The organism is Virgibacillus salinus, assembly GCF_900102415.1.
GTDB classification, from domain to species: Bacteria; Bacillota; Bacilli; order Bacillales; family Amphibacillaceae; genus Lentibacillus; species Lentibacillus subterraneus.
On record NZ_FNKD01000002.1, the window covers coordinates 288,358 to 403,700 of the forward strand.

Genomic DNA, 115,343 nt, shown 5'->3' on the forward strand with positions numbered 1-115,343 from the left:
TAAGATCCGAACAAAATGGCTAACAGTTATTTTGCCGGTGTCTATTTTAGGTGTCTTTTTTTTCCTTGTAACTGTTAATAACGTGTTTACAGAAACATATGATATTGAACGATTTACCAGTGCCAAGGAGACTATTCGTTCTCCAATTACAGTAGAAAATGAGCAGGAAACGAAACGGAAAACCCGGGAAACGGTTCAATCTGTTGAAGATAGATTTGATATATCAACTGAAACGACTAAAGAGCAAGTAGCATATGTGGAAGAAATATTTGATGCAATCGATAAAGTAGATGCGGAGGAATCTGAAAGTTCACCAGATTCACCTAATGAGAATAACGTAGGTGTAATGACAAGCCAGGAAAAAGTTCGGCGATTAAAGCAAATATTATCTCCAAATATAACAGAAGAGGTTAATGATGGAATATTATATGAACTTGTAGAAGCACAGCCACAAATGCGTGCAGAGGGCAAGGAATTGTTAATCTCTTCATTGAAAGAAGTTTTAGTAAATGGTGTCCGTGTTGAAAATATTCAAAGTGGTATAACCAAAATTGAACAAGATATAAAGTATTCCAATCTGCCAAACGGTATAAAAGAACCGCTAGTAAAATTAAGTGAGTTTGCAGTGGTGGAAAATTCATTCTTTGATGTTGAAAAGACAATGGATGCAAGAAAGGATGCAGCGAGCAGCGTAGAACCTGTTGTAATTCGAGCAGGTGAAATAATTGTCAGGGAAGGCCAAGTAATTACAAATCAGCTTTATCAGGACTTAAAATTAGCTGGTTTATTGGATGAAGAAAGAAATATTTATCCAGTAATAGGTTTGGCTCTATTAATATTTTTAATCATCTTTGTTATTGGATATGAAATGAATCTCCTTTCAAAAGTTAATAGCCTAGATAAAGGTAAAATCTCTTCTATAATACTAATTAGTATTATAGTTGTAGCACTAATGAAAGTGGTAAGTATGATAACAGTTCCTGTAAGCCAATTATTTTTCGTAGTCCCTGTTGCAATAGGAACCTTACTTGTAAAACAATTGCTCAATGAAAGGTTTGCAATTGTACTCTCTATATTGTATGCCATTTTGGGGAGCATAATTTTTAACGGACAAATTCCGGGTGCATTAAATATAGAGGCTGGTATTTACTTCTTCTTTTCACAAATGGCTGGTATTATATTTCTGACAAATGTCAAAGATCGCTTGGCCATTCTTAAGGCAGGTGTTGGTGTAACTGCTATTAACATTATTACAGTATTATTATTCCTTTTTCTTTCTTTTGAAAAGTATTCAGTAGGCGAATTATTAATTCATTCTGGATTTGGAATAGCATCTGCATTTCTGTCAGCAGTGTTAGCAATTGGCTTATTGCCATTTTTCGAAACCGGTTTGGGTATATTATCAGATATTAAATTACTATCATTAGCAAGTCCGAATCAGCCATTACTTCGAAAAATCCTAACTGAGTCACCAGGTACGTATCATCATTCTGTGATGGTGGCCAATCTCAGTGAAACGGCTTGTGAGGTGATTGGAGCAAATGGGCTTCTTGCAAGGGTAGGATCATATTATCATGATATTGGTAAGACAGTAAGACCACATTATTTTATTGAAAATCAGTTATCGATTTCTAATCCTCATGATATAATTGAACCAAGACAAAGTGCAGAAATTATTATTAATCATCCTTATGATGGAGCTGCAATGCTTAAAAAACACAAACTACCAAAAGAAATTATCAATATTGCAATGCAACATCATGGAACTACTTTATTAAAATATTTTTATTATAAGGAAAAGGAAAGTAACCGCTATGTGAAGGAAAACAACTTCAGGTATCCAGGTCCAAAGCCACAAACTAAAGAAGCTGCAATAATATGTATTTGTGACTCTGTGGAAGCCGCTGTAAGGTCATTAAATGAGCCAACAGAGGATAAGATTGAAGAAATTGTGTCTTCCATTGTAAATGATCGCCTGATGGATGGACAATTAAATGAATGTCCACTGACTTTAAAGGAGTTGGATAAAGTTCATCAAACAATCTGTGAATCATTAAAGGGAATTTTTCATTCAAGAATACAATATCCCATGAAGGAGGCAAAATAAATGTATATTGATTTTCATGACCAAACAAATTCTGTACCTACCGATTATATTGATATGCTCCAACGTTTACTTATTTTTACAGCAAAAAAAGAAGGTATTTCTATGGAGGCTGAGGTATCAATAAACTTTGTCAGTAACAATGAAATCCAAGAAATTAATCGAAATTATAGACAGCTTAACAAACCAACCGATGTATTATCTTTTGCAATGCAGGAGCAAGCTGATGATGAATTGGATATTGTTGGTGAAGATATTCCCCTTGTTCTTGGCGATATTGTTATATCTGTTGAAAAAGCAGAGGAACAGGCTAAGGATTATGACCATTCGCTAGAGAGGGAATTGGGATTTCTAACGGTTCATGGTTTCTTGCATCTACTTGGATATGACCATATGGATAAAGATGATGAACAGAAAATGTTTAAAAGGCAGGAAGAAATTTTGGGTGAATTTGGCATTGAACGGTAATCAAAGGAAAAAATCTATTGGTTTTTCTCATGCGTGGAATGGTCTTAAAGAAGTAACGAAAACTGAACGGAATTTTAAGATACATTTAATAGCTACAATAACAGTTATTATAGCAGGTATTCTAATACAGTTAACCTTAATTGAGTGGGCAATTATTATGCTTACAATTGGGTTAGTATTAGTTGCTGAAGCTACTAATGCAGCCGTTGAAAAGCTGATTGATTATGTGAAACCTGATACACATCCGTTAGCTAAAACAATTAAGGATGTTGCTGCAGGGGCAGTTTTATTAGCTGCTTTAACTTCGCTAATCGTTGGTATGATTATATTTTTACCGAAAATATATGGATTATTTTAGCAAAACCTTCATTATACGAAGGTTTTTTTAGCAGTTAGGAAAGTATAAATAATTACTGCATAAGTGAAACTAAGAACTTTCCATTTAGTTCTGCGCTTCAAAGCATAAGGGATTCTATGAGAAGTAAAGTTTGATTTCATAAAAACCCCTTTAACGATAAGCCAAGTTCTTCTAATCATTACATGTCATTTTCTGAAGAATTATAGAAACTTTTTAAAGGTTTTGTCGGATACATGAAACTAGCTGGATTTTGTAGTATGATGATTATATCAAATAGACATAACTGCTTCGGAGGAAATAACATGGACACTAAATTTAAATCAGGATTCCTAGCAATTATTGGTAGACCTAACGTAGGCAAGTCAACATTTATGAACAATGTAATAGGGCAAAAAATAGCGATAATGAGTGATAAGGCACAAACAACACGAAATAAAATTCAGGGTGTTTTAACAGAAGAAGATGCACAGATAGTATTCATCGATACACCAGGAATCCATAAACCCAAGCATCGTTTAGGTGATTTTATGGTGAAAATAGCTGAGGATACATTGAATGAAGTGGATGCAATTCTTTTTATGATTAACGCTGATGAAGGTTATGGAAAAGGTGATCAATATATAATCGACCGGCTGCAGCAAGTAAAACGCCCGGTTTTCCTGATCATCAATAAAGTGGACTTAATTCATCCAGATGATTTGTTCCCTTTAATAGAGCGCTATAAAAATAAGTACAATTTTGAGGAAATTATTCCAATTTCAGCGCTTCATGGTAATAATGTTACACATTTACTTGATATATTAAAGGCACATCTGCCGGAAGGGCCTCAATATTACCCTGAAGATCAAATAACAGATCATCCTGAACGGTTCATCATTGGCGAGTTAATACGGGAAAAAGCATTGCAATTAACCAGAGAAGAGGTACCGCATTCAATAGCAGTTGTGATTGAAAACATTGAAACAAGAGACTCAAATGCAGTTTTTATTCAGGCAGCAATTGTTGTGGAACGGAAAACGCAAAAAGGAATTATTATCGGTAAACAAGGAAGTATGTTAAAAGATATCGGTAAAAAAGCTCGAAAAGATATTGAAGCATTGTTAGGATCAAAAGTTTATTTAGAACTTTGGGTCAAAGTCCAAAAAGACTGGCGCAACAAGCAATCGCAGCTGCGTGAGTTTGGGTTCCGTAGTGATGAATATTAAACTTGGTAAAATTTAAAACTCATTGATTTAACATGTATGGTAATTCTATTAGTAAGTACTTTTTCAACATGCTATAAAGAAAGGTGGGGTTTCTTGTGATCGACTTAACCTGGAGATTATTTAGTCAAACAGGAAACATTGAAACCTATTTATTATTGAAAGAGTTAGAAGAAAGAGCACGAGGTAAGGGAAATTCGGTCCAACAGGAAGATGAGGAAGTATCATCGATTGACACAAAATTATAGTACATGGGAATTTTTCAATGGTTTGACCTAAGAAGGTGATACTATTTGCTTGAAAAAATGAAAGGTATTGTCATTAAAACGCAAGATTACAGTGAATCACATAAAATAGTTACGATTTATAGTAATAAACTAGGTAAAATCTCTGCAATTGCCAGAGGAGCCAAGAAACCAAAAAGCAGAATGGCTGCAGTTACGCAGCCATTCATACTTGGTGAATTTTTTATCTATATCAATTCGGGATTAAGTACTATTCAGCAGGGAGATGTTGTTGATTCACTCCGTTTTATTAGGGAAGATATTATTAAGACAGCTTATGCTGCATATATAGTTGAGTTGACCGATAAATTAGTTGATTCACATTTACCGGATAAATATTTATTTGACCAGCTATACCAGACATTATCCTGGATCGCTGAACATGATGATGCAGATGCTGATATTCCAATGATGATGTATGAGTTAAAATTATTTGCAAAAGGCGGGTTTGCACCGACAGTAAGTAATTGTGTGAGTTGTGGCAGGAAAGATACTCCTTTATATTTTTCGATATCTGAAGGTGGTTTACTTTGTTCGCGATGTAACCATATTGACTCTGAAGCAATAATGCTGCCAGATAAGATAGCAAAATTGTTGCATATCTTTGTAAGTGTAGAATTGGAAAGAGTTGGTAAAATATCAGTGAAATCAGCAAATAAGAATTTATTGCGACAGTTAATAGATGCCTATTACGACCAATATGGCGGCTATTATCTTAAATCTAAACGATTTTTAAATCAATTGGATAAATTAAGATAAGCTACTTTTGTTGACAATATAGGTGTTAATACAGTATTATTTGTACATATTTCGAATAAAAACATAATTGTGTTGAGGAAGAATAGTACTTATTGATTGCTATTTTGAGCGAGTCCAGATTAGTGGAAGCTGGATAATAGGACGATGAGGAATGGCGCTTCTGAGCAAACGGTATAAAGTGGCTCTTGTATAGAGCAAGTAGGGTGGAACCGCGGTATAAAAACCGTCCCTATGTCATTTAAAATGACATAGGGACGGTTTTTTTATTCAAGCAGTTAAGAAAATATAAATTCTTCCTTACTGCATAAGTGCAACTTAAGCTTTCGCCATTAAAGCTTGGGGATAAGCCTAATTTTCTAATAAAGCAACTATGGAGGTTATTAAAAATGAAAATACAGGAAATGATTTTAACTTTGCAAAAATATTGGTCAGACCAAGATTGTATATTGATGCAGGCGTATGACGTTGAAAAGGGAGCCGGAACAATGTCTCCAATGACACTGTTAAGAAGTCTAGGTCCAGAACCGTGGAATGTAGCGTATGTTGAGCCATCAAGAAGACCAGCAGATGGTCGATATGGGCAAAATCCAAATCGACTTTATCAGCATCACCAATTCCAAGTAATTATGAAGCCGTCGCCAGACAATATTCAAGAATTGTATCTAGATTCATTAAAAGCGCTTGGAATTAACCCGTTGGAGCATGACATACGTTTTGTAGAGGATAATTGGGAAAATCCAACTCTGGGTGCTGCAGGATTAGGATGGGAAGTGTGGCTGGACGGAATGGAAATAACACAATTTACATACTTTCAGCAAATTGGCGGGCTTGAAGCAAGTCCGGTAACAGTTGAACTTACGTATGGGATTGAACGTTTGGCATCGTATATTCAAGATAAAGAAAATGTATTTGATTTGGAGTGGACAGATGGTGTAACGGTTAAAGATATCTTTTTTCAACCTGAATACGAACATTCAAAATATACGTTTGAAGAGTCTAATACAGACATGCTATTTAAGTTATTTTCTATGTATGAAAAAGAAGCTAAGGCTACAATGGAAAAAGGATTGGTATTTCCATCCTATGATTATGTATTAAAATGTTCGCATACATTTAATTTACTTGATGCTAAGGGTGTCATTTCAGTAACAGAACGAACAGGATATATTTCAAGAATACGAAACCTAGCTAGGAATATTGCTAAAGCTTACGTAGCAGAACGTGAACGGTTAGGATTTCCTATGTTAACAAAGGAGGCAGAATAATGGCTAAAGATGTATTGTTTGAAATAGGGCTAGAAGAATTGCCTGCACGATTTATTGATAAGGCAGAAAGCCAACTTATTAGTAAGACAAAGGATTGGCTAGATGAATTACGTATTTCGTATGACTCTATTACTTCATTCTCTACACCAAGAAGACTTGCCGTTTTAATTAAGGATGTTGCCGAAACGCAAACGTCACTTGAAGAGGAAGTAAAAGGGCCAGCTGTTAAAATAGCGAAAGATGATGAAGGAAGCTGGACAAAAGCAGCAATTGGTTTTACAAAAGGTCAAGGAAAGACTGTAGAAGACATTTATACTAAAGAAATAAAAGGGACAAAATATATATTTGTGAAAAATCAGGTTATCGGTAAAGATACTTATGAATTACTTCCTACATTCAAAGGAATTATAGAATCCATTCAATTTCCCAAAAATATGCGCTGGGCCGAACAAAGCCTTCGATATGCACGTCCAATTCGTTGGATTGCTGCATTATATGAAGATCAAGTAATACCTTTTGAAATTGCTGATGTTACAACTAGCAATTTTACGTTCGGACATCGGTTTTTAGGAAGCAAAATCATTTTAAAATCACCAACAGACTATCAATTTGACCTGAAAGATAATTACGTTATATCAGATCCAAATGAACGTGAACATTTAATTACAGAGGGAATAATACAAATAGAAAAAGAATATGGATTTCAAATTCCAATTGATAATGGTTTATTGAATGAGGTACGTAATCTCGTTGAGTACCCAACGGTATTTATTGGCTCATATGAAGAATCCTTTTTAAAGTTACCATCAGATGTGTTAATAATATCTATGAAAGAACACCAGCGGTATTTCCCTGTAAAGTCAAAGAATGGAGAATTGCTGCCTTACTTTGTCGGAGTTAGAAATGGTGATGACAAAGCATTAAATACTGTAATCAAAGGCAACGAAAAAGTTCTACATGCCAGGTTATCTGATGCACAATTCTTCTTTGAAGAAGATCAAAAACATTCTATAGATTATTATTTGGAGAAGTTGGAGCGGGTTGTTTTTCAAGAAAAATTAGGAACAATAAGTGATAAAGTGTCACGTGTTGTTAGGATTACAGATCAATTGGCACAACAGCTAAATCTTTCTGAAGAGACAAAAGAAAAAGCAGTCAGGGCTGCTGAAATTTGCAAGTTTGATTTACCAACGAACATGGTGAATGAATTCACAGAGCTTCAAGGAATTATCGGACAAACATATGCACTGAATTTTGGCGAGGCAAAAGAAGTTGCTAAAGCAGTTGCTGATCATTATTTACCGGTTCATGCTGATGATCGTTTACCGGAGAATATTGAAGGTGCTATTGTAAGTGTTGCTGATAAACTGGATACGATTGTAGGTTGTATTTCAGTAGGCTTAACACCAACTGGTTCACAGGATCCTTATGGTCTTAGACGTCAATCGGTAGGTATTTTGAAAATATTAAAAGAAAATAAATGGAATATTACGGTTGAATCATTACTGGATTTAACACAGAATTTATTTCGTGATCAAGCAATTGAACAAAATGATATTAATAAAGTGAGAAATGAATTAGAACAGTTCTTTGGTTTACGTGCCACGTATATACTTAAGGAAGTAAAGGCTGAGCAAGATGTTATTCAATCTGTATTGCATCAAGAGATAGGTATTATTGCATATACGTTAGCAAAAGCGAGTATTTTATCCCGCAAACGTAATGATCATGATTTTAAATCTGTTCAACAAGCACTTGTAAGAGTGATTAACCTGTCCAAGAAAACAAATCAAAATACTATTAATCCAGACCTTTTTGAAACACCTTCCGAAAAGGAACTATATCAGGTTTATTTGGCAGTAAAGGATTCTTATATTAATTCTAATAGTAACCAGCAAGCTGAGGATGCCCTTTTACAGCTAGGGAAATTGGCAGAACCAATTCACAACTTCTTTGAGCATAACATGGTTATGGCAGACGATGATCAAATCCGTAATAATCGACTGTCACTCTTGAATCTAATAGCAACATTAACTTTCGACTTTGCTGATTTATCCGCAATCGAATGGAAGCAGCAATTCTAATCCAAGCAGGTGTAAAAACGTTTATTATATAGAAATTCTCAGATCATTATTTTAAGGTAACATTATTTCTTTTTCACTATATTTAGTCTATAATATTTAATAAATAGTATGTCACATTAAGTTTTTAGGTGGTGAAAAAGTGGAGTTATCAAATAGACAAGAGCAAATTATTGTAATTGTTAAAGAAAATGGCCCGATTACTGGTGAGAATATAGCCGAACGTCTTGGTTTGACAAGAGCAACATTACGGCCAGATTTAGCTATATTGACCATGGCTGGTTTTCTTGATGCAAGACCAAGGGTAGGGTATTTTTATACAGGTAAGACTGGAACTGAACTACTGACCGAAAAGATTAAACAATTTAAAGTACAGGAATACCAGTCAGTCCCTATAGTCGTTAAGGAAGATGCTTCTGTTTATGATGCTATTTCAACAATGTTTTTAGAAGATGTTGGAACGCTTTTTGTAGTAGATAATAACGCATGTCTAATAGGTGTTTTATCAAGAAAAGACTTATTAAGAGCGAGCATCGGAAATCAGGATTTAAACGCTGTACCGGTACATATTATCATGACTAGAATGCCTAATATTACTGTATGTTATCGTGAGGATTTAATGATAGATGCTGCAAAGAAGCTGATTGATAAACAAATTGATGGGCTTCCTATCGTCAAAGATACTGAAAAGGGCGTAGAAATTGTAGGGCGTATTACGAAAACGACTATAACGAAAGCGTTTGTGGAGTTAATAATGGATGAGCATTTATAAGAGAGGAGCCGAACCATGGGTGTAAAACCACTAGTTTATGTTTTGTCCGATTCCGTTGGAGAAACTGCTGAATTAGTAATAAAAGCAGGTTTGAGTCAATTCAATAATGGGGAATATAATATACAGCGAGTGCCATATGTAGAGGATAAAAAAACGATTGATGAAACCGTACAGATTGTACAAGAAAAGCAAGGAATTATCGGATTTACACTCGTAGATCCAATTCTACGAAAATATTTAAATACAAAGGCAAAGGAAAAAGATATTGAAGCAATTGATATTATGGGTCCAATGATGGATGCAATGGAGAAATTCTTCGATCATAACCCGCGCCTTGAGCCTGGATTAGTCCATAAATTAGATGAAGACTATTTTAAACGTGTAGAAGCAATTGAATTTGCGGTTAAATACGATGATGGCAGGGACCCACGTGGTATTGCTAGAGCTGATATTATTTTAATTGGTGTTTCACGCACTTCTAAAACCCCTTTATCACAGTATTTGGCACACAAAAGGCTGAAGGTTGCCAACGTACCCATTGTTCCTGAAGTTGATCCACCTGAGGAGCTATATGAAGTAGATCCGAGAAAATGTATTGGATTGCAAATAAGTCCTGAAAAACTCAATGAAATAAGAAGAGAAAGATTAAAGGCATTAGGACTTGGTGACCAAGCAACATACGCGAATATGGAAAGAATACACCAAGAGCTAGAGTGTTTTGATGATCTAGTTAATAAAATTGGATGCAGGACTGTAGATGTATCCAATAAAGCTGTGGAAGAGACAGCCAATATTATCTCTCATATGATTAAAAAATAGCTTAACTTATATTAAAAACATTCTATGAATAAGTAGAATGTTTTTTAATGGCAATCCTAATGATTTTGTATTATAATTATTTTTTGTGTCAAAATAAAATAATAATCTATGCAATGTTGAGCATCTGACGTATTCAGAAAAATAAAACATTAAGATATAGGAAGGAATATTACTCAACTATGTAGAAATACAGTGTATAGGCATTATAATAGTTTGTCATAGGGTTTATACAAGCCTGTCAAGAGGTACAATAATACAACAAGTTAAACAAGTCCTTCTAAGTTTTATACTCCATAGAAGGAAATTTTTTCGACTTTCTAAAAAAACTTTGTCGAATCATGAAGGATTTTCTTAACAAGTATCGAATTATATTAAAGCATGGTGGTAAAAATGCCAAATCAAATACCGGAAGAGGTAATTGAAGAAGTACGTAAATCCAATGATATTGTTGACGTCATTGGAGAATATGTTCAATTAAAAAAACAGGGAAGAAACTTTTTCGGACTTTGTCCATTTCATGGTGAAAATACTCCATCCTTTTCGGTGACGCAAGAGAAGCAGATTTTTCATTGTTTTGGTTGTGGTAAAGGTGGAAATGTATTGACGTTTCTAATAGAGATGGAAGATTACTCTTTTTATGAGGCTCTAAAGTTTCTAGCCAGCAGAAGTGGAGTAAACTTACCTGAAACAGGGATGAACAAAGAATCATCCATGTCGGAAGAAAATCAAAATATACTATCTGCTTACGAATGGATTACTAAACTTTATCATCACTTATTACGATATACGAAAGATGGTAAAGAGGGCTATCAATACTTTAAAGACCGAGGTATCACTGACGAAACGATTGATGTTTTTCAATTAGGATTTGCACCAAATGTAAAAGACTTTACAGCTGAGTTTCTTCAGAAAAAAGGCTTTCATCAACAGATACTTGTTAAAGCTGGTTTACTTTCTCTAAATGAAGATAATAGTGTAACTGACCGATTTCGAAGCAGAGTCATATTTCCAATTCGGAATCACTTAGGGAAGTCCATAGGTTTTGGTGGTCGAACAATTGGAGATCAGGAGCCAAAATATCTGAACAGCTCTGAAAGTGAATTGTTTCAAAAGGGACGTATCTTATACAATTTTGATTTAGCCAAAAAACACATTCGTAAACAAAGCGAAGTAGTTCTATTCGAAGGGTATATGGATGTTATTTCAGCATATCAGGCAGAGGTAAAAAATGCTGTAGCAACTTTAGGAACTTCACTTACAGAATCACAAGCAAAACTATTAAGGCGTTATGTTGATACAGTGACTATCTGTTATGACGCTGATAATGCAGGCACTGAAGCAACATACAAAGCTGCTGTTTTGTTACAAAAGATTGGGTGTCATGTAAAAATAGCAAATTTAAGGGAAAACATGGATCCAGATAGTTTTATACACGAATTTGGTGCTACTGCATTTAAAGATGAGGTTATTAAAGCAAGTAATACGTTTACGAGCTTTTACATGCAATATCTTAAAAAGGATTTCAACCTTAGTCTTGAAAGTGACCGTATACAATATATTGAAAGTGTACTTAAACAGCTTGCAATGATTGAGAGTTCTGTTGAACGGGAATATTACTTAAAAGAAATAAGTAATGAATATAATGTAACAATGGAATCATTAACACAAGAAATCCAGAGCCATCGGCAAAAGATGGGCATTGGTAAGGATAAGAGAGAAAAGAACAGATATACTAATAGGGCACCACAATTTCAACAAACAAAAAAATTACTACCAGCTTTTCATAATGCAGAAAGACAGCTTATTGCATATATGTTGCAAGACACTTCTATTACTGATAAAGTGCAGGAGGAAATAGGTGCATCCTTTAATGTTGATGAGCATAAAATTATTGCTACACATTTGTATGCATTCTATGAAGAAGGTCATCAAGCCGATGTCAGTATGTTTATTGAAACGTTGACTGATGACAATTTAAGGCGTTTAGTTACAGAGGTTGCAATGATTCCTGTTCTTGAAAATATAAGTGATAAGGAAATCAGTGATTATATTCGGATAATTCGTGCTGAAAATAGCAGTAAAGATAGTATTCAGGCACTTAAAGAAGAACAAAAATTAGCCGAACAACAAAACGACCCAATAAAGGCTGCAAGGATTGCAATGGAGATTATTGAATTGCAGAAGCAGTTAAAGAAATTAAATTGATATTGTAGTTGGAAGGAGGGGGACTCATGGCCGAAAATAAGCCTTCACAAACAAAAGAAAATGAAAATGAACTAACACTGGATCAAGCAAAAGATCAATTGCTTGAAATAGGAAAAAAGCGCGGAGCACTGGCTTATGAAGAAGTTGCTGATCGTTTATCTAGCTTCGAAATTGAATCCGAGCAGATGGATGAATTTTATGGGTACCTAGCAGAGCAAGGTGTAGAGGTTATTGGTGATTCAGAAGAAGATCCTAAAATGCAGCAAATTGCAAAAGAAGAAGAATTTGATTTAAATGATTTAAGTGTACCACTCGGTATAAAGATAAATGATCCCGTTAGAATGTATTTAAAAGAAATAGGGAGAGTGGATTTACTTTCGGCTGCTGAAGAAATCGATCTAGCTCATCGAATTGAAAATAATGAAGATGAGGCAAAAAGACGTCTAGCTGAGGCTAACTTGCGTCTTGTAGTTAGTATTGCAAAGCGATATGTTGGTCGAGGTATGCTTTTTCTTGATTTAATTCAGGAAGGTAATATGGGTCTTATCAAAGCTGTTGAAAAATTCGATTATCGTAAAGGGTTTAAGTTTAGTACGTATGCTACATGGTGGATTCGTCAAGCAATTACAAGAGCAATTGCGGACCAAGCGAGAACAATACGGATACCAGTCCATATGGTTGAAACGATTAACAAACTTATTCGCGTACAGCGCCAATTGTTACAAGACCTTGGAAGAGAACCAACACCAGAAGAAATCGGAAAAGAAATGGAACTTTCTCCTGATAAGGTTCGTGACATCCTAAAGATAGCTCAGGAGCCAGTCTCACTTGAAACACCAATAGGGGAAGAAGATGACTCCCATTTAGGTGATTTCATAGAAGATCAAGAAGCAGTTTCTCCGTCAGATCATGCTGCTTATGAACTTTTAAAAGAACAACTGGAGGATGTTCTAGATACACTTACTGACCGGGAAGAGAATGTATTACGTTTACGTTTTGGTTTAGATGATGGACGAACAAGAACACTGGAGGAAGTTGGTAAAGTGTTTGGCGTTACAAGAGAACGAATTCGTCAAATTGAAGCAAAAGCTTTACGGAAGCTTAGACATCCTAGTCGTAGTAAACGATTAAAAGATTTTTTGGAATAAATCGTTTCAGTCATTAAGCACTATTTGTTGGCAGTTAAGAAAGTATAGATACTTTCTAACTGCATAAGTGCGACTAAGGCTTGCATGCACACCAGCGTATAAGGTGTTCTAAGAAGATAATTTACGTTTGAAAACAAATCTCTTTAACGATAAGCCGAATTTTCTAGTGTTCAATGACTGTTTACATTTTTATAAAAAAATTTGATAAGTTGTAGGTTATAACTGCATCGGGGTGATTCTTATGTCGGATAGGCGAATCGCAACAGTTGTTGAAGAAATCCATTATTGGAAAGAGCATAATTTACTACCCGATGTGTACTGTGATTTTCTTTTGGCTATATATACAAATGGTGAGGGTGTCGGAGAAGAAAATACTGGAAAAAATAGGATAAATATCGTAAAAGCTATTCAATTAACTTTATTAAGCTTATTATTACCATTTGCTTTCCTAGTTATTTATTTTACCGAATTTCCTGCTTCACTACAAGTAAGTACCTTATTTTTATTTGTAACATATTCTTATTGGATGTCTAGAGTCTACAGTCAAAAGCTTACGATCTATTATCATCTTTCTATAGTAACTTTTCTGCTGTTGTTGCTTTTAATGTCGATATATATAAGTACATTATTTACTGCTAATCAATGGTTTCTGCAATTTGTGATGATTATAAATGTAATTTCATGGTATTTTTTTAGTCGGCGAATCGATATTAAATACCTTAAAATTGTTAGCATATTTGGTATAGCATTTGTCATTTTATATATTGTTTTACAAAAAATTCACATCTTATCCCTTTAAACAAATTTGTTTTTCGAGTAAAATATATATAGCTTTTGAAACAAAATAGAGATTAAGGGGATTACATAAGGAGGAACTACGATGAAGAAGAACCCAGTCATCCCTTATGCAACTATTGCTGTAATAGGGATACTCTTAGTAGTTGTTATATCGTTTGTTGGCCTGGATCAACGTCAGACTATTGAAGAAAAAGAGAAAAATGGTGGCGAAAATACGGAAGAAAAGTCACAAGAGGGAGAAACCACTAGTGACCCTTCTAAAGTTTTTGAAAGTAATTGTGCTAGCTGTCATGGTGCAGATCTTTCTGGTGGAATGGGACCAGCATTAAATAAAGTTGGAAGTAAGTACTCCCAAGAGGAGATTAGAGAAATTATCAAAACTGGTTTTCCTGATGCTGGTATGCAAGGAAATATCATACAGGGTGAAAAAGCCGATGCTGTTGCAAAATGGCTTTCCGAACAAAAGTAGATTTTTAGGATACTTATAGTTTATTATGCTAAAAGAGTAAGCTGACTGATATCATGCAGAAGGCTTGCTCTTTTATGCTATTAGACGTGTGTCAATAATGAAGGAGAAAATAATGAATAACATAATTAAACTTTCTGAACGATTGAGTACCGTTGCAACGTTTATCACGGAAGGTGCTGTTTTTGCAGATATCGGATCTGATCATGCGTATTTACCATGCTACGTTTGTTTATATGACAGCAAAGCACATGCAATTGCAGGTGAAGTAAAAGAAGGACCTTTCAAAAGTGCTATTGAGACAGTTAATAAATATGATCTATCATCTAGGGTACAAGTACGATTAGGTGATGGATTGCACGTTTTACAAGACAGAGAAGTAAATCTGCTTGTTGTTGCAGGTATGGGCGGTTCGCTTATAAGATCCATTCTCGAAGAAGGTAAGGACAGATTATGCGGTGTGCAACGAATTATCGCACAGCCAAATGTAAATGAACGAAATGTTCGAAAATGGCTTTATGAAAACAACTACACCATTACCTGCGAGGAAATACTAGAGGAAAATGGACATATTTACGAAATAATTGTAGCAGACAGAAATGCCGCTAGAAGTCCGTACAAAACGGATCTATTGCAAAAACAGCTATTATTCGGACCACTGTTATTAGAACATAAAACAGAAACGTTTATTAAAAAATGGAAAAATGAGCTTTCGAAGCGAATCAGAGTTATCGATGAAATGAAAAAGGCAAGAGAACAAAATCAGAATAAAATAAGCGAATTTGAAAAAGAATTGTCTTGGGTACAGGAGGTTTTAAAAAATGGCGGTGACAACTCGAAACAGTGATATTTTTCAGTTGATGGAAAAATGGGCACCAAAGCATCTGGCATACGATTGGGATAATGTTGGATTACAGGTTGGATCATTCAATAATCAAGTAACCAAGGTGATGGTAACTTTGGATGTCCTGGAATCTGTAGTGGATGAAGCAATAGAGAAGAATGTTGACTTAATAATTGCACACCATCCTCTATTATTTAAATCGGTGAAACAAGTAAATGTGGACACATTTCAAGGCCGAATTATTCAAAAGTTAATACAGCACAATATTTCTGTATACGCTTCCCATACAAACCTTGATACTGCTGACGGTGGCGTAAATGATATGCTTTGTGATTTGCTTAATATTAATCGAACAGAAGTATTACAACAGACCTATCAGGAGGAACTGGTAAAAATTTCAGTATTTGTACCAAAGACACATATGAACGAAGTGCGAGAAGCCATGAGTGAAAATGGAGCAGGATATATTGGTGACTATAGTCATTGTACATTTCAAACAGAAGGTCAAGGGACATTTATGCCGCAGGAAGGGGCGAACCCGTATATCGGTACAGCTAACAGTTTAACATTCGTGGATGAAGTTAAGGTTGAATCAATTATACCACAGCCTAAATTAGCACGTGTTGTTGAGGCAATGATTAATGCACATCCATACGAAGAAGCTGCCTACGATGTAATGCCACTTCATAATTCAGGGCAAACTTATGGTATTGGTCGTATTGGAACATTAGATAAGGGATTAACTTTGCAAGACTTTTCGGAGCAAGTTAAACGTGTACTTGAGGTACCATCCTTGCGCGTTACCGGTGATTTAACTAAAAGGGTAAGAAAAGTAGCTATTTTAGGTGGTAGTGGTGAAAAATTAATTCATACAGCTAAAAAAATGGGAGCAGATGTATTCATTACAGGTGATATGACATTTCATGCCGCTCAGGATGCCTGGCAAATGGGGTTATCAGTTATCGATCCGGGACATCATGTAGAAAAAGTAATGAAAGAAGGAGCAAAGGAATATTTGGATAATCACCTCAATAATAAGAATATAGAAGTTATTCTGTCCAACTCAAACACTGAACCGTTTCAGTTTATATAATGCATGTAATGTTAAACTACATTATAATAGATATAAGCTGGTATTTGTAGGCAGTTGAGAAAGTGAAATACGCTTTCTACAAAAGCCCTATAACGATAACAAGTTTTCTAAGCTATTGGATGATTGATTATCATCAAAAAGGAGTACTATTATATGGAAAATAATTTTAAGCAGTTTGTATTTCACCCAGTTTTGTCAGACACTATCGATCACTTAGGATTTAAACACCCGACTGAAATACAGCAAAAGGTGATGCCAGCAATTCTTAAAGGTAAAAGTGTTGTAGGACAGTCACATACAGGGTCCGGAAAAACACATGCATATTTATTACCTTTATTTAATCAGATAGACGCTAGCAAACGCGAAGTGCAGTTTGTTATTACTGCTCCGACCCGAGAACTGGCAATGCAGATACATGAAGAAGTTAAAAAGATTATTCATTATGCAGGAAAGAAAGAAATTTGGAATGCCAAGTTATTGGTTGGTGGAACTGATAAGCAGAAAATGATGGAGAAACTAAAGGAACCACCACATATTATCATTGGTACGCCTGGCCGAATATTGGATATAGTCAAAGAAGATGCCCTTTCTTTATATTCTGCAAATTCGTTTGTTATCGATGAAGCAGATCTTATGCTTGATTTAGGGTTTATTAATGAGGTTGACCAATTACTGGTTCGAGCAAGAAAAGACGTTCAGTTACTTGTATTTTCAGCGACTATTCCACAGCGATTAGAGCATTTTTTCAAAAAATACCTAGAGAACCCTTTACATGTAAAAATTGATGATCAACTTTCGCCTGAAACGATGGAGCATCGATTAATTGCTTTAAAACACAGGGATGAATCCGATGTTATTATAGAAATTTCCAAAACGATACAGCCCTATCTGGCAATTATTTTTACAAATGGTAAGGATATTGCTAATACACTTGCAGCTTCTTTGCAGCAAAAGGGACTTGATGTTGGGCTCATACATGGCGGATTAAAGCCAAGGGAACGTAAACGAGTACTAAAGGATATCCAAAGCCTTCGATACCAATATATTGTTGCAACTGATCTAGCCTCACGCGGAATAGATATAAAAGGGGTAAGTCATGTCATAAACGCACAACTCCCTAAAGAAGAAGATTTTTATGTGCATCGTGTGGGACGAACAGCTCGTGCCGGGATGGAAGGTACAGCAATCAGTTTATATGCTGATCAGGACATAAACCTGATTCAAAGGCTGGAGCAAAAAGGCTTGACGTTCACATTTTTTGATATTAAGAATGGAGAGTGGAAAGAAGCAAAGTCATGGAATGAGCGTGAATTACGTACTAAAACGAAAACAGATATTGATTCACAAGCTTGGAAACAGGTTAAAAAGACTAAAAAGGTAAAACCTGGATATAAGAAAAAGATGAAAAGGGAACAAGAAAATATAAAAAAACAAATGGTAAAAAAAACTAATAAAAAGAAAAGATAAATTGAGGTGGAGTAATTGCTAAAAATTGGATCACACGTATCGATGAGTGGGAAGAAAATGTTATTAGGCTCAAGTGAACTAGCGGAATCATATGGTTCTAATGCATTTATGATTTATACTGGTGCACCACAAAATACAAGAAGAAAGCCTATTGAAGAGCTAAATATAACAGCAGGAAGAGAACACATGAAAGACAATGGAATAGAGGACATCGTTGTTCACGCTCCTTATATAATAAATATAGGGAATACAGTTAAAAAAGAAACATTCGAACTAGGTGTAACTTTTTTACGAAATGAAATAGATCGTACTGCTGCGATTGGAGCCAAGCAAATCGTTCTTCACCCCGGTTCACATGTCGGTGAAGGAGCTGATAAAGGTATTGAAAGAATAATCGAAGGATTAAATGAAGTCCTAGAAAAAGATAAAGATGTACAAATTGCATTGGAAACAATGGCTGGTAAAGGATCAGAGGTTGGGCGTACCTTTGATGAATTAGCACGAATTTTTGATGGTGTTACACATAATGAAAAATTATCGGTCTGTATGGACACATGTCACATACATGACGCTGGATACAATGTTGTGAATGATTTTGATGGCGTTTTGGATGAATTCGATAAGATTATAGGTATAAATCGATTAAAGGTAATTCATGTGAATGACAGTAAGAATGAACAAGGTGCCCATAAAGACCGTCATGAAAACATTGGCTTTGGTCATATTGGGTTCGAGGCATTACAACATGTTATTCATCATCCACAATTAAAGCATTTACCTAAAATATTGGAAACGCCTTTTGTCGGTGAAGATAAAAAGAATAAGAAACCCCCATATAAATTCGAAATTGACATGATTAAAGAAGGCAATTTTATTCCTGACTTAAAAGAAAAAATAGTAAGCCAATAAACTCGAAGGGAATGACGTTTAATATGTCATTCCCTTTTTTTGCAGGCAATTAAGGATTGGTGAGTCAAGTTTTCTAATTTAGGCTGTTTTAGTAAATATTATAAATTGACAATATTTATCAAAAGAGCCCTGGTTTAGAAAGCAATAATTAGGGTATTAATTAAATAAGTGTTCTAACCCATAAGCCTTGATAAGTTCGTGAAATAGTTTTTCTGATTTTTTTGCTGTCTCCCTATCGGTGATTCGTGATAGTTCTATTAACATTTTATGCCTACCTTGATCGTCAAATGGATCCACGGAATGATTTTGTAAGTAGGATATAATCTGCTGAGCCTGTAAACGAGTAATAATAACACCATTTTGCTTACTGTAATGGAGCAGTTCTTCCGTTGAAAGCTGCTTCATTTTTTTGATGGCCAAATCTTTAATAAATTTTGACATTTCCATACTCCTCTAAAATGAATACTGATTTACTATATGCAAAACCAATTAAAAAATTTACTTGTTCAGTAAACTAAAGGAGGTAATTATGGATCAACAACATTCACAATTATTTAAACAACTTATTGTATTTATATGTATTAGTACTATATTTACCGTTATATCTTATTCGTACTTACAAGAAAATAACCAATTAGATTCTAGAAACAACCATCTTGAAGCAGAGAATCAAAAATTAACATTAGAAAATGATTATTTAGATTCAGATCAGTTACTTGATGCAAAAAAAAATAGTTATTACTCATGGACTTATGTAAATAAACAAGCTAATAAATTGGTTAAAGATAGTAATGGCAAGTTTAAAAAGTCCTGGGCTATATATTTAGTTCAGGAGGCTGAATCATTTGATATAAGCCCATATATAGCTTACGAACTATTTAGAGTTGAAACAGGTAATACGTTTGATCCTAATCTCGTGGGCCCTGAAACTAAATATGGTAAAGCGTATGGAATGGGGCAAATTATGAAGAATACAGCACCTTGGATTGCTGAGATGTCTGGGATACCATATAATGAAGAATTATTATTCAATCCATACTATTCCATTCATTTAACGTTCGTATATTTGGATTTTCTTCATAAACAATATGGCAATTGGGATAAAGCGCTAACTGCATACCATCGTGGCATAGGAGGATTAAAAAACTATCTTGATAAAAATGGACATGCCAAAAGCTGGTATGCGCTTGAAATTAAGAATAATGCTGAAGATTATAAGCAATTTACAAATGCAAAATGATGGTTACCATCAACTACCATCATTATAATCATCAAGTTCTCCATAAACTATGAACGCACCTCATTTAAAGGAAAGAGAGGTCTTGAATATGGATGAGTTTACCCGTCGAAACAATGTGGAAGATGATCTGAACAAGAAGCAACAACCAGAAACACGTGATATGGACATGGTTGGAACAAATTTAAGCGGACAGCCACCTGTTGAATCAGAAGATGTACCAGAAACCCCAGCTGCAAACAGTAGAAGGGATGATGAAGAATTTGCTGCTGAAATGACAGCAGATGATATAGGCGACACAGTTAAAAATGAAGAAGATACCGAAGGCACTCAAGCAAACAGTGCTTTTGGATGGATGGCTTTAGCACTATCCATTATTTCATTCTTTATCATGCCAATAATTCTTGGAGGAGCCGGGATAATAGTAGGTTTTATAGCAAGAAACCGGGATGCAGAAACACTTGGTAACACTGCAATAATTGCAGGTGCAGCTTCAATTCTTATTACACTTTTTGTTCTTCCATATGTTTAGAAAAGAGAGGCTGATTAATTATCAGCCTCTTTTTCATATATTGGAAATGAGTAAAATTCGTTAGGTTGTAATTTTTTAGGGTCTACGGTGGGGTTTAAAACTTTAAAGTCTGCTACAATTTTAGTAACATCTAAATTATTAGTTAGTTGTGGATTTATTTTTTCAACTATTGTAAGAAGTGTATCTCCATGATGAACTTTCACTTCCATTACTGATATATTTTTGGTATTTGTTACATATTCTTCTTGTGGTTGCTTAGTTTTATTTATTGATGTGAGAGTTGTTCCAATACTTAAATCTTTATATATACTTATAAAAAATAATGCAATTAAAATATATATAAAAGTTTTTAAAATATTATTCATTTTTTTACCCCTCTTTTGAAACAATTTATATCATTAATACGTACAATAATTGACGGAAAAAGGAGGCTTGTACATGGATATTTTTTCATTAGATTGGATAGGCTTCATTATCACTGGATTTGGGACTTTATTTCTTATCGGTGAAATGCTGGTCAATATGCGTGGATTTTTCGGACTTATGGGGTTAGGGTTTATAACTGTATATTTTGCAGTTTATCTGGAAACAGGCTCCTTTATTATTATGCTTATTGTTTATTTACTTGGATTATTACTTATTATTATTGATGGTAAAGTAATTAATGATGGTACTCTTGCAACAATTGGTTTAGCTTGTATGCTTACAGCTGTAGCATTAACTGCACCAAATCTCTATGCAGGCATGTACGCAGTTATTGGCGTTCTTTTAGGTGGATTTTCATCATTATTCTTCTTGAAAGTATTTAAACGGCGGGATATGTGGTCAAAACTAACGTTAGTAGATCAATTAACTAAAGAAGCAGGGTATAACTCGATGAATGAGGAATATGAACAGTTATTGAATGAAGAAGGTAAAACAGTAAGCAACCTCCGCCCAGTTGGTACGGTTCGAATTAAAAACAAAAACTACAGCGCTATTTCAAATGGTCAATGGATCCCCGAGAATACCAAGATAAAGGTAGTAGATGTGGATGGGACCAGAATTCTTGTTGAAAATACAAATAATGAATAAAAAGGTAATACTCATTGAATCGACTTGGTTCATGGGTGTTATTTTTTTTATATACAAAGATAAAATTATTGTAAATCAATTTGTCGTTATTGAAGGCTCTACCAAAGCAATTTCATTATTAGAACCATTGATTGATAAACCAATTTTTCTACGTTTAAGAATGAAAAGCCTTAAGTTAGGGTAGTTAATAAGTATAGTATTATTTTTAGCATACATATGAATGTAAATTTTATGTAAAGTTTTAAATAATTACTTTACAAACGGTGAATTTATCTTTAATAATGGACAAGGTATGTGACAGTTTTCAACAGGATTCGAAGGGTGGTATAATGTTTGGATATTGATGTACAGAAAATGATATTTGAGTTTATTGGTGGTTTGGGAATATTCTTATTAGGTATTAAGTATATGGGTGAGGGTCTGCAGAAAACAGCAGGCAATCGACTACGAGATATACTTGATAAGTTCACTAGTAACCCTTTCCTAGGTGTATTAGCAGGTATAATTGTTACTATCTTAATACAAAGTAGCTCTGGTACAACGGTCTTAACAGTCGGGTTGGTTAATGCAGGCTTTATGACTCTTAGACAAGCTATTGGTGTTATAATGGGCGCAAATATTGGTACCACTGTGACTGCATTCATCATAGGTATAGATTTAGGTGCCTATGCACTACCAATAATAGCTGTTGGTTGTTTCCTTTTGTTTTTCTTTAAAAATCAAAAAGTTAACAACATTGGACAAACCGTATTTGGTTTTGGTTCCTTGTTCTTTGGTTTAGAGTTAATGAGCAGCGGGATGTCACCATTACGTAGCCTGGAGGCATTTCAGGAATTAACTTTAAATATGAGTTCCAATCCTATTTTAGGCGTTATAATAGGAACATTGTTCACAGTAATTGTGCAAAGTTCAAGTGCTACAATAGGTATACTGCAAGGGTTGTTTTCTGAAGGAGCAATTGAATTGAAGGCGGCAGTACCAGTTTTATTTGGTGATAATGTTGGTACAACTATTACGGCTGTTCTTGCGTCAATCGGAGCAAGTGTAGCAGCAAAACGTGCAGCTTATGTACATGTAATTTTTAACTTGGCAGGTACAACTGTATTTCTTGTTCTTTTGGGGCTTTTTACTCAATATGTTTTATATTTGCAGTCAAGTTTAGGTTTGAATCCAGAGATGACTATTGCCTTTGCACATGGTAGCTTTAACTTAGTAAACACAATAGTGCAATTTCCATTTATTGGTGCTTTAGCCTGGATTGTAACCAAAATTATTCCAGGAGACGATACCATTGTCGAATATAAACCAAAACATTTAGACCCTATATTTATCCAACAATCTTCTACTTTAGCGTTAGATCAGGCAAAATCAGAAGTGATTCGCATGGGAGAATATGCATATAAAGGACTTGAAGAAACAAACTTATATTTGACAACACAAAGCCAGAAACATTCAGAAATGGCAATGCAAATAGAAGGTGCGCTTAATAACCTGGATCAAAGAATTACGGATTATTTAATTGAATTATCTGGAGAGTCCATGTCTGAACTGGAGAGCGCGAAACACACAGCGTTAATAGACTCTGTTCGTGATATTGAACGAATTGGGGATCACTTTGAGAACATCATCGAGTTAATTGATTATAAAATTTCAAATAAAGTTTACTTGACAGAACAAGCTGAAGAAGATTTAAATAATATGTTTGATTTAACTATATTAACAGTCAAACAAGCAATAAAAGCTCTTGATCAAATGGACCGCGAGGAAGCACTTGCGGTAGTACAAAAAGAGGACGAAATAGACAAGATGGAACGTACTTACCGGAAGAAGCATATCATTCGTATGAATGAAGGCTTATGCAGTGGTTCAGCCGGAATAGTATTTGTCGACATAATTAGTAATCTGGAACGAATTGGTGATCACGCAGTTAATATCGCTGAGGAAGTATTAGGTGAGTAATATTTGAGGAGGTGCATATGCACCTCTTTATTTTTATTGAAAACCTCTCAATAAAATGCTATAGTGTATAATGGTGCTTCTAATTGGTGCTTCTTCATAAGATTTTCATACATAAATAAAAATTATCGTCTAAGTTATTGACAGATTCTGTCGTACATGGTAAATTATATTTCGTCGCTAATTAATTTCAAATCAATTTTCAACACGAAGAGCACGAAAAATAAGGTTGTAACACCTTGATAATTTACTTAAGATTATTCCACAGTAGCTCAGCGGTAGAGCAATCGGCTGTTAACCGATCGGTCGTAGGTTCGATTCCTACCTGTGGAGCCATATGGCGGTGTAGCTCAGCTGGCGAGAGCGTACGGTTCATACCCGTGAGGTCGGGGGTTCGATCCCCTCCGCCGCTACCATAAACTATATATTAATGGCGGTCGTGGCGAAGTGGTTAACGCACCGGATTGTGGCTCCGGCATTCGTGGGTTCAATCCCCACCGGTCGCCCCATTAAGATACTTAGAGAGGACCCTTAGCTCAGCTGGTTAGAGCTATCGGCTCATAACCGATCGGTCGCAGGTTCGAGTCCTGCAGGGTCCACCATTAAAACTCGGAGGAATACCCAAGTCTGGCTGAAGGGATCGGTCTTGAAAACCGACAGGGGTGTCAAAGCCCGCGGGGGTTCGAATCCCTCTTCCTCCTCCATACATATTTAAAACGGCACTAATTATTAAATCTAAAACCTCATATGGCTCTGTAGCTCAGTCGGTAGAGCAAAGGACTGAAAATCCTTGTGTCGGCGGTTCGATTCCGTCCGGAGCCATCCTTAAACAAGCAAATCGCTTGTTTTTTTGTTTAGCTACGAAATTTAAGTGTTGTGGTAACTGTGCTTCTAAATCGTCCACGTCCAGCGCCTAGTGAACTTTGCTCCCCATGTCTACGATAAGAAATAAAGGATGTTCGACTAAAATCACCACATCCTGTGACAACGTCGACCCACCCGAAGCGATGAGCGAATTCCATACGCCGCTGAACAGGCACTTACGCTTTTTTTCTTTCTCAGAATATATGTTTCATATGCAAAAATCCGGGAATAATTTAATGTGGATTATTTTCACTATCCACACTGTAAAAATATGCATATAATTTGCATGTGTGTGATAGCTTTGATAATCTTTATTTTAAAGGGTGAATATTCAAACCTTTTAATAACATAATTATTAAAGGAGGAAATTATAATGGCTAAATTTGAACTACCAGAACTACCTTATGCATACGATGCTTTAGAACCTACAATCGATAAAGAAACGATGAACATTCACCACACGAAGCATCATAATACTTATGTAACAAAATTAAACGGTGCTTTAGATGGACACGCAGACCTTCAGGATAAATCAATTGAAGACCTTGTGAGCAATCTTGATGCAGTACCTGAAAATATCCGCACCGCTGTTCGAAACAATGGTGGCGGCCATGCAAACCATAGCTTATTCTGGAAAGTTATGTCACCTAATGGTGGTGGCGAGCCTTCTGGTGAATTAGCTGATAAATTAAAAGCTAAATTTGGCAGCTTTGATAAGTTTAAAGAAGAATTTGAAACAGCTGCAAAAGGCCGTTTCGGTTCCGGCTGGGCATGGCTAGTAGTAAACAATGGTGAGCTTGAAGTAACTAGTACTCCAAACCAGGACACACCGTTATCGGATGGCAAAACGCCAGTCTTAGGGCTTGATGTTTGGGAGCACGCATATTACCTTAAATATCAAAACAAGCGTCCTGATTACGCTTCTGCTTTTTGGAATGTAGTAAATTGGGATGAAGTAGCTAAAAATTATAACAACGCTAAGTAATTAATTAGTCTTTAAAAGACACGGGAGCACAATTCCCGTGTCTTTTTTGTAGTTAAAAAAGAATAAATACTTTCTTACTGATAAGTACAACCAAGGATTATCTATATTAAGGCTTGCACTCCAAAGTATAAGGGTTCTAAGAAAACAATATAACCTTTCATAAGGCCAAGTTTACTAATGTAATTAAATTGCATATCTAACACCTATTTGCTCAAACTATAAACGATAAAAAGGAGCAAAAGATATGCATAAAATCTTTCAAAATATAGCAGGAAAAGTAGATATAAACAGGGATCTCATTTTTTTGCTGGTAATAGGGGGCCTTTATTCGTTAGGAATATTTCTCTCTAATACATTCGTCAATATATATTTATGGAAGCAATCCGGTGATTACATTACAATTGCTATGTATAACTTAGGAATATATTTATTCCAGCCAATCACTTTTATTTTGGCAGGGAAAATAGCTAAAAAGGTTGACCGGGTTATTGTGCTGCGATTAGGGGTAATATTTTTATCTCTATTTTTTTTGAGTGTGTTAATTATTGCCGAGAAGGCTGCAACCTATAACTTTTTATTGGGCGGTTTATTGGGTATAGGTTTTGGGTTCTACTGGTTAGCATTTAATGTACTTACATTTGAAATTACAGAACCAGAATCAAGAGATTTTTTCAATGGGTTTCTAGGCATCCTCCAATCTTTTAGTGGTATGATTGGTCCGTTGTTAGCTGGTACGATTATAGCAAACATGGAAGCAAATATTGGGTATACTACGATCTTTACAATTTCTTTCTGTTTGTTTATTGGTGCAGTTGGATGCAGTTTTATCTTAAAACGTCGTCAGGCAGAAGGTGCTTTTCATTTTAAACGGGTATTAGCTGAGAGAAGACATAATAATAATTGGAGAAAAATCCTTAATGCGCATGTCTTTCAAGGTTTGCGTGAAGGGATATTCCTGTTTGTTATTGCAATCTGGGTATTCATTACAACTCAGAGTGAATTTGCGTTAGGGATGTTTAACTTATTCCTATCTGGTCTCTCTTTTATTTTCTACTTTATTGTAACGAAGTGGATTAAACCATCTATGCGAAAAAAGGCAATACTTACAGGTGGATTAATTTTATATTTTTCTATCTACATTATTCTGTTCAGTATAAGTTATATCCAACTTATTATTTATGCTGCAATAATAGGTATTGCATATCCGATTATTAATGTACCTTATGTTTCCATGACATATGATGTTATCGGTAAAGCGTGGAAGGCAAAAGACTTTCGAGTTGAATATATTGTCGTACGAGAACTATTTGTCAATTCCGGGAGAGTAACAGCTATAGTTATCTTCATGCTAGCTATTACGTTATTTGACGCAGAAAAAATAATTCCGTTTTTATTAGTAGCATTTGGGCTTGGACATTTAATAATTTATGTATTTGTTAAAGATATTTATTTAGGCAGTCCACGTAAAAAAGAGGTCATGATTAAGGAACAATTGACAGATGAAAAAAATCGTTAATATCTGTTAGAATTTAAAGAGATAAATGCTATAATAGGTTGAGATAATTTTATATATAAGGGGGAGAAACCGAAGCATGGTTCAAAAAAAGAAAAAGAAAAAGTCTCAACTTCCCTTTCGTTTAAATATACTATTTTTTATTGTCTTTTTATTGTTTTCAGTTTTAATTTTGCAGCTAGGTGTCGTGCAGATATTGAATGGGGAAGAATTCCAGGCAGAAATCGATAAAACTGAAAATGATTATACAGAAATACCGGTGCCTCGGGGGAAAATGTATGATCGAAACCATAATTTAATTGTTGATAATAACCCATTATATTCAATTACTTATACACCTGCTAAAGGTATTCAAGCAAAAGACAGGTTGAATGTGGCCGAGAAATTAGCTACATATATATCAATGGATCCACATGAAGATAAAGATGGGAATCGGGATTATGGTGTTTCAACACGTAATAAAAAAGAGTATTGGTATTTGAATAATACGGAAGAAGCTAGATCTCGATTAACGGATAAAGAAATAGAAGAAATGGATAATGCTGAAGAATATAATACGATGCTTGACCGAATAAAAGAGGAGGAAATCAAGGGTTACTCTGAAAAGCAGCTTGAAATAATGGCCATTAAAAAAGAAATGGATAAGGCGATGACATTAACGCCACAAGTTATTAAGAACGAAAATGTAACACCAAAAGAATTTGCACGTGTGGCTGAACATTTAGATGTTTTACCAGGGGTCAACGCTACTACCGATTGGGATCGGGAAAAACCATACGGGAAAACTTTTAGTAACTTTATAGGCACCATAACATCTCAGTCACAAGGGATTTTAGCTGAGAAGGAAGAGTATTACCTTACAAGAGGCTATAGCAGAAATGATCGAGTTGGCAGAAGTGGATTAGAAGAGCAGTATGAGAATATTTTAAGAGGCCGAAAGGAAAAAATTCAATATACAACGAATAAAAGCGGGAAAGTCGTTGAATCTGAAGTAGTAGTTGAAGGTCAACGCGGTAAAGACCTAATCCTGACCATTGATATGGAACTTCAAGAAGAGTTAAATAAGATATTACGTAAAGAACTGAAAACGGCTATACAAAAAGCTCCTGCTAAGAATAAATATTTGGAAGATGCTCTTGCTGTTGTAATGAACCCGCAAACAGGTGAATTGTTGGCTGTTGCTGGACAACACTATAACAGGGATGACAATGAATTTGAAAATGCTGGACTGAAATCCTTGTACGCTGGTCATCCACCAGGGTCCGCTGTCAAAGGTGCAACAGTGCTATCAGGCTATGAATCAGGTGTTATTGAGCCTGGACAAAGGTTTTATGATGCGCCAATAAAAATTGCCGGAACGCCTGAAAAAAGTTCGTATAGCAACCTACAGTGGGTTAATGATCTGGATGCATTGAGACAGTCATCCAACGTATATATGTTTTATATTGCAATGCGTATGGGTGGCGACTTCAATTATCAGCGAAATGATAAGCTAAAATTCGACCCTGCAGCATTTCAGGAAATGCGCAATTACTTCAGCCAATTTGGACTTGGAGTGAAAACAGGCGTTGATTTTCCATATGAATCAACAGGTTATAAGGGTCCAAATCCTCAGGCGGGTAATTTATTAGACTTTGCAATTGGTCAGTATGATACGTATACAACACTGCAGCTAGCGCAATATGTTTCTACCATTGCTAATGATGGCTATCGTGTTCAGCCACATTTTATGAAAGAAATAAGGATGCCCGTTCCCCATGAAGATGAATTGGGATCGGTTTATCAAAGTAAGAATACAAATTTTTTAAACAAAATTGTAATGGATGATAATTATATTGAGCGTGTTCAAGAAGGATTCCGTCAAGTATATCAAGAGCCCGGCGGAACAGCAGCTGGCAATTTTGCAGATAAAGATTATCGAGCAGCTGGGAAAACTGGTACTGCCGAGTATACAATCTTTCATGAAAATGGATCTTCCACGGATACGGAAAATCATAGCCTTGTTGGTTATGCTCCATATGACAATCCGGAAGTCGCCTTTGCAGTTGTTGTTCCACATGCAGGTATTCCAAATGCACATCCAACAAGTAAATTAATTGGAGAACAGATTTTAGATACCTATTTTGATTTGCAAGAAGAAGAAACAGAAGAAGAATAGCCTTTTTATCACTAAAAGCCTAAACCTTTATTAATAAGGTTTGGGCTTTTTTAGCAGTTAAGAAATCAAAAATTCTTTCTTACTGCATAAGTGCAAACCAGGCTTTCGCCATTATGGTCTGGCGTTAAGCCAAATTCCCTAAATTATAACTCATAACTACACTCGTATGTCGACGTGAAGAAGTGTCATTTAAAATTTTAACTTTTAATGACACTTTTTCTGTTTCAGATTCGATTGTAATAGTGAATAGAAAAATTGATTTCTGTTAATCTACTAACTTTACATTATTTTTACAACTAATTAATGGGGAGTTAACACTGGTGAGATATGATTGCATTGTAGGAGAGGGAATAAATTTTTTCCTTTCCTAACAAACTACCATAATTAGGGGGATTAAAATGAAATCAAAGTCTTTAATCTTAACATTAGGAATGTCATTACTATTAGTATTGTTAGCCGCATGCGGTAATGCAGAAGGCAGTGAGAATAACGGTGACGGAGAAGAAAGTACAAAAGAAATAATGGTTGATGGATCGTCTACCGTGTTCCCAATTATGGAAGCTGTTGCTGAGGAATACCAGGCAGCGAACCCGGAGGCAAGAGTAAATATAGGGGTTTCCGGAAGCGGTGGCGGTTTTGAAAAGTTTATCGCAGGTGAGACGCATATTTCAAATGCTTCCCGCCCTATCAAAGAAGATGAAAAAGCACTACTTGAGGAAAATGGAATTGAGTATACGGAAATTGAAGTCGCTCTTGATGGATTATCAATTGTAGTAAACAAAGAAAATGATTGGGTAGACCAGTTAACAGTCGAAGAACTGACTAAAATGTGGAGTGAAGATGGTGGAGTAAAGACTTGGGCTGATGTACGAGAGGGCTGGCCTGAAAAAGAGATCAAATTCTATAGCCCAGGAGCAGATTCTGGAACATTTGATTATTTCAGTGAAGTTGTATTAGGAGATGCGCAAATTCGTCAGGACGCTTCTTTATCAGAAGATGATAATGTCCTTGTTCAGGGAGTTACTGGATCACTGAATGGTATCAGTTACTTTGGATATGCTTATTACGCGGAAAACAAAGATAATTTGAAGGTAGTACCAATTGTGAACAGTGATGGGGAAGCAGTAACACCGAGTCAGGAAACAATTCAGTCAGGTGAATATAATCCATTCTCCAGACCACTGTTTATCTATGTGAAAAATGAAGCATTACAAAACGATTCAGTATATGAATTCACCAAATATACACTCGAAAACGCTGGTGAGATGGCAAAAGCTGTAGGTTACGTCGCTAAACCGGAAAGTAAATATGAAGAAGCCTTACAAAAGATCGATGAACTAGCAGGTAAATAATCTAAATCACACAATAAGGTTGCGGGAATAAAACATGCGAGGGAAGTTAAATCAGAACATGCTTCTCCTCACTTTCCTGCATCTTAAGATAGTTTAAGGTTATTGCTATTGTCAGACAGCAACAAAACGTTTTTATAGAGGAGTATTTATATGGCAGTTAACGTTAAAGACATGATGAAGAAAAATAAATCAAATCGTTTCTTGCTTCGCTTTTCAGAAAAGGCAGCACCAACGATTTTCTTGCTGTGTGCAATAATATCTGTACTGACTACAATTGGCATCACACTTACGTTATTAGTGGAAACTATCACTTTCTTTAACCGTGTATCTTTTATTGATTTCATAACAGGAACGAAATGGTGGCCATTTGGAGAAAACCCGAGTTTTGGAATTCTTCCATTAATATCAGGAACGCTATTAATCACTGTTATTGCAATGGCTGTTGCGATTCCGATTGGTCTTGCCTCAGCAATTTATCTAAGCGAATTTGCTTCACCAAATATACGCAAAATCGTTAAACCTATCTTGGAAGTATTGGCCGGTATTCCCACAATTGTATATGGTTTTTTTGCTTTGACTTTTGTTACACCTATGCTTCAAAACGTCATTCCAAGTTTACCAATTTTTAATGCGTTGAGTCCCGGAATTGTTGTAGGGGTAATGATTATTCCGATGATTGCATCTTTATCTGAAGATGCAATGAGTTCTGTCCCCAATGAAATGAGGGATGGAGCTTTGGCTATGGGATCAACAAGACTGGAAGTAGCGTTAAAGGTGGTAGTCCCAGCTGCTTTATCTGGAATCATTGCTTCATTTGTATTAGGTATATCACGCGCTATTGGCGAGACGATGATTGTAGCTGTCGCAGCTGGAGCAACACCAAAGCTTTCATTAGATGTTACGGAGTCTATTCAGACCATGACAGGTTATATTGTTCAGGTAAGTTTAGGTGATGCGTCTTATGGATCGACCACATACTACAGTATTTATGCGGTTGGAATGACGTTGTTTGTTTTCACGTTATTAATGAATCTGTTGTCGCAATATATCTCCCGTCGTTTCAAGGAGGAATACTAATATGAGTTTGGTCGATAAACAGGTTATTCAAAATAAAATGAGTAAGCGATCAGTTAAAAATCAGATTATGAATAAATTATTCTTTTCGGCTACCGCTTTTGGGATAGTGGTTTTAATAGTATTGTTATACCGGGTTTTTTCAGAAGGTATCGGTCATTTGGACTGGGGCTTTTTAACAAACTTTGCATCAAGGTTTCCTGAAGAAGCCGGGATAAAAGCAGCAATAGTCGGTTCGTTATGGTTAATGGCTGTAACTGCACCGGTATCTCTTTTACTGGGTGTTGGAACAGCTATATATTTAGAGGAATATGCAAGTAGGAACAAATTCACACGCTTTATTCAAATAAATATTTCAAATCTTGCTGGGGTACCTTCCATTGTATTTGGTTTATTGGGTCTTACAGTTTTTGTACGATTAATGGAAATGGGAAGAAGTATTATGGCGGGTGGATTGACGATGAGCTTATTAATTCTGCCGATAATTGTTGTATCTTCCCAGGAAGCAATAAGGGCTATTCCAAAGAACCAGTATGAGGCATCGTTTGCAATGGGCGCCACGAAATGGCAGACCATTCGCCGTGTTGTGTTACCTGCAGCAATACCAGGCATTCTTACTGGTGGTATATTAGCTCTATCACGAGCAATAGGGGAAACAGCGCCACTACTAATGATAGGCGCACTCTCATTTATCGCTTATTTACCGGAAAATGTCTGGTCTGGTTTTACTGTGTTACCTATTCAAATCTTCAATTGGACCGGAAGACCACAAGAGGAATTTCATTTAGTGGCATCAACAGGGATTATTGTATTGCTAGTCATATTGCTATTTATGAACTCGATTGCCGTCATCATACGAAATAAGTTTTCGAAGCGATTTTAATTAGGAGGTTTTTTAAGATGAATAGCGCAGCTGAGACCAAACATGTACCAGTTCCAAATACAACGATTAAACCAAAAAGTAGAGATTCTAAATCAATTTATTCCATTAAGAACTTTAGTCTGTGGTATGGAAGCGATCAGGCACTATATGATGTTCAATTTGATATCCCGGCTAATAATGTAACAGCCATAATTGGGCCGTCCGGATGTGGTAAATCGACATTCATTAAGGCACTAAATCGTATGGTGGAATTAGTCCCATCCGTAAAGATGTTGGGAAGTATTAACTATAATGGAAAAGATATTTTCAGTCCTAAGTATAAAGTTGAAGAACTAAGGACAAATGTTGGAATGGTTTTTCAAAACCCAAATCCATTTCCGAAGTCTATTTATGAAAATGTTGCATATGGACCTAAAATTCATGGTATTAAAAAGAAAAAGGTACTTGATGAGATTGTTGAAAAAAGTCTTAAAGGTGCAGCGCTATGGGATGAAGTAAAAGATCGTTTGCAGGAGAATGCTTTCGGTTTGTCAGGTGGTCAGCAGCAAAGACTTTGTATCGCCAGATGTTTAGCAATTGAACCGGATGTTATATTAATGGATGAGCCAACGTCTGCGTTAGATCCTATATCAACAGCAAAAATAGAAGAACTGGTTCAAAAATTAAAGGAAGATTACAGTATCGTAATAGTTACGCATAACATGCAGCAGGCAGCCAGGATTTCGGATAAAACTGCTTTCTTCCTGAATGGGGAAGTAATAGAGTACAGCAATACAGATGAACTTTTCTCCAATCCTGAAGATAAGCGTACAGAAGACTATATCACCGGACGCTTCGGATAAAAGATAAAAGGAGGACTTTGATGGTTGCTAGAGAACAATTTGAAACTGACCTAAGCAATATTAAAGAGAAAATAATGGTGTTATCCCAAACTACAGAAAATGCCTTGTGTGGAGCTGTTGATGCGTTGTATAACCAGGATATTGAATTAGCAAATCAAGTTATTGATCGGGATAATGAAATAGATGAACAAGAGCATTCTATTAACGATAAAACGATTTTACTGATTGCAAAACAGCAGCCAGTTGCAACCGACTTACGCCGATTGATAATAGCATTAAGAATTACAACAGATTTAGAGCGGATGGGGGACAATGCTAAAAATATTGCGAAATCGACGATTCATTTAGGAGAGAACCACCGTTTGACAATCCATCATGAAATAAAACAGATGCGTGACATGGCTGTAGAAATGGTTCATACTGCTATGCATGCATTTCAATATGAAGATATTTCTATAGCAGGTAAGTTATCTGAGATGGACGATCAAGTTGACAAACTGTACGAACGAATTATTCACGAATTATTGACCGAAACAGCTACAAATTCAGAAAAAATTCAATTTGTAATGCAAATGGCTTTCAGTGCCAGATATATCGAACGATTTGCTGATCATATTACCAATATCGGAGAAAGTATTTTGTTTCTGGTGAAGGGAGAATCTTATAAACTTAACTAGTTTGATAGAAAAAGCTGTATTGCGGTGGCAATACAGCTTAATTAGTTAGTTTTTCAGCAATTTCGTAATGGCTCATATTACTTGTTAATTCAAAATCACCAAGTTGAACCCTCGTTGTATACCCTTGTTCTTCCATATACTGAGTAAATTCATCACGGTCTTCGATAATACCATTTTCAGCCAATGTGCTGCTGATAGTCGATGGTGCCATCCCGGATTTTACTGTTAATGTATAGTTTACTTTACTATTTTCCTCAGTACTTGGGTCATTTTTCTCTTCACCATTAGTTTCTTCTGTCTCAGTTTCCTGACTTTCATCGGAAGTCGAATTATTCTTTTGTTCTTCTTTCGGTTGAGATTCGCTATTAGCATTTTCGCCAGCATTTTTATCCTCGTCTGATTTCACCGAAACAGAAATATACTCAGATTCTGTTAAAACACGGTACCCTTCAGCTTCAACACTTTTAATCATGTCATCAGTTGACATATTTTCAGTTTTACTTTTGGGATCATTTGTAAAATAAAACATTACAAGTAAGAGGATACCAGCTGATAAGAGACCAAGTGCGAATGATCTAATTGGTTGTTTCATAATTTTCCCCTATCTCTCTAGTAGTTAAATTATTAATTATGTAAGTTATCATTGGAAAAGTCATCGGTAAGCAGTTCTTCTTCTAAAATTTTAATTTTCTTTTTCATTTGGTAATTATCCTGCATGGTGGAAATTGAGAATTGTTCTAATTCACTTTCCAGTTCGTCAAATTTGTCGTTCATAAAGAAAGATAATACAAGTAATACAACAGCGATGACAATAATAGTAATTATCGCATACATCATTTTTTTCTTCCCTCCATTCATGTACAATTATATTTATAACATATAATTTAAAAAAGAGAAATCATCAATATTTTACAAGTAGATTCTTGATTGTTTCTCTAACATCTGCTATTATAATTAAGTCTGAATATAATAAAAGATGCCTATTAGAAAACTTGGCTTATCGTCTAGCCTTAATGGAGAAAGCGAAAGCCTTAGTTGCACTTATGCAGTAAGAGGATTTATACCTTCTTATCTGCCAAAGCAAGACTTTATAGTTTGGAGGGAAAATATATGCGCGTAAATATTACTTTAGCATGTACTGAAACAGGCGACCGTAACTACATTTCTACTAAAAATAAGCGTACTAACCCGGAACGTTTAGAGCTTATGAAATATAGCCCACGTCTAAAAAAACACACATTGCATCGTGAAACAAAATAATAATTTTTTGAAATAAAACTCTTGCCACTGATGAAGGCAAGAGTTTTATTTTTTACCGAAGATTGTATATACTTTTGATAGGGGTGAGCAAATGGATAAATCAGAATTACGCAAGAATGCTATATCTATGTTAAAGAGTTTTTCTGAAGAAGAAAGAAAGAATATCGAGGAGATACTGACACAAAACGTTGTTAACTCGGATTTTTGGAAGCAATCAGCTGTTGTGGGTGTTACAATTTCCAATAGTTTTGAATGGAACACAAAACCAATCATTGAAACCGCCTGGAATGAAGGTAAGTCTATCTGTGTGCCGAAATGCCGACCAAAAGACCGAAAACTCGAATTTTATAAAATAAATACATATGAACAATTGGAAGTGGTTTATTATAATTTATTGGAGCCAATCCCTGAAAAAACGGAAAAAATAGATAAACGGATGATTGAGTTACTTATTGTGCCAGGTCTTTTATTTGATGGTAACGGATTTCGGATTGGCTTCGGTGGAGGTTATTATGATCGATTTTTGAGTGATTTTCCAAATAAGAGAATATCCATTGCTTCCAATGAACAAATAGTAGAGGGATTACCAGCTGAACCATTGGATATTCCGGTAGATAGAATAATTACAGAAAGCGGGTTTCTGTGATAAGGAGAGATACAATGGTGGATTCGACACGTTATTCAAGGCAAATGTTGTTTGCTCCAATACAGGAATCAGGACAAGAAAAGTTGACAAAGAGTTCCGTTCTTGTTGTTGGTGCTGGTGCACTAGGTACTGTGATATGTAATCATCTTGTACGAGCAGGTATTGGTAAAGTACGCCTGATAGACCGTGATTATGTTGAACTTAGTAATTTGCAGCGACAAATGCTCTTTGATGAAGAAGATACTAAAAAGGCAATGCCAAAAGCTATTGCCGCAAAAAATAAATTGGAAAAAATGAATAGTTCTGTCTCAATTGAAGCAATTGTAGGTAACGTTACAATTGAAAATATAAACGAATTAGTAAAAGACATTGATGTAGTATTGGATGGGACAGATAATTTCTCTACCCGTTATCTTTTAAATGATATTTGTTTTAAACATAATATTCCATTTTCATATGGTGGAGTTGTCAGTTCAAGAGGCATGACTGCGTTCTTTATTCCCCAAGAAACACCATGTTTACGTTGTATTACAAACGAAGGTACCGATAACGGCCAAACATGTGAGACCGTTGGCGTGATTTCACCTGCAGTTGATATGATATCTTCTTTACAGGTGACTGAAACACTAAAGTTTTTGACTGGAAATAAGAATAATTTACGAAACACGTTAAAAACAGTTGATATATGGTTTAACCAGCAATATGATATGAAATTGTCAAGTCCTGACCCAAGCTGTAGCACATGCCAGAAAAATGAATATCCAGCCTTACAAAGAACTGCACAAGATAGGGAGACTGTATTATGCGGGCGTGATACGGTTCAAATTCATCAAAAATCAAATATGGACTTGGAAAACTGGGAAGAACAATTAGCTAAAGTAGCGATAGTTCAACGTACGCCATTTTTATTGAAAGCAACTTTTAATGAAGTTATAAGTCTTGTCATTTTCAAAGATGGGCGTGTTCTCGTTCAAGGCACTGAAGACCCTGTTCAGGCAAGAATTTGGTATGATCGATATATTGGATCCTGATGCATAAAATCACAACATGTTGAAAACAATTAATAACACAACATCATTAGCAGAAAAGGGTGTCAGGATGAGAATCTTTTTAGTTCTTACATTTTTATTGACCGTAGTGACAGTAATCTTTAAATGGAGATATAGAATAGTAAACACTCTATTGGCGATTAGTTTCTTGCGACGAATTGCAGTTATGATTACGATGAACATGCCAGCAATCCGTAATAAAATATTACCAAACTTGTTCAGTCGATCAACAAACTAGATTGTTTATTTTAGCAGTTAAAAAGTTTAAATACTTTTTATTGCATAAGTGCAGCTATGGAACTTGTGTCATCATGGCTTGCACTCCAATGTATAAGGAGTTCTAACAAAACAAAATATATCTTCATAAGAAACCCTTAAACAAATGCCAAGTTTTCTAAAAAAGCTGTTCTAAGATAAGTAATCAGCTTTGGAGTACTGGTAGTAAGAATGTAGTACAAATTGAGCATTGAATTGTAGAGCAATTTGATGCTCTTTCCTATTCCACAACAATCCTCTAATGGTGGTGTTGATTAGCCACGAAATGGAGCAATAAAGAGCGCCATTTCTTTTTTGTACTCCGTAACTGAACCACTTAGTTCTACGACGGCTTCTTTTAATATACAATAAAAGAAAAATAAATTTATTTTTGGTAAGATGGTTTCAGGGAGGAAAACGAATGTACCTATCTGAGCAATATACATTTTATAAACTAGCATATAACTTAGTTGCAGAAGATGACTTCGAAATACTGCACATAAATGAAAATGGTCAGGAAATATGGCTTGAAAAATATAAAAATAAAACATCGTATGTAGTTCGCTTAATACATAAAGGATTTGATTGGAAAAATCATTTAAAAAAGGATATAAGGGTCGTTTTTCAAAAAGCAAAAGCAATGAAACGTTTTTTTCTGGGCAAACATATTCAAATACATAATGTATATATATCTTCCCATTCACCGGTAGATGACTGGGACATACTTAAGAAACCAATGCAATTAAATGAAAAGAATCCAATGAAAATGAAGGTTTACTATTTATCGGAGGAAGAAAAAGAAGTAGAACATTCACGGCTGCAGGAAGCAATTGATAGTTCAAATGTGAGTATTTCACATAAAGTGATAGAACAGGATATGGAAGAACGTGTTGATTATTATAAATCCCAATTGAACAATATTCTGAAGAATAAAGAAAATGAGGCGGACAATGTATTCTCTAATGGTAAACCATTTTTAACCTATTTTTTATTGGGCATTAACATTATCATGTTTTTATTACTTGAACTAAATGGTAGTAGTAAATCGATAGAAACCTTAATTGAGTATGGAGCAAAGTATAATCCTGCTATTATTGAAAATGGTGAATGGTGGCGTATCGTCTCATCTATGTTCCTGCATATTGGATTCCTGCACTTATTTATGAATATGTTTGCTGTTTATTATTTAGGAATGGCTGTTGAACGAATATATGGTTCAATCCGTTTTATTTTAATATATTTTTTAGCAGGTATAGGTGGTGGACTGGCTAGTTTTGCATTTACCACTAACATCTCAGCGGGTGCATCTGGTGCGTTATTTGGTCTTTTCGGTGCTTTATTATTTTTTGGATTAATTCATAGAAAATTATTTTTCCAAACGATGGGAAAAAACTTACTTATAATTATTGGAATAAACCTTGTATTTGGATTCATGGTTCCTCAAGTTGATAATGGAGCACATCTGGGAGGATTAATTACAGGATTTATTGCTTCGGCAATCTTGCATTTGCCTCGGATGAAAAAGATATCTATACAGCTTTCTGCGCTCCTTCTTTATGCAATTATAATCTTTGGATTAATAACATTTGGCATCCAACATAATTTGAATAGCCCATCCTATCAGCTGATGAAAACTGAGCAGTTAGCAGCAGTGCAAAATTATGAAGAAATAGTAGAGGCTACTACAATTGGTTTAAGGAATCCTGATGACCTTGCAGATGAATTATTGTTTCAAAGATCTTATGCTTATGTAAAGCTGGATAAAATTGATTCGGCTATAGATGATTTGGAAGATACAATACAGATAAACGACGAGTTTGCTGAGGCACATTTTAATCTAGCGGTTATATATTATAACCAAGGACAGGTAAATAAAGCACAAGAACGAATTAAAAAGGCATATGAAATAAAACCAAACGGTGATGATATTAAAAAGTTTTATGAAAAGATTATTGATCAATGAACCGAACAGAAGTCTATTTTTTAATAGAATGTATACTGCGAAAATTAAAAAACTACAAAACTGACAAAAATTGCCTAAAAGCTCACTTTTGAGGGTAACCACCTAACCACCCACAGTGAGATCTTTTTATTTAAATTCAGGATACTGCTGAATCAGTCTTTCTTTATTACCATTTATTTCATATAAAACTATTAAATGTTTATTCTGTTTATCAAACAAAACTAAAGGCACGTAACTTTTTAATTTGTCTTTTTCAATATTCTTAGCATTTATAATATAATTTTTATAGATTCCTTCCCATAGTTGGCCAATAATCTGATTTGTTTGTTTTTGTGTTAGTGATGGAAGAGGCTCATTATTATATTTGTAAAGCTCTGTAAGTGGAACGGAAATGTAAGATTCACTGGCAATATCAAAGTGACGAATTAGCAACTTCCACGAATATAATAATTGCTGATGTGTTGTATGATCTAGTAATGTTGCCCACTCGGTTTCATATTTATTATTAGGGGTTTTAAAAGACTCTAGTACAGTGTTTGGAGAATCGATAACGTATAATTGATCGTAAGTCATTTTGTGTATACTTTTAATTTGATCGTCTGGATAATGAATCTCTCCATGATGATAGGATATTGCTTGAAAATAGCTGCTATCCTCTCCGTAAATTTTTTCCTTTGTCTGGATTCTATCTGTATCTTCCATCCATTTACTTCGAATACCTCTTAACATGCCATTATCAAATATCAAGGAAGCATCTTGCCTTAAATATATTTCCTTATCACTTTTTGAATCATTTTCCCAGATTATCTCATAGGAGTCATTGGTTTTTTCAGATATCAAATCAAGACGGGTATTTGCCATTTCAAAGCTCGTCTTTTCGTCCATTGGAAAAAACGTAATAGTTGGAACAGTCTTTACCTGCATGATGTAGACAAATACAGGCAATATTATAAGTAATATTACTATATAAACTAAAAGCCTCTTATTCATTTCAATTATCATCCTCTATCATCCTCTGTAATTCCCACTTAAAATAAAATGTATGAGTTTGGACAACCGTTTATGCTAATTCAAGAATAGAATAAATGACTTGTAACAAACTAGTTATAGATTTCTAAATGAGGGTGACACATTAATGGAAAGAGAAAAAAAATCGTTATTTTCTTCGTTTCATAAGAACGTCGACTATATGAAAGATAGGTTGGCTGTAGATAAAAGCTTTGATGTAATTTCTCTGGATTTAGAGTACGCAGGAAGAAAGATGGCTTTATTTCTGATTGATGGATTTGCAAAAGATGAGATTCTGCACTATATAATGAAATTATTGGCACAGCTGGAACCAGAGCAGCTGGAACCGGATCCATTAACAAAACTTTTCAAAACATATATACCCTATATAGAGATAGATCGTCTGGAAGATTTAAACAAGGCGGCTGATTTGGTTCTTGGTGGACCAGCAGCTTTGATTGTTGAAGGTATTGAAGAAATAATCATGATTGATGCAAGGACCTACCCAGTAAGGGCACCAGCTGAACCAGACTTAGAAAGAGTTGTGCGAGGCTCGCGAGATGGCTATGTTGAAACTATTGTTTTTAATACAGCCCTCACCAGGAGAAGGGTTCGTGATCGATCTTTACGCATGGAATACCTGCAAATCGGCAGAAGATCTATGACAGATGTTTGTATCTGTTACCTTGACGATATTGCAGATCAGGATCGCGTGCAGAAGCTGAAAACAGTGTTACAGAAGATAGATACTGATGGTTTGCCAATGGCTGAAAAGACAATTGATGAATTTATAAGTGGGCGACATTGGAATCCATATCCGACTGTCCGGTATACGGAAAGACCCGATACAGCTGCAGCTCATTTATATGAGGGACATATACTCCTCATTATCGATGGATCACCAAGTGTAATGATTACCCCAGCAACATATTGGCATCATTTACAGCATGCTGAAGACTATCGGCAAAAACCATTGGTTGGTGCTTATCTAAGATTTATTCGATTTATTGCAGTTTTTGTATCACTATTCATATTACCGCTTTATTACCTTTTTTCCACAAGTCCAGAGTTTTTACCAACCGGTCTAGAATTTATAGGTCCATCAGAACCTGGATCTATTCCATTGATTGCACAATTTTTAATAGCTGAAGTAGGAATTGATATGTTGAGGCTGGCTGCAATTCATACCCCATCATCCTTGGCAACTGCACTTGGTCTAGTTGCAGCAATATTAATGGGACAAGTTGCAGTGGAAGTTGGTTTGTTCTCCAGTGAGGTTGTTCTTTATTTAGCTGTAGCTGCAATAGGTACTTATGCGACACCAAGTTATGAATTGAGTTTGGCAAATCGATTGGTTCGAATGTTTCTACTATTAGTAACAGCATCATTTGGACCAATTGGATATGCAGTTGGAATCACACTCTGGATTCTGTATTTAGTAAGAATGAATTCATTCAAAACTGCATATTTTTGGCCGTTACTACCTTTTTCATTTCGGGCATTTCGTGACGTCTTCCTTCGTTCACCCATGCCATTAAAAAACAGAAGGCCAGCATTTTTACATCCAAAGGATCCAGATCGTTAATATTTTCGGTCTGGTTTTTTGTTGTTCCTTATTTCAACACATTTTGGTATAATGGTAAATGGTGATTAAATGAAAACTATATATGATGTACGACAATTATTGAAAAGGTTCGGAACAATTATATACATTGGTGATCGTTTAGCAGATCTTGAACTAATGGAAGCTGAAGTTAAAGAATTATATCAGTCACAATTTATTGAACCAAACGAATATCAGGAGGCTACATTACTCCTTCGACAAGAAGCATCTCGAATACGAGTTGATAAAGGAGAGAGTTCCTAATGGATCAAAACATTATAGGTATAGATGTTGGTGGTACAACAATTAAATTTGGCATAATTAATGAAGCGGGGAATATCCTAGATAAGTGGGAAATTCCAACTAATGCCACCAACAGCGGTACTTCAATTCTGACTGATATTTGGAACTCACTTAGACAAAAAATTGAAATAGGTCAATTAAACAAAGATTCAATTACTGGTATTGGACTAGGTGCTCCCGGGTTTATACATGAAGAGTCAGGAAGAGTGTATGAAGCTGTTAATATCGGATGGAAGAATATGGAAATAGCGAATGAATTAAAAATTATATCTAATTTGCCTGTATTTGTACAAAATGATGCAAACATCGCAGTACTAGGCGAAAATTGGCGAGGTGCCGGTGAGCAATCCAGAAATCTTATCGCTATCACCCTTGGAACAGGAGTTGGTGGCGGAATAATCGCCAATGGTACTATTTTAAATGGTGAAAATGGAACAGCAGGAGAAATTGGTCACATTACCATTGAAAAAGACGGTTATCAGTGCAATTGTGGTCGTAGAGGGTGTTTAGAAACTATTGCTTCAGCGACTGGAATAGTTCGACAAGCTAAGAATATAATTGGAACAAATCCAACAAGTCGTTTAGCATCCTTATATCGAGAGAATGGAAGTTTAACGACTAAAGATATTTTTGAATTAGCAAATAACGGTGATGCTTTAAGTAAAGAAGTTATTGACCATACAGCAGATGTTCTTGGGTTAGTAATCGCAAATCTTGCAACAATTATAAATCCATCCAAGATTCTTATAGGCGGTGGTGTTTCAAAAGCTGGGGAAGGATTTATAAATAGTATTGATAATGCTTTCCGTAAATATGCTCTGGGCAGAGTAAGTGAAGTATGCGATCTAAAAGTTGCTCAGCTTGGGAATGATGCTGGAATAATTGGTGCAGCATTTTTAGTGAAACAAAAGTTAATGAACACTACATTTTAACCTTTACTTTTTGAAGTTCTTCTATTAATATAATAATTTGTTAACTAATTACCGTTAAAATAAAAAAATATAAATTCTATGAAACTTTTTGATGGAGATAAACGTCATATAGTAGTATAGGTCTTTTGCCACGTTTTAAAAATATAGTTACGGGTATTGAATGAAATGAATAAGTATAGTAATGTAGAATGTTAAAAGTTTTACTGTAGGAGGTCTAAGATGAACTTAAAACGAGTCAAAATGCCGTTGTTTATAATTGCAACATTATTATTTGGATTAAAGACTTATTTTATATATCGATTTTTATTTAGTATTGACTTGGAAAATACGATGCAGGAATTTATCCTGTTTATAAATCCATTTGTTTCTGCTTTTTTATTCTTTTCAATAAGTGTATGGTTTAAAAAACAGTCTCGACAAATGAAATTTATACGTTACACAGCATTAATTGGAACGTTTATTATATACTTTAATCTTGTGTTCTACCGTTCTTTTACCGACTTTATAACAGTGCCACAATTATTCCAGGCAAGTAATATGGGTGACTTGGGCTCAAGTATTTTTACGTTGATTGAAGTATACGATATTTTATTTGTTGTGGATGTAGCAATTATATGGTATTTAAGTAAGAAAATACCAAATGCTATGTCAGTCAGCTATCAAAAAAGTGGAAGAGTATTTGCATTAGCGATGTCATTAATGCTACTTGCAGGGAACTTTTTCCTAGCTGAGATGGAAAGACCTCAATTATTCACTCGTGCATTTGACCGTGAATATTTGGTGAAAAATATTGGGCTGTTTAATTATCATGTTTACGATTTAGCAGTTCATTCAAAAGTGAAAACGCAGCGGGTCTTTGCAGATGGCAACGAATTACCTGATATTAAAGAGTATGTAAACCAAAATATTCAAAGTGACAGTAAATCACCTTTACATGGTATTGCAGAGGATAAGAACGTTATCTTTATTTCAGCGGAATCTGTCCAAAACTTTGTGATAAATAAAAAAGTAAATGGTAAAGAAGTAACACCATTTTTAAACAGTTTAGTTAATGATGATAGTACCTATTATTTCGAAAACTTCTATCATCAAACACTACAAGGAAAAACTTCTGATTCTGAATTCTTGACGGAAAACTCACTTTATCCGTTATCGAGAGGTGCCGTTTTCTTTACGCACGGTCAGAATGAGTATAACGCAATGCCAGAGATCTTGAAGGAAGAAGGATATAACTCATCGGTATTTCATTCAAATAACAAAAGCTTTTGGAATAGAGATCAAATGTATGACAGCTTAGGATTCGATCACTTTTATGGTGAAGAAGCCTATGAAGTGAATCAAGAAAATTCTGTCGGATGGGGTTTGAAGGATAAACCATTTTTCGAACAATCGATCAAGTATTTACAGTCGATGGAAAAGCCATTCTATTCAAAGTTTATTACACTTACAAATCACTTTCCATTTGAATTAAGTGAAGAAGATAGCTCAATTGATAAATATGATTCAAATTCCAATACGCTGAATAATTATTTTCCAACAGTCCGATATACTGATGAAGCAATTGAGAAATTCTTTCAACAGTTAAAAGATGCTGGAATATATGAAGACTCTATCATTGTTATTATGGGTGACCACTATGGTATTAGTGAAAACCACAATAAAGCTATGAGTCAATATTTAGACAAAGAAGAAATCACACCATATGATCATGTACAGTTACAAGAAGTACCAATGTTTATTCATATACCAGGACATGATGATGGTAAAGTAATGTCTCAAGTATCTGGTCAAATAGATATTAAACCAACATTGCTACACATGTTGGGTGTATCAACTAAAAATGATATATACTTCGGTAATGACTTGTTCAGTAAAGACCGCAAAGATTATATAGCATTACGAAATGGAGACTTTGTAAGTCAGAAATATGTTTCGACAAGTGACATTTGCTATAATCGTAAAACTGGAGAACCAGTAGAACCTAAAGAAAACGCAACTTCTGAAAGTAAAGCAGAGTCCGCATGTGATCCTATTAAGGAAAAAGTAGAAGAAGAACTAGGATATTCAGACGAGATAATTTATGGGGATCTATTTAGATTCGTGGATTTTTCAAAAAGTAAATAAGTGAATTGAAAAAGCTGATCCATTATGTGGATCAGCTTTTTACCATAAAAAAAAACTAACTGTAATAGTTAGTTTTTATTGTTTATGGTTATAAATTTCCTATTTCGGTAATGATGGTCGCAATGGAGAAGAAGCCAAAAGTTAGTGCTGAAATGGCCGAGAAACCAAGTGCGAATACATTTTTAATTTTCAATTGACGGATTACTGATACTACTGACAACAGTGTAACAAGCAAAAGTATTACTGCTAAAATCATATGAAAATATCCTCCTTGTGAAATTTCTTTGATTGTGATAATTTACTATGAGTTCTTCAATTTATTAATTTATTATTATGTAACAAGCAGTTTCCTATTCTTATTTTATAGTATAAAATGGGATTTGTCGAGTTATATTGTAACGAAAATATTGAACAAATATTCAATGGAGGGTTGATAATGATCTTTAAAAGCATGTCTTTAGGTCCACTAGGCACGAATTGCTATATCGTACATAACGTTAATGATGCAATAGTGATTGATCCCAGTGGCGATCCTGAGAAAATAATAAAGTATTTGAATGATAAAACTCTTACACCAAAAGCGATTTTACTAACCCATGGACATTTCGATCATATTGGTGGCGTTGATCAAGTTAGAAATTACTATGACATCAATGTTTATATTCACGAGGAGGAATCGGCATGGCTGGAGAACCCAAAGTTAAATGGGTCATTACTATTTATGGGGAGCGAGATTAAAACTAAAAGTGCCGAGCATTATTTAACCCCAGGAAAATTACAGATAGGAACAATATCATTCGATATAATACATACCCCCGGACATTCGCCTGGTAGTGTTAGTTTTATATTCCATGAGCAAGAACATGTTATAAGTGGAGATGTATTATTTAATCGAGGTATAGGCAGAACTGATTTGCCGGGTGGGGATATTAAGCAGCTTGAGCAAAGTATACGTAATGACCTTTATAAATTGCCGGAATCCTATATTGTAAGTCCTGGTCATGGGCCAGAGACAACTATCGGAAATGAAAAACAGAATAATCCATTTTTCTCACCCCGTTAAGAAGCCGAACAACAGCGCCTGTTCAACGCCGTATGGACTGCGCCCGTTAATCGCTGGTGGGTTGAGAAACGGCGATTTTTGTCGAACATCCTTGATATCTTAACGTAGACTGGGGGAGGGGAGTACAATAGACGCTAGCAGCTGATGCTAGGTCCTGTGGCATGACCGACACTAGTCAGTCTTGTACGTCGGGCTGAGCGTGTTGATTCGGAAGTACAGTTACCTTAGACTTTATAGGCCACTAAGCAACAAAAAAGCCCTTCTTTTATAAGAAGGGCTTTAGGGGGGATGTGCTCTGCTCTTTTGTTGGTTAGGGATAAAAGTTAAGCTACTGTTATTACTATAATTGTATATTAACAACATGTCAATAGTGTAAACACAAAAAAATAAAAAACCCTGCATCATTATATGTAAGCAGGGTTTTTGGTTTAATGCCCGAATCCAGGCACTAATATGAATTCTGAATACCATGTAAATCCAATAAAAAATACAGTACAGTAAGCTCCGAATAAATACATATACATGCGTTCTGATAATTTCAGATAACTTACTGTTAGGAAAAATGCCGTTTGAACTAGGAATAGTAGTGCTGTTTTCTGCATGTCTCCTACATAAAACATTACTGTGAAAATACCTGTCCAAAAGGCAAGGACACGAAACATTCGATCCATGTTTTCCCCCTCCTTTTAGGTAACCTTATCATTGTTATTATAAACGACGATTAGGATAATGTAAAATAAATTTTATTAAACAATAGAAAGTTTTGCCACATACGTGCAATTTTCACATCCATTGAACATATTTTCGTTTTCAATTAAGTCTACATTCGTAAACAACGCTTCAAACATACCTTTTAAAAAATTGTTGTGTAATTTACAAACCATAGCGAGGTTAGTTGATGCGACCTCTTTGAAGGGACAGTTTTTAATTTGAAAAGTTACACTGTTTTTATCAGCATTATATTGAAAGTCCGGATACATTCCAAGCATTGTGCCAGCATCTTCTAATATGTTAATTTTTTGTTCTTTTGTAAGTTCCTCAAACAAGGGGCCGTTGTTATATCGCTCAATTACTTTATTCCCGTATTTATAACCAGTTTGGTATAATGCATGTTTTCCGGCTTCTCCCAATTCAACAAATGATTCAATTGCAATTGTAGAAAGTAATTTATAATCCCTATGCGGGAAATTTAACTCGATTACTTCATTTGAAAGTCGATAAACTCTACTTGGCCGACCACCTTTTCCAGTTTTTAGGGAGTAGGATTCAACAATATTTATGTCTTCCAGTTTTGATAGATGAAGTCTGGCTACGTTCGGATGGATATCGAATAATTCGGCAATCTCAACAACAGACACTTCCTGGTGGTGCTTTATTAAATACTGGTAAATATTATATCTGGTTGGGTCACTCAGTACATTCGTTACTTTTAGTGTTTGTTCCACCGATTATCACCTCACTATGTTTGTTACTATCATTATAGTGAATATTAATGGTGAGATGTGTGAAATTGCTTATTTGTTAAAAAATGTACACAACTTTATAGTTGATATTATGATACATATTGAAATTATTATTCTAAATGTAGTCTATTGGTTATTGTAAAGGTGGCCTCAGAATCAGTTGTAATATTGAAAAATAGATGATATTCTTTTTCATCTAATTCTATATAATCCACTTGTACATAGCCATAAGGGAACTGGTAATAAACAGGATTACTATTCATTTCTTTTCCAAGTAGTAATTCTTCTTTAAATGTTGTTCGTGCCATTTGTATTAATGTTTCTATTTTTAGTTGATCAATTTGGTTATTGGTTATCTGTATTTCATTTTGATACATATTAATACTTGCTGTAATGATAATTAACGCAATTGCTATTATAAAGAGAACATAAGGGAGAATAAATCCTCTACTATTACCGGTAAAAGATAATTGTTTTTTCAAAGTTTTCACCTTTTGTGGATGTGATGGAGGCGTGAAAGCCGTATGCAGTTGATTTATAATTAATGTTTTGTACATGCCGTAAGTATATTTCATGACCTTCAGAATTGACTTGTCTCCTAATCAAATCTTGATATTTTTCAATTGTAACAACTGAACCGTCGTGCTGATTGAGAATGATTTTGGTTGGTTCAACTTTTATGTCAGTTGATTTTATTACATCATCTCGCAGAAAGTAATAGAACTGTTGAACGGATAGTTCTTCATAGTTGGATGTAAAATTAACCCCATTTAATAGGTAACCGGTGAAGGGTATTATTATAAATAAAATGGTACTAGTCAAAATAACTGATAGAAAAGAAAAACCTTTTTCATTTTGCAGAATATCCATACAGGCAAATTTGATTAGTTTTATTTTTAACATTCTTCCATTCTACACAACCTTTCAGCAGTTGATTTTTAGCTAAAAAAATAAATTTAAGTTTTGTTTCATTAACTGTTTTGAAATATTCAGTTGGGATACTATCCTGACCATCCCACAAATATGGCTGAAGTTCAGCATGTAATTCATTTCCAAACAGTCGCTTTTGATGCAGTATTTCCCGTTCGTATATCAATAAATTTGTAATCGGTATAAGAGTTGAAATCATCATCATTAGGAGAGTTACGGCCACAAGGGATTCAATAAGAGAAAAGCCTTTATTGTTTAACAATATAGCACCTCCCTTTCCCAAGTGGACAGGTAACTTTATAGTTGTTATTTATTGTTTGAATCATAAAACTCCCAGGATCAACAATAGTTCCTCTATGATTAAATGATATAACTTGCAGGTTTAAATAATCTATCTTCCATCCTTTAGGAATTCTACGTTCTATCAATATTTTTAAATTGGAATTTTTTGTTATCGTATAGCTTTTATTTTCGGTAAATATTAAACGAAAGTAATTTCTTGAACCATATGATTTGTTTTGCATATATAGTAAATCCATTTCGAATGTATCCATAAAATTATCTTCTTCCTGTTTTTCTAGAATGGAAAATTGTAGTGGGGCACTAATAAGTAGTAATACGGACCAAAGGGCAAGAACGAATAAAACTTCGATTAAAGTAAAACCGTTTTTAGACTGCATTAAATTCCAGAGGGGATACTGACAATTGCTTTACCGTCTGTATTTGTGATTTGCAATTCAGTATTATTAGGACATTTCTTCTGCTCTTCAGTAATGTAACCTGAAGTTTCCAAAACCTCTAGGTCGACTGGATAACTATTTTTTTCTATATAATACGCATCGACCTGTGCCTGGACTACATTTACCAAGGCGTTGCACCCTTTTTCATACACTTCCTTACTCTTGTCACTTAAATTTGGGACCATTAGAATAATTAGTACGGAAATGATCATAAGGACAATGAGCATTTCTATTAAAGTGAATCCTTTTTGACTATTGAACAAAATTTCCAACTCCTCTATATTGTTTTAATTAACTGAAACATAGGCCACATCAATGTGACGTAAATAAAAATGATGAAGCTTGCTAAAATGATAAAAAAAACCGGTTGCATATAGGTAATAACTTTCATAACTTTTCGGTGTATTTCTTCCGTTTGTAATTCTGCATAAATTGTTAAGTCCTTCTCAAGTGCATTTACATCTGCATTTTTTTGAAAAATAGTTGATAGCTGTTTATCAAGAAGTGGTAAATTCGCCAATAAATTCGTTATATAAACTCCATTTGATAACTCTTCGGTCATTAATAAGGCAAAATATGAAAGGATCGGCTGTTTTCGCTGCTGTGACAAATTAAAGAGTATTTGCTTTATCGACATACCTGTTTTCAGTAAAGAACTGACGTGTGTGGCAAATAAAAATGAAGTTTGCATTCTTTTATATTGATGATAGATAGGTATTAATCGGTAAAATTTAATTTGATTCTCGATACTGACTTTGTGTTTAATTACTTGCCACAGAACAAGAGATAGAACAGTAATCAGTATCATGATAGTTAGTAACCTTCCTAATAGTTCAATTAAAACAATGGAAAACATAACTGTTGAAGCTGTTCCAGTGTTGTTATTAAATAGATCCATAAAGGAGGGGAGGACCGATTGCTTAACAAAATAGAGCAGTAGTGCAAATACGAATAGCAAAATCAATGGGTAGCGTATTGTTTCCTGAAACTTCTTTACATAAAGTACACGTTGCTCATACATAGAGATACATTTCTCAATGTTTGCTTGAAGATCGCCATTAGCCCGAACAAAGTATAAGTAGGATGTAATTAATGGGTTGAAGTTCTCTTTTTCTAATGCTTGATCAAGTGAGTTACCGGCTTTTAGTGAAGTAATAACGGAGGTGGAAATCGATTTAAGTTGGTTATCCCAATCAATAATTTCAAGAGCTGATATCAGTGGGTAACCGTTTGTCAATAACCGTTCCACGCGTTTTAAAAAGCGTAATTGAATTTCCTTTTTGGGTGATTTATTTCCCAGTTGAGTAATAAGTTTCTTCAGAGATAAAACCATAAGCAAAAGCCTTCTTTCGTAAGTGATGAAATGTATGAAATTGTTCCTTGGAACTAATATCAATCCCATCCAGTGTGTTTTCCAGAAAGGTTCCATCCAATAGCTCGATTATTGCACCACGTCTTGTAGTATTATTAACGTGAACAGGTAGTAGCTGTAATGCTGCAACTGAAATAAGTGATTGTTTTAAATCAGAGCGCTTCAGACCCATCTCCAGTAAGCGATGAATCGTTCCCAATGCATTATTGGCGTGTAACGTACTGAGAACTAAATGACCAGTTAAGGAAGCATCAAAAGCAAACTGTGCAGTAAAACTGTCTCTTATTTCACCCACCATTATAATGTCAGGATCATGTCTAAGAGCGGCCTTTAATCCAGTCTGATATGTGATTCCCGCTTTTTCATTTACTTGGACCTGCAGGATGTCATTTATATCCTTTTCAATCGGATCTTCCAAGGTAATGGTCTGATAAGATTTTTCTGTTAAAATGGTTTGAAGCAAGGCATATAACGTTGTTGTTTTACCACTTCCTGTTGGACCTGTAAACAGAATGATGCCTGCGCGATTTGAGATCCATTCGTTAAGTTTGTTTAATTGGTTTGGAAAAAGAAATAGCCTATCAAGGGTAAGGTTGTCTTCCTGTGGGAGAATTCGGATTGCAAGGCTTTCCATATGGTTTAAGGGAAGCGTGGATAATCGTAGGGAATAACGATTTGTCATAGTATCATGGTCAATTGTTCCATCTTGTGGTTTGCGAACTTCACCTATATCCATTCCTGATGTAAACTTATAGTAAGTAAGTAATAATTGGTACTGATTAATGGGAATCGTTTTGTGAAGGATTCTTTGTCCGAATATACGAAAATAGATGTCTGCTTGGTTCGGGAAAGGGTAGAAATGAATATCCGAAGCATTGGTAGTAATAGCAGATTGAAGAAGCTGTTGTGAAAGACTTGAAGCTGTGTTCAATAATATTTCACCTCCTTAGTTAGACTATATTCGACATAGTTTGCACAACTCCTTCTTTTTTTAAAAAATAATATTATTAATTTTTTAAGGCGGGTTAAAATCATGAAAACACTTTATTTAATTGGATTTATGGGTAGTGGTAAAAGCACTATAGGTGAGATGTTGAGTAGTTCATTACGTGTTTCACATATTGATACTGATCATATGGTTGAGGAAGTGTATGGACAAACAATAGCTGCGATCTTTCAAAATAATGGGGAAGGCACTTTTCGAATGTACGAGTCTGAAGTTTTAAAAAATACACCTTTACAAAATTGCGTTATATCAACAGGTGGGGGTATTGTAGAAAAGGGAGAAAACGTTTTATTTATGAAGGAAAACGGAGTCGTGGTTTATTTAGAAACTTCATTTGATGAGATAGCTAAACGTTTGGAAGATGACCAGACAAGGCCATTATGGAGTAATAATGTCCAGGAAAAGAAGGATTTATTTATTCATCGTAAAAAATTATATGAGAAAGATGCAGACATAATAGTACATACAGACAATAAAACAGCTATAGAAATAACTGAAGAAGTTAAAGCTTTATTAATCTGAAAGTAATTAAAGAATAAAATTTCTACATGCTGTTAAAAATAATAATACCTAAATGAATTGAGGTGGTTATTATGTCTGGGAATGAATATATAAAGTATATGACAGAACAGATTACAACATATATTGACACTCCAGCGGAAGAAAAAAAACTGAGAAAGTCACGGCATAAAACAGATCCACCAGTTTATTCATCCAAGTGGCTAGGCATTTTACCATTTGCTTTTAAACTCTTGCTAAAAAAGACTCAATGAAAGGCAAACCTTATAAGGTTTGCCTTTTTTAACTAATAGCGTTTTCTGCTAAATAAAATATACCGCCATTTATAACTTTGAAAGTTATGCGTGGATTATACCGCTTTTTAATTTCTCCAATTTCCTTATACATTTCTTGTTGCGTATTTTCTTCATTATCATTTCTACTGTAAAAATGGGTTAGCAGTTTAATTTCTTCTTCCATTGTTTCAAGTGATTTTTCTGCCCAATCGTGTGTTTGATTTTGAATATAACTTTCAAGAACAGATTCAATCCTGGTAAATCCGCTTTTTAGTCTGATTATCGGCGAAATAGTATAGCAGTAATCTGAGATCGTCAAATGTAGTGTTTTCTCTTCTAAAAGCTCCATCATATCTGTTTTCATGGAGCCATTTACCAGGTGCAGACCAATTGAAAAGATTTCATCTCTTTTCTGCTTCCCTTGATAACTGATTTTAATGTTCGTAACCAGCCATGGAAATAAAGCTGTTTTCTGATTCGTGTCTATACGTTCAAAAAGTTTCGTATACGTTTCTTCCTGTCTTAACTTATTGAGAATCTGTTGTAATCGTGGACTCCCGAAATGAACCCATTCCCCTTTTTCATCTCTTTTTTCAGGGTTTGTGATTAACGTGAGCTGCATAGGGTCTCCGGGATTACCAATCTTTTTAATGTAATGCCAATAAAACGGCCGATTCATTAAAGCACGATCCATATCCTCTGTTAACTGAACAGTAAGAACACCTTCATTGTTATAGACAAATTTACAGTGGTTTGCTGTAAAATAAGACTCTAAAAAGTGGTGTAAATTTTTAATTGCCATATTGCTGCTCCTTCTGTTCTGTCTGATCATGTGTTAATTTGATGATTGAAGAAAGGTTATCCAGTTTTATTCTTGCCTCACCAGTAGAAGAGGATTCAGAAAAAATGGATTGTATTTCCGATTCTATGTCATTTATATTCAGTTCGGCCAAAATACTGTCTAATTGGCCAATAACTTGTTCAAATAAATTTATTTTTTCATACAAAAGCGTCATAATATGCTCCTCCACGGTACCGCGAATTGCCAAATTGTAAATATGAACATCATTTTGCTGACCATAGCGGTGTATCCTGCCAATTCGCTGTTCTAATCGCATCGGATTCCATGGCAAATCATAATTAATCAGATGGTTGCAAAATTGGAGGTTAATTCCCTCACCACCAGCCTCGGTCGCAATCAATACTTGTGCATGATTTTCAAACAATTGCTTCATCCAATCTTTTTTACCTTTTTTGAATCCGCCTCTAAAAGGTACTGATGTAATATCGTTCTCTTTCAGATACCATTGTAAGTATAATTGTGTAGCACGGTATTCAGTAAAAATAATTACTTTTTCATCGCCTAATTGTTTAATGACTTCTACTGCTTTTTCAGCCTTTACATGTTGGGGAAGCTGTTCAATTTTATCTGTGATTGGTTTTATTACATCTACTTTTTCATTGCTTGTCATCATCTTCTGTAGTGATAAGAAGCATGCTTCTCTCGATGAACAGAGCTCTCTAAGTAATGTAATTTTTGAGAATGTAGCAAAGACCTCTGTTACACTTTGCAGGTGTGAATAGACATCCTGCTCTTCTTTTTTAAAATCAATCCATATCGTCTCGATTTTTCTTTTTACCTTATCAAATTCCGTGTTTTTTCGTGTATTTCGAATCATTACTTTTTGGACTAATTGTTTCAGGTATTTATCCTGTTTTATTTTTTTACGGTCCTTACCATACTGTTCCAGGAAGCTGTCGTAATCGCCTAAGTGACCTGGTTTTAAAATGGATACCAAATTGAATATTTCCACTAAACGATTTTGAACTGGTGTAGCAGTTAATAATAAACAATATTTTTTCTTTAACGATCGAACAAACGCAAAGTTTTTTGTTTTGTGGTTCTTCAGTTTATGGGCTTCATCAATTAATATAAAGTCATAGTCAATATCAAGTATATGTTCGCGATGTGGGGAACGCTTAGCTGTGTCAATAGATGTAATCATAATTTCAGTCTGATCCCATGAATAATTCTTTCGATGTGGAATTGCTGGAATATAAAATTTTTCATTTAATTCCTTGGCCCATTGATTTACGAGGGAAGCGGGAACCAGTATGAGTACTTTTTTTACAAGTCCTCTCAGCATATATTCTTTTAAAATAAGACCAGCTTCTATTGTTTTTCCAAGCCCTACTTCATCAGCTAAAATTGCTCGGCCATTCATTTCTTCTATAACTTGATTAGCACAGGATATTTGGTGTTCAAGAAATTCCATATGTGGCAAATAATCTAGTGATTTTAACCCTTCAAACGATGGCGCCATAGTAGTTAACTCGGCTTGATAGGTCATTTGGAAAAGCTCCCAGGGTGAGAAGGGTCCTTCTTTTTCAAGAGTTGTTTCGAATTTATCAATAAAGAGGGAATCTTTTTGAAGTTCAATGCGGTCCATAACATACTTCCTTTTAAAAGAGTTATCTTATCTCTACTTTTTACCTTATTCATATGCTATAATGAGACTTATAATAAGGTAGATATTTCTTAGTAACTGATACATAGTATAACCAAAATAACTAATTTCATTATGCGAATGAGTACAAGGGGAGAGCTTACTTTTATGTAACGCCGAAGGAGCAAACATTGTGTGAATCTCTCAGGCAAAAAGACTCTTGTATGACGCAACTCTGGAGAGTGTTTACTTTTGGTAAACCACCAACGAAGCAAATGCTTTTAGGAATTTGTATTCAGTTCCTTGGCATGCAACTTTCAGGTTGAAGGACAGAGATTTCCCTGTATATCAGAGAAATCTCTATTTTTATGTGGAAGATTAATTAAAGGAGTGGATGGAATGAGTGAGCTGAAAAGAACCCCATTGTTTCCTGAATATGAAAAAGCAGGGGGGAAGACAGTCGATTTTGGAGGATGGGACTTACCGGTACAATTCAAGGGTATAAAGCATGAGCATGAAGTTACCAGAACAAAAGCTGGATTATTTGATGTTTCGCACATGGGTGAAATTATGGTAAAAGGTTCAAACAGCAAGGATTTTTTACAGAAAGTAACAACAAATGATGTTTCCACATTAACTCCAAAGCGTGCACAATATACATTTATGTGTTATCACGATGGTGGAACAGTTGATGATTTTATTATTTACATGCTGGAGGAAGACCACTATTTATTAGTTGTGAATGCAGCCAATACAGAAAAAGATTTTGAATGGTTAACAGAAAACAATGACACAGGGGTTTCAATTGAAAACGTATCATCTGAGTATGTACAGCTGGCACTTCAAGGCCCACAGGCTGAATTAATTCTTCAACGCTTGACAGATACCGATCTAAGTGAAATAAAATTTTTCCGTTTTGAAAACTCTGTTTACTTTTCTACAATCGATTCAGGTGCAATTGTATCCAGGACTGGGTATACAGGTGAAGACGGATTTGAGATCTATATCGCTGCCGATAAAGGAAGTGATCTGTGGAAGCTGATTCTTGAAGCAGGTGAGGATGATGGTGTGGAACCAATCGGGCTTGGCGCAAGAGATACACTTCGTTTTGAGGCGAAATTAGCATTATACGGTCAGGAGCTCTCAAAAGACATAACCCCAATTGAGGCAGGTATGAAGTTTGCAGTTAAAGTCAACAAAGAAGCAGACTTTATTGGAAAAGAAGTGCTGAAGCATCAGGCAGAAAATGGTCCTGACAGAAAGCTTGTAGGTATTGAAATGATTGATAAAGGTATTCCTCGTACGGGATATCAGTTGTACGCCGAAAATTCTGAAGTAGGATTTGTTACTACTGGAACACAGTCACCAACATTGCAAAAGAATGTCGGGCTAGCACTAGTGAAAAGCGAGTTTGCTGAACTTGGGACAGAGCTGTTTGTACAAGTACGCAAACGAAGACTAAAGGCAGAAGTTGTTAAAACGCCATTTTACAAACGCGATAAATAGGGAGGGTTTTTTACATGGAATTTCGTTATTTACCAATGACTGAAACTGATAAAAAGGAAATGCTTGAAACAATTGGTGTTGGGTCATCTGAAGAACTATTTTCTGATATTCCCGATCAAGTTCGTTTTAAAGGTGAATTGGAGCTCAAAAAACCGGCAAATGAAGCACAGTTAAAAAAAGAACTAGCAGCTATGGCCAAGAAAAACGCAAACCTGATAGAATACAGTTCATTTTTAGGTGCCGGCGTTTATGATCATTTTATTCCTTCAGTTGTTGATCATGTGATTTCAAGATCAGAATTTTATACAGCCTATACACCGTACCAGCCCGAAATATCACAAGGGGAATTACAAGCAATTTTTGAATTTCAGACAATGATTTGTGAATTAACTGGTATGGGGGTCGCCAACTCTTCCATGTATGATGGCGGAACAGCATTAGCGGAAGCTGTAAATTTAAGTGCTGGTCAAACCAAGCGTAAAAAAATTCTTGTATCAAAGGCTATCCATCCTGAGTCAAGAGCAGTTATAGATTCATACGCGAAAGGACCAAACCTTGAAATTGTTGAAATTGATCATCATAATGGGCGCACAGATTTGAAGCAACTAAATGATGAATTAGATGAAAATACTGCAAGTGTCGTTATGCAGTATCCAAACTTCTTTGGCCAAATCGAACCATTGCATGAAGTAAACGAAATGATCAGTCAACAAAAGAAAACAATGTTTATTGTATCCAGTAACCCATTAGCATTAGGGTATTTGACGCCCCCAGGTGAGTTTGGCGCTGATATTGTTGTAGGGGACACTCAAGTATTTGGTATTCCTGCACAATTTGGCGGTCCGCACTGTGGATATTTTGCGACAACTCATAAATTAATGCGTAAAGTTCCTGGACGTTTAGTTGGCCAAACAGCAGATGAAGATGGGCAACGTGGGTTTGTACTTACACTACAGGCAAGAGAGCAGCATATCAGACGCGATAAGGCCACATCGAATATATGTTCAAATCAAGCGTTAAATGCACTTGCGAGTTCTGTAGCAATGAGTTCAATTGGTAAGAATGGTATCAAAAAAATGGCTGTATTGAATATGCAAAAAGCGCGTTACGCTAAGCAAAAATTAGAGGAAACTGGTATTGAAGTAATATCACAGGGGGCATTTTTCAATGAATTAGTTGTAAAACTCTCTGAAAATGTTGCAAATGTAAATGAAAAGCTCTTAGACAAAGGCATAATCGGCGGGTATGATCTGGAACAGGCTTACCCTGACTTAAAAGGACATATGCTGATTGCCGTAACAGAAATTCGTACAAAAGAAGAAATTGATACTTTTGTAAAAGAATTGGGGGATATTCATGGCTAATACAGATTTTCCGTTAATTTTCGACCGTAGTAAAGAAGGAAGAACCGGTTATAGTTTTCCAGAATTTGATGTTCCGGAATTCAACTTAGAAAATGAATTTGAAGATTCATATATTCGAAAGGAAGCACCGGATTTACCTGAAGTAAGTGAGCTGGAAATTATGCGTCACTATACAGCTTTATCAAAGCGAAATTATGGTGTAGATTCCGGATTTTATCCATTGGGTTCTTGTACAATGAAATATAACCCAAAAATAAATGAAGATATTGCAAGACTTGACGGGTTTAGTCATATTCATCCACATCAGGATCCCAAGAGTGTGCAAGGTGCCATGGAAATGATGTATGATCTGCAGACGTCCCTGAGAGAGATAACTGGCATGCATGAAGTTTCTTTACAGCCAGCCGCAGGAGCACAAGGTGAATGGACTGGATTGATGATGATTCGTGCATTCCATGAAGCAAATGGCGATTACAACCGGACAAAAGTAATTGTACCTGACTCGGCGCACGGAACAAATCCTGCTTCAGCTAAAGTGGCAGGGTTTGATGCAGTTACGGTAAAATCTAATGATAAAGGTTTAGTAGATCTAGAGGATCTTAAAAGAGTTGTTGGTAAGGATACCGCAGCTTTAATGCTTACTAATCCGAATACATTAGGTTTATTTGAAACCGAGATATTGGAAATGGCTGAAATAATTCATGGTGCTGGTGGCAAATTGTACTATGATGGAGCAAACCTAAATGCAATTATGGGATATACCAGACCTGGGGACATGGGATTTGATGTTGTACATTTGAACCTGCATAAGACATTTACAGGTCCTCATGGCGGCGGTGGTCCGGGATCAGGCCCAGTCGGTGTTAGTAGTGAATTGGCTGCATATTTACCAAAGCCCTTACTTGTTAAAAAAGATAATTTATATACCTTTGATTATGATCGTCCTGATTCAATTGGGCGAGTTAAACCTTACTATGGGAATTTTGGTATTAATTTACGTGCATATACGTATATTCGTACTATGGGCGCTGAAGGGCTCAAAAAGGTGAGTGAGTACGCAGTAATAAATGCAAACTACATGATGCGTAAACTAGAGAAGGAATACGTATTACCATATCAGCAACACTGTAAACATGAATTTGTTATATCAGGTAAAAAACAGAAAAAATTAGGTGTGCGGACACTAGATATTGCTAAGCGTTTGCTAGATTATGGCTATCATCCACCTACAATTTACTTCCCAATAAACGTAGAAGAGGCAATGATGGTTGAACCAACAGAAACAGAATCAAAAGAAACATTAGATGGTTTTATCGGTACAATGATGAAAATCTCCGATGAAGCGAAATATAATCCGGAATTAGTTCAGGAAGCGCCTTTCAACACAGTTGTTAAACGTATGGATGAAACAACAGCAGCGAGGAAACCTATATTACGATATGATAAGTAAGAAAACGGATGAGGTAATTACCTCATCCGTTTTTAATCTTTCCTGTCCATTTTTTAAATCCGCCTTTTAGCTGATTTATATCTGTATACCCCTTTTTGTGAAGTAACTGAGCTGCCCTGGCTGATCTGGAACCACTCTGGCAATAAAGGTATAATGGCTTATCTTTTCGCATCTCCACAAGTCGTTGCTTCATTTGTGTCACTGGAATATTTCTGGCCCCAAGAATATGACCTTTCTTAAATTCCTGTGGTTCCCTTACATCAATTAGCTGTGCCTTGCGATAACCTTCACGAAATTGATCTTCGGTTAATATGGTGACGACGTTTTTTTGTCTGAAATACCGGAAAACTCCTACTCCGACTAAAACGACAATTCCTATTACTAAATATTCCATTGTTTATCCCCCGTAACTTTCATTTGTGTCTACTCTATTATATTGTGGATTAGCTATTATTTCAAAGTATTTTTCTTATCTTATTTTATTGATAGGACTATTTACTTATTTTTTGGTTATGGCTGAACACTAATAATTGTTAAAAAAGCACAGTAATGCAGTATTAAAACTATATAATCTAGTAGGTATTTAAGAATGAATATGAAGTATATGAAAATGGTGAGGAATACTGGGTTTTTAGTAACTTCCTTAATTTTTCTCTATTTTTCTCGATATATTATCACGTTTTGATGATTGACAGATTAGAATTCATTTGTTCAAATCTCAATATATAGTATTTATTTTAAAATATTAACACTATATATTGTTTTTAGTATATCAATTATGATATCTTATATTATAACAAATAAATAGTTAAAGGAGCGATCAAAAAATGTCGATTGCTGTTGAGAGCGGAAAAAAAATAGATATTAAAATGCTAAATGAAGACATCAAATCGTTTCCGCAAGTACATCCTATTACCGATGACATGAAAATTACACACAAAGGTGTATCCCGTTTGGTTATGCTGGATCGATATGCTTTTAAGGATACTGAGAAAAAGACATTGCAAGAAGGCGACTTTGTCGTTTTAACTGTGAAAGCAGATCCGAAATTTCCTGCACGTGGACTGGGTTATGTAAAATCAATAGACTGGCAGCATAAAGAAGCAGATATTCAAGTGGATTCACAGTTTGTATCTGTACTGGATAATGAGCAAGAAGCTTCTACGGGTGTCGTAAAGCGTTCACTTGATGTTATTGATAAACCTTTGGAAGTTTATTATGAACAAATTGCAAGAAGAAATGCCACAGGGCTTTCCAACGTTGAAACGACATTAGTGAAGCAGAAAGAGTGGTTTGAGAAGTTTACGGATGAGTTAGGGTCGTTGAATTTTATTCCAGCAGGACGGGTATTATACGGTGCTGGTGCCGAAACAGATGTTACGTACTTTAACTGCTATGTCATGCCTTACATCAAAGATTCACGAGAAGGAATATCTGATCATCGTAAACAGGTGATGGAGATTATGAGCAGAGGTGGTGGGGTTGGAACAAATGGATCAACTCTAAGACCTCGTAATACATTAGCAAGAGGTGTAAACGGAAAGTCATCAGGATCAGTTTCCTGGCTGGATGATATTGCAAAACTTACACATCTGGTAGAACAAGGCGGATCAAGACGTGGTAAACAAAAGTGCCTCGTCTATAAATTAACCTCGTGAATTGCTGGAAACTCTTTAATGACTTGCTGGCTACAACGTAACTGGAAACAGTAAGCGTGAATGCTAAAAAACAGCGAGTGGAAAAAGACAATCAGCAGCCAAGCTTTGTATAGAAGAAGGTTCAACGACCATCGAAAGCACGTCTTAGACGGAAGTGAGTAGAGTAGAAATCAAGTGATTTCGAAGCGCGGGGACACATTTTAAATGTGTAAGATATGGTCTGAACTCTAAGGTGACTTAGAGAGTTGTTTTAACGAATCAACGTAACAAATTGGCTCAAATGATTATGTTAGTAGATTCTCACCCTGATATTATCGAATTTATTATCTCGAAAATGCAGAATCCGAGAATTCTACGCTATTTGATAGAAAATACTGAAGATGAACAAATTAAGCGTTTAGCACAGGAAAAACTGCAGTTCACACCATTGACGGAAACAGAAGTGGATTTGTATCAAGGTATCTTAAACTACAATACCATGCCAGGACAAGGTGGTTTTACAGATGCTGCTATCCGTGAAGCAGAAGAAAAGTTATTAACTGGGGGAACCTATTCTGTTCATAATCCAGAGTTCTTAACTGGAGCAAACATTTCTGTTTGTATTACAAAAGAACTAATGGATGCTGTCGAAGATGATGATACCTATGATTTACGTTTTCCTGATGTTGAAAATTATACAAAAGAAGAAATGAAAGCATATAACGAGAACTGGGACAAAGTTGGCGATGTTCGAAAATGGGAAGAAATGGGCTACGGCGTACGTGTTTATCGTCGAGTAAAAGCTAAAGAACTCTGGAATCTAATAAATATATGTGCAACATACTCAGCTGAACCAGGAATATTCTACATTGATAATGCCAATGAAATGACAAATGCAAAAGCATATGGGGACCAAGTAGTTGCAACAAACCCGTGTGGGGAACAGCCACTTGCACCATATTCAGTTTGTAATCTTGCAGCAGTTAACTTAGCAGAAATGGCTGACAAAGATACTAGCACTGTAAACTTCGAGAAATTGAAACAAACCGTTAAAACCGGAGTGCGTATGCAAGATAATGTAATCGATGCAACTCCATACTTTTTAGAAGAAAACAAAAAGCAAGCACTTGGGGAACGTCGGGTTGGACTAGGTGTTATGGGGATGCATGATCTCCTGATTTATTGTGAAACAGAATATGGATCATCTGAAGGTAATAATCTAGTTGATCAAATTTTCGAAGCAATTGCAACTACTGCATATCGCGAATCAATTGAGATAGCCAAAGAAAAAGGGAGTTTCCCATTCCTAATTGGTAACACGGACGAAGAAACTAAATCGCTACGTGAGGCATTTATAAACACTGGTTATATGAAGAAAATGCCTGAAGATATTAGAAAGGATATTTTAGAATATGGTATACGAAATTCACATCTTTTGACTGTGGCTCCAACTGGGTCCACTGGAACAATGGTCGGTGTGAGCACAGGTTTGGAACCATATTTCTCCTTTTCTTACTATAGAAGTGGAAGACTAGGGAAGTTCATTGAAGTTAAGGCTGAAATTGTACAAGAATATTTAGATAGGAATCCTAATCAAAGTTCAGAAAAACTTCCTGAATTCTTTGTAACAGCGATGGATCTTGCACCAGAAGCACATGCGGATACACAGTGCGTTATTCAACGTTGGGTTGATAGCTCCATTTCCAAAACAGTAAACGCACCTCGTGGTTATACAGTTGATCAAGTAGAGAATGTATACCATAGACTATATAATGGTGGTGCTAAAGGTGGAACTGTTTATGTAGATGGCAGTCGAGATTCACAAGTACTGACGCTTAAAGCTGAAGAAAACTCAGAGGGTGAACAGACTGAACTATTTCAGGAAACTGAAAAGCCTAAAGTTGTATTAATGGACACCATCCAGGAATTAGATAAAACCAACGTTATGATTGGCTCAGAAGTTGGTGATACGTGTCCAGTTTGCCGAGAAGGCAGTGTGGAAGATATTGGGGGATGCAACACATGTACAAGCTGTGGAGCTCAGCTTAAATGTGGATTATAAGTTATTTAAGGGAAGAATCGACTACAAGTTGGTTCTTTTCTTTTTATTTAGCTGTTTTCAACATTTTGCTGCTATTTACTATTCGCAGTTGATATAAACTGCGACGAACTGTGGAAAAATAATTTCAGTGCTATGATACCGTTACGGTTATACACTTCGTGCGGGGTCTCGCCGATGCCTTTCCTTCCGCAGGAGTATTCGTTTATTTCCTGTGCTGGATTGTGCTCACTTTAGCCTGAAAATTAACAAGTGCATATCATGATGGACAAACAAGATTTAAAACCATTTAGATTGTCAGCTCCAAGAAACGCGTAGTTCTTTTTAATTCCAATTGTGAAAGCGAAGTATTCTGCCGGAACGAATCTAAACACTCAACCATCATTCGAGAGAAAGCGTAACAAAAGAAAATTCTAAATGTGCCAAAGTTTATATCCTCTTGGCAGTTATGAATGTATATACTTTTATACTGTATGAGTGCAACTATGACATTCATCATAAAGGCTTAATGAATGCTAAGTTTTCTAGTTATTAATAACATTTTTTTTAGAAATCTGCCTTTGATTTTGTCATCTAAAAGAATACTTGTTTAATTCGTTGATATCTTGTATTATTTTTTATAGAAACATTTTTGCGCATGCTAAAAATTTATTCTTTGAAATGAGTTGAGTTTATGCCGACACCGAGCATGGAAGATTATATTGAACAAATTTATAATTTAATTGAAACAAAAGGTTATGCACGTGTTTCCGATATTGCAGAAGCCCTGATAGTGCACCCATCATCAGTGACTAAAATGGTCCAGAAACTTGATAAAGATGAATACTTAAATTATGAGAAATATAGAGGATTTATTTTAACATCAAAAGGAAAAAAGATTGGCGAGCGATTAGTTTTTCGTCATGAGTTACTTGAGGATTTTCTTGAAATTATTGGTGTAGATAATGATAAAATATACGAAGATGTTGAAGGTATTGAGCATCATCTAAGCTGGAATTCAATAGACAGAATTGGTGACTTAGTACAATACTTTAAAGAAGATAAGAATCGTATTGATGATTTAAAAAAGATTAAAGCAAACGACGAGAGATAACTAAAATTAGATATGTATATGTGTTCTAATTCCACCTGTATCCTCCTAATATATAATAAAGGTTTTTACAAGGGGAGAATTCATGAATATTGATGGCGTGTTTTCTGGTGGTGGAGTGAAGGCCTATGCACTTATTGGTGCGCTTAAAAGCATTGAAGGGAAAGGTTTATCATTTGAACGAGTAGCTGGAACATCTGCAGGAGCAATAATGTCCACCTTGATTGCAGCAGGATATAAAATTGATGAAATCGAGAAATTAATTCAGGACTTAGATATGCATAAACTTTTGGATGCACCAAAATGGACTACATTAATTCCATATTCAAAATGGATTTTTCTATACTTTCAAATGGGGCTATATAAAGGCGACAAACTGGAGAACTGGTTATACAGACAGTTGGCTAATAAAAATATTTATACGTTTAATGATTTGCAACCCGATTATCTTAAAGTGGTAGTCAGTGATATTTCACTTGGCAGATTAGTTGTTATACCAGATGATCTAGAAAGGGTCTATGGAATTGAACCAAAATATTTTTCTGTTTCAAAGGCTGTTCGAATGAGTGCAGGGTTTCCTTATTTTTTTATGCCAAAAAAACTGCAGGGCAAATCGAAACACAAAAGTCTGATTGTTGACGGGGGGCTTTTGAGCAATTTCCCATTGTGGATTTTTGAAAGTGAAAACAAACGTAATAAAAGACCGATATTAGGGGTTAAATTGAGTGGCTATCCTGAACAACAGTCCCCGCGTAAAGTAAGTAATGCACTTGATATGTTTCATGCCTTATTTTCAACGATGATACAGGCGCATGATGCACGTTACATTTCTAAATCTCAAATAAGTAACATAATGTTTATCCCGGTGGAGCATGTTGAATCAATGAATTTTAGTGTTAGTGGTATAACAAAAGAACAACTTATAAAAATGGGCAAAGAAAAAGCCGATCAATTCTTAAGATATTGGCCAAAATAAAAACCAAGCTATCTAAAAAGTAGCTCGGTTTTTTCTTTTTGACTTATTACCATCAATTACTCGTAAATGAGATGCACGTTTATTTAGCTTCTTTTTCATTTGAAGTGGCTGTGGACGTTTAGAAGTAGGACGTGGTTTGTTATTTTGGTTTGTGTATTTTGATTTTGACTGTTTCACTGCTTGCTTATATTTCTTAGTATCGTGGGAAGCGGTTCTTTTTTTGAGAAAGACAAAATAGATTACCGCAAAAACTGCTACGCCAAATCCAAGCATCATTATTATGTTAGTAAGGAAGGAAGCTGTATTTGTAAAAAGCTGTGCAATTACGCCAATGACAGCCAATCCTATTATTACATAAACAAATGCGGAAAACTTATTGCGAACCATTTGCACGACCTCCTTTCAATTATTGCATACTAATCTATACCACTATTTTCTACTTTTATATCTTCATTCAAAAAACGTTTTGCTACTTTAAATTCTTTCCGTTCCTGCTCAAAATATTCAATACTGTATTTTTTTCTTTAATAAACTGATCAATTTAATTGTATTTCTTTTATTTTACTAGAAAATGGTTAATTTAACTACTCAAAAATAATTGTAATTATAATGAAGTGATTCGTTTTAAAGCAATTGGTAACAATATAAATGGAGGTGTTTGTATTGAAAGAGGGTAAAAATTTAGAGCAAAATAAACAGGAAAGACCTATGTCTCTTATGTCCAGATCTTTAATTACCGGTTTTGTAGGAGGATTAATAGCTAGTTCTTTTGGTGTTATTATGTATTATTTGAGTTTTTCCGAGGTTGCACCAAAAAGTTATTTAATCCGTTCCTGGATAACTGCTGATTGGACAGATGGCTGGCTGGGAAATATGCTATCCATTTTGATGGTAGGAGTCCTATCACTGTTAACAGCGTTTATTTATTACGGGATATTTAAAAAAATTGATTCACTTTGGATGGGTGTCGGATATGGAATTATTTTATGGGTTATTGTCTTTTATATCGTACAGCCAATATTCCCAAATATACCAAATTTAATGGATTTGAACAGGTATACGATTGTTTCCACATTATGTCTCTTTATATTATATGGAACTTTTATTGGATATTCCATTTCATACGACTATGCTGATACAATAAGAAAGGAAGAAGAGATAAAAGAAAAGCAGAATTAATCTATGGTTTTACTATTATTCAAAAGTTTTTGTTTATGATAAACTAAAATAGTCCGTAATTATATGAATTATAAAGGAATGAAATGCCGATGAATCGTCTTTTGCTATTAAATGGCCCTAATATTAATTTGTTAGGAAAACGGGAAAAGGAAGTTTATGGGAAATTCACGTTACATGACATTGAAATCGAGGTAGCAGATTTAGCACAAAAACATGGGCATGAGCTAGATTGTTTTCAATCAAATCATGAAGGAGAATTAATTGACCGTCTGCATCAAGCTAACGGGAAGTATACTGGAATAGTCTTTAATCCTGCAGCGTACACTCATACAAGTATTGCTTTGCGTGATGCTATTATGGCAATTGACACACCTGTAATTGAGGTCCATATTTCTAATGTACACAAACGAGAAGCTTTTAGATACCAATCAATGCTTGCGTCAGCATGTTATGGACAAGTTGTAGGGTTCGGATTGAAAAGTTATCGACTGGCAGCGCTGGCATTTTTGGAAAGTAAATAGAAAGGGATGATACGATGGAGAAATTGAATAGACTTCGCAAGGCTTTACAGGAAAATAATCTTGACGCCATTTTAATTACTAGCCCAATAAACAGAAGGTATATGACAGGGTTTACAGGGACAGCAGGTGCCGTAATCGTAAGCAAGGATGAAACACGATTTATTACAGATTTCCGTTACATAGAACAGGCTAACGAAGAGGCTGCCGGGTATACCGTTATAGAACATAAAAAGTTAATACATCAAGAAATTAGTAATCAATTGAATCAATTAAATGTTAAGCGGATTGGTTTTGAAAAAGACCATGTGACATATAATACTTATGAAATATATAAGAAGGAATTTGAAGTTGAGTTAGTACCTGTTAGCGGATTGATAGAGGAGCTTCGTTTAATCAAAACAGACGAAGAGCTGACTATATTAAAGCAAGCTGCGAAAATAGCAGATGATGCATATGAACATATTCAGAGCTATATTAAACCAGGTGTAAAAGAAATAGATATATCAAATGAACTAGAATTCTTTATGCGAAACCAAGGGGCAACCTCTTCAAGCTTTGATATAATTGTTGCATCAGGTTATCGTGCTGCATTGCCTCACGGAGTAGCTTCAGAAAAAAAGATTGAATCAGGTGAGCTTGTCACACTAGATTACGGTGCATTATTTAACGGGTATTGTTCAGATACAACTAGAACTGTTGCCGTTGGAGAAATAAATGATGAGCTAAAGTCAATTTATAACACTGTTCTGGAAGCACAGTTACTTGGTGTTGAAGGTGTGAAACCAGGAATGACGGGGAAAGAAGCAGATGCACTTACTAGAGATTATATAAAGGAAAAAGGCTATGGCGAGTATTTTGGGCATTCAACTGGACATGGACTTGGGATGGAGGTTCATGAAGGACCAGGTCTATCATTCAGATCAGATAAAAAACTGGAGCCTGGTATGGTTGTAACTGTTGAACCTGGAATATATGTACCAAATGTTGGCGGTTGTCGTATTGAGGATGATATTGTTCTTACAGAAAAGGGAAATGAACGACTAACACATTCTTCTAAAGAATTAATTCATCTATAGGATAGAGGAGGATTTAGAAATGATTTCAGTAAATGATTTTAAGACAGGATTGACGATTGAGGTTGATAATGATATCTGGCAGGTTATGGACTTTCAGCATGTAAAACCAGGAAAGGGTGCGGCGTTTGTTCGTTCAAAATTACGGAACTTACGAAGTGGGAATATCCAGGAAAAAACATTTCGCGGTGGAGAAAAAGTAAATAAGGCACACATCGAACAGAGTAAGATGCAATATTTATACGCATCTGGTGATAGTCATGCATTCATGAATACACACACATACGATCAGCTAGAGTTGCAAACTAGTCAGCTTAAAGATCAGCTACCCTATATAAAAGAAAATATGGAAGTATCTATTATCACCTATGAAGGAGAAGTAATTGGTGTAGAACTTCCAAATAATGTGGAGCTAGCCGTAACAGAAACAGAGCCAGGTATAAAAGGTGATACTGCTAGTGGTGGAACAAAACCTGCTACATTAGAAACTGGCCTAATTGTACAAGTTCCATTTTTTATTAATCAAGGAGAAGTATTAGTTATTAATACATCCGACGGTAAATATGTTTCAAGAGCGTAGAAAAAACATAAATTGAGAAGGACGGTCCTATAAAAAGGGATCGTTCTTTTTTTTAGCAGATAAGAAAGCAACATGGCTGCCGAGTGCGCACCCACCATCTATCATGAAAATGTTGTAATCGAATTTTCATATAAATAATGTTGAGAGGTTTTGCGGACACCAAGGGCCTTATTTGTTTGAAATACAGGAAAATGGTGATGTTCACGGACACCAGGGACCTTATTTGTTACAAATCCCCTCTATTAACCATGATATACGTAAAATAAGGGCTTCTGTGTCCGGATAAATTCGAAAAAGTATCTTTTTTATAGAAATAGCTTCTCCTGTGTCCGTTAAAAAATAAAAGGTATAGTAAAAATTTATTTCGTTAAACCCCCCGTTGATCCGCAATGCGCAGCAACCATCTGTTATGAAAAAGAATTTGTAATAGAGCTAGAGAGGTGTATTTATACAAAAGTATAAAAAATTTCTTACTGCATAAGTGCAACTAAGGCTTGGTGAATACCAAGTTAGGCCGTGACCATGACTAAGAAGACACTACGCAAGCGATAGCTGGAGTATATGTCGCTTTTGTACGCGGAGCGGTGAAAGCGAAGTATTCTGTCGGAATGAATCTAAGCACTCAACCATTATTGAAAATATAGGAAAAGGCACAAAAGAAAATTTTCACTATGGTGCAGTTTTTACAATAGCAACAATCTTTTAGAAAAAGCTTTCATAATATCCTTTCACCATAAACTAAGTTTTCTAATGGCTTTTCATTAGTCATAATCTCTCCTTAAAAACATATATCTATTAAAAAGATACTATAAAAAGTGGGGACATGTTATGGAAGAGATATTGCGCCTATTTCCAGAAAGAATTCGACGAGCAATACAATCCAAAACTAAAGATCGTTGGAAGGTTATGCAAGAGATTCGTTTTCGCTTAAATCAACCGGTCGAACTGATTTTTGATGATCATACTGAGTGGATTGAATCAATAAAGCCTGATCGCAACGAAAGTATCTTTGTGCTTAATCAATTAAGCGAATTTTCATTGTACCGTATGGAAGATGAATTACGTGAAGGCTATGTCACTATTGAAGGTGGACATCGTGTTGGTTTATCTGGAAAAGTGAACACATTAAATGGAGCAGTTAAAGCAATTCAGTATATAGCTTTTTTTAATATACGTATTGCTAAACAGAAGATCGGAGCTGCCTTGTCACTGATTCCATACCTTTATACAGATAGTAACTATCAAAACACACTTTTTATTGGCGCACCACAAACAGGAAAAACGACATTAATACGTGACGTTGCACGATTAATTGGTACAGGCTGGAGTACTGTGTCAGCACAGAAAGTTGGAATAATAGATGAACGTTCAGAAATAGGTGGCTCAAAAAAAGGAATACCACAGCATGACTTAGGTTTAAGAACCGATGTAATGGATGCTTGCCCAAAAGCTGAAGGTATGATGATGATGATCCGATCAATGTCACCTGAAGTACTTATAGTGGACGAAATTGGCAGCGCTAATGATGTACAAGCATTAATGGAGGCAATAAATACAGGAGTTACAGTTATTTGTACAATACATGGGAAATCTATTGAGGAGTTAAAGAAACGACCATCATTAAAACCGTTATTCGAGTACGATGTTTTTCAACGAATTGTCTTGTTGGATAGACAAAGACAGCCCGGATATATTCATCGTATATATAATCAAAAAGAAGAAAATATTTTACAGAAAACGAGGTGCTTAAAGAATGAAGTGGATTGGAGCGCTTCTTTTCATAGGCACAACAACATTAATAGGGTTTGAGTTTAGTAGGAAATTAAACGCAAGACCGAAGCATATCAGACAAATGAAAAATGCACTTCAGATATTGGAGGCAGAAATTTTATATAGTCAATTACCCTTACACGATGCTTTTCATACAATAGCAAAGCAAATTCCTGAACCAACAAGAATCTTTTTTTATCGATTAAGTCGTTCATTATTAAATAAACAAAGTGTTTATTTATACAATGTCTGGAATCAACATGTGAATGATTTGATGAAAGAATCGGCGCTTGGTGCTAATGAAGAAGAGATTTTGCAGCAATTCGGTCGAACACTTGGACAGCATGACTTTGAACAACAGCAAAAACATATTCACTTAACTATCAAACACTTGGATCGAGAGTTGGAAGATGCAAGGGACAGTCAATATAAATATAGCAAGATGGCTAAAAGTTTAGGGTTATTGTGTGGGTTATTCATAGTATTATTGCTCATATAGAGGGAAGGGAGTACATCAATGGCTGTTGATGCGTCAATTTTATTTCAGATTGCAGGTATTGGAATAATTGTAGCTATCATTCATACGATTTTGAAACAGATGGGCAAAGAGGATATTGCACACTTTGCAACAGTTGTCGGATTTGTAATTGTTCTAGTAATTGTTGTTAATCAACTTTCTGATCTATTTCAGCAGATAAAGTCTGTATTCCTTTTCCAGGGGTAGTGATAGATGGATATTATACAAATTGTTGTTCTAGGAATTGTTGCAAGCATTCTATATATCGTATTGAAAGATATGAATTCCTCTTTTGCATTCTTTGTAATTGTTGTTACCGGAGTCCTGATATTTCTAGCAATCATCAAGCAAATTGGAATTATTTTTCAATTAATTGAGTCTTTAGGAGAAAAAGCCAATATTGATGGTATGTACATAAATACCATTTTAAAAATAATTGGGATTGCTTATATTGCGGAAATTGGAGCAAATTTAACGAAAGACGCAGGGCTTAGTTCAGTAGCATCTAAAATTGAGCTGGCCGGAAAGATATTCATACTGCTATTGGCAATTCCAATAATTACTGCTGTCATCGAAGCAATATTAAGTTTCATACCTTCAGCCTAGAACTGGACAAGATTTTGAAAGGAGTACGTATGCTGAATGGTACAAAATAAGTTGATTATCATTATTCTTCTAATTCTGCTAGTACTTCTAATTGGACAACAATCTGTTTCAGCTGAACCCAATTCAAATGATATACAAGATAAGATGTTAAATGATATTTCACTAGATGGCATGCAATCCTTTTGGCATACCTTAGTTAATGATTATGGAGGTTATTTACCAGAGCTCGAGAAAACAAGCATTTCTGAATTCATTAAGGATAACGGTTCTTTTTCAATAAAAAACACGTTATGGGGTTTTATTGAATATTTCCTTCATGAGCTCATTATGAATGGGAAACTACTTGGACTTTTATTAATGCTTACATTATTTTCAATGGTTTTACAGACCATGCATGCTGCTTTTGAAGAAAGTACTGTTAGCAAAATTGCATATTTTGTAGTCTATATTGTTTTAATCTTTTTGGCATTGAATAGTTTTTACTTGGCGGTATCTTATGCTAAAGAAGCAATTGACACAATGAGTGGTTTCATGATTGCCTTACTTCCTTTGGTATTAAGTATTATGGCTACGCTTGGAAATGTTATTACTGTCTCATTTTTTCAGCCTATTGTAATTTTTCTAATAAATCTTAGTGGTGTGTTAGTTTCAAAGTTTATTTTACCCTTATTATTCTTATCAGCTCTCTTATTAATTGTTAGCAGCTTGAATGATAATTATAAAGTGACACATTTAGCAAACTTATTTAAAACAGTTGGTTTAGGTGCTTTAGGGATGTTTTTAACAGTGTTTGTAGGAGTAATGTCAGTCCAGGGGGCGTCCACTGCCATAACTGATGGAGTAGCGATGAAAACAACTAAATTTGTTACTGGAAACTTTATTCCGGTAGTCGGGAGAACATTAACTGATGCCGCTGATACTATTTTAAGTGCATCTTTGCTGCTAAAGAACTCCATTGGAATCGTTGGTGTCTTAATTATTGTATTAATAGCAGTATTTCCTGCACTTAAGATATTTGCTATTGCGCTGATATATAAGCTGGCAGCAGCTGTCCTGCAACCAATTGGTGATGGTCCGATAATAACCAGCCTAAACACGATAAGTAATTATATTGTATATATTCTGGCCTGTTTGTTAGCGGTAACGTTAATGTTTTTTCTTGCAATAGTCATTTTGGTTGCAGCAAGTAATATTACACTTCTCCTGCGTTAGGGGGGACTGGAAATGGAGATCCTTACTCAATGGGTTACACAAATTATTATATTCCTTTTGCTAGCTTCCATAGTCGATCTATTAATTCCAGCAACATCAATGAAAAAATATATCAAATTAGTTGTTGGTCTAATATTAATATTAATTTTTTTGAAGCCATTATTTTTCTTGTTTGATTTTAATGCCCAACAGGCTCTGGAGAAGTCATATTCACAAATCATGAACCAGCAACCAGAGGGGGAACAAGTAGAAAATTCAATTAAAATGCAAAAAAGTGAAATACAAGAGTCTCAGAATGCATATATTTTAGAACAAACGGTTGTCCAATTAAAGGAACTGGCAAAAAAGCCATTACAGGAAGATTATCAGTTAGAAATATCAGATATTGAGTTTCCACAGACTGAACTATTTGCAGAAACAGAGCTTACTGATGAGAATTTTGATGAAGTCATTGTGTATCTTGATGAATCATCTGAAGGGGAGGGAGAAGTGAGTGCTATTGAGGATGTTGTAATAAATACGGACAAGACAGTAGCGAATGAAGTTAATAAGCTAGATGTGAATGGAATTAAACTATTATTACAGGATACATGGGAGATAGACAACAAGAAGTTAACAATCTTGTGGGAAGGAGGTACACCTTGAAGAAACAAATAAAGGATTTTTTGCAAACAAAAAAATCTGAACATGGAGGCAAGATATCTAAAAAGGCAGGATACATTTTAGTCGTTGGTTTAGTTGGACTGTTACTAATCATAATTGGCAATATTTTTTCAACTTCAGCAACAGAAGATAATCAATCGCTCAACAATGTAGCGAGTGAAGTTGATAAACCAGTAGAGGAAACTTTTTCTGATAAATCAAAAAGCACCTCAAATGTAGATGAAATAGAGAAGAGTTATGAAGATAATTTAAAAGAAATGCTTGATAAAATTCAAGGTGTTTCAAACGTTGAAGTAATGGTGAATCTAGAATCTACTAAAGTTAAAGTTTATGAAAAAAACTTAATTGCTGGGCAGCAATCTACAACAGAGTCTGATAAAAATGGCGGGACAAGAGAGATTGAAGATAATACTAAGGAGACACAAGTTGTACTGGTAAGACAAGGAGACAAAGAAGTCCCGTTGCTTATACAAACAAAAAAGCCTGAGGTAAGAGGGGTGTTCGTTGTTGCAAAGGGGGTTGATCATGCAACGGTAAAAAAATGGGTAATTGATTCAGTATCTCGTGTACTCGATGTTCCAACACATAGAGTTTCAGTAATGCCAAAAAATTAGGAGGATTTATTTATGTTGAAAAAACAAACTGTGTGGCTTTTAACAATGTTAAGTTTAATGATTGTGTTGAGTGTCTATTATATTACGTCCCCGGACAGTGGTGATCTTGCTTATTTACCTGAAGGAGATGACTCATCTGAAGAGGCATCATCACCTGATTCATCTGCAAGTGACGCAAGTAATACCGATGCAGACGTAGACGACATTTCCAACCTGGGACAGGATCAGTTTTTTACTACACTTCGTATGGAAGTGCAGAATGAGCGAAGTGCAGAAAAAGACCGTTTGGATGATGTCGTTGCCTCAAGCAGCGCAAGTATTCAAGAGAAAAATGAAGCCAGGGATCAGATTAACCAAATAGAAAGTATTTCTTCAAAAGAAATAATTTTAGAAGAATCTATTGTAGCTTCAGCTGATTATAATGATGTTCTAGTTCGCCATGATGAGGATAAGGTGCACGTACATGTTAAAGCTGATCAACTAAACAAAACCGAAGTAGTTAACATTATGCAGATGGTAAAAGATGAGTTTGGTGAGATAACTGTAGATGTTAATGTTCAGCCAACTGAAAGCTAAGCAGTTGATACAAAACCGGGCGAACTAATTCGTCCGGTTTTTTGCATCTGAGAAAGTATAAATACTTTTTTACTACATAAGTGCACTAAGCTTCTTCATCAAAGCCTAAGTCATGTTTTCAAATGTTGTAATAAAATTATTCGCATAAAACCGATATCATTGATATAATTGTAGTGTGAAAACGTTTTACATACATATCAGGAGCAAATTATCAAACATACTGCATTCTATTATGGGTTGAAGTTTTACTTATACTTGTCGTAGAATGTTAAGAGGAGTTTTTAGTACCTGTTATTAATTTGTAATAAACGAAGGGGTGCCAGACATGTTAAAAGTACAGGAAATACGTGAATTAATAAAATTAGTAGATCAATCTACAATTGATGAGTTTAGTTATGAGACAAATGGAACAACTGTTACAATGAAGAAGTCTAGTGACAATTCAGGGGTTAAGTTAAACGAAGCTTATGAAGTACCTGCAGAAAAACCTGCTGAAAAGATTAAAGTTGAAGAACCTAAAGCAAATGAAGAGAAAAAAGCAGTAAAACAATCAGAAAAAGAACCAGTTGAAAAAGAAGAAACAACAGACTTCGATTTTGAGATTGTTTCTCCTATGGTAGGTACGCTTTATATTGCACCTGAACCGGAGAGTGATCCATACGTAAAAAAGGGATCTAAAGTCGAAAACGATTCCGTTGTTTGTATTGTAGAAGCAATGAAACTATTTAATGAAATTGAAGCAGAAGTTTCAGGTGAAATCGTTGAAATCTTAGTGGAAGATGGCGAATTAGTAGAATATGGTCAACCACTATTTAGAGTAAAGACTAAATAAGGGGATGTAGCGTGTGATTAAAAAGCTGTTAATCGCAAACAGAGGAGAAATAGCTGTTCGAATAATACGGGCATGCAAAGAAATGGAAATTGAAACAGTTGCCGTATATTCTGAAGCAGACAAAGAAGCATTACATGTTCAGTTAGCAGATGAAGCGTATTGTATTGGACCAACGTTAAGCAAAGACAGTTACTTGAATTTCACTAATATTATGAGTGTAGCTACCTTAACCGAAGTTGATGCAATTCATCCTGGCTATGGCTTTCTTGCTGAAAATGCTGATTTTGCAGAAATTTGCAAGGCGTGCAATATTAAGTTTGTTGGTCCCACTGCCCAAGCAATTCAAAAAATGGGAATTAAAGATGTTGCCAGAGAAACAATGAAAGCAGCTAATGTACCCATTGTGCCAGGGTCAGAAGGTATAATCGAAAACGAAGAGGAAGCCATAAAGATTGCAAATGAAATTGGTTATCCCGTAATTATTAAAGCAACAGCTGGTGGCGGCGGAAAAGGTATTCGAATTGCTAAATCAGAAGAGGATTTGATTAAAGGAATTCGAGTAACACAAAAAGAAGCCGAAACAGCTTTCGGGAATCCGGGTGTGTACATAGAAAAATTCATAGAGGACTTTAGACATGTTGAAATTCAGGTATTAGCCGACCAGCATGGAAATGTTGTACACTTAGGTGAGAGGGATTGTACGATTCAACGGAGACTACAAAAGTTGATTGAAGAAACACCATCCCCAGCTATCACACCTGAAATTCGTTCTAAAATGGGTGAAGCTTCTGTGAAAGCTGCTAAGGCAGTTGACTATGTTGGTGCAGGAACAATTGAATATATTTTCGATCGAACTAGCCAATCATTTTATTTTATGGAAATGAATACTAGAATCCAAGTCGAACATCCTGTAACAGAAATGGTTACTGGAGTGGACTTAATTAAAGAACAGATTAGAATTGCGAATAATGAAAAGTTATCATTTGAACAAGATGAAATCGAATTTGATGGATGGGCAATCGAATGTAGGATCAATGCAGAAAATCCTTTCAAAAACTTCATGCCTTCACCTGGAAGAATTGAAATGTACTTACCACCTGGTGGATTAGGGGTACGAATTGATTCAGCTGCATATCCTGGTTATAGCATCCCTCCATTCTATGATTCAATGATTGCAAAGTTAATAACGTATGGTCCGACTCGTCAAGAAGCTATAAACAGAATGAAGCGCTCTTTGGATGAATTTGTTGTAGAAGGAGTCGATACAACAATTCCATTTCATCGTCTTATAATGGATAATGATGTATTTGTGAAAGGAGATTTCAATACGAATTTCCTTGAGGATAATCCAATTGTACAGAAGAAGGAAGATTAAAGGAGTGAAAAGATGAGCGAACAGCCATTGTTGAACGTAAGTGACGATTCAAGCCTAGGTAAAGTTGAAATTGCACCAGAAGTAATTGAAGTAATAACTGGTATAGCGTCTTCTGAAGTAGACGGTATATCATCAATGCGGGGTAATTTTGCAACTGGAGTTGTGGAACGTTTTGGTAAAAAGTCGCATGGTAAAGGTGTGAAAGTTGAACTAACCGAAACTGGAATACTTATCGATTTATTTGTTGTCTTAAACTTTGGAGTATCTATTCCAAAAGTAGCACAACAGCTTCAGGAAAATATTAGACAAACATTAAAAAATATGACAGCACTGGAAATTGATGAAATTAATGTGCATGTAGTTGGTATCCATATGGAAGGTGCAGAGGAAAACGAATAAATTTCAAGGTCAAAAGAAGTAATTTCTTTTGACCTTAATTTGTTTTCAAGGCAGTTAAGAAAGAAAGTATAAATACTTCATTACTGCATTAGCAAAACTAAGTACTAGCCATCAAGGCTTGCACTCCAAAGGAGGGAGTTCTAAGAATGCTTATTAGGGATCCCTTTAACGATAGCCCAGGTTATCTTAGATTGGTTTGATTCTAGCTTTGCATACACAATCATGTTATTATTTGAGAGAGATATGGAATAAAAGGAGCTATGAAAGATGAACCGACATACAGCTAGAGAAAAAGCATTTCAAGTACTTTTTCAATTGGATATTAATGATAACAACCCTGATAAAGCAGTTGAAGAACATCTTGAAACATTGGAAATAGATGCATTTTTAATGGGGCTCGTTCAAGGTGTAACAAAAAATAAGACAGCAATTGACGATATTATTTCCTACCATTTGGAAAATTGGACAATTGATCGAATCGCTTCAGTCGAAAAAACAATTCTACGTATTGCTATTTTGGAAATAAACTATATAGATGATATACCAACAAATGTATCTATAAATGAAGCGGTAGAATTAGCTAATATGTACGGTGATGAAAAATCCGGAAAGTTTGTAAATGGTGTTTTGTCAAAAATCATAGCCTAAAGGGGGATACAGCTGTGTCTGCTGACATAATTAAAGGAAAAGAACTAGCACATAAACTAAAAGAGGAAATGAGTAAGGAAGTACTGTTTCTAAAAGAACAAGGCTTAGTTCCACATTTAACTGTAATATTAATTGGAGATAATCCCGCTTCAAAGTCATATGTAAATGGCAAGAAAAAAGCCTCTGGCGAAACCGGCATATCTTCTGATGTTATAGAAATGGGAGTATCTACTTCTGAGAAAGAGTTGTTGAAGAAAATACAGGAATTAAATAATGATCAATCTGTCCATGGTATTTTAGTACAACTCCCTCTTCCAAAACACATAGATGAACAACATGTAATCGAAGCTATTAGTCCAGCTAAAGATGTTGATGGTTTCCACCCAATTAATATTGGACGAATGATTACTGGTAAAGACACATTTTTACCTTGTACTCCATCTGGAATATTAACAATGTTAAAATCATACGATGTTACAATTGAAGGAAAACATGCTGTTATTATTGGGCGAAGTAATATTGTTGGAAAACCTGTTGGTCAGTTATTATTAAATGAAAATGCTACGGTTACATATTGCCATTCAAAAACAACCAATTTAATAGATTTCACATCAAAAGCAGATATATTAATCGTAGCTGTAGGAAGACCTAATGCAATACGTGAAGAACATATCAAAGAAGGCGCTGCAGTTATAGATGTTGGAATTAATCGCTTAGAGGATGGATCACTAACTGGAGACGTCGACTTTGACGCTGTCTTCGAAAAGGCTTCTTATATTTCACCTGTTCCTAGAGGCGTAGGACCTATGACAATAACTATGCTATTGCAAAATACGATTAAAGCAGCTAAAGGATTGTCTAAAAGTGAAAGATAATTACCTAACAGTTACTGCATTAACTAAATATATCAAGCGAAAGTTCGATACTGATTCCCATTTAAAAAATATTTGGCTAAAAGGTGAAATTTCCAATTTCAAACATCATAGTCGTGGACATATGTATCTAACTATAAAAGACGATAATACAAGAGTACAAGCAGTTATGTTTGCAGGCAATAATCGTATGTTAAAGTTCACACCTGAAAATGGTATGAATGTTTTAATAAAAGGTGAGATTGGTGTTTTTGAGCCGTATGGTCAATATCAGTTGTATATCAAGCAAATGGAACCGGACGGAATCGGCTCCTTATATTTAGCATTTGAACAGCTTAAAGAAAAATTGCATAAAAAAGGTTTTTTTGATAAGAGTCATAAAAAAGAACTTCCGAGGTTTCCTAAAAGTATTGGTGTTATCACTTCGCCTACTGGAGCAGCGGTTCGTGATATTGTTACAACAATAGAAAGAAGATTTCCTATTGTAAAAACTACTGTAATCCCTGTACTTGTTCAAGGACCAAATGCAGTACAATCTATTTATAATGCAATAAATTCAGCCAATCAGCAAGGTGGTTTTGACGTTTTAATAGTTGGACGTGGAGGAGGTTCTATTGAAGATTTATGGTGTTTTAATGAGGAAAAAATCGCAAATGCAATTTTTCAATCATCGATACCTGTAATATCAGCAGTTGGCCATGAAACAGATATTACGATTAGTGATTATGTCGCTGATTTACGTGCTCCTACCCCTACTGGAGCTGCAGAGGTTGCAGTACCATCTCAACTTGAATTAACTGATAGAATTAACGGAATGCAACGTTCATTAACAAGAATGATGAACGAAAATGTGCAGAGTTCCCAGCAACATTTAAATCGTATAAAACAATCCTATGCATTCCGATATCCCGAACATTTAATAACCCAAAAAGAGCAAGAACTGGATAAACATGTAGAACGTCTTGAGAAAACGTTTAATTCGGAGTGGAAAAAGAAAAAAGACACACTTATTAATATGAATACCAGATTTGAAGCACAGCACCCAGAACGACAGCTTGAACGTGCTAGGAAAGAACTAAAGATGTTCATAAAGCAAACTAATTATTTGATGGATAAAATATTAGAACAGAAAGCAACCAGCCTAAATAGTGCTATTGAAAAACTATCGTTATTAAACCCACTTGAAACGATGAAACGTGGGTATGCCATACCATATGCTCAATCAGGCAATATAATTAATTCTACTGATGGTGTAAGTGAAAATGACGAAATCGTTGTTAAACTATCAGACGGCACACTTGAATGTCGTGTATTAGACGTGAAGGAGGAGAGCAATGGATAAGGAAAACAATATTTCATTTGAAGAAGCAATGGTACAATTAGAAAAAATTGTTGGAAAGTTAGAAGAAGGCGATGTTCCATTGGAAAAGGCAATAACTTATTATCAGGAAGGCATGAAGCTTTCCAAAGTTTGTAGCGATAAATTATCAAATGTTCAAGAGAAAATGACACAAATTATGAATGAACAGGGTGAACTTGAATCATTTGAGGTGCAGGAGGAAGAGTGATTGTGCAGCAAAAATTAAATGATTTTATTAATGAGAATAAATCAATGATACAAGAAGAAATGAAAACCCATATGCATAATTTGGACATTCCAGTTCGCTTAAAAAAATCCATGCTATATTCCATAGAGGCTGGAGGAAAACGCCTTAGACCAATTTTGTTGTTGGCGGGTTTTAAGGCATATGGTACTAACATAAAAAAAGTATTATCCACTGCGATAGCACTTGAAATGATCCACACGTATTCGCTTGTACACGATGATTTGCCAGCAATGGATGATGATGATCTTCGTCGCGGGCAGCCAACAAATCACAAGGTATTTGATGATGCAACAGCCATTTTAGCTGGAGATGCTTTATTAACATATAGTTTTGAACTAATTACCAATGATCCTTACTTATCGGATACACAGAAAGTTTATATTATTAAACTTCTTACAGAAGCAAGTGGACCTAAGGGTATGGTGGCAGGGCAAATACTTGATATGGAAGCAGAAAAGAAAGAAATTAACCTTCAAGAACTGGAAACAATTCATACATTAAAAACAGGTGAATTACTTAGGTTTGCAATTAGATCTGGAGCCTACATTGGGGAAGCAACGAATGCACAGGTTGAATACTTGGATGAATTTGCTTATTATTTAGGATTAATATTTCAAGTACAAGACGATATTTTGGATGTAACTGGTGATCCGGATAAAATTGGTAAACCTGTTGGTAGTGATGAAGTTAACCAAAAAAATACATACCCAAAATTACTGGGGTTAGATGGAGCTATTGAGAAAAAACAATACTATGTAAAAATGGCAAAAAGAGCATTGGAAAATGCGAATGCCGAGACATCTTATTTAATGTTACTAACGGATTATTTTAGCAATCGTGATTATTAAGCACTTATTAGAATTATTTCTAATAATATGGTATAATAAAAATATAATAGGAATGGTGCAGTATTCTAGTCAGTCTTCCGTTTCTGAAGGCGGGCCTAAAAATCCGCCAAAGGGCATATCGATGAAGTTCCTTGTGTTGGCTTGAGGCGCCCAGCCTTGGGTCAGTGCTGGGAGTTAAGGTTTTCGGGCGATCCACAAAGGCATGTGGGCGTTGACCCGATTACCGCGGAGGCCCATATCTGTGGTGGTAACTAAGCCTAGGGATCACTATGGAATGGGGTATGAACCTGTAGAATAGGGAAAGGGACACCTTATTTGCAGCGTAGCCTGCCTTGAGTGGTGGTGAGGGGATTAGAGTCGTAAATAACGAGCCAAGTGGCCACTAGCTTGATTATTTTTATCTCTATGAAATCAACACTGCAAAAGAGGCTAGGGGGCGGTTAAAGACTGCTGAGGAAATCTCCTAGACTGTTCCAAAGACATTTAAAAGGGAATATAGTGCGGACTAAGTGGTAATCCAGTCTAGCTTTGGGAAACTAAGCTAAGATGATATTAAAGGGGAACCGCCTGTTTGGTAACAATGGGTTGTCATCTGGGAAAACCTACTGGACCTAAAGCCGCAATTTTAACCTTTTAAGTGACCATTCCTAATTTACATATTCAAATTAGTTAGAGGTAGAAAATGAAATCACAAATAAGAAAATCAGTTAAATTTAGTTTAATTATTGCCGTTATCACATTTGTGTTAGCGGCTATTTTTTCAATAATCTCATCCTCTATCCTAAGTGAAGTAGCCTGGATTATAGGATTAGTTATTGTATTTTTTATCGTATTAATTGGTGTCGTTTTCGACATGCTAGGTATAGCATCAACTGCAGCAAATGAAGCGCCGTTTCATGCAATGGCAGCGGAAAAGGTAAATGGTGCTAAAGAATCTGTTATTATTATTCGAAATGCTGATAAGTTTGCTAGCTTTTGTAATGACGTGATTGGTGATATATCTGGAATTGTTAGTGGTACGGCATCTGCAATAGTCGTACTCCAAATAGCTAATCTTTTTGGACAGGGTGAAGGTTCAACAATACAAATCGTATTATCAGTATTAATTACCAGTTTTGTTGCAGCATTTACAGTAGGTGGAAAGGCAATTGGCAAATACCTAGCAATAAATGCTTCGACTAAAATAATATCTTTTGCAGGAAAGGTTATAGCCTTTATAGAAAGTAACTTTAAAATTCGCATACTACCAAAAGAGAAAAAAAAGTAATTGGTTAAATAAATTTAAGTACACATTTTCAAACATCCAAATAATTATGCAGAGGAAACTTTTTAATGGCTAAAAAACGTCTAGATATTATGTTAGTAGACAGAAAATTAATCGAAACGAGAGAAAAGGCAAAACGAGTAATTATGGCTGGGCTAGTGTTCTCTGAGCAGCATCGACTAGAAAAGCCTGGAATGAAAGTTGATGAAGATATTCCAATTACAGTAAAGGGAAAGATGTTTCCATATGTGGGCCGTGGCGGATTAAAACTCGAAAAAGCATTAAATTATTTTGCTATTTCTCTCGATAACAGAATTATGGTTGATGTGGGGTCATCAACAGGTGGCTTTACAGATTGTGCATTACAAAATGGTGCACGACTTTGTTATGCAATTGACGTAGGATATAATCAATTAGATTGGAAATTAAGAAATGACGATCGCGTGGTTGTAATGGAAAAGACTAACTTCCGTTATGTTACCCCTGAAATGATAAGTTATGGTTCACCTGACTTTGCAACAATAGATGTATCATTTATTTCTTTATCAATTATTTTACCGATTCTAAGCCAGTTGTTAAGAAACGATAGTGACATAGTTGCGTTAATAAAGCCGCAATTTGAAGCTGGAAGAGATCAAGTAGGGAAGAAAGGAATTGTTCGTGATAAAAGTGTACATCTTTCTGTATTAAGAAAAATTACAGACTTTGCTGAAAAAGAAGGATATCATTTAATTAGTCTAACTTATTCTCCTATTACAGGAGGCGAAGGTAATATAGAGTTTTTGGCTCACTGGGGCTGGAAATCTGAAAAAGAAGGATTTAGACCATCAGATATTGAATTAGAAACAATAGTAGACGATGCTCACCAGGATTTGACAGTAAACAAAAAAAATTATTAGTAGTATATGGAGGCTTTCCATGAGTAAAATCCAACGTCATATTAAAATACGCGAATTAATTACGGATAGTGAAATAGAAACGCAGGACGAGCTGGTTGATCGGTTAAAATCACTTGGCTACAATGTAACCCAAGCTACAGTATCACGTGATATCAAAGAATTGCATCTTGTGAAAGTTCCATCAGTAAATGGTGATTATAAATATAGTCTACCGGCAGATCAACGATTTAATCCATTAGATAAATTGAAGCGCTTAATTACTGATGCTTTTGTTAAAATCGAACATGCTAGTCATTTTATAGTATTAAGAACGTTACCTGGAAATGCTCATGCCATTGGCGTTTTAATCGATAATTTGGAATGGGAAGAGATTATGGGAACTATTTGTGGTGATGATACATGTTTAATTATTTGCAGAACGGAGCAGGATTCAGATTCCATTAAGAATCGCTTTATAAGTATGCTTTAGTAATGGGGGGACATATGTGTTAACAGAACTGTCTATACAGGATTTCGCTATTATTGATAAAATATCTATTACATTTAATGAAGGTCTTACTGTTTTAACAGGAGAAACTGGTGCAGGTAAATCAATAATTATTGATGCTGTACAATTACTTGCTGGTTGCCGAGGATCAGTTGAATTTGTTCGGCATGGGACGAGTAAAGCAGAGATTGAAGGCTTGTTCACTCTCGACTCTAAAGATCACAAAATTTTTGCTACAGGCAATTATTATGGTATTGACATCCAAGATGAAATGGTTGTATTACATAGAACTATTACAGCGAGTGGAAAAAGTATTTGCCGAGTGAACGGTAAATTAGTAACATTGGCAATTTTAAAAGAGTTTGGAAAGAATTTAATTGATATACATAGTCAACATGAAACACAATCACTTATGAATTCAGAAAATCATATTGATTTACTTGACCAATTTGATGAAAAGAAAATTAAGAAATCTAAAGATGAATACACCAAATTATATGAAAAGCTTTCATCACTAAAAAAGCGATATAAAGAGTTAAGTGAAAATGAGCAGGAAATGACACATCGTTTGGATTTACTGCAATTCCAAATTAGCGAACTGGAACAAGCTGAACTGGTTCCAAACGAAGATGTCGAGTTGAACGAAGAACGTAGTCAATTAGCGAACTTTGAGAGAATTTATACAGGGCTACAGGATGCATATAATGCTCTCTATGGAGAACAGAAAGGGATCGAATGGTTAAATGAAGCGAATCAAGCACTTCAGGATAACCAGGAATATGATTCTTTTATTGCAGAAAAAGCTGAGGAAATGTCAAATCATTACTTTTTGATTGAAGAACTGATGTATGATTTGCGTAATTATACTGATACATTGCAATATGACCCAGGTCGACTTAACGAAATTGAATCCAGATTAGATGAAATAAATCGCCTAAAGAAAAAATATGGGTCATCGGTGGATGAAATTTTAGAATATATGGGTAAAATCGAAGAAGAGATCGAACAAATAACAAACAAAGACTCACACTTATCCAAGTTAGCAGAGGAAATTAATGAAATTAGTCAAGATGCATACTTGGAAGCAAAACAATTACACGATTTGCGAAAAAAAGCAGCCCAATCATTGAAAAAAGACATTCAAAAAGAGTTAAAAGGTCTCTATTTGGAGAAAGCCTCTTTTTCAGTTGAATTTGATACTAAAGAAAGTACAGAACAGAGAACGTTTAAAGAAAATGTGAAGATGCATAAAAATGGTTTTGATTATATACATTTTTTAATTTCAACTAATCCAGGTGAACCGCTAAAAGAATTAAATAAAACTGCTTCAGGTGGCGAACTATCGCGGATTATGCTTGCGTTAAAGAAAATATTTGCAAAACATCAAGGTGTAACCAGTGTGATCTTTGATGAAGTTGACACAGGTGTTAGTGGTCGAGTCGCCCAAGCTATAGCTGAAAAAATTTACCAAATATCAAATCAATCACAGGTCTTATGCATCACCCATTTGCCACAAGTTGCTGCAATGTCAGACACGCACAAGCTTATTAAGAAATTAGAAAAAAATAAAAGAACATCTACTGAAGTATTAGAATTATCAGTAAAACAAAAAACCGATGAGTTGGGCAGAATGATTACTGGTACAAAATTAACAGAAACTGCTCAAAAACATGCTAATGAATTACTTGAACTAGCATCAACCTATAAAACCAAAATTTAATGGATAAATTAGAAACAAAAGCCAGATGCTATACTATCTGGTTTTTTATTTACAATTAAAAAAGTAAAAATATACTTTCAGTGCAAAAGTGCAACTTAGGTATTCATCACAAAGGTTTTAGTTCTAAGAAAACAAAATACGCTTTCACAAAAGCATTTAACAAGATGTTAGGTTTTCTAATATACATATTGTTCCCCAATTTACTAAAAAGGAAATGTTACACATCTTTTCTTATTTTTCACCAGTTTAAAACACATGCAGTTAGGTCAAATTAGAAGTACAGAGATGAATAAATTATTGGTATGGGTTAGGAAACGAGGAGAGTGAATTGGGTGAAGCATATAAATAATATTCGAATATGGGTAGGTGTCCTGCTGCTAATCGCAGTATTGGCAGTACCGTTTATAACACCAATAAAAGATTACCTTGCCATTCCTAATCAAGTTGTAACATTTGATAACCAATCTTCATCTATAAATGTTCCAGTTCTTGGGAGCAACGTAGATATCGGTTCCTCGGGTAATAGTAACCACACTATTGATTCCTCCGAATTTTATGCAAAAGAACCTGGAAATAGTCAGCTCATTTATGAAGTCGCAGGACTCCCGATAAAAAAAGTGGATGTTTCGGTTCTTGATGATATTCGTGTGACTCCAGGAGGTCAATCCATTGGTGTACAACTTCATACATTAGGAGTACTTGTAGTTGGGCATCACCAAATTAAGGGTGAAAAAGGAATGTTATCACCAGGGGAAGATGCAAATATCCAAGTAGGTGATGTAATTTTGGAAATAAATGGTAACCAAATTAAAAAAATGAAAGATGTAAAACCATATGTAGAAAAGGCGGGAAAAGAAAATAAAAAACTTGAGTTAACGATCAAACGGGGAAAGGAGACGATTGAAACCACATTAGACCCTGTTAAGGATAGTAAGGAAAAGGAATATCGTATTGGACTTTATATAAGAGATTCCGCAGCAGGAATTGGAACGATGACATTTTATGATCCAAAGTCCAAGAAATATGGAGCGCTAGGACATGTCATTTCCGATATGGATACTCAAAAGCCAATTGAAATTCATAATGGAACCATCGTCCAATCGAATGTAACTTCGATTGAAAAAGGAAACAATGGTACACCGGGTGAAAAACAGGCAAAATTTTCAGTTAAAGATAATAAAATTGGAAGTATTACCAAGAACAGTCCGTATGGTATCTTTGGGGAGTTGAATAGTCCGATTAAAAATGGAAAATATGACAAACCTATGCCTATCGCACTTTCTCACCAGGTCAAAGAAGGTCCAGCAAAAATCCTTACAGTTGTTGAGGGCGAGGAAGTTGAAGAATTTGAAGTTGAAATCGTAAGTAGTGTGCCGCAAAATTTTCCGGCAACTAAAGGAATGATAATTCAAATCACGGACCCTGAACTCTTAAAGAAAACTGGTGGTATAGTTCAGGGAATGAGTGGTAGTCCAATTATTCAGGATGAAAAAATAATTGGTGCTGTGACGCATGTATTTGTCAATGATCCAACCTCAGGATACGGTGTTCACATTGAGTGGATGCTACAAGAAGCAGGAATTGAAATATATGATGAAAAAGATAAAGCAAGTTAATAAAAGGGCTTGTTATAGGAATTAACCTATGACAAGTCTTTTTTATGTTATACTTAATATATATTTTTCGACAAACCTGTCACATTTTTGTCAAAATATATCGAATTATATCGATAATACGAGATAATAAGCGAAAATCAAAGTTAATACAAAAAAAACCAAAGTTTTTTGATAAAAAAAAGGATATTTGAATCTTATGTCGAATATGTTACTTGGATAAAGTTCGAATTACATAAAAGGAGGAAATTTTAGTGGAGAAAATTTCAGTTTGTTTAGTAGATGATAACAGGGAACTTGTTCAGCTGATGGAAGAGTACTTTGAAGATCAGCAGGATATTGAAGTTATTGGTGTTGCGTATAACGGAAGAGAATGTCTGGAAATGTTGGAAGAGATGCAGCCTGATGTTTTGGTTTTAGATATTATCATGCCTCATGTAGATGGCTTGGGGGTGTTAAATACTATTCGTGGCACAGAAAGGGAAAAATATCCTAACGTAATTATGCTTACTGCTTTCGGACAGGAAGAAGTTATGAAAAAAGCAGTAGATTTAGGTGCATCATATTTTATTTTGAAACCGTTCGATTTGGATAATCTTTCTGACCAAATCCGCCAAGTACAAGGAAATATTACATTACAAGCTAGTCCTAAAAAGGCAAATAATAAAGAGCGTAAGAAAAAGGATTTAGAGGCAAGTATAACTAATATTATTCATGAAATCGGAGTTCCGGCACATATTAAAGGATATATGTATTTAAGGGAAGCAATTACAATGGTTTATAATGATATAGAACTATTAGGTTCCATAACAAAAGTGCTCTATCCAGATATTGCAAAAAAATTCAATACCACAGCATCACGCGTGGAGCGAGCTATCCGTCATGCAATCGAAGTGGCATGGAGTCGTGGTAATATTGACTCCATATCGGCGTTATTCGGTTATACCGTTAGTATTTCTAAAGCAAAGCCTACGAACTCAGAATTTATTGCCATGGTAGCTGATCGTTTGCGATTAGAGCACAAAGCAAGTTAAGATAAAAAACCTGTATGAGATAGGATTCCCATACAGGTTTTTTTATTTTTCTTCGTCAAGTTTTAGTTGCATTTATGCAGTAAGAAAGGATTAATATGTGTTCTTAACTGCCAAAAAAGGCATTGTATAAGGAAGGTATTGCACGATTTAACCCTTCAGATTGGATGCCAAACATAATAGATACCTCAGATGAACCTTGATTGATCATTTCAATATTGACATGAGCATCAGTAAGTGCGGTTGTTGCTTTTTGTGCTATTCCCAGTGTACTTACAATACCTTCACCGACAATCATTATCATAGCGAGATCACGATGAAATGTTATTCTGTCTGGATGTAACTCTTCCTTGATCCTGTTTACTATTACTTCCTCTTTGGCAGCTGAAAGTTGACTATTTCGAATTATAACTGACATTTCATCAATTCCTGAAGGCGCATGTTCAAAAGAGATGGACTCTTTCTCTAATATTTGCAACAGTTTCCGACCAAAGCCAACTTCACGGTTCATTAAATATTTACTCACATATAAACTTGAAAAGCCTTTAGAACTTGCAATCCCAACGACACACTTTCTACTCTTGTTTTTTTCAGAGATAATCATAGTACCTGGAGCATCTGGGTTATTTGTATTCTTAATACATACAGGTATTTTTTGTTGAAATGCAGGGATTAGTGCTTCATCATGAAATACGGAAAAACCAGCATATGATAATTCACGCATTTCTTTGTATGTTAAAGTAGTAATTTCTTTCGGATTCGATACAATACTCGGATTTACAGTATAGACTGAATCGACATCGGTAAAATTTTCATATAATTTCGCTTTGATTCCAGCTGCAACAATCGATCCGGTAATATCTGAACCTCCTCTAGAAAAGGTCATCAATTTTCCTTCTTTTGTAAAGCCGAAAAATCCTGGAATAACTGCTATTTCCTCATACTGGCGTAATTTGTAGAGTTCTGAGAAGCTTTCTGGTAATATCTGTGCATTGCCAGGTTCATTGCTGACGATAATACCCGCATCTTTTGGGTTCAAATAACGTGCATTTAAACCAATTGTTTTTAAGTATTCACTTACCAGCTTAGCACTGCTGTCTTCTCCAATGGATTTCAATGCATCCATCTTCATTTGGTCCGATTCATTGTTGTTAATAATTTCTTGTATATTGTTTTTAATATCATCCAGGATAGACGGGGAAATCCGAAGTTCTTCTACAATCTCTGAAAAGCGATTCATTATTACATTTAAATTATCCATATAAGGCTTGTCTTGGAAAGCTATATTCCCCAATTGAATAAGAAGATCTGTCATTTTGGTATCATCTTGGTGCCTTTTACCTGGAGCAGATACAATTACAAATTTTCTTTCAGGATCACTTTTAATAATTGCTCCAATTTTCTCAATTTGATTTCCATTTGCTACAGAACTTCCTCCAAATTTTGCTACTTTCATTTTTTCTACCACTCCAATAAAATTTTTATTTCTTTTTATAATATTATCTTCTCTTCTTTTTATTTTGTTGTCTTTTTCGATCACGATGAACAATAAATCCACCGATGAAGGCGATTCCGCCTAAAAATAATATAAAACCAGCAACAAACTGAATTCCAATATTAAAAAAAATTGGATAAATATCATCAAACAATGTGTCGCGAATAAGCTTTATACCAAATGCAGAAACAAGGCCTGGGATAAGTAATAATAAAACCGCAATTATACGAATCATGTTTCTTCCCCTTTATTAGTAAATCATCATTTTTTTAGTATAGCAAATATTATAAGAAATAGGAATAAATCAAAATTTGCTTAGAACTGCAGAATAAAGTATTATTAAAGATGCAAAATATTGCAAGGTGGGATACATATGAAACGTGTTCTTATTGTTGGTGCCGGTAAAGGTGGCAGTACTTTATTAGAAATACTACATAATACAGACCGTATGAAGATTGTTGGTGTAGTGGATAAAAATAGTACAGCGCCAGGTTTAAAGAAAGCAGAAAAGTATGGTATTCCTACCGATTATACTTGGGAAAACTGGATTAATAAAGACATCGATATCATTATTGAGGCAACAGGTGATGAGAAAGTTCTAGAAAATTTACTTGAGAGTAGAAATCGTAAGACTGTTGTTATACCTGGTACCGTTGCATACATAATATCCGAGCTATTTGAAGAAAAAGAATCATTACTAGATCGATTAAGAATTCAAACAAATAATCAGGAGTTAATTCTCAACAACATTCGTGATGGAATGATTGTTATCAACAATCAAGAAATTGTTCAGTTCGTTAATAAAGGCGCTGAACGTATCGTAGGTATCTCGAAGGATAAATTTAAAGGTCAAGATATAAAAAATGTTATTGCTGATACAAGATTGCCTCATGTTTTGCGTAGCAGACGAAGAGAAGTGAATCAAAAGCTTGTATTAGAAAATGACAAAAAAGTTATTACCACAAGAATTCCGATTATAAATGCTGACGATAGGCTAATTGGTGCTTTTGCTGTTTTTAAAGATATTACAGAAGTAATGAATTTAGCTGAAGAAAATACCGATCTTAAAGAAATAAAAACGATGTTGGAAGCTATTATACACTCCTCTGATGAAGCGATAACGGTTGTAGACGAAAATGGAACTGGTATTATGATCAACCCTGCATACACAAGAATTACAGGGTTAAAAGAAGCAGATATTGTGGGTAAGCCAGCAACCGCCGATATTTCTGAAGGAGAAAGTATGCATATGAAGGTTCTTAATACACGACGTGGTGTACGGGGAGTTCGTATGAAAGTAGGCCCAGCTAAAAAAGATGTTTTAGTAAATGTTGCACCGGTTATTGTTGATGGAAAATTAAAAGGAAGTGTTGGGGTTCTGCATGATGTATCAGAAATCCAGTCGCTGACAAGTGAGTTAAAACGTGCAAGGCAAATTATTCGTAATTTAGAAGCAAAATATACGTTTGATGACATAATAGGTCCATCATCTGAAATGAAAATAGCCTTGGAACAAGCGAAAGTAGGAGCGAAAACGCCAGCTACTGTCCTGCTTCGTGGCGAATCTGGCACAGGGAAAGAATTATTTGCACATGCGATCCACAATGAAAGTGACCGTAAACATAATAAATTTATTCGAGTTAACTGTGCAGCAATTGCTGAGACGATATTAGAAAGCGAACTATTTGGATATGAAGAAGGTGCTTTCTCAGGTGCCAAGCAAGGTGGTAAAAAGGGGTTGTTTGAAGAAGCGAACCTTGGGAGCGTATTCCTTGATGAAATTGGTGAGTTGTCCCTTCATATGCAAGCGAAATTGCTGCGGGTTTTGCAGGAGCAGGAGATCGTCCGTGTAGGAGGAACTGACCCAATTACTATTGATGTTCGTATTATAACAGCGACAAACGTTAATCTGGAAAAAGCGATTATGAATAAAAAATTTCGAGAAGACCTTTATTATCGTTTGAATCGGTTACCAATTTACATCCCTTCATTGAAGGAACGTATAAATGACTTACCGAGTCTTATCGAACATCTTATTCGTAAAATAAACCAGGATTATGGAAGAAATGTTAAAGCAATAAATCACGATGCAAGTGAATATTTAAAGAATTACCATTGGCCTGGTAACGTACGGGAACTGGAAAATATGATTGGACGAGCAATGATATATATGGATATGAACGAAGAGGTAATTAAAAAGAAACATATCCCCAATTTACTTACTTCTTCTGAAACTTCTAAAGATAAAATGAACGAAGAAGGAACGGCAAACAAAACATTACAAGATGCTGTTGACCATTATGAAAAAGAATTTATCAAAAACGTGTTCAAAGAAAATAACTATAATAAAACGCAAACTGCAAAAGAATTAAATGTTTCAATACGAAATCTTTATTATAAACTTGAAAAATATAAAATTGAAAAAGATGACATGCAAAATCCTTCATAAGTGCAATAAATTGCACAGGTGAAAACTTATGAATAAAGCGCTTTCAGCATTTTTGTATTGGCACGGTTTTTGCTTATATAATATTAGGGAGGTTGGAGGAAGCTAATGCAGACATTAACAGAGCTCAAGCAACAGGCTCAACAAGAGAGAAACCAAGTAGTCTCGATAGCGAATGCAGCAGATGAAGAGGTATTACTTGCTGTTAAGAAAGCTGTTGATCAGTCATTATGTTCTTTTCTACTATTTGGCATTAAAGAAGAAATTCAAAAAATGGCAAGAACTGTAGAATTGGATTTGATGAAAGAACAAATAACAATTATCCATGTCGACAGTAATCCTTCAGGTGCAGCTGTTAAAGCAGTTCATGATAGAAAAGCCGATATTCTGATGAAGGGGAATGTTTCTACAAAAGAGTTGTTGAAGGCAGTTTTGAACAAAGAAAGCGGCTTACGGACTGGGGGCGTTTTATCTCATGTAGCATTATTTGAAATTCCAAATCAGGATCGACTTGTTTTTCTAACAGACGCTGCAATGAATTTAACACCTACATTGCAAGAAAAAGAACAAATTATAAACAATGTGGTTCAGGTTGCTCAAGGAGTTAATATATCTAACCCGAAAGTCGCCGTTCTTGCTGCGGTTGAAGTTGTCAATCCAGCAATGCAAGCGACAATAGATGCTGCTTTGTTAACTCAGATGCAAAAACGTAATCAGATTAAGGGTTGTACAATTGATGGGCCGTTAGCATTTGATAACGCTGTATCCCGTAAAGCTGCAAATCACAAAAATATTCACTCTGAAGTAGCAGGGAATGCAGATATATTGATGGTACCTACAATTGAAGTAGGTAATTCACTATATAAATCATTTATGTACTTTGCCGATGCAAAGGTAGCCGCTGTCATTAGTGGAGCAAAAGCACCAATTGTATTAACATCTCGAACTGACTCAAGTGATAGTAAATTATATTCTTTATCTTTAGCACTAGTATCTTCAAAAACATTTTAGGAGGAACATTATAATGGAAATTTTTACTTATATGGAAAGTTATGATTATGAACAACTTGTTTTTTGTCAGGATAAAAATTCTGGGTTAAAAGCAATTATCGCGATTCACGACACTACACTAGGACCTGCTCTTGGCGGAACAAGAATGTGGACATACGATTCTGAAGCTGACGCTATTGAGGACGCACTCCGTTTAGCAAAAGGCATGACATACAAAAACGCAGCGGCTGGTCTTAATCTTGGTGGGGGGAAGACAGTGATTATTGGCGACCCTAAAAAAGACAAAAATCCAGAGTTATTCCGAGCCTTTGGCAGATATATTCAAAGTCTTAACGGACGTTATATTACTGCTGAAGATGTGGGGACTACGGTCCAAGATATGGATTTAATTCATATGGAGACAGACTTTGTTACGGGTATCTCACCAGAGTTCGGATCATCCGGTAATCCTTCACCAGTAACAGCTTACGGAGTTTATAAAGGAATAAAAGCGGCCGCGATGGAAGCATATGGCAACGATTCTCTTGAGGGTAAAACAGTGGCAGTTCAAGGTGTCGGTAATGTAGCTTACACAATGTGTGAATACCTGCATGAAGAGGGTGCGAAATTAATTGTTACGGATATAAATAAAGAAGCAGTGCAACGTGCTGTAAATGCATTTGGTGCTGAAGCCGTAGGTCCGGATGAGATTTATGCTGTAGATTGTGATATTTATGCTCCATGTGCTTTGGGAGCAACAATAAATGATGATACAATACCGCAATTAAAAGCTAAGGTCATTGCAGGATCTGCCAACAACCAGCTTAAATCAACAGAACATGGTGATATCATTCATGAAAAAGGAATTGTTTATGCACCAGACTATGTTATTAACTCTGGCGGCGTAATTAATGTTGCGGATGAACTTAATGGCTATAATCAGCATAGAGCAATGAAAAAAGTTGAAACGATATACGATAGTTTAACTCGTGTATTTGAAATCTCCAGGCGCGATAACGTACCAACTTATGTTGCAGCTGACCGTATGGCTGAGGAACGGATTAAGTCAGTTAGCACATCACGAAGTCAATTTCTATTAAACGGTCATCATACTCTAAGCAGACGGTAGACCAGTCTTAGGTTACGGAGGTAAGTAGAATTGTTAAATCAACTCTTTAGAATATTAGTCATTAATCCAGGATCAACATCAACGAAAATAGGTGTCTTCGATAACGAAAATTGCATTTTTGAAAAAACAATACGTCACGATGCTGATAATATAGCACAATTCAGCCGTGTGATAGATCAATACGATTTTCGCAGGAGAGTAATACTCGAACAATTAGATTATGAAGGGATAAATATCTCAAAACTGAGTGCTGTTTGCGGCCGAGGGGGTCTTTTACGTCCAATTGAGGGCGGGACTTATGAAGTAAATGAGGCAATGCTTGAAGACTTAAAGATTGGCTATAACGGTGAACATGCGTCGAATTTGGGTGGCATAATTGCTTATGAAATTGCTGCAGGTTTGAACATTCCTTCATTTATCGTAGACCCAGTTGTAGTTGATGAGTTTAATGAAATCGCACGATATTCAGGAGTACCTGAAATTCCCAGAAAAAGTATTTTTCATGCACTAAATCAAAAAGCTGTAGCTAGACGTGCAGCGAAAGATATAGGGAAACCCTACACAGACGTCAACCTCATTGTTACTCATATGGGAGGCGGAATTACTATAGGTGCCCACCAAAACGGGAAGGTTATTGACGTTAATAACGGTCTACATGGCGATGGGCCATTTTCTCCCGAACGTGCAGGTACAGTACCAGCAGGTGACTTAGTTTCCTTATGTTTTTCAGGACAATACTATCGTGACGAAATAATGAAAAAACTAGTAGGTCGTGGAGGATTAATGGCATATTTGCAAACAAATGATGCTGTTGAGGTGGAAAGACGCATCGAAACTGGTGACGAATATGCGACTTCCGTTTATGATGCAATGGCATATCAAATTGCTAAAGAGATTGGTTCTATGAGTACTGTACTAAAAGGGAATATCGATGCAATAGTATTAACAGGTGGATTAGCGTATGGAAAGCCTTTTGTAGATATGATTTCTGACCGGGTCAAATGGATTGCTGATACAACTATCTACCCAGGAGAAAATGAATTACAAGCACTTAACGAAGGAACATTACGGGTGCTTAGAAGAGAAGAATCACCTAAAACTTACTTAGTTAATTAAGAGATAAAGGAGTGTGTAAAGAATGGCGAAAGATTATGACCTTGTCATCCTCGGAGGAGGAACAGGCGGATATGTAGCAGCAATACGTGCATCACAACTTGGTATGCAGGTTGCTGTTGTAGAAAAGGGAGAACTTGGAGGAACATGTTTACATCGTGGATGTATCCCATCTAAGGCGTTGTTACGAAGTGCCGAAGTATTTAAGCAGACTAAAGAAGCAAGTGAGTATGGTGTAGACACAAATGATACAACCCTAAATTTTGTGAAAGTACAAGAACGAAAAGATAGCATTGTAAAAAATCTACATCAAGGTGTACAAGGACTTATGAAAAAAGGGAAAATTGATGTATATGAAGGATTCGGCCGTATTCTGGGTCCTAGTATTTTCTCGCCAATGCCTGGGACAATTTCAATTGAGTATGAGAACGGTGACGAGAATACAATGATTGTACCTAAGAATGTATTGGTTGCAACGGGTTCAAAACCTAAGTCACTTCCAGGATTAGATATTGATGGCGAAATTGTGATGACTTCTGATGAGGCTTTACATATGGAAGAATTACCGGCTTCAATCATCATAGTTGGTGGTGGGGTAATTGGTATAGAATGGGCCTCCATGTTAGCAGATTTTGGTGTCAAGGTCACTGTAGTTGAATTTCTTGACCAGATTTTACCAACTGAAGATGGGGCAATTGCGAAAGAAGTGGAGAAACTGTTAAAGCATAAAGGGATCACTTTTGTTAAAAGCGCAAAAGTATTACCTGACACACTCCAAAAAGAAAAAGGCGTAACAGTTGATGCTGAAATCAATGGCAAAAATGAAACATTTGAAGCTGATAAGATGCTTGTATCTGTTGGTCGTGAAGCGAACACAACGAATATCGGTTTAGAAAATACAGATATTGTTGTTGAAAAAGGAGTAATTAAAACAAATAAACATTACCAAACAAAAGAATCACATATTTATGCTATTGGTGATGTGATTGGTGGTATGCAATTAGCGCATGTTGCATCACATGAAGGAATTATTGCTGTTGAACATATGGCTGACAAGAATCCATTGCCTATGGATTATGACAATGTCCCAACATGTATTTATTCCAATCCGGAAGTTGCAAGTGTGGGGTTAACCGAGAAACAAGCAAAAGAAAAAGGACTTGAAGTTAAAGTTGGCAAGTTTCCTTTTAAAGCAATCGGAAAAGCATTAGTCCATGGGGAATCAGATGGCTTTGTAAAAGTAATTGCTGATAAAAATAATGAAGACTTAATAGGCGTGCACATGATTGGTCCACATGTCACCGACATGATATCAGAAGCGGGACTGGCAAAAGTTCTTGATGCAGCTTCATGGGAAGTTGCTCACACCATTCATCCGCATCCGACACTTTCTGAAGTAATGGGTGAAGCAGCACTAGCAGTTGATGGAAAGCAAATACACGGATAAATCCGAAAAGGAGGGAATCATTATGGCTAAAAATCGCCATGAATCATTGGGTTTAACCAATGACCAAGTTATAGACATGTATAAAACTATGCTTCTAGCTCGAAAAATTGATGAGCGCATGTGGTTATTAAATCGTGCTGGTAAAATTCCTTTTGTAATTTCCTGTCAAGGTCAGGAGGCAGCGCAAGTAGGAGCATCTTTTGCATTAAACCGTGAAATGGATTATGTTGCACCATATTATCGTGACATGGGAGTCGTGCTGGCTTTTGGAATGACTGCCAAGGAGTTAATGCTCTCAGCTTTCGCCAAAGCAGAAGATCCAAATTCAGGTGGACGTCAAATGCCAGGACATTTTGGTCAAAAGAAAAATAGAATTCTATCAGGATCTTCACCTGTAACAACACAACTCCCGCATGCGGTTGGGATAGCACTTGCTGCAAAGATGGAAAAGAAAGATATCGTATCACTAGTTACTTTAGGTGAAGGTTCATCAAATCAAGGGGACTTTCATGAGGGTTTAAATTTTGCCGGAGTTCATAAGTTACCAGTTATAACGATGGTTGAAAATAATAAATATGCTATTTCGGTTCCTATGGAAAGACAAATAGCGAGTGAAAAGGTTTCTGATCGTGCTCAAGGGTATGGCATGCCAGGTTTAACAGTGGATGGTAATGATCCTTTGGCTGTGTATGAAGCTGTCCATGAAGCAAGAGAACGTGCCACCAAGGGCGAAGGATCAACATTAATAGAAGCAGTGTCTTACCGATTAACTGCCCACTCAAGTGATGATGATGATAGTCAATACCGCGAGAGTGAAGAGGTAGAAGAGGCAAAGAAAAAAGACTCACTTATTACCTTTGCTGCTTATTTAAAAGAGGAAGGTATACTTACAGAAGAATTAGAAAAAGAAATCAATGAAGAACTCGTTGAAATTGTAAATGAAGCAACAGACTACGCGGAAGATGCAGCCTATGCAGAAGCCGAATCAGCATTAAAATATGTATATGAAGAGTAGGGAGGGAAGATTAAAATGCCAGTAATGTCGTATATTCAAGCAGTTACAGCTGCATTAACCGAAGAAATGAGACGTGATGAAAAAGTTTTTGTTTTAGGGGAAGATGTAGGTAAAAAAGGTGGGGTGTTTGGCGCGACCAAAGGATTATATGATGAATTTGGAGATTACCGTGTTTTGGACACACCGCTAGCGGAATCTGCAATTGCGGGTGTAGGCATCGGTGCTTCTATGTATGGAATGCGTCCGGTTGCCGAGATGCAGTTTGCCGATTTTATAATGCCAGCAGTTAACCAAATTATTTCGGAAGCGGCAAAAATGCGTTACCGTTCAAATAATGATTGGAATGTGCCGATGACGATTCGCGCTCCATACGGTGGTGGCGTTCATGGCGCATTGTACCATTCACAATCAGTAGAGGCTGTGTTTGCTAATCAGCCTGGGCTAAAAATTGTCATGCCATCAACACCATATGATGTAAAAGGTTTATTGAAAGCAGCAATTCGAGATAATGATCCAGTTTTATTTTTTGAACATAAACGTGCCTACCGTCTGCTAAAAGGGGAAGTTCCAGAAGATGACTATGTACTGCCAATCGGTAAAGCCGATGTAAAAAGAGAAGGCTCTGACGTTACAGTTATAACTTATGGGTTATCTGTACATTTTGCCCTTCAAGCTGCAGAAAAGCTGGAAGAAGAAGGCGTTGACGCACATATCCTTGATTTAAGAACTGTCTATCCACTAGATAAAGAAGCAATTATTGAAGCAGCTAGAAAAACTGGGAAAGTATTGCTAATTACGGAGGATAATAAAGAAGGTAGTATTATCGGTGAAGTAGCAGCTATTATCGCAGAGAACTGTTTGTTTGACCTGGATGCACCTGTACAGCGTCTAGCTGGACCGGATGTACCTTCAATGCCGTACGCACCAACAATGGAGAAGTATTTTATGATTAACCCGGATAAAGTTGAAAAAGCAATACGTGAACTAGCAGAATTTTAAAATCAAATAAACTCTTCATAATTATATTTTAAACGGATAAAAGGAGGGACCTATTATGGCTTCTGAAAAAATCAATATGCCGCAGCTTGGTGAAAGTGTAACAGAGGGTACAATAAGTTCGTGGCTTGTTGGTGCCGGCGATAAAGTAAACAAATATGATCCTATTGCCGAAGTAATGACAGATAAAGTAAATGCTGAAGTACCATCATCTTTTACAGGTACGATTAAAGAACTGATAGCACAAGAAGGGGATACCATTGAAGTAGGCGAATTGATGTGTTATATCGAGACAGAAGGCGGTTCATCTTCTGATACAGGTTCAGAATCTAAGTCCACCAATGAAAAACAAGAAACGGCTAAAGAAGAAGAGCCATCTGAAGATCAATCAATGAAGAAACGATACTCACCAGCTGTGCTACGAATGGCGCAGGAAAATGATATTGATCTTAATCAAGTTAATGGATCTGGCCGAGGTGGAAGAATTACGAGGAAAGATATTGAAAAAGTCATTGCTTCAGGAGAAGTTCCGAAAGCAGATGAATCGAAAAGTGATTCAAAAGCTGCTCCAGTACAAAAACAGGAATCAAGGCAAAAATCAGCACCTGCTCCACAGCCAACAACACAAGCAGGTGACATTGAAATTCCTGTTACTGGTGTACGAAAGGCAATTGCACAAAACATGGTACGTTCCACACAGGAAATTCCGCACGCATGGATGACTGTTGAAGCAGATGTTACTGAACTCGTTAACTTTAGAGGAAAAGTTAAAGATGAATTTAAGCAAAAAGAAGGTTATAGCCTTACTTTCTTTGCGTTTTTCGTAAAAGCAGTTGCTCAGGCACTGAAAGAATATCCTCAGCTTAATAGTACGTGGGCTGAAGATAAGATCATTCAACGTAAGGACATTAATTTATCGATCGCTGTTGCAAAAGACCAAGAACTTTTTGTGCCGGTTATTAAAAACGCAGATGAGAAAAGCATTAAAGGCATTGCGAAGGATATTTATGAGTTGGCAATGAAGGCCCGTTCCGGAAAACTGACATCAGATGATATGAAAGGCGGGACATTCACTGTCAACAATACTGGGTCATTTGGATCAATTCATTCCATGGGCGTCATTAATCACCCACAGGCAGCAATTTTACAGGTTGAATCGATTGTTAAACGGCCAGTCATTATTAATGATATGTTTGCTGCCCGTGATATGGTAAATCTGTCATTATCACTTGACCATCGAATATTAGATGGGCTGGTTTGTGGGCAATTTCTAGCAAGAGTAAAAGAAATATTGGAAAATACCAATAAAGAAACAACGAATGTATACTAGGAAGTTATTTGAATTGAAATCTAACAATAAAATTGATAAGCTGATTATAGTTAAACTATAATTACTCTTTAAAGGGGATGGATGTTCATATGGATTTTAACTTATTCATGAACGACGTTGTAGATGCAGCGCGTAAAGACATAAAAGAAGCAGGTTACGAGGAGTTACATACTCCTGGATCGGTTGATGAAGTAATGAAACGACAGGGATCCACATTAGTAATGGTTAATTCAACTTGTGGATGTGCTGGAGGGGTGGCTCGCCCTGCAGCAGCAAATGCAATTCATTACGATAAGAGACCTGAACATTTAGTTACTGTTTTCGCAGGACAAGATCGTGAAGCGACTGAAAAAGCTAGAGAGTATTTTGAGGGGTACCCACCTTCATCACCATCATTTGCTTTATTAAAAGATGGTAAAATAGTTACGATGTTAGAGCGCCATGATATAGAAGGCTATAGCGCGGTAGATGTTATAGGCAAGCTTCAACATGTTTTTGATGAACACTGTGAAGAAATATAGAATAAACTAGTTTTACTAGTTGTGATGAGGCTGTCTCAGTGAAAAAGGGTCAGTCTCATTTTTTTAGCAGTTAAGAAAGTATAAATTTTTTCTTACTGCATAAGTGCAACTAAGGTATTCACTATTAAGCCTTAGCAAATGTCTGGTTTTTCTAAGATTAATTTATAGTGTACTCATTCCGCATCAAAGGAGATTTTATCGTGAAAATTGGCTCTCGGACAATCAAGACAGCAATTGGTACTCCTATTGCTATTTCGATTGCTCAATTATTGGGTTTAACGAATTTTGTGTCCGCTGGTATATTAACCATTTTATGTATTCAGCCTTCCAGAAAGCGATCTGTATTAAGTGCATGGCATCGGTTTTTAGCATGTGTAACAGCCAGTATATTCGCTATTATATTTTTTGAGTTACTAGGTTATAATCCAATTGTTGTTGGTGTGATGCTCGCCTGCTTTATACCAGTAACTGTTTTACTTAAGGTAACTCCAGGAATTGCAACTAGTTCAGTTATTATTTTGAACTTATATAGTTCGGCAGGAATTTCATTATCTTTTTTAACAGACCAATTATTATTGATAATTGTCGGAATAGGTACAGGATTGCTTGTTAATTTATACATGCCTAGTCTGGAGAAAAACCTTAATCAAAAACAAGAGGAGCTTGAACATAATTTTCAAGCTATTTTGTTTGAAATTGCTTTATACATACGGGATAAAAATGATAAATGGGATGGAGAAGAACTTACAATTTGTGAGAATTTATTACAAGAAGCTGAGAATTTGGTATCCTTGGATAAAGAAAATCATTTATTACGCAGTAGGCATCCATATCATGATTATTTCACCATGCGCAGGAAACAGTTTGATCTGCTTCAAAAAATGCTTCCCTTGGTCAGCAGACTACCAAATACGGATTCAATCTCAATAAAAATAGCAGACTTTTTTGAAAAACTGTCCAATGCTGTGCATCCAGGCAATACTGCTATTATTTATTTAGATGAACTTAAGAGGTTACGTGAGAATTTTAATGCAGAAGATCTTCCTGAAACACGGGAAGAATTTGAGACCCGAGCAAATTTGTTTCGATTGCTTCATGAAATAGAAGATTATTTATTACTTAAGAAAAAGTTCAAATCGAGTGATGTTTCTGAACGAAATAAAATAAAAAAGACTGGAACAGTTTAATCCAGTCTTTCATTTTAGCAGTTAAAATATTTTTAAGCGGTTAGGTTCGCCTTCATGAAAATACCATAATGATAAGCCATGTTTTTTATAAAAACATTACTAGTCCGGTTGTTAGTGAAGATAAAACCATTGCAATAATCATTATATAAATTATAATTTTCATTTTACGTTCACGCTTTGAACTTTTTCTTGTTACTTGTTTTTGATTTTTAGCCAATCTTAATCCTCCTTCAATTCCATTTCCTAATTGTATTTTATCGTTAATTATGGGATTGGACAAGTGCTATAATATATAAATGTGTTTAATAAATCAAAATGGGGGTCTTTTTTATATGAGTGATGAAAAATTCCAAGCTTCACAGGAAAGCTGGAAAAAGTCTGTTGATAGAACTTTAGAACGTTTCCCGGAAAGAAAGGATAGATTTAAAACATCTTCAGATATCAATGTTGAACGATTATATTTTCCAGATAATGATAACGATTATGAAAATAAATTAGGTTATCCAGGTACATATCCATTTACAAGAGGAATTCAGCCAACAATGTATCGTAGCAGGTTTTGGACAATGCGACAATATGCTGGATTTGGCTCAGCTGAAGAAACTAATAAACGATTCCGTTATTTATTAGATCAGGGTCAAACCGGACTTTCAGTAGCCTTTGACTTACCGACACAAATTGGATATGACTCTGATGATGTTATGGCGGAAGGTGAAGTAGGAAAAGTTGGTGTGGCAATTGATTCATTACAGGATATGGAAAGATTGCTTGATCAAATCCCGCTTGATAAAGTAAGTACATCAATGACGATTAATGCTCCTGCATCTGTTTTACTATGCATGTATATTGCAGTAGGAGAAAAGCAAGGTGTTCCATTGGAGAAACTAACTGGAACGATTCAAAATGATATCCTGAAAGAGTACATTGCTCGGGGAACGTATATTTTTCCACCAAAACCGTCGATGCGCCTAATCACCAACATTTTTGAATACTGTCAGCAAAGTGTGCCGAAGTTCAATACCATTAGCATTTCCGGATATCATATTCGTGAGGCGGGTTCTACAGCTGTACAAGAAGCCGCGTTTACCATTGCAAATGGAATGGCATATGTCGACGCTGCTTTGGAATCCGGTCTCGACATTGATGCGTTTGCACCAAGACTTGCTTTTTTCTTTAATGCTCACAACAATTTCTTTGAAGAGGCTGCAAAGTTCCGTGCAGCAAGAAGAATTTGGGCTAAAATCATGAAGGAACATTACCAAGCTAAGGATCCGAAAAGCTGGAAGATGCGTTTTCATACACAAACCGGAGGGTCAACTCTAACAGCCCAGCAGCCAGATAACAATATTGTTCGTGTGACGATGCAAGCGCTTGCTGCTGTACTTGGGGGTACACAAAGCTTGCATACTAATTCTCGTGATGAAGCATTATCACTGCCTACTGAAGAATCTGCACGAATTGCGCTTCGAACACAACAAATAATTGCAAATGAAAGCGGAGTAGCAGATACTGTTGATCCACTTGCTGGTTCCTATTACGTAGAAGAACTTACCGATCAAATCGAAAAGGATGTGGAAGCCTATTTGGATCGCATACGTGATATAGGTGGGGCTGTTCAAGCTGTTGAAGAAGGATTCATGCAACGTGAAATACAGCAAAAAGCATACGAAACACAAAAAAATATTGAAAGAGAAGAGGAAATTATTGTTGGCTTAAACAAGTATAAGGTTGAGGAAGAAGTGAATCCAGATTTACTTAAAGTAGATGAAGCACTTGAACAAGCACAAATACAATATATGAATTCTATTCGTCAGCAACGTGATCAGAAAGCAGTAGATTATTCGTTAGAAGCGATAAAAGAAAATGCAAAAGACAGCAATGCCAATTTGATCCCATTTATTTTAGAAGCAGTTAAGGTATATGCAACAATTGGAGAAATCTGCAATGTATTACGTGGTGAATTTGGTGAATATACAGGAATCTAAGAGGGGGAGAGTCAGATGGGAAAAATACGTGTTTTAATTGCAAAGCCTGGGTTGGATGGTCATGATCGTGGCGCATTAGTTATTGCTCAAGCTTTACGTGATCATGGCATGGAGGTTATTTATACGGGACTGCGACAATCCCCGGTACAAATAGCACAAGCAGCAATTCAGGAAGATGTGGATGTTATCGGTTTATCTTCTTTATCCGGTGCGCATAAAACGTTGTTTCCAAAAGTAATGGAAGCACTAAGAGAACGTAATGCGAGCGATATACCAGTTGTTGGAGGCGGAGTTATTCCGGCAGAGGATATTCCGTATTTGCTTGATCAAGGGGTAAATAAGATTTTTACAAGTGGTTCTTCAACCGAAGTTTTAGCAACCTACATCCAACAGCTTATCGATCCGGAATCAGCTTTTATAACTCCTCCCAGAAAAATCGCTCATATCGGAATTGCTGTAAATAAAATTGATGATGTACTCTCATTTTATACAGAAATGCTTGGCCTTGAGCTTGAGGGTGTAGAAACTGTGGAATCTGAAGGTGTTAAGGTAGCATTTTTGAAGATTGGTGAATCGCGTATTGAGCTGCTGGAGCCAATAAAAGAATCATCTCCAATAAAACAATTTCTTACTAAAAAGGGAGAAGGCATCCATCATATTGCATTGGAAGTAGACAATATTGATGAAAGACTTAATTCCTTTAAATCAAAGGGGATTCCACTGATCAACAGTGAAGCGAAGCAAGGTGCTCATGATAGCCAAATTGCTTTTATTCATCCAAAAGCAGCAAATGGGGTACTTTTTGAAATGTGTCAGCATCCAGAAGGAAGTGAGAAATAATGGATATTTTTGATAAAATAAACGAACTGTACGATAAACGACGACAGGTTGAACTTGGCGGTGGCGATGAGCGAATTGATAAACAGCATGATAAGGGAAAACTCACCGCAAGAGAACGAATAGATTATTTACTTGATAAGGGGTCATTTGTCGAGCTAAATCCATTTATGGAACATCGGGAAACTGATTTTGGTATGAATAATTCAACCGCAAACGGTGAAGGTGTTGTAACAGGCTATGGAAAAATAAATGGACGGGCTATCTACTTATTTGCACAGGATTTCACCGTATATGGTGGAGCTTTGGGCGAAATGCATGGCAAGAAAATTGCAGCTGTAATGGATCTTGCTGCTAAAAATGGTGTTCCTTTTATCGGTTTAAACGATTCAGGTGGCGCTCGTATTCAAGAAGGTGTATCATCGCTTGATGGTTATGGTCAGGTCTTTTACCGAAATTCCATTTATTCAGGTGTTATACCACAAATTTCAGTTATTATGGGTCCAAGTGCGGGAGGTGCAGTGTATTCGCCAGCGATAACAGACTTTGTCATTATGGTAGAAAAAACTTCACAAATGTTTATAACAGGTCCTAAGGTAATTGGAACTGTTACTGGTGAACAGATCTCGTCAGAAGAACTTGGCGGGGCCCATGTACATAATGCAAAGAGCGGAAATGCACATATTAAAGCGGAAAATGAAGAACAGGCTCTAGATGCTGTTAAAGATTTAGTACAGTATTTACCTGCTAATAATGAGGAAAAACCCCCATTAGCTGAGACTGAACTGAACGATGAATCACGTCCTGATTTAACTGATATTGTGCCTTTTAATTCTACACGGCCCTATGATGTAAAGCGTGTGATTGAGCAGGTTGTTGATTCAGATAGCTTCTATGAAATCCATAAAGATTTTGCTAAAAATATTGTTGTAGGATTCGCACGTGTTAATGGCCAAACAATTGGGCTTGTATGCAATCAGCCAAAATACTTAGCAGGTGGTTTAGATATTGATTCAAGCGATAAAGCAGCAAGATTTATCCGGTTCTGTGATTCATTTAATATTGCATTAATTACCTTCGAGGATGTAACAGGATTTTTCCCGGGTGTAAAACAAGAACATGGCGGTATAATCAGGCATGGCGCAAAAATTCTTTATGCATATTCAGAAGCAACTGTTCCAAAAATTACAGTGATTACACGTAAAGCCTTTGGTGGCGCTTATGTAGCGTTGAACAGTAAATCGATTGGAGCAGATTTGGTTTATGCATGGCCAAATGCTGAAATAGCAGTTATGGGGCCAGAAGGTGCTGCCAATATTATATTTGCAAAGGAAATAGCCGATAGTGAGAATCCAGAACAAACTCGCCAGGAAAAAATTCATACATACCGTGAAAAATTTGCTAATCCTTATGTTGCTGCGGGACTTGGTATGATTGACGATGTAATTGACCCAAGAGAAACTAGAGTTAAATTAATTCAAGCATTAGAGATGCTTTATAACAAACAGGAAGAACGCCCAAAGAAAAAGCATGGTAATATCCCGCTGTAATAAAGATTAGGAGGAACGATTTATGACATCCATCAATAAAGACAGAGTGATCAATCAATTTCTGGAACTCGTTCAAATTGATTCCGAAACGAAACATGAAACGAAAATTGCTGAAGTACTAACAAAAATGTTTACTGATTTAGGTTTAGATGTAGTAGAAGACGATAGTAAAAATGAAACTGGTCATGGGGCAGGTAACTTGGTTTGTACGCTGAAAGGAAATAAAGAAGGTGTAGACCCAATTTACTTCACTTCTCACATGGACACTGTGGTCCCTGGTACTGGAATTAAGCCATCAATTGAAGATGGTTATATTAGATCTGATGGTTCAACCATTTTGGGTGCTGACGATAAAGCCGGTTTAGCCGCAATCCTGGAAACCATCCGGATACTAAAAGAAAATAATATCAAACACGGTGATGTTCAGTTTGTCATAACAGTAGGCGAGGAATCAGGTCTTGTCGGTGCTAAAGCTTTAGATGGATCACTTCTAAATGCAAAGTATGGTTATGCAATAGACAGCAATGGAACTGTAGGTGATATTATTGTCGCAGCACCAACCCAAGCTAAATTATTTACTGTAATGAAAGGCAAAACTGCACACGCTGGAGTTGCCCCCGAAAAGGGTGTTTCTGCGATTACGCTTGCAGCTAAAGCTATTTCCAAAATGCCTCTTGGCCGGATTGACGATGATACAACTGCGAATATTGGACGCTTTGAAGGTGGTAAGCAAACGAATATTGTTTGTGATCATGTAGAAATCCTAGCTGAAGCAAGATCACTGATTCCTGCTAGAATGGAAGAACAGGTTGCGAAAATGAAAGATGCATTTGAGAGTACAGCTAAAGAATACGGTGGAAGTGCTGATGTCAAAGTGAAAATTATGTATCCTGGTTTTAAGCATGAAGCAGGAGATAAAGTTGTGGAAGTTGCCAGAAATGCAGCAAAAACAATCGGTCGTGACAGCAGCCTAAAGAAAAGCGGTGGCGGAAGTGATGCAAATATAATTGCTGGACTTGGAATTCCTACTGTGAATCTGGCAGTTGGTTATGAAGAGATTCATACAACCAATGAACGTATCCCTGTAGATGAATTAGTCAAAATTACAGAACTAGTCACTGCAATCGTACAGGAAGTTTCAAACAAGTAAGTAATTATGATGAAGACCTCTTTTAACAAAAGGGGTCTTTTTTGGCAGTTAAGAAAGTATAAATCCTTTCTTACTGCATAAGTGCAACTAAGGCTTATCTATATTAGGGCTTGGCGATAAGCCAAGTTTTCTAATAGTATGATATAATATTGGTGCAAACAACAGTTCTAAAAGGATGTAATATGTATGTCACAATGGTATCCAAAAAAAGGCCGCGTTATTTTTCATTTAGATATGAACTCATTTTATGCTTCAGTTGAAATGGCCTATAACCCAAAACTAAAAGGTAAGCCTGTAGCAATTGCCGGGAATCCTGAACAACGTAAGGGGATAATTGTGACAAGCAGCTATGAGGCCAGAGCCAAAGGTGTAAAGACAACAATGCAGTTATGGCAGGCTAAAAAGCTGTGTCCGGAATTAATCGTTTTACGTCCGAATTTTGAACGTTACCGTACGGCATCAAAGGAAATGTTTAAAATGCTTGCAGAAATAACACCGTTTGTGCAGCCTGTTTCGATTGATGAAGGTTATATGGATATAACCGAGAGTGAACATCACGGAACTCCTATTGAGATTGCTCAAAACTTGCAGAAAAAAATTCATCATGAGTTAGATCTTCCATGCAGTATTGGAATTGCACCAAATAAATTTTTAGCAAAGATGGCATCCGATATGAAAAAGCCATTAGGAATTACAATTCTGCGGAAACGGGATCTATCCCATAAACTTTGGCCACTTCCAATTGAAGAAATGTATGGTGTTGGTGAAAAAACCGCTGAAAAATTACGCGCAATTGATGTCAAAACAATTGGTGATCTGGCAAAAGGGGATGTTTATCAACTGAAACGTGTGCTGGGGATAAACGGAGAACGATTAAAAAATAGAGCGAACGGTATTGATACTCGTCCTGTTGATCCAGAGGCAATCCATGAATTTAAAAGCATAGGCAGTTCACAAACCCTACCGGAAGACACTACGAATGAAGCTGAAATACGTAACCTCATGCACCAACTGACGGATAATGTCGAACGGCGAATGAAACGCAAACAAGCTGCTGGTCGCAGTGTTCAGATTATGATTCGCTATTATGATCATAAAACAATCACTAGAAGTAAAAAATTGCAGGGTTATATTGACAAAAAGGAAGATATACTTCACATTGCCAACGAATTATTTCAAAAGCACTGGAATTTGGACCCTATTCGCTTGCTTGGCATTACGGTTCAGGACGTTGATGAAAAGCAAAATATCGCCAAACAGCTTGATTTATTTACGTATGAAGAAGAAGCAGGGAAGGAAAAATTATATGCTGTTATTGATGAGCTATCTCAAAAGTATGGGAAGAATCCTTTTAAGCAGTTGCAGAATGAAGATAAGGGTGAACAACCCCGGACAAGCTTTCAAAAAGACTTTTTGGATGACTACAAGCGATAAAATCATGTTTTCTATGTGGACTTGAAATCAAGTTAACAAGGTGAACTACGTTTGAAATTCCGATTTGGAAGTTAATGATAAATCTGAAATATATATAAAATATACGTTTCAAACCAAGAATGGAACATTCCTGACAGGAATCTTCCATTTTTGGTTTTCCTTCCTTCTAGAAGTCATATTTATTTTCAGGATTATTATATTTTTTTGTATTTAGTTACTATAATAACCATTATTATGATGACAAAATATTAGATTGGTATTATGGGTATAATGGAGGGGCATATCTATGTACAATTTCCGAATGATGCGCAAGCGGATAGAACTATTTATTGTAGTGTACGTGATTTTAATGTGATTTATGGTGTGAATTCAGCGGAATGTGAATCACATAAACCAAACCAGTGAAGTGGATCGTGGTTCCGCTAAATGGGTTGAAAAAGCCGTCTTAGAAGATTGAATCGGTTCCTGGTTCCGTTATTTACCCAATTACAATGAAAAATTTGGCTGAAAAGGGTAAATAGCGGAATAAGGATTACATAACACGATCAAAATAGACGTTTTTAAGGAAATAACGGAATGAGAATCCGCCAAATCAGTGCGCTAGCCTGTCTAGTGAATAAATACACTTAAACACCTATCAATTGCTTTAATTTAACAGGGAAAATTATATGATTATAGGTGAGACTTAACTTGAGATTTATTGTTTTGCATCTCACAAGTGAACCCATTATTACAACGGTGCAATTATTAATTTAAATGTATGATAGGAAGAGGGTCCAAATAATAGACCGGTCTTCCTTTTCATGAAGCCACACGCTTATTCTTTTATTTCATAATTTTTTTCACTAGCGAATGAGCAATTTTACTTCCTGGATAGCGTAACGGAAGATCAAACATGGTTGTTTGCTTTAGCACACTCTTATTATGTGAAAATGTGTTAAAGCCGTACTTACCATGATAAACTCCTATTCCACTATTCCCAACACCACCAAATGGAAGGTGTGGATTAGCGAGATGATAAAGTGTATCGTTAATACATCCGCCGCCAAAGGATACATTTTTTAGTATGCTTTGTTGAGATTTTTCTTTTTCTCCAAAATAATAGAGTGCTAGCGGTTTATCCATATGTTTTAGTTTTGAAATGACATCATCAAGTTCGGTAAATGTTAGCATCGGTAAAAGCGGACCAAATATTTCTTCCTGCATAATCGAATGATCCCAGGTGATATTGTCTAATATAGTTGGCTCAATGGATAGCTTCTCTTCATCTACACTACCACCATACACGATTTCACCATCAGATAGGAATGCTTGCAATCTATTAAAATGTTGCTTGTGAACAATTCGAGTATAATCATCATTTAGAAGGGGGTTCTTACTGTAAAGTGCTTTGATATGCTTTTTCATCGCTTTTAACAGTTTTGGTTTTACCTTTTCATGAACATACAGATAATCTGGTGCAACACAGGTTTGACCTGCATTTGTGAATTTTCCCCACACAATCCGTTTTGCGGCAAGATCAATATTTACGTCTTTATCAATTATAGCTGGACTTTTCCCACCCAATTCCAATGTTACTGGTGTTAGATGTTTACTCGCTTGCTGCATAACAATTTTACCAACTGCTGAACTGCCAGTGAAAAAGATGTAATCAAAGTGTTGTTCCAATAACTGCTGACTGGCTTCTTTTGCACCTTCAACTACTGTGAAAAATGAATGATCAAAGGTATCACCGATCATTTCTGCAAGCAATGAAGATGTTGATTGTGTAAACTCGGACGGTTTTAACACAACAGTATTCCCAGCTGCAATCGCACCTATGGCTGGACCAATTGCTAACTGCAGTGGATAATTCCATGGTGCGATAACCAGTGTTACTCCATAAGGTTCCTTGTAAATATAATTATTCGTTCCTTTGTGGGTAATTGGCGCATCAGCTTTTTCCGGTTCCATCCAGTCTTTAAGATTCTTAACTGCGAAATCAATTTCCGCGTAGAGAAAACCAAGTTCGGTTGTTAAAGTCTCATGTTCGGATTTATTCAGGTCATCCTTCAATGCCTGATAAATTTTTTGTTCATTATTTTTTAGCATACGCTTTAAAGCTTTTAACTGATTTTTACGGAAAGAATAGTCCAACGATTCTCCACTTTGAAAAAAATCCTGTTGGTTGTCCACTAGTTTTTTAATATTTTCCATGTAAAGCACTCCTTTTATCTAGAATTTACCGTGACCTTATAAAAGTCATAAGCAAGTTCTGTGTTCGGAAAAATCTCTTGCGCCTGTTCTGCAAGTTTATCATAATCCTCTTTTTGATAGCGTGAGGATATATGAGTTAATACAAGCTGTTTAACATGGGCTTCTTTTGCAAGGGAGGCAGCTTGTTTAGTTGTAGTATGAAAGTATTGCTGTGCTAAATCTGCTTTCGATTCATCGAATGTTGCCTCATGTACAAGTACATCCGAATTTTCTGCAAATGTTTTAAATTGAGGTGTTGTCCGCGTATCGCCAAGAACTGTTATAATACGTCCTTTTTTGTCGGGACCAAGAAACTTAGGGCGATGAATAATCTGTCCTCCTTTTGTTTTAACTATATCATTTTCTTTTATCTGCTGATAAACAGGACCTGGATCAATTCCTAAATCTTTTAACTTTTCCACCAACAGTTCTCCGGGTTTATCCTTTTCTTCAATGCGAAAACCATAACTTGTTACTCCATGATCCAGCTCTTTTGAGGAGACAATTACTTGTTCATTTTCAAAGACTACACCTTCTGTTATTTCTACAATGGAAAGTGGGTAGGTTAAATGTGTCCCGCTCACTCTAAGACATGTTTCCACATATTCTTTAATTCCATGAGGTCCATATATAGTCAGTAGTCCGTCTCCACCCTGAAAGGATCTGCTGCTTAACAGACCTGGAAGACCATAAATGTGGTCTCCGTGCATATGTGTGATGAAAATTTTATTAATTTTGCGCGGTTTAATCGACGTTCGGAGTATTTGGTGCTGTGTCGACTCTCCGCAATCAAACAGCCATATGCTATTTTGCTCTTGTAATAAGGTTAATGCCATTGAAGATACGTTTCGGTCTTTTGACGGAACACCTGAACCTGTACCAAGAAATATTATCTCCATGTTAGTTCCAGCCTCGTTCGTATTGTTTTATTGGTTCTAGTGAGTGACCGATTTCATCAGCAGCTGTCTTTGCCCAATATGGATTTCGTAATAAAGCTCGGGCTACAAATACAAGATCTGCACGATCGTTCTGCACTATTTCTTCAGCTTGAATGCCACTTGTAATTAGTCCGACTGCCCCTGTAGCTACAGATGTTTCTTGTTTAATGGTCTCACACCGCTTGATCTGATAACCTGGATAAGGTGAAATAGAGGCTTGAACTACTCCGCCGGAACTGCAATCAATTAAATCTATGCCTTGTTGTTTCATTTGTTTTGAGTAGTACAGAATGTTTTCCAGTGTGTTTCCTTGTTCGTTATATTCATCAGTAGATATCCGAACAAATAAAGGTCCGTTCCAAATGGATTTGATACTATCAATAATTTGAGATAAGAAGCGATAACGATTCTCTGGACCACCACCATATTCATCCTCACGCTTGTTTGTTAATGGAGAAAGGAATTGATTAATTAAATATCCGTGTGCCGCGTGAATTTCTATGATGTCAAAATTTGCTTCCTTCGCTCGTTTTGCTCCACTTTTAAAAGCTTCAATTGTCTCTTTTATGTCTTCAATGGTCATTTCAGTTGGTGTTTTGGATGATTCATTAAATGCTAGTGCAGAAGGAGCATATATTGCTGAATCAAGTCTTGCTTTCCTTCCGGCATGTGCTAGCTGAACACCAATAGCTGATCCATAGCTATGAATTTGCTCATTTAACCTCTTTAATCCATCAATATGGTCATCATGCCAGATACCTAAGTCTTCATGTGAAATGCGACCCTCTGGTTGAACAGCTGCCGCTTCCGTCATAATTAAACCAACCTGGCCGACAGCACGTGATATATAATGTGTTTCATGGAATGGAGTTATCTTTCCGTCTTGCTCCATGCACGAATACATACACATGGAAGACATGGTAATACGATTTTTTAGCGAAATTCCTTTAAAGTCAATTGGTGTAAATAGTTTGGTCATTATAATTTCCTCCTATTATATTACGTTGGTTTGTATTTAAATAGTTCTCGATACTGTAGCGCTTTGTGCGGAACATCTGTAAAAATACCATCACAGCCCAATTGGAAGCTGCGTGACATGTGTGCTGGTTTATTAATCGTATATACTCGAACAGCCATTTGTTCCTGATGACATTTATCAATAAATAGCTGATTTAGTAACCGGTATTTTATGTGTATTGCATTTGCACCTAAATCTTTCGTATATGATACCAGATTTTTTCTTCGCTTTGATGTTAACAGAGCTACACCAATGTTACCATTAAAGCGTTTCAGCCGTTCTATGCTGGTTGGATTAAAAGTTGACAATGTAGTATGATTTAATAATTGATAGTGTGATACCATTTCATAAACGATATTCTCAAGATTCTTATAATCTATTTTATTATTTTTTAACTCAATATTTAAACATAACGGCTTATTTTGAATCCAACCTAGAAATTCTTCCAATGAAATTATTGCAGATCCAGCGAATTTTAAAGAGAACCAAGAGCCCGCATCAAGCTGTTTTAATTGTTTAAAAGTATAATCTTTTATGTATCCAGTACTATTGGTTGTTCTTTTTACATGTTCATCATGGATCAATACTGGAACATTATCTTTTGTCAGGTGTACATCTGTTTCGATTCCTTCTGCACCTTGTTCATATGCTAGATTGAAGGCAGCCATTGTATTTTCAGGTGCTAAGGTACTGGCACCTCGATGTGCTATAATTTTAGTCATCAATTGTTTCACCTCTTGTTAAATTTTGTTTTATTTTTTGGGATAAGTCAATTTATTTATTTGAGGAGGAATTCTATGAAGAACTGGCAGACCAAAGAACAATTAACTGATTTGGTATGTTCACTTGTCAACCATCAAAGTGTTACAGGAAGTAATGCTGAAATTGCTATTGTAGAATATTTACAGCACTTATTAGCGGAAAAGCAGTATTTTCAAGATAACCCTAATCATTTAAAATTACATCCATTGGATGATGGAAGGCGACTTTTAACTGCATTGGTAAAAGGTAATAATTCATCTGAAACAGTGATACTGTTAAGCCATTTTGATGTTGTTGGTGTTGAGGATTACGGTTCATTACAAAACCTTGCATTTCACCCCAGGGAACTGACGAGAGAAATAAAGCATCTAAAAGAGGATTTGCCTGAAGCAGTGCAAAACGATTTCTCATCTGGAGAATGGCTATTTGGACGCGGCTCGATGGATATGAAAGCTGGACTCTCTTTGCATTTCTCCATGCTTGAAAAGGCAATAGATGGTGAGTTTGATGGCAATATATTATTGTTGAGTGTTCCTGATGAAGAGGTGAATTCACAAGGAATGTTAACCGCTTTGCCAGTTTTAAACCAATTAAAAGAAGAAGAAAATCTAACATACAATGCTTGCCTGAATGGAGAACCCATGTTTAGTAAATATCCAGGGGACCCTGCATATTATGTCTATACTGGTTCGATTGGAAAGGTTTTGCCCGGGTTTTACTGTTATGGAAAAGAATCCCACGTTGGTGAACCATTTGCAGGTCTGAATCCAAATTTAATGACAAGTTTCCTCTCGCAGCAGCTCGAATTAAATGAATCTTTTATTGAAAAAATAGAAGATGAGGTCACACCACCGCCTGTAAGCTTAATGCAACGTGACCTAAAGGAAAATTATTCTGTGCAGACACCTCATGCCGCAATCTCTATGTATAACGTATTGTATTTGAAACAAACGTTTAAGGAATTAAATGAAAAACTACTAACTGGTGCACAAACAGCTGCACGTGAAATTGAAGATTATGTTCATCATAAAGCAAATAAATTTGCCAGTATTGCCGATGACTTTTCAATGCCAGCATGGAATGTGAATGTGATGATGTATGAAGATTTGTATGCGGAGGCACTAAAACGCTATGGTGAGGAAGAAATAATTAGAATTCAAAATTTACTTGTAAGCCAGAGGGATAAAGGTGATCGTGACTTCTCCACGCTTTTGGTACAGGAATTGGCTGCAATGTGCAAGGACTTAGCACCCATGATTATATTATTTTACAGTCCGCCGTTCTATCCAGCAGTTTCTTCTTATAATGATCCTTATATAAAAGATGTGATGAATCACGTAAAAGAATATACGAATAAAAATTATCACATGGATTTAACTGTATCGGAGTTTTTTACTGGACTTTCAGATTTAAGTTATCTTGGTCCTGTTTCATCCAGAAGTAAACTGAATCAATTAACGACCAATATGCCACTGCAAAATAATGGGTTTGTTTTCCCGGAGGATATTATGGAGCAACTTACGATGCCTATATTGAATATTGGTCCTTTAGGAAAAGATCCCCATCAGTGGACGGAACGATTGGAATTAACTTATAGCTTTGAGTACTTGCCGTCCATTTTAACAGAGGC

Annotated in this window: 114 protein-coding genes, 6 tRNA genes, 2 pseudogenes, 1 riboswitch and 1 other annotated feature (2 of these 124 only partly in view); of the genes and pseudogenes, 96 read left to right on the top strand and 26 right to left on the bottom strand. The window is 35.8% G+C overall.

The features are described from left to right. The 18 genes from BLS02_RS08205 to BLS02_RS08290 all read left to right on the top strand — a co-directional run. Positions 1-2,107: the 3' portion of an HD family phosphohydrolase gene (locus BLS02_RS08205; protein ID WP_092492527.1), read on the top strand. Its footprint begins 38 nt before the window's first position; 2,107 of the gene's 2,145 nt are visible here — the last part of the coding sequence; the start codon falls outside the window, past its left edge; the stop codon is at positions 2,105-2,107. Beyond that, on the top strand, positions 2,108-2,572 hold the full coding sequence (gene ybeY / locus BLS02_RS08210; RefSeq protein WP_092492528.1) for an rRNA maturation RNase YbeY: 465 nt from the start codon (positions 2,108-2,110) through the stop codon (positions 2,570-2,572). It abuts the gene before it with no gap. Next, positions 2,562-2,930 carry a diacylglycerol kinase family protein gene (locus tag BLS02_RS08215; protein ID WP_175559465.1) on the top strand — a complete coding sequence of 123 codons (369 nt, stop codon included), beginning with the start codon at positions 2,562-2,564 and terminating at the stop codon, positions 2,928-2,930. Before ybeY ends, BLS02_RS08215 begins: the two co-directional genes overlap by 11 nt. 302 nt (positions 2,931-3,232) lie before the next feature. Beyond that, complete coding sequence (gene era, locus BLS02_RS08220) at positions 3,233-4,135, top strand: GTPase Era (RefSeq protein WP_092492530.1); 903 nt, start codon at positions 3,233-3,235, stop codon at positions 4,133-4,135. Between the two features lie 95 nt (positions 4,136-4,230). Next, a complete protein-coding gene (locus BLS02_RS08225) occupies positions 4,231-4,380 on the top strand; it encodes a YqzL family protein (RefSeq protein ID WP_092492531.1) in 150 nt (49 codons plus the stop codon). 45 nt (positions 4,381-4,425) lie between these two features. Then, on the top strand, positions 4,426-5,175 hold the full coding sequence (gene recO, locus BLS02_RS08230) for a DNA repair protein RecO (RefSeq protein WP_092492532.1): 750 nt from the start codon (positions 4,426-4,428) through the stop codon (positions 5,173-5,175). A gap of 63 nt (positions 5,176-5,238) precedes the next feature. Continuing rightward, positions 5,239-5,409 (top strand) — a binding site (T-box leader). A 152-nt stretch (positions 5,410-5,561) separates the two neighbouring features. Continuing rightward, on the top strand, positions 5,562-6,440 hold the full coding sequence (gene glyQ / locus BLS02_RS08235; RefSeq protein ID WP_092492533.1) for a glycine--tRNA ligase subunit alpha: 879 nt from the start codon (positions 5,562-5,564) through the stop codon (positions 6,438-6,440). Next, the gene (gene glyS / locus BLS02_RS08240) at positions 6,440-8,524 is read left to right on the top strand and encodes a glycine--tRNA ligase subunit beta (RefSeq protein WP_092492534.1); all 2,085 of its coding nucleotides are present in this window, start codon (positions 6,440-6,442) and stop codon (positions 8,522-8,524) included. The genes glyQ and glyS overlap by 1 nt, the downstream gene beginning before the upstream one ends. Positions 8,525-8,663: 139 nt before the next feature. Next, positions 8,664-9,293 carry a transcriptional regulator CcpN gene (locus BLS02_RS08245; RefSeq protein ID WP_092492535.1) on the top strand — a complete coding sequence of 210 codons (630 nt, stop codon included), beginning with the start codon at positions 8,664-8,666 and terminating at the stop codon, positions 9,291-9,293. Between the two features lie 15 nt (positions 9,294-9,308). Further along, on the top strand, positions 9,309-10,112 hold the full coding sequence (locus tag BLS02_RS08250) for a pyruvate, water dikinase regulatory protein (protein ID WP_092492536.1): 804 nt from the start codon (positions 9,309-9,311) through the stop codon (positions 10,110-10,112). A 390-nt stretch (positions 10,113-10,502) separates the two neighbouring features. After that, positions 10,503-12,317: a DNA primase gene (gene dnaG, locus BLS02_RS08255; protein WP_092492537.1), complete on the top strand. Its 1,815-nt coding sequence runs from the start codon at positions 10,503-10,505 to the stop codon at positions 12,315-12,317. A gap of 26 nt (positions 12,318-12,343) precedes the next feature. Further along, positions 12,344-13,465 carry an RNA polymerase sigma factor RpoD gene (rpoD, locus tag BLS02_RS08260; RefSeq protein ID WP_092492538.1) on the top strand — a complete coding sequence of 374 codons (1,122 nt, stop codon included), beginning with the start codon at positions 12,344-12,346 and terminating at the stop codon, positions 13,463-13,465. Between the two features lie 241 nt (positions 13,466-13,706). Further along, positions 13,707-14,264, top strand: coding sequence for a hypothetical protein (locus BLS02_RS08265; protein WP_092492539.1), 558 nt, complete (start codon positions 13,707-13,709; stop codon positions 14,262-14,264). 81 nt (positions 14,265-14,345) lie between these two features. After that, positions 14,346-14,732 carry a cytochrome c550 gene (cccA, locus tag BLS02_RS08270; RefSeq protein WP_092492540.1) on the top strand — a complete coding sequence of 129 codons (387 nt, stop codon included), beginning with the start codon at positions 14,346-14,348 and terminating at the stop codon, positions 14,730-14,732. Between the two features lie 112 nt (positions 14,733-14,844). Next, positions 14,845-15,576: a tRNA (adenine(22)-N(1))-methyltransferase gene (locus BLS02_RS08275; RefSeq protein WP_092492541.1), complete on the top strand. Its 732-nt coding sequence runs from the start codon at positions 14,845-14,847 to the stop codon at positions 15,574-15,576. Beyond that, complete coding sequence (locus BLS02_RS08280) at positions 15,551-16,666, top strand: Nif3-like dinuclear metal center hexameric protein (RefSeq protein ID WP_092492542.1); 1,116 nt, start codon at positions 15,551-15,553, stop codon at positions 16,664-16,666. The genes BLS02_RS08275 and BLS02_RS08280 overlap by 26 nt, the downstream gene beginning before the upstream one ends. 153 nt (positions 16,667-16,819) lie before the next feature. Beyond that, on the top strand, positions 16,820-18,133 hold the full coding sequence (locus BLS02_RS08285) for a DEAD/DEAH box helicase (RefSeq protein ID WP_092492543.1): 1,314 nt from the start codon (positions 16,820-16,822) through the stop codon (positions 18,131-18,133). Between the two features lie 15 nt (positions 18,134-18,148). Then, the gene (locus BLS02_RS08290) at positions 18,149-19,042 is read left to right on the top strand and encodes a deoxyribonuclease IV (protein ID WP_092492544.1); all 894 of its coding nucleotides are present in this window, start codon (positions 18,149-18,151) and stop codon (positions 19,040-19,042) included. Between the two features lie 156 nt (positions 19,043-19,198). On the opposite strand, the gene BLS02_RS08295 is transcribed toward BLS02_RS08290, so the two are convergent. Beyond that, a complete protein-coding gene (locus BLS02_RS08295; protein ID WP_092492545.1) occupies positions 19,199-19,483 on the bottom strand; it encodes a DUF2624 family protein in 285 nt (94 codons plus the stop codon). A gap of 88 nt (positions 19,484-19,571) precedes the next feature. On the opposite strand from BLS02_RS08295, the gene BLS02_RS08300 reads away from it, so the two are divergent. Beyond that, positions 19,572-20,282 (top strand): lytic transglycosylase domain-containing protein, encoded by a 711-nt coding sequence (locus BLS02_RS08300; RefSeq protein WP_092492546.1) that lies wholly within the window; start codon positions 19,572-19,574, stop codon positions 20,280-20,282. Positions 20,283-20,370: 88 nt separating this feature from the next. Next, entirely contained in the window at positions 20,371-20,811 is a 441-nt protein-coding gene (locus tag BLS02_RS08305) for an MATE family efflux transporter (RefSeq protein ID WP_092492547.1), read from the top strand. Positions 20,812-20,825: 14 nt separating this feature from the next. On the opposite strand, the gene BLS02_RS08310 is transcribed toward BLS02_RS08305, so the two are convergent. Continuing rightward, a complete protein-coding gene (locus BLS02_RS08310; protein WP_092492548.1) occupies positions 20,826-21,176 on the bottom strand; it encodes a hypothetical protein in 351 nt (116 codons plus the stop codon). A gap of 73 nt (positions 21,177-21,249) precedes the next feature. Between BLS02_RS08310 and BLS02_RS08315 the strand changes: the two genes are divergently transcribed. From BLS02_RS08315 to phoU, 16 genes are all read left to right on the top strand, one after another. Further along, positions 21,250-21,885 carry an NfeD family protein gene (locus tag BLS02_RS08315; protein WP_092492549.1) on the top strand — a complete coding sequence of 212 codons (636 nt, stop codon included), beginning with the start codon at positions 21,250-21,252 and terminating at the stop codon, positions 21,883-21,885. A 333-nt stretch (positions 21,886-22,218) separates the two neighbouring features. Beyond that, positions 22,219-23,844 carry a Na/Pi cotransporter family protein gene (locus BLS02_RS08325; RefSeq protein WP_092492551.1) on the top strand — a complete coding sequence of 542 codons (1,626 nt, stop codon included), beginning with the start codon at positions 22,219-22,221 and terminating at the stop codon, positions 23,842-23,844. Positions 23,845-24,102: 258 nt separating this feature from the next. Then, positions 24,103-24,177, top strand: a tRNA-Asn gene (locus BLS02_RS08330). 3 nt (positions 24,178-24,180) lie between these two features. Then, positions 24,181-24,257 (top strand) — tRNA-Met (locus BLS02_RS08335). A gap of 17 nt (positions 24,258-24,274) precedes the next feature. Continuing rightward, a tRNA-His gene (locus BLS02_RS08340) sits at positions 24,275-24,350 on the top strand. A gap of 16 nt (positions 24,351-24,366) precedes the next feature. Next, a tRNA-Ile gene (locus BLS02_RS08345) sits at positions 24,367-24,443 on the top strand. A gap of 9 nt (positions 24,444-24,452) precedes the next feature. Continuing rightward, positions 24,453-24,545: transfer RNA gene (locus tag BLS02_RS08350), tRNA-Ser, on the top strand. Positions 24,546-24,590: 45 nt separating this feature from the next. Further along, a tRNA-Phe gene (locus tag BLS02_RS08355) sits at positions 24,591-24,663 on the top strand. Positions 24,664-25,078: 415 nt separating this feature from the next. After that, positions 25,079-25,690 (top strand): superoxide dismutase, encoded by a 612-nt coding sequence (locus BLS02_RS08360; RefSeq protein ID WP_092492552.1) that lies wholly within the window; start codon positions 25,079-25,081, stop codon positions 25,688-25,690. 244 nt (positions 25,691-25,934) lie between these two features. Next, the gene (locus tag BLS02_RS08365) at positions 25,935-27,206 is read left to right on the top strand and encodes an MFS transporter (protein WP_092492553.1); all 1,272 of its coding nucleotides are present in this window, start codon (positions 25,935-25,937) and stop codon (positions 27,204-27,206) included. Between the two features lie 76 nt (positions 27,207-27,282). Further along, complete coding sequence (locus tag BLS02_RS08370) at positions 27,283-29,361, top strand: peptidoglycan D,D-transpeptidase FtsI family protein (RefSeq protein WP_092492554.1); 2,079 nt, start codon at positions 27,283-27,285, stop codon at positions 29,359-29,361. A gap of 398 nt (positions 29,362-29,759) precedes the next feature. After that, entirely contained in the window at positions 29,760-30,713 is a 954-nt protein-coding gene (locus BLS02_RS08375; protein ID WP_092492555.1) for a PstS family phosphate ABC transporter substrate-binding protein, read from the top strand. Positions 30,714-30,863: 150 nt separating this feature from the next. Next, positions 30,864-31,790, top strand: a complete 927-nt coding sequence (gene pstC / locus BLS02_RS08380; RefSeq protein WP_092492556.1) for a phosphate ABC transporter permease subunit PstC — start codon at positions 30,864-30,866, stop codon at positions 31,788-31,790. 1 nt (position 31,791) lies between these two features. Continuing rightward, positions 31,792-32,670, top strand: a complete 879-nt coding sequence (pstA, locus tag BLS02_RS08385; RefSeq protein WP_092492557.1) for a phosphate ABC transporter permease PstA — start codon at positions 31,792-31,794, stop codon at positions 32,668-32,670. Between the two features lie 17 nt (positions 32,671-32,687). Continuing rightward, positions 32,688-33,512, top strand: a complete 825-nt coding sequence (gene pstB / locus BLS02_RS08390) for a phosphate ABC transporter ATP-binding protein PstB (protein ID WP_092492558.1) — start codon at positions 32,688-32,690, stop codon at positions 33,510-33,512. A gap of 20 nt (positions 33,513-33,532) precedes the next feature. Beyond that, entirely contained in the window at positions 33,533-34,189 is a 657-nt protein-coding gene (gene phoU / locus BLS02_RS08395) for a phosphate signaling complex protein PhoU (protein WP_092492559.1), read from the top strand. Between the two features lie 37 nt (positions 34,190-34,226). On the opposite strand, the gene BLS02_RS19170 is transcribed toward phoU, so the two are convergent. Together BLS02_RS19170 and BLS02_RS08405 are read right to left on the bottom strand one after the other, a co-directional pair. Continuing rightward, positions 34,227-34,781, bottom strand: a complete 555-nt coding sequence (locus BLS02_RS19170; protein WP_092492560.1) for an endolytic transglycosylase MltG — start codon at positions 34,779-34,781, stop codon at positions 34,227-34,229. 32 nt (positions 34,782-34,813) lie between these two features. Further along, positions 34,814-35,026, bottom strand: coding sequence for a hypothetical protein (locus BLS02_RS08405; RefSeq protein ID WP_092492561.1), 213 nt, complete (start codon positions 35,024-35,026; stop codon positions 34,814-34,816). 273 nt (positions 35,027-35,299) lie between these two features. On the opposite strand from BLS02_RS08405, the gene rpmG reads away from it, so the two are divergent. The 4 genes from rpmG (at position 35,300) to BLS02_RS08430 (ending at position 39,362) form a co-directional block, all read left to right on the top strand. Next, on the top strand, positions 35,300-35,449 hold the full coding sequence (rpmG, locus tag BLS02_RS08410) for a 50S ribosomal protein L33 (protein WP_010530995.1): 150 nt from the start codon (positions 35,300-35,302) through the stop codon (positions 35,447-35,449). Positions 35,450-35,540: 91 nt separating this feature from the next. Next, on the top strand, positions 35,541-36,095 hold the full coding sequence (locus BLS02_RS08415) for a 5-formyltetrahydrofolate cyclo-ligase (RefSeq protein WP_092492562.1): 555 nt from the start codon (positions 35,541-35,543) through the stop codon (positions 36,093-36,095). 14 nt (positions 36,096-36,109) lie between these two features. Beyond that, positions 36,110-37,126 carry a ThiF family adenylyltransferase gene (locus BLS02_RS08420; protein WP_175559466.1) on the top strand — a complete coding sequence of 339 codons (1,017 nt, stop codon included), beginning with the start codon at positions 36,110-36,112 and terminating at the stop codon, positions 37,124-37,126. Positions 37,127-37,820: 694 nt separating this feature from the next. Beyond that, entirely contained in the window at positions 37,821-39,362 is a 1,542-nt protein-coding gene (locus BLS02_RS08430) for a rhomboid family intramembrane serine protease (RefSeq protein WP_092492564.1), read from the top strand. A 126-nt stretch (positions 39,363-39,488) separates the two neighbouring features. Here BLS02_RS08430 and BLS02_RS08435 read toward each other — a convergent pair whose 3' ends face one another. After that, the gene (locus tag BLS02_RS08435) at positions 39,489-40,364 is read right to left on the bottom strand and encodes a hypothetical protein (protein WP_254788741.1); all 876 of its coding nucleotides are present in this window, start codon (positions 40,362-40,364) and stop codon (positions 39,489-39,491) included. A 133-nt stretch (positions 40,365-40,497) separates the two neighbouring features. On the opposite strand from BLS02_RS08435, the gene BLS02_RS08440 reads away from it, so the two are divergent. The 4 genes from BLS02_RS08440 to BLS02_RS08455 all read left to right on the top strand — a co-directional run bounded on the left by BLS02_RS08440 (position 40,498) and on the right by BLS02_RS08455 (position 45,332). Further along, complete coding sequence (locus BLS02_RS08440) at positions 40,498-41,955, top strand: spore germination protein (RefSeq protein ID WP_092492565.1); 1,458 nt, start codon at positions 40,498-40,500, stop codon at positions 41,953-41,955. 69 nt (positions 41,956-42,024) lie between these two features. Continuing rightward, a complete protein-coding gene (locus BLS02_RS08445) occupies positions 42,025-42,237 on the top strand; it encodes a YqgQ family protein (protein WP_092492566.1) in 213 nt (70 codons plus the stop codon). Then, positions 42,237-43,208, top strand: coding sequence for an ROK family glucokinase (locus BLS02_RS08450; protein WP_092492567.1), 972 nt, complete (start codon positions 42,237-42,239; stop codon positions 43,206-43,208). Before BLS02_RS08445 ends, BLS02_RS08450 begins: the two co-directional genes overlap by 1 nt. Positions 43,209-43,427: 219 nt before the next feature. Beyond that, the gene (locus tag BLS02_RS08455; RefSeq protein WP_092492568.1) at positions 43,428-45,332 is read left to right on the top strand and encodes an LTA synthase family protein; all 1,905 of its coding nucleotides are present in this window, start codon (positions 43,428-43,430) and stop codon (positions 45,330-45,332) included. A gap of 88 nt (positions 45,333-45,420) precedes the next feature. On the opposite strand, the gene BLS02_RS08460 is transcribed toward BLS02_RS08455, so the two are convergent. After that, positions 45,421-45,588 (bottom strand): DUF2759 family protein, encoded by a 168-nt coding sequence (locus BLS02_RS08460; RefSeq protein ID WP_092492569.1) that lies wholly within the window; start codon positions 45,586-45,588, stop codon positions 45,421-45,423. 180 nt (positions 45,589-45,768) lie between these two features. Between BLS02_RS08460 and BLS02_RS08465 the strand changes: the two genes are divergently transcribed. Then, positions 45,769-46,395, top strand: coding sequence for an MBL fold metallo-hydrolase (locus BLS02_RS08465; RefSeq protein ID WP_092492570.1), 627 nt, complete (start codon positions 45,769-45,771; stop codon positions 46,393-46,395). Between the two features lie 428 nt (positions 46,396-46,823). On the opposite strand, the gene BLS02_RS08470 is transcribed toward BLS02_RS08465, so the two are convergent. From BLS02_RS08470 to comGA, 9 genes are all read right to left on the bottom strand, one after another. Then, complete coding sequence (locus BLS02_RS08470; RefSeq protein ID WP_092492571.1) at positions 46,824-47,066, bottom strand: DUF2626 domain-containing protein; 243 nt, start codon at positions 47,064-47,066, stop codon at positions 46,824-46,826. A 75-nt stretch (positions 47,067-47,141) separates the two neighbouring features. After that, a complete protein-coding gene (locus tag BLS02_RS08475; protein WP_092492572.1) occupies positions 47,142-47,840 on the bottom strand; it encodes a helix-turn-helix transcriptional regulator in 699 nt (232 codons plus the stop codon). A gap of 128 nt (positions 47,841-47,968) precedes the next feature. Further along, the gene (locus BLS02_RS08480; RefSeq protein WP_139180780.1) at positions 47,969-48,235 is read right to left on the bottom strand and encodes a competence type IV pilus minor pilin ComGG; all 267 of its coding nucleotides are present in this window, start codon (positions 48,233-48,235) and stop codon (positions 47,969-47,971) included. Positions 48,236-48,311: 76 nt separating this feature from the next. Then, positions 48,312-48,761, bottom strand: a complete 450-nt coding sequence (locus BLS02_RS08485; protein WP_092492574.1) for a competence type IV pilus minor pilin ComGF — start codon at positions 48,759-48,761, stop codon at positions 48,312-48,314. Then, on the bottom strand, positions 48,709-49,050 hold the full coding sequence (locus tag BLS02_RS08490; RefSeq protein ID WP_092492575.1) for a type II secretion system protein: 342 nt from the start codon (positions 49,048-49,050) through the stop codon (positions 48,709-48,711). Before BLS02_RS08490 ends, BLS02_RS08485 begins: the two co-directional genes overlap by 53 nt. Further along, positions 49,037-49,468 carry a competence type IV pilus minor pilin ComGD gene (comGD, locus tag BLS02_RS08495; RefSeq protein WP_092492576.1) on the bottom strand — a complete coding sequence of 144 codons (432 nt, stop codon included), beginning with the start codon at positions 49,466-49,468 and terminating at the stop codon, positions 49,037-49,039. The genes BLS02_RS08490 and comGD overlap by 14 nt, the downstream gene beginning before the upstream one ends. Further along, the gene (gene comGC / locus BLS02_RS08500) at positions 49,468-49,791 is read right to left on the bottom strand and encodes a competence type IV pilus major pilin ComGC (RefSeq protein ID WP_092492577.1); all 324 of its coding nucleotides are present in this window, start codon (positions 49,789-49,791) and stop codon (positions 49,468-49,470) included. Before comGC ends, comGD begins: the two co-directional genes overlap by 1 nt. 14 nt (positions 49,792-49,805) lie before the next feature. Next, positions 49,806-50,861, bottom strand: coding sequence for a type II secretion system F family protein (locus tag BLS02_RS08505; protein WP_092492578.1), 1,056 nt, complete (start codon positions 50,859-50,861; stop codon positions 49,806-49,808). Further along, positions 50,818-51,831 carry a competence type IV pilus ATPase ComGA gene (gene comGA, locus BLS02_RS08510; protein WP_092492579.1) on the bottom strand — a complete coding sequence of 338 codons (1,014 nt, stop codon included), beginning with the start codon at positions 51,829-51,831 and terminating at the stop codon, positions 50,818-50,820. The genes BLS02_RS08505 and comGA overlap by 44 nt, the downstream gene beginning before the upstream one ends. 102 nt (positions 51,832-51,933) lie before the next feature. On the opposite strand from comGA, the gene BLS02_RS08515 reads away from it, so the two are divergent. Together BLS02_RS08515 and BLS02_RS08520 are read left to right on the top strand one after the other, a co-directional pair. Beyond that, on the top strand, positions 51,934-52,428 hold the full coding sequence (locus BLS02_RS08515; protein WP_092492580.1) for a shikimate kinase: 495 nt from the start codon (positions 51,934-51,936) through the stop codon (positions 52,426-52,428). Between the two features lie 71 nt (positions 52,429-52,499). Further along, positions 52,500-52,679, top strand: a complete 180-nt coding sequence (locus BLS02_RS08520; protein ID WP_092492581.1) for a YqzE family protein — start codon at positions 52,500-52,502, stop codon at positions 52,677-52,679. Positions 52,680-52,707: 28 nt separating this feature from the next. Here BLS02_RS08520 and BLS02_RS08525 read toward each other — a convergent pair whose 3' ends face one another. Together BLS02_RS08525 and BLS02_RS08530 are read right to left on the bottom strand one after the other, a co-directional pair. Next, positions 52,708-53,502 carry a YqhG family protein gene (locus BLS02_RS08525; RefSeq protein WP_092492582.1) on the bottom strand — a complete coding sequence of 265 codons (795 nt, stop codon included), beginning with the start codon at positions 53,500-53,502 and terminating at the stop codon, positions 52,708-52,710. After that, entirely contained in the window at positions 53,492-55,150 is a 1,659-nt protein-coding gene (locus BLS02_RS08530) for a DEAD/DEAH box helicase (protein ID WP_092492583.1), read from the bottom strand. The genes BLS02_RS08525 and BLS02_RS08530 overlap by 11 nt, the downstream gene beginning before the upstream one ends. Positions 55,151-55,288: 138 nt before the next feature. Beyond that, a riboswitch (glycine riboswitch) is annotated at positions 55,289-55,377 on the top strand. A gap of 169 nt (positions 55,378-55,546) precedes the next feature. Here BLS02_RS08530 and gcvT point away from each other — a divergent pair. The 3 genes from gcvT to gcvPB are packed head-to-tail and all read left to right on the top strand — an operon-like array spanning position 55,547 to position 59,467. Further along, complete coding sequence (gcvT, locus tag BLS02_RS08535) at positions 55,547-56,653, top strand: glycine cleavage system aminomethyltransferase GcvT (RefSeq protein WP_092492584.1); 1,107 nt, start codon at positions 55,547-55,549, stop codon at positions 56,651-56,653. Positions 56,654-56,667: 14 nt separating this feature from the next. After that, positions 56,668-58,017, top strand: a complete 1,350-nt coding sequence (gcvPA, locus tag BLS02_RS08540; RefSeq protein ID WP_092492585.1) for an aminomethyl-transferring glycine dehydrogenase subunit GcvPA — start codon at positions 56,668-56,670, stop codon at positions 58,015-58,017. Further along, positions 58,010-59,467 carry an aminomethyl-transferring glycine dehydrogenase subunit GcvPB gene (gene gcvPB / locus BLS02_RS08545; protein WP_092492586.1) on the top strand — a complete coding sequence of 486 codons (1,458 nt, stop codon included), beginning with the start codon at positions 58,010-58,012 and terminating at the stop codon, positions 59,465-59,467. Before gcvPA ends, gcvPB begins: the two co-directional genes overlap by 8 nt. 22 nt (positions 59,468-59,489) lie before the next feature. Here gcvPB and BLS02_RS08550 read toward each other — a convergent pair whose 3' ends face one another. Beyond that, positions 59,490-59,861, bottom strand: a complete 372-nt coding sequence (locus BLS02_RS08550; RefSeq protein WP_092492587.1) for a rhodanese-like domain-containing protein — start codon at positions 59,859-59,861, stop codon at positions 59,490-59,492. A 433-nt stretch (positions 59,862-60,294) separates the two neighbouring features. Here BLS02_RS08550 and BLS02_RS08555 point away from each other — a divergent pair. The 4 genes and pseudogenes from BLS02_RS08555 to BLS02_RS08570 all read left to right on the top strand — a co-directional run. Further along, a pseudogene (locus tag BLS02_RS08555) lies at positions 60,295-61,089 on the top strand (ribonucleotide reductase N-terminal alpha domain-containing protein); the annotation flags it as partial. A 310-nt stretch (positions 61,090-61,399) separates the two neighbouring features. Next, a pseudogene (locus tag BLS02_RS08560) lies at positions 61,400-63,166 on the top strand (vitamin B12-dependent ribonucleotide reductase); the annotation flags it as partial. 670 nt (positions 63,167-63,836) lie between these two features. Continuing rightward, positions 63,837-64,256, top strand: a complete 420-nt coding sequence (mntR, locus tag BLS02_RS08565; protein WP_092492590.1) for a transcriptional regulator MntR — start codon at positions 63,837-63,839, stop codon at positions 64,254-64,256. 82 nt (positions 64,257-64,338) lie between these two features. Continuing rightward, positions 64,339-65,229, top strand: a complete 891-nt coding sequence (locus BLS02_RS08570; protein WP_092492591.1) for a patatin-like phospholipase family protein — start codon at positions 64,339-64,341, stop codon at positions 65,227-65,229. Positions 65,230-65,241: 12 nt separating this feature from the next. Here BLS02_RS08570 and BLS02_RS08575 read toward each other — a convergent pair whose 3' ends face one another. Beyond that, positions 65,242-65,616, bottom strand: coding sequence for an SA1362 family protein (locus tag BLS02_RS08575; protein WP_092492592.1), 375 nt, complete (start codon positions 65,614-65,616; stop codon positions 65,242-65,244). A gap of 276 nt (positions 65,617-65,892) precedes the next feature. Here BLS02_RS08575 and BLS02_RS08580 point away from each other — a divergent pair, with 276 nt between their 5' ends. The 26 genes from BLS02_RS08580 to spo0A all read left to right on the top strand — a co-directional run bounded on the left by BLS02_RS08580 (position 65,893) and on the right by spo0A (position 88,138). After that, positions 65,893-66,408 carry a YqhR family membrane protein gene (locus tag BLS02_RS08580; protein WP_254788742.1) on the top strand — a complete coding sequence of 172 codons (516 nt, stop codon included), beginning with the start codon at positions 65,893-65,895 and terminating at the stop codon, positions 66,406-66,408. Between the two features lie 89 nt (positions 66,409-66,497). After that, entirely contained in the window at positions 66,498-66,929 is a 432-nt protein-coding gene (aroQ, locus tag BLS02_RS08585; protein WP_092492594.1) for a type II 3-dehydroquinate dehydratase, read from the top strand. A 14-nt stretch (positions 66,930-66,943) separates the two neighbouring features. Next, positions 66,944-68,005, top strand: a complete 1,062-nt coding sequence (locus tag BLS02_RS08590) for a M24 family metallopeptidase (protein WP_092492595.1) — start codon at positions 66,944-66,946, stop codon at positions 68,003-68,005. A gap of 19 nt (positions 68,006-68,024) precedes the next feature. Then, a complete protein-coding gene (gene efp / locus BLS02_RS08595; protein ID WP_092492596.1) occupies positions 68,025-68,582 on the top strand; it encodes an elongation factor P in 558 nt (185 codons plus the stop codon). A gap of 828 nt (positions 68,583-69,410) precedes the next feature. Continuing rightward, positions 69,411-70,391, top strand: coding sequence for a stage III sporulation protein AA (gene spoIIIAA, locus BLS02_RS08600; RefSeq protein WP_092492597.1), 981 nt, complete (start codon positions 69,411-69,413; stop codon positions 70,389-70,391). Then, positions 70,336-70,851: a stage III sporulation protein SpoIIIAB gene (spoIIIAB, locus tag BLS02_RS08605; protein WP_092492598.1), complete on the top strand. Its 516-nt coding sequence runs from the start codon at positions 70,336-70,338 to the stop codon at positions 70,849-70,851. Before spoIIIAA ends, spoIIIAB begins: the two co-directional genes overlap by 56 nt. Before the next feature lie 18 nt (positions 70,852-70,869). Continuing rightward, positions 70,870-71,076, top strand: a complete 207-nt coding sequence (spoIIIAC, locus tag BLS02_RS08610) for a stage III sporulation protein AC (RefSeq protein WP_092492599.1) — start codon at positions 70,870-70,872, stop codon at positions 71,074-71,076. A gap of 6 nt (positions 71,077-71,082) precedes the next feature. Continuing rightward, the gene (gene spoIIIAD, locus BLS02_RS08615; RefSeq protein ID WP_092492600.1) at positions 71,083-71,475 is read left to right on the top strand and encodes a stage III sporulation protein AD; all 393 of its coding nucleotides are present in this window, start codon (positions 71,083-71,085) and stop codon (positions 71,473-71,475) included. 36 nt (positions 71,476-71,511) lie between these two features. After that, positions 71,512-72,687: a stage III sporulation protein AE gene (spoIIIAE, locus tag BLS02_RS08620; protein WP_092492601.1), complete on the top strand. Its 1,176-nt coding sequence runs from the start codon at positions 71,512-71,514 to the stop codon at positions 72,685-72,687. Between the two features lie 12 nt (positions 72,688-72,699). Beyond that, entirely contained in the window at positions 72,700-73,332 is a 633-nt protein-coding gene (spoIIIAF, locus tag BLS02_RS08625; RefSeq protein WP_092492602.1) for a stage III sporulation protein AF, read from the top strand. Further along, positions 73,329-73,964, top strand: a complete 636-nt coding sequence (gene spoIIIAG / locus BLS02_RS08630; protein ID WP_254788743.1) for a stage III sporulation protein AG — start codon at positions 73,329-73,331, stop codon at positions 73,962-73,964. The genes spoIIIAF and spoIIIAG overlap by 4 nt, the downstream gene beginning before the upstream one ends. A gap of 12 nt (positions 73,965-73,976) precedes the next feature. Then, positions 73,977-74,540, top strand: a complete 564-nt coding sequence (locus tag BLS02_RS08635) for a SpoIIIAH-like family protein (protein WP_092492604.1) — start codon at positions 73,977-73,979, stop codon at positions 74,538-74,540. A gap of 325 nt (positions 74,541-74,865) precedes the next feature. Continuing rightward, positions 74,866-75,372: an acetyl-CoA carboxylase biotin carboxyl carrier protein gene (gene accB, locus BLS02_RS08640; RefSeq protein WP_092492605.1), complete on the top strand. Its 507-nt coding sequence runs from the start codon at positions 74,866-74,868 to the stop codon at positions 75,370-75,372. 13 nt (positions 75,373-75,385) lie between these two features. Then, positions 75,386-76,747: an acetyl-CoA carboxylase biotin carboxylase subunit gene (gene accC / locus BLS02_RS08645; protein WP_092492606.1), complete on the top strand. Its 1,362-nt coding sequence runs from the start codon at positions 75,386-75,388 to the stop codon at positions 76,745-76,747. 12 nt (positions 76,748-76,759) lie between these two features. Next, positions 76,760-77,146 (top strand): Asp23/Gls24 family envelope stress response protein, encoded by a 387-nt coding sequence (locus BLS02_RS08650; RefSeq protein WP_092492607.1) that lies wholly within the window; start codon positions 76,760-76,762, stop codon positions 77,144-77,146. Positions 77,147-77,413: 267 nt separating this feature from the next. Next, positions 77,414-77,794 carry a transcription antitermination factor NusB gene (gene nusB, locus BLS02_RS08655; RefSeq protein ID WP_092492608.1) on the top strand — a complete coding sequence of 127 codons (381 nt, stop codon included), beginning with the start codon at positions 77,414-77,416 and terminating at the stop codon, positions 77,792-77,794. A gap of 14 nt (positions 77,795-77,808) precedes the next feature. Further along, on the top strand, positions 77,809-78,669 hold the full coding sequence (folD, locus tag BLS02_RS08660; protein WP_092492609.1) for a bifunctional methylenetetrahydrofolate dehydrogenase/methenyltetrahydrofolate cyclohydrolase FolD: 861 nt from the start codon (positions 77,809-77,811) through the stop codon (positions 78,667-78,669). Further along, positions 78,659-80,008, top strand: coding sequence for an exodeoxyribonuclease VII large subunit (xseA, locus tag BLS02_RS08665; RefSeq protein ID WP_092492610.1), 1,350 nt, complete (start codon positions 78,659-78,661; stop codon positions 80,006-80,008). The genes folD and xseA overlap by 11 nt, the downstream gene beginning before the upstream one ends. Continuing rightward, positions 80,001-80,234 (top strand): exodeoxyribonuclease VII small subunit, encoded by a 234-nt coding sequence (locus BLS02_RS08670; RefSeq protein ID WP_092492611.1) that lies wholly within the window; start codon positions 80,001-80,003, stop codon positions 80,232-80,234. Before xseA ends, BLS02_RS08670 begins: the two co-directional genes overlap by 8 nt. A 2-nt stretch (positions 80,235-80,236) precedes the next feature. Further along, positions 80,237-81,121 carry a polyprenyl synthetase family protein gene (locus tag BLS02_RS08675; RefSeq protein WP_245736061.1) on the top strand — a complete coding sequence of 295 codons (885 nt, stop codon included), beginning with the start codon at positions 80,237-80,239 and terminating at the stop codon, positions 81,119-81,121. Between the two features lie 682 nt (positions 81,122-81,803). Continuing rightward, positions 81,804-82,388, top strand: a complete 585-nt coding sequence (locus tag BLS02_RS08680; protein WP_092492612.1) for a hypothetical protein — start codon at positions 81,804-81,806, stop codon at positions 82,386-82,388. A 65-nt stretch (positions 82,389-82,453) separates the two neighbouring features. Continuing rightward, complete coding sequence (locus tag BLS02_RS08685) at positions 82,454-83,284, top strand: TlyA family RNA methyltransferase (protein WP_092492613.1); 831 nt, start codon at positions 82,454-82,456, stop codon at positions 83,282-83,284. A gap of 19 nt (positions 83,285-83,303) precedes the next feature. Next, entirely contained in the window at positions 83,304-83,753 is a 450-nt protein-coding gene (gene ahrC / locus BLS02_RS08690) for a transcriptional regulator AhrC/ArgR (RefSeq protein WP_092492614.1), read from the top strand. A gap of 16 nt (positions 83,754-83,769) precedes the next feature. Beyond that, positions 83,770-85,491: a DNA repair protein RecN gene (gene recN, locus BLS02_RS08695; protein WP_092492615.1), complete on the top strand. Its 1,722-nt coding sequence runs from the start codon at positions 83,770-83,772 to the stop codon at positions 85,489-85,491. A gap of 332 nt (positions 85,492-85,823) precedes the next feature. Next, positions 85,824-87,107 (top strand): SpoIVB peptidase, encoded by a 1,284-nt coding sequence (gene spoIVB, locus BLS02_RS08700; protein ID WP_254788744.1) that lies wholly within the window; start codon positions 85,824-85,826, stop codon positions 87,105-87,107. A 251-nt stretch (positions 87,108-87,358) separates the two neighbouring features. Next, complete coding sequence (gene spo0A / locus BLS02_RS08705) at positions 87,359-88,138, top strand: sporulation transcription factor Spo0A (protein WP_092492617.1); 780 nt, start codon at positions 87,359-87,361, stop codon at positions 88,136-88,138. Positions 88,139-88,241: 103 nt separating this feature from the next. Here the strand turns inward: spo0A and BLS02_RS08710 are convergent, their stop codons facing one another. Together BLS02_RS08710 and BLS02_RS08715 are read right to left on the bottom strand one after the other, a co-directional pair. After that, positions 88,242-89,591, bottom strand: a complete 1,350-nt coding sequence (locus tag BLS02_RS08710) for an aspartate kinase (RefSeq protein ID WP_092493229.1) — start codon at positions 89,589-89,591, stop codon at positions 88,242-88,244. Between the two features lie 43 nt (positions 89,592-89,634). Continuing rightward, complete coding sequence (locus BLS02_RS08715; protein WP_092492618.1) at positions 89,635-89,865, bottom strand: DUF2627 domain-containing protein; 231 nt, start codon at positions 89,863-89,865, stop codon at positions 89,635-89,637. A gap of 138 nt (positions 89,866-90,003) precedes the next feature. Between BLS02_RS08715 and BLS02_RS08720 the strand changes: the two genes are divergently transcribed. The 10 genes from BLS02_RS08720 to BLS02_RS08765 all read left to right on the top strand — a co-directional run bounded on the left by BLS02_RS08720 (position 90,004) and on the right by BLS02_RS08765 (position 101,804). Then, entirely contained in the window at positions 90,004-92,079 is a 2,076-nt protein-coding gene (locus tag BLS02_RS08720) for a sigma 54-interacting transcriptional regulator (protein ID WP_092492619.1), read from the top strand. Between the two features lie 105 nt (positions 92,080-92,184). Next, the gene (gene yqiS / locus BLS02_RS08725) at positions 92,185-93,087 is read left to right on the top strand and encodes a phosphate butyryltransferase (RefSeq protein WP_092492620.1); all 903 of its coding nucleotides are present in this window, start codon (positions 92,185-92,187) and stop codon (positions 93,085-93,087) included. 13 nt (positions 93,088-93,100) lie between these two features. Further along, positions 93,101-94,195, top strand: a complete 1,095-nt coding sequence (gene bcd, locus BLS02_RS08730) for a branched-chain amino acid dehydrogenase (RefSeq protein WP_092492621.1) — start codon at positions 93,101-93,103, stop codon at positions 94,193-94,195. A gap of 30 nt (positions 94,196-94,225) precedes the next feature. Then, entirely contained in the window at positions 94,226-95,311 is a 1,086-nt protein-coding gene (gene buk / locus BLS02_RS08735; RefSeq protein ID WP_092492622.1) for a butyrate kinase, read from the top strand. A 22-nt stretch (positions 95,312-95,333) separates the two neighbouring features. After that, positions 95,334-96,755, top strand: a complete 1,422-nt coding sequence (gene lpdA, locus BLS02_RS08740; protein WP_092492623.1) for a dihydrolipoyl dehydrogenase — start codon at positions 95,334-95,336, stop codon at positions 96,753-96,755. A 22-nt stretch (positions 96,756-96,777) separates the two neighbouring features. After that, a complete protein-coding gene (locus BLS02_RS08745) occupies positions 96,778-97,770 on the top strand; it encodes a thiamine pyrophosphate-dependent dehydrogenase E1 component subunit alpha (protein ID WP_092492624.1) in 993 nt (330 codons plus the stop codon). 15 nt (positions 97,771-97,785) lie between these two features. Beyond that, complete coding sequence (locus tag BLS02_RS08750; protein WP_092492625.1) at positions 97,786-98,769, top strand: alpha-ketoacid dehydrogenase subunit beta; 984 nt, start codon at positions 97,786-97,788, stop codon at positions 98,767-98,769. A gap of 55 nt (positions 98,770-98,824) precedes the next feature. Then, positions 98,825-100,096: a dihydrolipoamide acetyltransferase family protein gene (locus tag BLS02_RS08755; protein ID WP_092492626.1), complete on the top strand. Its 1,272-nt coding sequence runs from the start codon at positions 98,825-98,827 to the stop codon at positions 100,094-100,096. Between the two features lie 89 nt (positions 100,097-100,185). Beyond that, entirely contained in the window at positions 100,186-100,617 is a 432-nt protein-coding gene (locus tag BLS02_RS08760) for a BrxA/BrxB family bacilliredoxin (RefSeq protein ID WP_092492627.1), read from the top strand. A 200-nt stretch (positions 100,618-100,817) separates the two neighbouring features. Beyond that, positions 100,818-101,804, top strand: a complete 987-nt coding sequence (locus BLS02_RS08765) for an aromatic acid exporter family protein (RefSeq protein ID WP_092492628.1) — start codon at positions 100,818-100,820, stop codon at positions 101,802-101,804. A gap of 85 nt (positions 101,805-101,889) precedes the next feature. On the opposite strand, the gene prli42 is transcribed toward BLS02_RS08765, so the two are convergent. Continuing rightward, positions 101,890-102,021, bottom strand: a complete 132-nt coding sequence (gene prli42 / locus BLS02_RS19175) for a stressosome-associated protein Prli42 (protein WP_245736063.1) — start codon at positions 102,019-102,021, stop codon at positions 101,890-101,892. Between the two features lie 115 nt (positions 102,022-102,136). Here prli42 and BLS02_RS08770 point away from each other — a divergent pair, with 115 nt between their 5' ends. From BLS02_RS08770 to BLS02_RS08790, 5 genes are all read left to right on the top strand, one after another. Further along, positions 102,137-103,789 (top strand): acyl-CoA mutase large subunit family protein, encoded by a 1,653-nt coding sequence (locus BLS02_RS08770; protein ID WP_092492629.1) that lies wholly within the window; start codon positions 102,137-102,139, stop codon positions 103,787-103,789. Positions 103,790-103,804: 15 nt separating this feature from the next. After that, on the top strand, positions 103,805-104,629 hold the full coding sequence (gene mce, locus BLS02_RS08775; protein ID WP_092492630.1) for a methylmalonyl-CoA epimerase: 825 nt from the start codon (positions 103,805-103,807) through the stop codon (positions 104,627-104,629). Next, on the top strand, positions 104,629-106,176 hold the full coding sequence (locus tag BLS02_RS08780; RefSeq protein ID WP_092492631.1) for an acyl-CoA carboxylase subunit beta: 1,548 nt from the start codon (positions 104,629-104,631) through the stop codon (positions 106,174-106,176). Before mce ends, BLS02_RS08780 begins: the two co-directional genes overlap by 1 nt. A 22-nt stretch (positions 106,177-106,198) precedes the next feature. After that, on the top strand, positions 106,199-107,326 hold the full coding sequence (locus BLS02_RS08785; protein ID WP_092492632.1) for a M20/M25/M40 family metallo-hydrolase: 1,128 nt from the start codon (positions 106,199-106,201) through the stop codon (positions 107,324-107,326). A 186-nt stretch (positions 107,327-107,512) separates the two neighbouring features. Next, positions 107,513-108,760: a DNA polymerase IV gene (locus BLS02_RS08790; RefSeq protein ID WP_092492633.1), complete on the top strand. Its 1,248-nt coding sequence runs from the start codon at positions 107,513-107,515 to the stop codon at positions 108,758-108,760. 825 nt (positions 108,761-109,585) lie between these two features. On the opposite strand, the gene BLS02_RS08795 is transcribed toward BLS02_RS08790, so the two are convergent. Genes BLS02_RS08795 through BLS02_RS08810 form a run of 4 tightly spaced genes read right to left on the bottom strand, consistent with a single transcriptional unit; the run spans position 109,586 to position 113,673 of the window. Then, a complete protein-coding gene (locus BLS02_RS08795) occupies positions 109,586-110,956 on the bottom strand; it encodes an aldehyde dehydrogenase (RefSeq protein ID WP_175559467.1) in 1,371 nt (456 codons plus the stop codon). 14 nt (positions 110,957-110,970) lie between these two features. After that, positions 110,971-111,894, bottom strand: coding sequence for a ribonuclease Z (rnz, locus tag BLS02_RS08800; protein WP_092492635.1), 924 nt, complete (start codon positions 111,892-111,894; stop codon positions 110,971-110,973). Between the two features lies 1 nt (position 111,895). Continuing rightward, the gene (gene namA / locus BLS02_RS08805) at positions 111,896-112,912 is read right to left on the bottom strand and encodes an NADPH dehydrogenase NamA (RefSeq protein ID WP_175559468.1); all 1,017 of its coding nucleotides are present in this window, start codon (positions 112,910-112,912) and stop codon (positions 111,896-111,898) included. Positions 112,913-112,932: 20 nt separating this feature from the next. Further along, positions 112,933-113,673: a glycerophosphodiester phosphodiesterase gene (locus BLS02_RS08810; protein ID WP_092492637.1), complete on the bottom strand. Its 741-nt coding sequence runs from the start codon at positions 113,671-113,673 to the stop codon at positions 112,933-112,935. A gap of 75 nt (positions 113,674-113,748) precedes the next feature. Between BLS02_RS08810 and BLS02_RS08815 the strand changes: the two genes are divergently transcribed. Further along, positions 113,749-115,343 carry the 5' portion of a M20/M25/M40 family metallo-hydrolase gene (locus tag BLS02_RS08815; protein ID WP_092492638.1) on the top strand. Its footprint extends 34 nt past the window's final position, so 1,595 of the gene's 1,629 nt are visible here — the first part of the coding sequence; its start codon is at positions 113,749-113,751; the stop codon falls past the right edge of the window.

What these genes read in the sequence shown, in the direction of transcription:
- BLS02_RS08305 (WP_092492547.1), top strand. Translation starts at nt 20,371, where the DNA reads ATGGATGAGTTTACCCGTCGAAACAATGTGGAAGATGATCTGAACAAG.
- BLS02_RS08785 (WP_092492632.1), top strand. Translation starts at nt 106,199, where the DNA reads ATGACATCCATCAATAAAGACAGAGTGATCAATCAATTTCTGGAACTC.
- comGD (WP_092492576.1), bottom strand. Translation starts at nt 49,468, where the DNA reads ATGCAGTCTAAAAACGGTTTTACTTTAATCGAAGTTTTATTCGTTCTT.
- glyS (WP_092492534.1), top strand. Translation starts at nt 6,440, where the DNA reads ATGGCTAAAGATGTATTGTTTGAAATAGGGCTAGAAGAATTGCCTGCA.
- namA (WP_175559468.1), bottom strand. Translation starts at nt 112,912, where the DNA reads ATGACCAAACTATTTACACCAATTGACTTTAAAGGAATTTCGCTAAAA.
- BLS02_RS08300 (WP_092492546.1), top strand. Translation starts at nt 19,572, where the DNA reads ATGGATCAACAACATTCACAATTATTTAAACAACTTATTGTATTTATA.
- BLS02_RS08480 (WP_139180780.1), bottom strand. Translation starts at nt 48,235, where the DNA reads ATGTATCAAAATGAAATACAGATAACCAATAACCAAATTGATCAACTA.
- BLS02_RS08310 (WP_092492548.1), bottom strand. Translation starts at nt 21,176, where the DNA reads ATGAATAATATTTTAAAAACTTTTATATATATTTTAATTGCATTATTT.
- spoIIIAF (WP_092492602.1), top strand. Translation starts at nt 72,700, where the DNA reads ATGGAGATCCTTACTCAATGGGTTACACAAATTATTATATTCCTTTTG.
- BLS02_RS08795 (WP_175559467.1), bottom strand. Translation starts at nt 110,956, where the DNA reads ATGGAAAATATTAAAAAACTAGTGGACAACCAACAGGATTTTTTTCAA.
- pstB (WP_092492558.1), top strand. Translation starts at nt 32,688, where the DNA reads ATGAATAGCGCAGCTGAGACCAAACATGTACCAGTTCCAAATACAACG.
- BLS02_RS08525 (WP_092492582.1), bottom strand. Translation starts at nt 53,502, where the DNA reads ATGGCAATTAAAAATTTACACCACTTTTTAGAGTCTTATTTTACAGCA.
- yqiS (WP_092492620.1), top strand. Translation starts at nt 92,185, where the DNA reads ATGCAGACATTAACAGAGCTCAAGCAACAGGCTCAACAAGAGAGAAAC.
- ybeY (WP_092492528.1), top strand. Translation starts at nt 2,108, where the DNA reads ATGTATATTGATTTTCATGACCAAACAAATTCTGTACCTACCGATTAT.
- spoIIIAA (WP_092492597.1), top strand. Translation starts at nt 69,411, where the DNA reads ATGGAAGAGATATTGCGCCTATTTCCAGAAAGAATTCGACGAGCAATA.
- BLS02_RS08445 (WP_092492566.1), top strand. Translation starts at nt 42,025, where the DNA reads ATGAAAACTATATATGATGTACGACAATTATTGAAAAGGTTCGGAACA.
- dnaG (WP_092492537.1), top strand. Translation starts at nt 10,503, where the DNA reads ATGCCAAATCAAATACCGGAAGAGGTAATTGAAGAAGTACGTAAATCC.
- mntR (WP_092492590.1), top strand. Translation starts at nt 63,837, where the DNA reads ATGCCGACACCGAGCATGGAAGATTATATTGAACAAATTTATAATTTA.
- BLS02_RS08375 (WP_092492555.1), top strand. Translation starts at nt 29,760, where the DNA reads ATGAAATCAAAGTCTTTAATCTTAACATTAGGAATGTCATTACTATTA.
- BLS02_RS08365 (WP_092492553.1), top strand. Translation starts at nt 25,935, where the DNA reads ATGCATAAAATCTTTCAAAATATAGCAGGAAAAGTAGATATAAACAGG.
- BLS02_RS08780 (WP_092492631.1), top strand. Translation starts at nt 104,629, where the DNA reads ATGGATATTTTTGATAAAATAAACGAACTGTACGATAAACGACGACAG.
- BLS02_RS08435 (WP_254788741.1), bottom strand. Translation starts at nt 40,364, where the DNA reads ATGATAATTGAAATGAATAAGAGGCTTTTAGTTTATATAGTAATATTA.
- BLS02_RS08575 (WP_092492592.1), bottom strand. Translation starts at nt 65,616, where the DNA reads ATGGTTCGCAATAAGTTTTCCGCATTTGTTTATGTAATAATAGGATTG.
- BLS02_RS08680 (WP_092492612.1), top strand. Translation starts at nt 81,804, where the DNA reads ATGAAATCACAAATAAGAAAATCAGTTAAATTTAGTTTAATTATTGCC.
- bcd (WP_092492621.1), top strand. Translation starts at nt 93,101, where the DNA reads ATGGAAATTTTTACTTATATGGAAAGTTATGATTATGAACAACTTGTT.
- BLS02_RS08770 (WP_092492629.1), top strand. Translation starts at nt 102,137, where the DNA reads ATGAGTGATGAAAAATTCCAAGCTTCACAGGAAAGCTGGAAAAAGTCT.
- BLS02_RS08505 (WP_092492578.1), bottom strand. Translation starts at nt 50,861, where the DNA reads ATGGTTTTATCTCTGAAGAAACTTATTACTCAACTGGGAAATAAATCA.
- BLS02_RS08370 (WP_092492554.1), top strand. Translation starts at nt 27,283, where the DNA reads ATGGTTCAAAAAAAGAAAAAGAAAAAGTCTCAACTTCCCTTTCGTTTA.
- BLS02_RS19170 (WP_092492560.1), bottom strand. Translation starts at nt 34,781, where the DNA reads ATGAAACAACCAATTAGATCATTCGCACTTGGTCTCTTATCAGCTGGT.
- ahrC (WP_092492614.1), top strand. Translation starts at nt 83,304, where the DNA reads ATGAGTAAAATCCAACGTCATATTAAAATACGCGAATTAATTACGGAT.
- efp (WP_092492596.1), top strand. Translation starts at nt 68,025, where the DNA reads ATGATTTCAGTAAATGATTTTAAGACAGGATTGACGATTGAGGTTGAT.
- BLS02_RS08570 (WP_092492591.1), top strand. Translation starts at nt 64,339, where the DNA reads ATGAATATTGATGGCGTGTTTTCTGGTGGTGGAGTGAAGGCCTATGCA.
- era (WP_092492530.1), top strand. Translation starts at nt 3,233, where the DNA reads ATGGACACTAAATTTAAATCAGGATTCCTAGCAATTATTGGTAGACCT.
- spoIIIAD (WP_092492600.1), top strand. Translation starts at nt 71,083, where the DNA reads ATGGATATTATACAAATTGTTGTTCTAGGAATTGTTGCAAGCATTCTA.
- lpdA (WP_092492623.1), top strand. Translation starts at nt 95,334, where the DNA reads ATGGCGAAAGATTATGACCTTGTCATCCTCGGAGGAGGAACAGGCGGA.
- BLS02_RS08760 (WP_092492627.1), top strand. Translation starts at nt 100,186, where the DNA reads ATGGATTTTAACTTATTCATGAACGACGTTGTAGATGCAGCGCGTAAA.
- BLS02_RS08470 (WP_092492571.1), bottom strand. Translation starts at nt 47,066, where the DNA reads ATGGATCGAATGTTTCGTGTCCTTGCCTTTTGGACAGGTATTTTCACA.
- gcvPB (WP_092492586.1), top strand. Translation starts at nt 58,010, where the DNA reads ATGGCTAATACAGATTTTCCGTTAATTTTCGACCGTAGTAAAGAAGGA.
- BLS02_RS08635 (WP_092492604.1), top strand. Translation starts at nt 73,977, where the DNA reads ATGTTGAAAAAACAAACTGTGTGGCTTTTAACAATGTTAAGTTTAATG.
- BLS02_RS08465 (WP_092492570.1), top strand. Translation starts at nt 45,769, where the DNA reads ATGATCTTTAAAAGCATGTCTTTAGGTCCACTAGGCACGAATTGCTAT.
- gcvPA (WP_092492585.1), top strand. Translation starts at nt 56,668, where the DNA reads ATGGAATTTCGTTATTTACCAATGACTGAAACTGATAAAAAGGAAATG.
- mce (WP_092492630.1), top strand. Translation starts at nt 103,805, where the DNA reads ATGGGAAAAATACGTGTTTTAATTGCAAAGCCTGGGTTGGATGGTCAT.
- glyQ (WP_092492533.1), top strand. Translation starts at nt 5,562, where the DNA reads ATGAAAATACAGGAAATGATTTTAACTTTGCAAAAATATTGGTCAGAC.
- BLS02_RS08790 (WP_092492633.1), top strand. Translation starts at nt 107,513, where the DNA reads ATGTCACAATGGTATCCAAAAAAAGGCCGCGTTATTTTTCATTTAGAT.
- rpmG (WP_010530995.1), top strand. Translation starts at nt 35,300, where the DNA reads ATGCGCGTAAATATTACTTTAGCATGTACTGAAACAGGCGACCGTAAC.
- BLS02_RS08750 (WP_092492625.1), top strand. Translation starts at nt 97,786, where the DNA reads ATGCCAGTAATGTCGTATATTCAAGCAGTTACAGCTGCATTAACCGAA.
- BLS02_RS08755 (WP_092492626.1), top strand. Translation starts at nt 98,825, where the DNA reads ATGGCTTCTGAAAAAATCAATATGCCGCAGCTTGGTGAAAGTGTAACA.
- BLS02_RS08720 (WP_092492619.1), top strand. Translation starts at nt 90,004, where the DNA reads ATGAAACGTGTTCTTATTGTTGGTGCCGGTAAAGGTGGCAGTACTTTA.
- BLS02_RS08710 (WP_092493229.1), bottom strand. Translation starts at nt 89,591, where the DNA reads ATGAAAGTAGCAAAATTTGGAGGAAGTTCTGTAGCAAATGGAAATCAA.
- rpoD (WP_092492538.1), top strand. Translation starts at nt 12,344, where the DNA reads ATGGCCGAAAATAAGCCTTCACAAACAAAAGAAAATGAAAATGAACTA.
- BLS02_RS08250 (WP_092492536.1), top strand. Translation starts at nt 9,309, where the DNA reads ATGGGTGTAAAACCACTAGTTTATGTTTTGTCCGATTCCGTTGGAGAA.
- BLS02_RS08485 (WP_092492574.1), bottom strand. Translation starts at nt 48,761, where the DNA reads ATGTTAAAAATAAAACTAATCAAATTTGCCTGTATGGATATTCTGCAA.
- BLS02_RS08715 (WP_092492618.1), bottom strand. Translation starts at nt 89,865, where the DNA reads ATGATTCGTATAATTGCGGTTTTATTATTACTTATCCCAGGCCTTGTT.
- BLS02_RS08295 (WP_092492545.1), bottom strand. Translation starts at nt 19,483, where the DNA reads ATGTCAAAATTTATTAAAGATTTGGCCATCAAAAAAATGAAGCAGCTT.
- BLS02_RS08810 (WP_092492637.1), bottom strand. Translation starts at nt 113,673, where the DNA reads ATGACTAAAATTATAGCACATCGAGGTGCCAGTACCTTAGCACCTGAA.
- BLS02_RS08745 (WP_092492624.1), top strand. Translation starts at nt 96,778, where the DNA reads ATGGCTAAAAATCGCCATGAATCATTGGGTTTAACCAATGACCAAGTT.
- spoIIIAB (WP_092492598.1), top strand. Translation starts at nt 70,336, where the DNA reads ATGAAGTGGATTGGAGCGCTTCTTTTCATAGGCACAACAACATTAATA.
- BLS02_RS08520 (WP_092492581.1), top strand. Translation starts at nt 52,500, where the DNA reads ATGTCTGGGAATGAATATATAAAGTATATGACAGAACAGATTACAACA.
- rnz (WP_092492635.1), bottom strand. Translation starts at nt 111,894, where the DNA reads ATGGAGATAATATTTCTTGGTACAGGTTCAGGTGTTCCGTCAAAAGAC.
- BLS02_RS08415 (WP_092492562.1), top strand. Translation starts at nt 35,541, where the DNA reads ATGGATAAATCAGAATTACGCAAGAATGCTATATCTATGTTAAAGAGT.
- BLS02_RS08360 (WP_092492552.1), top strand. Translation starts at nt 25,079, where the DNA reads ATGGCTAAATTTGAACTACCAGAACTACCTTATGCATACGATGCTTTA.
- pstA (WP_092492557.1), top strand. Translation starts at nt 31,792, where the DNA reads ATGAGTTTGGTCGATAAACAGGTTATTCAAAATAAAATGAGTAAGCGA.
- BLS02_RS08590 (WP_092492595.1), top strand. Translation starts at nt 66,944, where the DNA reads ATGGAGAAATTGAATAGACTTCGCAAGGCTTTACAGGAAAATAATCTT.
- spoIIIAE (WP_092492601.1), top strand. Translation starts at nt 71,512, where the DNA reads ATGGTACAAAATAAGTTGATTATCATTATTCTTCTAATTCTGCTAGTA.
- BLS02_RS08515 (WP_092492580.1), top strand. Translation starts at nt 51,934, where the DNA reads ATGAAAACACTTTATTTAATTGGATTTATGGGTAGTGGTAAAAGCACT.
- BLS02_RS08440 (WP_092492565.1), top strand. Translation starts at nt 40,498, where the DNA reads ATGGAAAGAGAAAAAAAATCGTTATTTTCTTCGTTTCATAAGAACGTC.
- BLS02_RS08285 (WP_092492543.1), top strand. Translation starts at nt 16,820, where the DNA reads ATGGAAAATAATTTTAAGCAGTTTGTATTTCACCCAGTTTTGTCAGAC.
- BLS02_RS08530 (WP_092492583.1), bottom strand. Translation starts at nt 55,150, where the DNA reads ATGGACCGCATTGAACTTCAAAAAGATTCCCTCTTTATTGATAAATTC.
- BLS02_RS08450 (WP_092492567.1), top strand. Translation starts at nt 42,237, where the DNA reads ATGGATCAAAACATTATAGGTATAGATGTTGGTGGTACAACAATTAAA.
- BLS02_RS08280 (WP_092492542.1), top strand. Translation starts at nt 15,551, where the DNA reads ATGGCGGTGACAACTCGAAACAGTGATATTTTTCAGTTGATGGAAAAA.
- BLS02_RS08455 (WP_092492568.1), top strand. Translation starts at nt 43,428, where the DNA reads ATGAACTTAAAACGAGTCAAAATGCCGTTGTTTATAATTGCAACATTA.
- BLS02_RS08430 (WP_092492564.1), top strand. Translation starts at nt 37,821, where the DNA reads ATGTACCTATCTGAGCAATATACATTTTATAAACTAGCATATAACTTA.
- spoIIIAC (WP_092492599.1), top strand. Translation starts at nt 70,870, where the DNA reads ATGGCTGTTGATGCGTCAATTTTATTTCAGATTGCAGGTATTGGAATA.
- BLS02_RS08315 (WP_092492549.1), top strand. Translation starts at nt 21,250, where the DNA reads ATGGATATTTTTTCATTAGATTGGATAGGCTTCATTATCACTGGATTT.
- BLS02_RS08420 (WP_175559466.1), top strand. Translation starts at nt 36,110, where the DNA reads ATGGTGGATTCGACACGTTATTCAAGGCAAATGTTGTTTGCTCCAATA.
- BLS02_RS08650 (WP_092492607.1), top strand. Translation starts at nt 76,760, where the DNA reads ATGAGCGAACAGCCATTGTTGAACGTAAGTGACGATTCAAGCCTAGGT.
- pstC (WP_092492556.1), top strand. Translation starts at nt 30,864, where the DNA reads ATGGCAGTTAACGTTAAAGACATGATGAAGAAAAATAAATCAAATCGT.
- phoU (WP_092492559.1), top strand. Translation starts at nt 33,533, where the DNA reads ATGGTTGCTAGAGAACAATTTGAAACTGACCTAAGCAATATTAAAGAG.
- aroQ (WP_092492594.1), top strand. Translation starts at nt 66,498, where the DNA reads ATGAATCGTCTTTTGCTATTAAATGGCCCTAATATTAATTTGTTAGGA.
- gcvT (WP_092492584.1), top strand. Translation starts at nt 55,547, where the DNA reads ATGAGTGAGCTGAAAAGAACCCCATTGTTTCCTGAATATGAAAAAGCA.
- nusB (WP_092492608.1), top strand. Translation starts at nt 77,414, where the DNA reads ATGAACCGACATACAGCTAGAGAAAAAGCATTTCAAGTACTTTTTCAA.
- BLS02_RS08460 (WP_092492569.1), bottom strand. Translation starts at nt 45,588, where the DNA reads ATGATTTTAGCAGTAATACTTTTGCTTGTTACACTGTTGTCAGTAGTA.
- BLS02_RS08265 (WP_092492539.1), top strand. Translation starts at nt 13,707, where the DNA reads ATGTCGGATAGGCGAATCGCAACAGTTGTTGAAGAAATCCATTATTGG.
- BLS02_RS08685 (WP_092492613.1), top strand. Translation starts at nt 82,454, where the DNA reads ATGGCTAAAAAACGTCTAGATATTATGTTAGTAGACAGAAAATTAATC.
- BLS02_RS08275 (WP_092492541.1), top strand. Translation starts at nt 14,845, where the DNA reads ATGAATAACATAATTAAACTTTCTGAACGATTGAGTACCGTTGCAACG.
- cccA (WP_092492540.1), top strand. Translation starts at nt 14,346, where the DNA reads ATGAAGAAGAACCCAGTCATCCCTTATGCAACTATTGCTGTAATAGGG.
- accB (WP_092492605.1), top strand. Translation starts at nt 74,866, where the DNA reads ATGTTAAAAGTACAGGAAATACGTGAATTAATAAAATTAGTAGATCAA.
- BLS02_RS08670 (WP_092492611.1), top strand. Translation starts at nt 80,001, where the DNA reads ATGGATAAGGAAAACAATATTTCATTTGAAGAAGCAATGGTACAATTA.
- BLS02_RS08550 (WP_092492587.1), bottom strand. Translation starts at nt 59,861, where the DNA reads ATGGAATATTTAGTAATAGGAATTGTCGTTTTAGTCGGAGTAGGAGTT.
- BLS02_RS08405 (WP_092492561.1), bottom strand. Translation starts at nt 35,026, where the DNA reads ATGATGTATGCGATAATTACTATTATTGTCATCGCTGTTGTATTACTT.